This is a genomic window from Rhizobium sp. LCM 4573, from assembly GCF_001854865.1.
Lineage (GTDB): Bacteria > Pseudomonadota > Alphaproteobacteria > Rhizobiales > Rhizobiaceae > Neorhizobium.
Genome location: NZ_MDDW01000001.1, coordinates 960,186 through 1,052,374, shown reverse-complemented (window position 1 = coordinate 1,052,374; position 92,189 = coordinate 960,186). Strand labels below are relative to the sequence as shown.

Sequence of the window (92,189 nt, the reverse complement as noted above, 5' to 3'; positions counted from 1 at the left end):
AATTGCTCAGCGACTGGAAGAAGAAGCTGCCGAGCTGGTATCTGTATTATCCGAGCCGGCGGCATACGAGCGCCGCCATGCGGGTTTTCCTCGAATACATCCGCAATCAGAGATGACGCCCAATCACCAAGTAACGCCCAGCGCGCCGCCGTCTTGACGACGCCTATCGTCGATCCAGGGGAACAGCGACTTCCCGGCGTAGCGGCATGAATGTATCTGACGCCTCGCCCTAATCCGTTGGAACGAATACGCTATCCGGCACCCTTCCAAGTCGTCAGAAGCATTTCGATGAATTTTTCTGCCGCTGGGGATAGTGCTCCGCCTCGCCTTCGAACGATACCTATCGTACGTGTAACTACTGGATCGACAATCGGTCTCGTGATGAGAAACGGGTGTTCTTCCTGGGGGGTCGCCAAGTTAGGAAGGACGGATATGCCCAGGCCCGCTTCCACAAGGCCCAAGGACGTATTGAGGTGGGTGACCTCATAGAACCAGTTCAGTTTGAGGTTACATTTGGCGAGGGCGCCATCCAGCAGCGTTCTGTTCCCGCTTGAGCGGTCCACCACGACGAGTGGATACGGTTCAAGCTGACTCCACTGGATGGTCTCGAAATCCGCCAGCGGATGGTCCTTGCGCGTGGCCAGAACGAATGGATCGTTGATCAGGGGCTCGAACAGGAGATCCGGATCGGAATTGCCCATGAGATTGATGCCGAACTCAACTTCCCCCCGCGCGACGGCTTGCAATCCTTCATTGGCCGTCAGATCACGTATTCGCAGTCTGATGTGAGGATATTCCGTGCTGAAGGTTCGTATGACGGTGGGCAGAAAATAGAATGCCRCCGTCGGAACGCACGCCATGGTGATCAGCCCGCGCCGTTGTGAGCCGCCATCCTTGATGGCAAAGAGCGAGCCGTCGAATTCTTCCAGCATTCGCCGAACCAGCGGCATCACTTCCTGGCCCATGGCGGTGGGGGCGACATGACGCGTCGTGCGCTCCAACAGAGGAGCCCCGATGGATTGCTCCAGTTTCTGAATACGCCGCGTCAATGCTGGCTGGGAAATATGAAGCGCCTCCGCAGCCCGATGGAAACTTTCAAGCTCTACGACCGCCTGGAAGGCTCGGAGATCCAATATCTCGCAATTGATGCTCATATCGCAATAATCCCGTAAAACATTGCATTTAACAGATACATCTTTGTTGCCCATATTGCAATAAGCGGACTCATTGATCCAAACTGTGCAATACTGAGGCTGATATGAACGATCTTCTCAAGATTCCTTGCGTGTTGATGCGTGGAGGCACCTCCCGAGGACCGTTCTTTTTGGCATCGGATCTTCCAAGCAATCGCGGCGAGCGTGACGCGGCGCTGCTGTCAATCATGGGGTCGGGRCACCCGCTGCAAATCGACGGTATTGGCGGCGGCAATCCGGTGACCTCCAAGGTCGCGATCATCGGCTCCCCATCGATTGCCGGCGCCGACATCGACTACCTCTTCGCGCAGGTGCGCACCGATCGGCAATACGTCGATTATTCGCCGAACTGTGGAAACATGCTCGCTGCGGTCGGTCCCTTCGCTATCGAGGCTGGTCTTGTGCGCGCCGGAGAGGTCGAGACTTTGGTGCGCATCCACAATGTCAATACCGGCAAGCTGATCGAGGCAAAGGTCCCGACGCGCGGGAATGAGGTGATCTATCTTGGAGACGCGTCGATCGACGGCGTTCCGGGTCTTGCCGCGCCGATCTCTCTTACGTTCGTCGATGCCGCAGGCGCCAAAACGGGAAAGTTGCTGCCGACGGGCAGGCCGAAGGATGAAATCGATGGTGTGCAGGTAACCGCAATCGACTGTGCAATACCCATGGTTTTGATGAGATCGAGCGATTTGGGCGTCACCGGCTACGAGGATGCCCAGGCCCTTTCGGCCAACCGTGATCTAATAGCCCGGATGGCGAAAATCCGCACCGAGGCGGGTGCATTGATGGGCATGGGCGACGTCTCGGACATGGTCATTCCCAAACCTGTCCTGATCTCGCCAGGCCGCAGGGGCGGAACGTTATCGGTCCGCTACTTCATGCCGTATGAGTGCCATCCGGCGCTCGCAACGACGGGAGCAGTCGGTATCGCCACTGCAGCCGTTTCCGATGGGACGATCGCAGCCGAGATCGCAGGCCATCCAGACGTTCCTGCACAAATTGGCATCGAGCACCCTTCCGGACGTCTCGACGTTCAATTGGAGATGAGACAAGGGGCTATAGTAGCCGGCCTCGTCCGAACGGCCCGCCGGCTTTTCGAGGGCTATGTCTTCGCTAAACCTGCGGAAACCGTCGAGGACGCAGCGTGAATTCGCAAATTCCGCGAAAACCAGAGTTTCAAATTGGAGGAGAAACTATGAGTAAATACCTGATTGCAACCGCCGCTCTCTGTGCGTTCGCGGCTTCAGCAAATGCCGAGTCCGTTCGGATGAGCGTTGGTTCCTACAACCTCAATAACCTTCCTTTCCCGGTTGCCGAAAGCCTTGGCTTTTATGAGGAGGAAGGCCTGGATGTAACGACTGAAAACTTTGCCCAAGGCGGTTCGAAGGTCCTGCAGGCGCTCGTCGCCGGGTCTACCGACGTAGCGGTGGGCTTCTACGATCACACGATCCAGATGCAGTCGCAGGGAAAGCATGTCGTCGGCTTCATTCAGCTCGCACGCAATTCCGGCCTTGTGCTGGCGGGTACCAATGATACCGATTTCGATCCTGAAAAGCCGGAAACCATCAAGGGGAAGAGGGTAGGCATCACGTCTCCGGGGTCATCTTCGGACTTCTTCATCCGTTATTACCTGAAGCAGCATGGCCTGACGGATAACGATGTTTCGATCATCGGGGTCGGATCAGGTGCGGCCGCCGTTGCGGCTCTTCAACAGGGCAAGATCGACCTTCTGGTAAACTATGATCCGGCTGCAACCATCGTAGTCGAGCGTGGGCTGGGGAAGATTCTCATCGACGCACGAAGCGATGAAGGAGCGAAGGCGGTATACGGCGGCATCTATCCGACCTCCGTGCTCTACGCCAATCAGGATTATATCGACGCCAATCCGGAGGTGATCCAGAAAGTCACCAACGCCACGGTCAAGGCGCTTCATTGGATGAACGAGCACTCGGCTGAGGAGATCGTCGAACAGCTTCCCGATGACTTCGTGTCCGGAGACAAGCAGACGTATATCAAGGCCGTCGAGGCGGCAAAAGCCATCTTTTCGACCGATGGGAAATTCGTTCCGGATGACCTCGAAACGCCGTTGGCAGTTCTCAAGAGCTTCAATGAAGCGGTTGGAAAAGCGACCATCGATCTGAACACCACCTACACGAACAAATTCGTCGAGGCTGCTGCGCAGTCGGCCGCGAACTGAGAGGTTAGCAATGTCCTTGTCAGCTAGAAAGTTGGAGCCGGTGACGTCCGTCGCCAAGCCGATGGTTTCTATCGAAAATGTAACCATGGCGTTTGGTTCATTCGTCGCGGTGCAGAACGTCGACTTGGAGGTAGGTAACGGCGAGTTTCTTTCGATCGTCGGACCGACCGGATGCGGTAAGTCGACCATCTTGAACGCTATTGCCGGATTGCTGAAGCCAGCCGAAGGCGATGTTTCAATCGATGGAGCGCCCGTTAAAGGCGTTCAGAACAGTATCGGATATCTGTTTCAGCAGGATGCGCTGCTCCCCTGGAAAACGGCTTATCAGAACGTAGAGCTCGGCCTTCTTTTTCGAGGCGTTGACGCTCAGGAGCGGCATTCAAAGGTCATGGCGTGGCTCGAAAAGGTGGGSCTGAAAGGCTTCGAGGGCCGTTTCCCTCATCAACTGTCAGGCGGGCAGCGCAAACGCGTTCAGATGGCGCAGGCTTTGATCACGGAGCCGAAGGTGATCTTGATGGACGAACCCTTCTCGGCACTTGATATTCACACGCGGCATCTCATGCAGAACGAACTTCTCAGGCTCTGGCAGGAGGACCGCAGGGCAGTCGTCATGATCACACATGATCTTGAGGAAGCAATCGCGCTTGGAGATCGCGTTGTGGTGTTGGCGGCCGGGCCGAAAAGCCGTGTGATCGAAAGTTTCCCGGTCGATTTGGAACGGCCGCGAAACGTGGCCGAAATCAAACTCGATTCACGATTCATGACCCTCTACCGCGATATTTGGGCGTCGCTGCGCGGCGAAGTGGAGAAAAGCTATGCAAGCCATTAATGTTCGCCTAATCCAGATCGCCCTCCTCGTTTTCATCCTCGGYGGATGGCAGATGGGGGTTGCTTCCGGCACCATCGATCGGTTTTTCTTTCCGGCACCTTTGGACATTGTGAAGCAGGTCATCGACTGGGTCGTCGATCCAGGCTTCTACAAGCATGTCGGCATCACCCTCAGCGAGACTGTCCTCGGCTATTTGATCGGTACCGGCCTCGGGGTCGGCGCTGGCGTCTGGCTCGGGTTGAGTCCATTCGTCGCGCGCGTGCTCGATCCGTTCATCAAGGCGGTCAATGCGGTGCCGCGTGTCGTGCTCGCGCCCATTTTCGTACTCTGGCTGGGGCTGGGCCTCTGGTCGAAAGTTGCGCTTGCGGTGACGCTCGTCTTCTTTGTGACCTTCTTCAACGCCATGCAGGGTGTCCGGGAGGTCAACCCTGTCGTCCTATCCAACACCCGCATCCTGGGGGCGAAGCGTTCTGATCTTCTCCGCCACGTATACTTCCCGGCGGCGGCAAGCTGGATACTGTCGTCACTCCGCACTTCGGTAGGATTCGCGGTCGTCGGCGCCATTATCGGGGAGTACCTAGGGGCGTCGGCTGGCCTCGGCTACCTTATCGCCCGATCCGAGGGCAATTTCGATGCTGTCGGCGTCTTCGCCGGGATCATCATTCTGGCCATCTTCGTGTTGATCATCGATCTCATTCTCGATGTGGCCGAGAAGAAGCTCATCACCTGGCGGCCGAAAGCCGGTGAGGAACGGCCTGCCTGAGCGTTCATCCGTGTCTTAGCTGCGCAGAGCAGGGCAATTTTCCAGCACTGCGCAGCTTTCTTCGGCCGCTTTCAGCGGCAAGCCAGCGTCATTCCGGTCGGCGGTTTTTCGCGGCAAAGACCCTTGCGACGCCGGAGGCGGGTTCATGTCCAAGCTTCGCACATGTCTCCAGCGCCACCCGGCATAGCGCATCGATGTCGATGCCCGTGCGCATGCCCATGCCTTCAAGCATATAAACAAGTTCTTCGGTCGCGACATTGCCGGTTGCGCCCTTGGCATAGGGGCATCCCCCAAGCCCTCCGACCGAGGCGTCGAACACCCGCACGCCTTCTTCGAGGCAGGCCAGTATGTTCGCGAGCGCCTGGCCATAGGTATTGTGCTCGTGAAGCGCCAGTGCCGTCATGGGAACCTCGCCCGCGACGGCGCGCACCATGGCGGCTGCTGCGTGGGGAGTGCCGACCCCTATTGTATCGCCGAGCGAGATTTCATAACAGCCCGAGCGGTACAATCGTTTCGCGACATTCACCACCGCCGCAAGCGCGACAGGCCCCTCATAGGGGCAGCCCAGCACGCATGACACATAACCACGGACGCGGATTTTTGCCGCACGCGCGCCTTCCATGACCGGCGCGAACCGCTCGAAGCTTTCAGCGATCGAGCAATTGATGTTCTTTTGCGAGAAGCTTTCCGATGCAGAGGCGAAGATGGCGATTTCCTCGACGCCGGTGTCCAGGGCGGCTTCGAAACCTTTCAGGTTGGGCACCAGCATGGGTAAGTTCAGTCCTTCGCGCTTGGTCAAGCGGCGAAAAACCTCGGCCGAATCCGCCATTTGCGGCATCCATTTGGGCGAGACGAAGCTGCCCGCCTCAATGGTGGTGAGGCCCGCGGCGATCAGGCCTTCGATCATGGCCACGCGGTCCGCGACGCCCAGCGGGCGCGCCTCGTTCTGCAGGCCGTCGCGGGGGCCGACTTCGACCAGCCGGATATGTTCCATATTTTCGCTCATGTGTCCGATGTTCCAAGTTCCTGGCGCAAGAAGGCGCAGAAGCGGGGATCCGCGCCATAGGCGACATTGACCCGCATTCCCGGCCGGCGGGGTGGGTCGCGGTCGGTGTGAAAGACGCTCGCCGGTGCTACAAATATGTCGGCTGCGGCGGCCCGGCGGCAGAATTCACGCTCATCGACGGAGTGAGGCAGGGGGACCCAAAGGTAGAATCCGGGCACGCGCGGCAGCGCCACTTCGAGCCCGATATCGGAAAGTGCGCGAATGGTCGCCTTGCTGGCATCCTCCATGCGGCTGCGCAGGYGGCGCAGATGCTTGAGATACTGGCCGCTTTCGATCATGTCCGTCACCAACCGCTCCACATGGGCTGAGGTGGCGACCGTGGTGATCATCTTCAGGTCGACCAAGCCGCGGATCAGATCAGGATCTCCCGCGACATAGCCACAGCGCAGGCTTGCCGAGAGCGTCTTGGAAAAGGACCCGACATAAAGCACGCGCCGCTGCTGGCCGAAGGCCGCTAGGCGCGGCAGGGTGGGAGCCAGCAGATCGGCGAAGATATCGTCCTCGACGATGCGGAAATCATGGATCTCCGCCAACTGCAGAAGACTGAAGGCGGTGGCGGGCGAAAGCATGCCGCCGGTCGGATTATGCGCCTGGCTTTGCGTGAAAAAGACCTTCGGATGATGCTGCGCAAGCTTTTCCTGGAGGTCGGCGAGGTCCGGCCCATCCTCGAGGCGGCGCACCGGAATGACCGTCGCCTTGACCAGTCTGAGTTTGGCGAAGAGCGGATAATATCCGGGACTATCGACAAAGACCGTATCGCCCGGCTCGATAAGGTGACGGATGATCAGATCAAGCCCATGGTTGACCCCGCTGGTCAGCATGATGCCATCCGGTTCGGTGGGGATCGATCTTTCGGCAAGCGACATGCGCAGCCAGTCCCGCAATGCGCCGAGACCCCAGGAACTGCCATAGCCGAACTCGATCTCCCCCGTCGCGGTTCGCCCGGAGCGCAGGATGCGGCGCATATGTCCGTCCTCGGTCCAGCTTGCCGGAGGGCGGCCATCGCCGGGGCGGGTCTCGTAATGTTGGTCGAGCTGCTCGCGAAGCAGCGAAACGATGCTCGTCGCCTCGGTGACGTCCGGCCGGATGCGGGGCGCGGGAGGAGGACGGTTGCCGGTGATGTAATAGCCTGAACCCTGCCGCGCCACGGCCAGCCCGCGTGCGACGAGGCGATCATAAGCTTCGGCCATGGTGTTTTTCGAGACGCTGAACTGTTCCGCTCCACCCCGCACCGATGGCAGTTTCTGTCCGGCGCGGTAGAGCCCGGACGAAATCTGCCCGCTGATCTGCGCGACGATGTTATCCACCCGGCTCATGACTTGTCCCAAAATCATGCTGGGACAGTGTTGTTGATTTACCCATCAACTGTCCCTTGATTGATGCGGGAATTTTAGGACAGTTTACGTCGAACGCAAGCTTCGGCTTCGTGATTGCAGACTGCCGGGAGGATTTTTTGAATAGGACGCCAAAACGGACCGCGACCTCGCGGCTCGAAAACTTTCGCAATCTGGCGCCCGCAGAGCGGCTGGATCAGGTGGCCGCCGCAGCCGGGTTAGACGATCAGGCGCGTGCGACACTTGCCGCGCCCGATGCGCTGCCGGTCGATCGCGCCAACGGCATGATCGAGAACGTGATCGGCACGTTCCAGCTGCCGATGGGCGTCGCGACGAACTTCTTGATCAACGGACGCGAATATCTGGTGCCGATGGCGGTGGAAGAGCCCTCGGTCGTCGCGGCGGCATCCTACATGGCGCGGATCGTGCGCGGCTGCGGCGGCTTCCAGACGTCGTCCACCGCTCCCGTCATGCGGGCGCAGGTCCAGCTTCTCGGCATCACCGATCCGTTCGGCGCGCGCCTCGCCATCCTTGCCTCGCGCGATGAAATCATCGAGGCGGCGAATGCCAAGGACCCGGTTCTGGTCAAGTTCGGCGGAGGATGCCGCGACATAGAGGTTCACGTTTTTTCCTCGACGGCGCGCGGCCCGATGGTCGTCCTGCATCTGCTGGTCGACGTTCGCGATGCGATGGGCGCCAATACCGTAAACACCATGGCGGAAGCGATCGCTCCGATCGTCGAGCGCATCACCGGCGGCGAGGTGCGGTTGCGCATCCTGTCGAACCTTGCCGACCTGCGCCTGGCGCGCGCCCGTATCGAGGTGACAGAGGAAGCGCTGGCGACCAAGGATTTTTCGGGCCGGCGCATGATCGAAGGGATCATCGATGCCTATGAATTCGCTGCTGTCGATCCTTATCGCGCGGCGACCCACAACAAGGGCATCATGAACGGCATCGATCCCGTGGTGGTGGCTACCGGCAATGACTGGCGCGCGATAGAAGCGGGCGCTCATGCCTATGCGGCGCGCACCGGGCATTATACGTCGCTCACGACGTGGGAGATCAACGCGAAGGGCAATCTGGTCGGCACGATCGAAATGCCCATGGCGCTCGGCCTGGTAGGCGGGGCGACGAAGACCCATCCGGCGGCACAGGCCGCGCTGCAGGTTCTGAATGTCGGTTCTGCCGTGGAACTGGCCGAAGTCACCGTGGCGGTCGGGCTTGCGCAGAACATGGCGGCGCTCCGGGCGCTGGCGACCGAGGGGATACAGCGCGGCCATATGGCGCTGCATGCCCGCAATATCGCCATCGGTGCCGGCGCGACCGGCGAGGAGATCGATATCGTCTCCCGCAGGCTCGCCGCCGATCATGACGTGCGCGCCGCGCGGGCGGAGGAAATTCTGGCCGAAATCCGCAAAGGCATCTGAAAATCCGCGATCGGGGGAGGGGGAGCTTCGCCGGTCGCCCAATCATGGGAGGACAACATGACGGATCGAACTCCGGCCCGCGCGGCGGGCACGGAAGGGCAACTTGCCGAAATCTGGGGCGATGTCGTATCGCGTCCGCAGCTCGGCAAGGCCATTCTCATCGGCGCGGCGGTAAGCCTCGCCGTTTATGGCGTTGCGCTTGAAACCATCGCACCGCTCGCCGCAACGCCAGCCATCGGCAAGGCGCTCGCAATGCTTGCGGGCATTATCGGCTGCATTATCGGCGGGGCGATCTGCGCCCGCGCCTTCAGGCCCAAGCGCGTCGTCGTCGAGGAGATCCCGACCGGCGCCATGTGGCAGACCGAAGTGCTCGACCAGCTCGTGCAGGAAGGTGGCCCGATCGGCAATGTGGAAGACCTGCCCGCCTCCGTTGCTGGAGAGATGAAGGAGGTCGGGCTTTACGACCTTTTCCGCGACTATGAGCGCAATCGTGTCCGCAGCGGGGAGGGGAACTGATATGGACGGCTTGCTTTACGAAATTCTCATTGCGCTGGCACTTGGTCTGCTGGGTTCCGTGCTGTTCTCGGCCATCGGGCTGGTTTCGGGTACCGATGAAACAACGACGATCGCGCCGGTAACGCTGCTGGTGGTGTTGCTCGGCGCCCCGCCGGCCGGCGTCTTCACCTTCTGGATGTGCGCGGCGGTTTCCAAGCACATGACGCATGCGGTGCCGACGGCGTTGCTGGGCATTCCGGGCGACACGATGGCGCTACCGCTGTTGCAGCAGGCAGCGGCTTTGCGCAATCTCGGTGCGCCGCATATCGCATTGCGCAAGATGCTGGCCGGATCGGTCATCTCGGCCTTCATCGCGGTACCTCTGGCGGTGCTCTTCGCGGTGATCCTCGCGCCTTTCGGCAGCTACATCACCGCCTCGGCCCCCTGGCTTTTCATCGCGGCTTCCGTGCTGATCGCCTATTTCTCGGCGGGGCGCTGGGCTTCTATCATCGCGCTCATCCCCTTCACCTTGCTCATCGTGGCACTGCAGGGGTTTACCGCGGGGCATGACGTGAAGCTGGGCGTCAGCTATTTCCTGGGCATCGCCGTTGGTCCCCTGGTGGCCGAACTCATCTCGGCTTCGTCGCCGCTGGAGCGCAAGCGCATGAATCGCAGCGAACTGCGCGAAACCACGCTCGCTCCGGACGTGAAGGGATGGGGCGGATATTTCCCCAACCCGTTCCGCGTGCTCGACCGCAGCCAGACGCAGGCCACGGCTGCGGCCGCCGCCGTCACCAGCGCGACCTTCGTTTTCAGCCCCGTGGCAATGACGGTGATCGCGGGCGAGGTGGTGGGTGCGCGCATCAAGCACGCCTATCATCGGCTGACCTCCGTTCTCGCCGTTCGAAACGGCGTGACGGAATCGACCTATATCGCCGAGGCGCTGATCCCGTTGATCGCTTTCGGCCTGCCGCTGAGCCCGGTTGCCGCCGGTCCCGCCGCGCCTTTGTTCAACGCGCCGCCGCGTTTCACCGTCAATAGCGAGACGGGCGTGGTCAACAACCTGCACACGATGCTTTCGGTGCCGGAATTCCTGATCTGGGGGCTGGTTTCGGTCGTGATCGCCACGCTGATCGCCTATCCGTTCGCGATGAACCATGCACGCAGCGCCGCGGCCTTCGTCGCCAAGCGCATCAGCCATGAGGCGATCATCGCCACATTCGTCGGACTGGTGCTGGTGATCGGTCTGTGGGAGGGCGGTCTCCTGGCATTGCTGGTCATCCTCACCGTGGGACTGGTGGGCGGTCTGCTCTATCGCGTGCTGGGCATGAATACCGGCGTCCAGTTCATGGGCTATTATGCAGCGGTGCTCAGCGTTCCGGCCCTGCTCAAGCTCATCGGGTAGCCGGAGCTATTCCGAGCTTTCCAAACGGCAGTCGGGGCGTCCCTATGCTCACCGGCGGGACGCCCTCGATCGTAGCCGTTGAGGCGCAATACTTTGACGCCTGCCGTCGTTCGCCCCAAGGCACGCATCCTGGAGAGCTGATGCGCGTCTCTCCGGAGCTACCAATAGCCGTTGGCGCACAATGTTTCGAGTTCTCCGATGGTAAGCTTTTCGAGACCGAGATGCGGCAGAAGATCGTTCTCGGCGGCGAGGTCCCTGCCGGTTGCAGCGGAAAGAAGGGCCGTTCCTGCTTCATGCAGGAGAGCAGGATGGCCACTCAGCCGGCCGAGCAGCGAGGTAGGCACGAGGCCGAAGGGGACATCCTCGAAAATATAGCGGCTGTCGATCGTGGAAGGGCCGAAGCCGCCGCGGCCTGCCGCGTGCATCTGCTGGTTCATTTCCGAGACGGTGCCGATCGGCACGTGGAAGGAGAGCGAGAAATGCTCCCGGACAGTGCGGACTGAAAGGCCGAAGCTCTTTGCTATCGCCAGCCGCTCCTCGTCGAGCGCCTCGATCACCCGGCCGACGGTCGGCGTGATGTTGTCGCCCTGGCCCCAGGTCTCGCCCTTTTCCATGCGGGTGAGATTGAGGAGGGCGATGCCGAGATGGTTTTGCGGATTCAAATTGCTGAGCGCGATCGCGAGTAGCCCGTCGCGCTTGACGAAACGGTCGCCGAAAAGCTCCGTGCAGAGCGCATGGCCGGCATCGATCTCGGATTTCGGCAGGGTGGCGACATCGATCTTCTGGCGCACCGTGTTGACGTTCACGGCCGTTTCGCCCTGCTGACGCCCGGTCAGCACGGTCGTGCCCCAGACGGAAATCGGCAGGCGCACGCCGCGGGCGGCGAGACCTTTCGAAAGGTAAAGCGCGCCGAAGGAGCTATGCGAGGAGATGATGACCGGCTGGCCTGGCCGCAGATGCGGGATTGCGGCATCGAACGCCGCGCGGTGGCCGTTGGCGGGCATGGCAATGATGACGACTTCGCTGTCATTGACGGCTTCGGCGCAATCCTTCGCGACGCGGACCTTACCGGAGAATTCCACGGCGCCCTTTGCGACCAGGGCTTCTCCCTCGGCTAAGGCGCGGGTGCGCTTGCCCGATGGGGACCAGAGCATCGGATCGTGGCCGTTCCTGGCGAGATAGGCGGCGACACCGAAGGCGATTGCTCCGGCTCCGAGAATGCTGACGCGCATGGGGGTTCCTTCGTCTGCTCGAGGGGCGGCTGGGTGGGAGGCCTTACATGTATTTCGTCGGCAAGGCCGTTGTAAACTTCATTTCCTCCATGGCGATGGAGGAACTGAGGTCGGAAAACTCCACGCGGCTGATGAGGTTCTTATAGACCTGATCGTAGACGTCGATGTTGGGAACGACCGTGCGCAGCAGGTAGTCGGTCTCGCCGGTCAGGCGGTAAGCCTCCAGGATTTCCGGAATGTCGCGGATCTCCTTGCGGAAGGTATCGAGCCAGGTCGTCGTGTGCCGTGGTACCTTCACGGAGATGAAGATGGTCATGGGGACGTTTGCCATGCGGCGGTCGATCAGCGCCACGCGGCTGCGGATCAGGCCCATGTCTTCCATGCGCTTGATGCGGCGCCAGCAGGGCGTATGGGAAAGGCCGACTTCGTCTGCGATCTCGACCACCGATTTCTCGGCGTTCTGCTGGAGTATCTCGATGATCTTTCGGTCGATGTGGTCGAACATGCTCGCCTCCGGGACAGATTTTCAATTCTTGCGATTTCGTAGGTGAATTTTTTCAGTTCCTGGCTTCCGTATGAAGAGGGCTTCTTGGCTTCCGGGCTGCTTCGGCGGTTATAACCCGGCGGAAGGCGCTTTCGATTTCTCAGCTCACCCAGGAAACCCGGCCCAATTTTCAGGCGTTGTGATTATGATTTAAACATTCCTCCTGATTTGTATAAATGTCCTATGCAATCCATTTCAAATAGGATGATCTTACGAAATCTATCCCTTTATGGGGCGAAAAAGCAACCTGCCTTCTGTCGTTGTTGGATATCGTCCCAGGATCAAGACAACAAACCGAAGGGATGGAAAATGAAAAGGATAGGCATGATCGGCGGCATGAGCTGGGAAAGCACCGCCGTTTATTATCGGAGGGTCAACGAGCAGGTACGAGAAGCATTGGGAGGTCTAAATTCTGCGGATGTGGTGCTGCGCTCCGTGAATTTTCACGATATCGTAACCCTTCAAAAATTAGGGGCTTGGGAGCAGGCAGCCGGTGAATTGAGCAAGGTGGCGAAGGAACTCGAGCAGGCGGGTGCGGATATGATCCTGATCTGCACCAACACGATGCATCTGCTGGCGGATGAGGTGCAGGCTTCCGTCGGAGTGCCGCTGATTCACATTGCCGATGTGACGGGCGAGGCGATCGCCGAGGCCGGATGCCGCCGTCCGCTACTGCTCGCCACCCGCTATACGATGGAGCAGGACTTCTATCGCAAGCGCATGGAGGAGAATTTCGGCTTCGAGGTCTTGATACCCGATGCCGACGATCGGCAGGATGTGCACGACATCATATTCGGGGAGCTGTGCTGCGGCGTGGTGAAGGACAGCTCGCACCGGCGCTACAAGGAGATCGTTGAAAAGGGGAAAGCCGCCGGCGCCGACAGCGTCATCCTTGGCTGCACCGAGATCGGCCTTCTGGTGAGCGCTGCGGACTTCGACATTCCGACCTTCGATTCCACCCTCCTGCACGCGGATGCGGCAGTGGGGATTTCGCTTGAGCCGATCCGTTCGGCCAGGGGAGAAATGGGGCTGGCAGCGCCGATACACTAGCTGGGGGTGTGAAGTCTGCATGCCGTCAAGAACCCGGACAAGATGAAAAAGGAGAGCGACATGAAAGACTTCAGACAAACCCGCCGTTCGACCCTCAAGCTCCTTGCTGCCGGTACCGGCGTGCTGGCAGCCCCCTCCATCATTCGCCCGGCTTTCGCGCAAGGCAAGGTCGTCAACATCACGACCTACGACAAGTTCGTTCCGCAGGAATTCATCGACCGGTTCCAGAAGGATACGGGCATCGAGGTGCGCGTGCGCCTGACGGACGACCAGGGCAAGCAGTACAATCTGCTTTCGGCCGAGGGTTCGTCGCCCTCGACCGATATCGTGACCGTTACTGGTCACCGCATCTCGCAGTTCATCAAGTCAAATCTTCTGGCGAAGCTCGATACTGGGCGGCTGAAGAACTGGGGCAATCTCGCCCCCGCCTATACCGGCGCGCCGCAGCTCACCATCGACGGCTCGACCTACGGGATGCCGCTGCTCGCCGGCTTCGAGGGCCTGGTGCGCAACACGGACTACACCAAGGCCAGCGATAGCTGGTCGATCATGTTCGATGAAGAATACAAGGGCCTCACTTCGTACATCATCTCCGACTTCCTCTCGATCACCATGCGCTATCTCGGTGACGACGGCGATTATGTGACCTATGAAAACAAGCCGGACGTCGCGCAGGCGGCGACCAACAAGGCCCGCGACTACCTGATCCAACACAAGGACATGGTGCGCAAATATTATGACGCGGGCTCCGAAGTGCAGCAGATGTTCGTCAACGAGGACATTTATGTAGCGCAGGCCTGGTCTGGTCCGGCGGCGAAACTCATCATGGATGGCCATCCGATCGAGCTTTCGGTTCCTAAGGAGGGCACTTACGGCTTCCTGTATTCCTTCAACGTCGTCAACAACGCGCCGAACGCGGATGCGGCCTATACCTTCCTCGATGCCATCCTCTCCTCGCCGGAGATCGGCGCGGCGATGACCCGCCAGTCCGGTTTTGCCTCGGCGTTTGCGGGCGTCGACAAGGTGCTCAACGACCGCGAGCGGGCGGCAAACGCTCTGCCGGACGAGCAGATGCAGCGGGTGCAATTCTTCAGCCCGATCAACCGCGACATGAAGAACGACATGATCGACAAGGCCACGGCAGAAATCAAAGCCGCCTGACCGGCAATTTACCTCCGATCGCACAAACAGGCTGGCCTCCGGTGGAGGCCGGCCGATAAAAGAGAAGTCCGGGAACAGATGAAATGGTCGATAGCAGCATGACTGAGACAAGAGCCTCGGCGCCCCGCGCCGGGCCGGCTTATGCCGGTTGGATAGGGAAAGTCACAGCCTCGGGGCTTTATTCGGCCACGATCGGCCTGGTCGCCAACAGTGCCAGGGCAAAGCTTGTCCTGCTGCTGGCGGTGCCGCTGGCATGGATCGTCTTGCTTCATGTCGGCCCGATCTACCAGATGGCCCGGATCAGCTTCCTGGACAACTATCCGCCGGCGGCGGAGGGCCCCATCCATACGCTCGGCAATTACCGGCTGTTTTTCCAGGAGCCGCTCTATTTCCTGCCCTTCGTGCGCAGCCTGATCTTCGCGGCGGTGGTGACGGTGGCCGCGCTGGTCGTCACCTATCCGGTCGCCTATTACGTCGCCAAGATCATCAAGCCGCAGAACCGCACGCGGGCGCTGCTGCTGCTGCTCATTCCATTCTGGGCGGGCGAGCTGATCCGCACCTTCTCCGTCATCATGCTGCTTGCCAATCGCGGCGCGGTGAACGTGCTCTTGCGGGAGATCGGTTTCATCGACCGGCCCATACCGCTCCTCTACAATTACTTTTCCTTGAGCTTCGGGGTCATCTACCTGCTCGCCCTCTATATGCTCCTGCCGCTCTATTCGGCGATCGAGAAGATACCGCCGCAGCTCATCGATGCCGCGGCCGATCTCGGGGCGGGGCCGTTCCAAAGGTTCCGCCGCGTCATCCTGCCACTTTCCAAGGACGGGATCGTATCCGGCTGCAGTCTGGTCTATCTGACCTCGATCGGCGTGTTCGCCGCGCCTCTACTGCTCGGAGGCCCGAATTCGGTGATCTTCCCGGAAATCATCGCGAGCCTCTTCCACGGTTCGAGCGATAAGTGGCCGGAGGGTGCAGCCTTTTCCATCCTGATGCTGGCCGTTTCGCTTTCGACCGTAGGGCTTTTCATGCGGGTCGCGGGCGGACGCTCGGTCCGGCTGATGTGAGGGGACGACCATGCGCCATTATTTCTCCGATGCCCCGAAGACTGCGCTCCAGGCCTCCTACTGGGTCTTCGTCATATACCTTCTCCTGCCGCTCACGCTGATGATGGCGATGAGCTTCAAGGATGCCAACTTCATCGCTTTTCCGATCGGCGACTGGACGCTCGGCTGGTATGCCAAGGTGGTACAGGACAAGCAGTTCCTGGAGGCGTCCGGCTATTCGATCTTTATCGCGCTGATGACGACGATCTTCGCCACCATCATGGGGGTATGGATCGCGCTGCTGATCTCGGCCGAAGGCATATGGGGACGGGCGGCGATCTTCGCGTTCGCCTGCCTTCCCGCCGTCGTTCCGGGCCTCATCAACGCGATCTCGATGCGCATCTTCATCCGCGTGCTCGACATTCCGACAGGGACGGGCGCGATCATCCTCGGGCATACCGTGCATGCCGTGCCCTTCGTGGTGATCATGGTGCTGACGCGGCTGCGTTCGATGCCGAACAACCTCATCGATGCCGCGCGCGATCTCGGCGCCGACAGCTTCATCGCCTTCATCCGGATCACCATCCCCTTCCTGGCGCCGGCGCTTGTCGGGGGCATGATCTTCTGCGTGCTGACCAGTATCGACGATTTCGTCCGCACCTTCTTCCTGGGCGGTTATCAGCCGACGCTCCCCATGTTGATCTTCGCCAAGGTGCAGGGCGGTATGTCGCCCGAAATCAACGCCATGGCGACGCTGGTCCTGATCGTGACCGCAGCCGTCGGCCTTTATGCCGAGCACTTCACCCGCCGTTCGAGGACCTGACCGATGCAGCCCGTAGTTCAATTCCGCAACGTCAACAAATATTACGGCTCCTCGGTCGCGGTCGACAATCTCGACCTTTCGATCGAGCCCGGCCAGTTCGTGACGCTGCTCGGCCCGTCGGGCTGCGGCAAGTCCACGACGCTGCGTATGCTCGGGGGCTTCGAGACGCCGACCTCCGGCGAGATCTATCTCGACGGCAAGGAGATCAGTCGGCTGCCGCCCAACAAGCGCAACGTCAACATCGTCTTCCAGGACTATGCGCTCTTTCCGCATCTCTCCGTCCGTCGCAATGTGGCTTTCGGCCTGGAGCTGAAAGGGCTTGCCTCGGAGACAATCCATAAGCGCACCATGGAGCTTCTCTCTCTCGTGAGGTTGCAGGAATTCGCCGACCGGATGCCTGCCCAGCTTTCGGGCGGACAGCGCCAGCGCGTGGCGCTGATGCGGGCGCTTGCGCCCAACCCCAACGTTTTGCTTCTCGACGAGCCCTTGAGCGCGCTCGACGCAAAGCTGCGTCAGCAGATGCAGGTGGAGCTGAAATCCATCCAGCAGACGACCGGCAAGACCTTCATCTTCGTCACTCACGATCAGGAGGAAGCGCTCACCATGTCCGACGTGATCGTAGTGATGAACAGCGGCCGGATCGAACAGATGGGCGATCCCCACACGCTCTATTCGCGGCCGCGCAGCCGCTTCGTGGCGAACTTCATAGGCGAGAGCAATTTCATCGAAGGGACATTGAAGGGAACCAAAGGTGGCCTCGCTGCCATCGAATGGAACGGCAGCATCGTTCATGCCGGCCTGAATGGTCATGACCTTCAGATTGGGAGCCGTGTCGCTGTGGCGCTCAGGCCCGAGGCTGTATCTGTCTTTGCGTCCAAACCCGTCGAGAAGCTCGCCTTCGAGGGGCGGATTACACAGCGTCTTTTCAAGGGCGACCATACCTCGCTGACGATCGAGCTTCCGAACGGCCAGGCGATCGTGGCGCAGCTCGATCCGGTGGCGTTGTCGCAGATCACGGATGATCGGGTGTGGATCGGCTGGCGCGAGGAAGACGCCGTGGCGCTCGCCGACTGAGGCTGAAACAAATGATGATGACCGGCTGTCCGACTGCCGGGTGATCGACCTTTGAACGACAGGACCGAACGATGACCATTCTCGACGATCCGAGGCTTGCGGAGCTGAATGCCCGCGTGAAGCAGGACCTGGATTACCTGAACTATCCGCCGGCAAACTGGTCTCCGGCCCTTTCCGAAGTCGATGGCAAGCCAGTCAGCGATGTGGTTATCATCGGCGGAGGCATGTGCGGCCTGGTTGCCTGGTTCGCGCTCAACCGCGTCGGCATACGCAACCTGCGCATCGTCGATCGCGCCGCCCGCGGCAAGGAAGGTCCCTGGAAGACCTATGCACGGATGGAGACGCTCCGTTCGCCGAAGAACCTTCTCGGGCCGGCGCATGGCATGGCCTCGCTCACTTTCCGCGCCTGGTACACGGCGCTCTACGGCGTGTCCGCCTGGGAGGAACTCTTCCGCATTCCGCGGCCGATGTGGATGGATTATTTGGACTGGTACCGTGAGGTGCTGTCCATCCCGGTAGAGAACGGCACGCATGTGACGCGCATTGTTCCCCGCGAGGACGGCCTGCTGGAACTCGAGATCGCTGGCGGTGCCGATCCCTCGATCCTGACCCGCAAGCTGGTGATGGCGACCGGCCGCGACGGCCTTGGTGCTGCCGATATTCCGGATTTCGTCAGGGGAATGCAACGGCACAAATCGTGGGCGCATTCCTCCGATGAGATCGATTTCGAGGCGCTCAAGGGCAAGCGCGTAGTAGTGATCGGGGTCGGCGCCTCGGCGGTCGACAACGCTGCGGAAGCGCTGGAGAACGGTGCCGGCGAGGTGCGACTGCTTGCCCGCCGCAAGAAGATGCCGACGATCAACAAGCTGATGGGCATTGGCTCCTACGGTGTGACGGCCGGCTTCCCGGAGATTTCGCCGGAATGGCGCTGGCGGATCATGGATTATTCCACCAAGCAGCAGACGCCCGCGCCTCATAACTCGACGCTACGCGTCAGCCGGCATCCGAACGCCTATTTCCATTTCGACTGCGGCATTCAGTCGATGCGCGAGGAGGGCAGCGAAGTCATCATCACGACGATGAACGGACGTGTCTTCCGCACTGATTTCGTCATTCTCGGCACGGGCTTTACCGTCGATCCGCTCGCCCGCAGCGAGCTTTCGCCCTACCGGGACAAGATCGCGTGCTGGGAGGACCGTATCACTCCGCCGCCCGGCGAGAAAAATCCGAGCCTCGGCCGGTTTCCCTGGCTGGACGATGATTTCTCCTTCACCGAGAAGGAGCCGGGAATGGCCCCGTGGCTCAAGGATATTCATTGCTTCAACTACGGGGCCACGATGAGCCTCGGCAAGGTGAGCGGCGACATTCCGGCGATCAGCGAAGGGGCCGCCTGGCTTGCCCGCGGCGTGGCCGCCCGTCTCTTCATCCGCGATATCGACCATCACTGGCAGGCGCTCCTCGACTACGAGAAGCCCGAGCTCGACGGATCGGAATGGGTGGATGCCGATGCCGACCTGCCCGAACAGAAGACCGCCTGAGGAGCGCCATGCCCAAGACCGTCTATTATTATCACGCGCTGAGCTCCCCCTGGGCCTATCTCGGCTGGCCGCAATTCAAGGCGCTGATCGAGAAGCACGATCTCGACGTCGTGGTGCGCCCGACGCGTATCGTGCCGGAAAACGGCGGCGTGCCGCTGCGCTCCCGCCCGCAGCCGCGCCAGGATTATCATGCCGTGGAGCTCGACCGCTGGCGCAAGCGGCTGAACATGCCGCTGGTGCTGAAGCCGAAATACTACCCCACGAACAACGAATTCTCGGCCCGTATGGTGATCGCCGCCGACCGACTGGGCCTGCCGGCGCTCGAACTCAGCCACGGCCTTCTCCACGCACTGTGGAGCGAGGAAAAGGATGTGACCTTGCCGGAAGTGCGCATCGAAGTCGCGAACCGGCTTGGTCTGGACGGCGCAAAACTTCAGGCGATGGAAGACCAGCCGGAGATCATGCAGGCCTGGATCGACAGCCATGAGGAGGCTCGCGTCAAGGGTGTCTTCGGCACGCCGACCTGGATCTACAAGGACGTGCTTTATTGGGGCCAGGATCGCCTGAGTTTCCTCGACGAAGCTCTGTCGGAAGATTGAAAGGAACCTCTCCATGACGACCGCACCGACGACGGACGTGATCGACCATGTCCTCGGCCTCGAACCTTCCTCGCCGCTTGYCGCGCTTCGTAACGAGCGGGCGAAGCTCAAGCAGTTGACGCAGACGAGCTACGAGGCGGCGCTTCACCCGAAGGAGCCACGCAATTTCCCTTATGCCGAGCGGGCAGCACTGGCCGCCCGCATGGCCGGGCTCTGGAAGTCGACGGAGCTTGCTGGTCATTATCGCGACCTGATCGCCAGGGAAGGCGGTGCAGGTGAGGTGGTGACGATCGCCGATCCGGCCTGGAAGCCGGCCGACGGGAAGAGCCGGCTTGCCGCGATTCTGCGGCATGTCGATCTCGTAACGCTTAACCCCAAGCAGGCGACCCGTGGCAATATCGAGGCGCTTTATGCCGCCGGGCTCGACGACCGGGATATTGTGACGCTTGCCGGTTTGATCGCTTTCGTGAACTACCAGGTGCTGGTGGTTGCCGGCCTGAAGATGCTGAGGGACAACTGACATGTCTGACGTCGTGCACGAATTTACGCTTGAGCCGCTCGAATGGAACCCCTACGTCAGGCCGGTCGAACTCGAAAAGGCAACGCCCGAGCAGCTCGACGCGCTCAAGGTGACGCCGTCCAACACCAAGGTTTCGGCCTACGTGCTGGTGCTGGCGCAGGAAGCCGAGACGCTTGCCGAGCGCACGCCGCTCTTCAACGATATCATGTATAGCGAAGGCGGGCTTTCGCGTGGCGGCCGTGAGCTCGGCGCGCTGGCGGCTTCCTTCGTCAATCATTGTATCTACTGCGCTTCGGTGCATGCCAACCGCTTCATCCAGCTCGAGAAACGGCCGGAGGTGGTGGACGAGATTTACAAGAACGGTTTCGATGCCGATCTTGAAGCCTATGACCAGGCGCTGTTCAATTTCGGCGTCGATCTCACGGCCCACCCCGACGATGTAGGCGTCTATCAATTCTACCACCTGCGCGAGGTGGGTCTCAGCGATCTGGAAATCCTCGATCTCATCCATTCGATCGCGATCTTCGGCTGGGCGAACCGGCTGATGCATACGCTCGGCGAACCGCTCCGGAAAAGCTGATTGTCCGCGGAAATTGCCCATAGCGCGCCGGACACCGCGCGTTCCTTCGAGGTYACCCATCGGGAGGTATTGCGCATCGCCATTCCGATGATGGTGGCGCATATCTCGACGCCGCTTGTCAGCCTCGTGGCAACAGGTGTGATCGGGCAGCTGGGAGATGAGGCGCTGATYGGCGGCGTGGCTCTTGCCGCGGTGATATTCGATGTCCTGTTCATCACCTTCAACTTCCTGCGCGGTGCGACCACCGGCTTTACGGCACAGGCGCTTGGCGCGGGCGACCGGCGGTTCGAGCAGCGTATGCTGCTCGGCGGATTGCTGATCGCCGTGGTCTCGGGCCTCCTGATCCTTGTCCTGCACCTACCCATCGGAGCGGCGGGTCTGGCGATCCTCGGCGCCGAGGGGGAGGTGGCGGAAGCTGCCCGGACCTATTACGGCTGGCGGGTCTGGTCGGCGCCCTTCGTGCTCTTCAACTTCGTCATCTTCGGCTGGATCATAGGCCGCGGCGAGGCGCTGACGGCGATGCTCCTGCAGACGCTGCTGAACGGCCTCAACCTCGTTTTGAGCTTCTGGTGGGTGCTCGGCCTCGGCTGGGGCGTGGCCGGTGTGGCGCTCGCAAGCCTGGTTGCGGAAGCGGTGACGGCGCTTGCCGGATTGTGGCTCATCGTGCTCAGGACGGATCGCCATTCCTGGGAACTGCCGGACCTCAAGAGCGTGCGGCGGCTGTTTTCCGTCAACGGCGACATGATGATCCGCTCCTTCGCGCTTCTGATCGGGCTTTCCTTTTTCACGCGGCAAAGCGGGATGCTCGGCATCGAGATACTTGCCGCGAACACTATCCTCCTGCGTTTCTACTTCTTCGGCGTCGCCTTCCTGGACGGCATCGCCACCGCCGCGGAACAGCTTGCGGGACGTGCGGTCGGAGCGAATTACCGTCCGGCTTTCGACCGCATGGTGCGGCTGACGACCTTATGGGGCTTCGTTTTCGGCGCGATCGTCTCGCTCGTCTTTCTCTTCAGCGGCCCGTGGGTGATCGAGCTTGCCTCGCCGAACGCGGCGATCACGGCGCTTTCGCTGACCTTCCTTCCCTATGCGGCGCTCCTGCCTCTTTTCGGTGTCGTCGCCTTTCAGATGGACGGCATCTATATCGGCGCGACATGGTCGCGCGAGATGCGCAACCTCATGCTGCTGTCGCTCGCCCTCTATTTCGCCGCATGGGCGATCCTGCAGCCGCTTTTCGGAAATCACGGGCTCTGGATTTCGCTGATCCTCTTCCAGAGCGCGCGCAGCATCGCCTTTCGCTGGATGCTGCCGCGGCTGGTGCGGCGCACTCTTCCGGAGCCCGTTCCCGTCTAAGCGATCTCTCCGAGGCAGACATATTTGATCTCGAGGAATTCCTCGATGCCATATCTTGACCCCTCGCGTCCGAGACCCGAGAGCTTGACGCCGCCGAAGGGCGCTTCGGCCGTGGAGATGAGCCCGGTATTGACGCCGACCATGCCGTATTCCAGCGCCTCGGCCACCCGGAAGACGCGGGCAAGGTCCTTCGCGTAGAAATAGGAGGCAAGGCCGAACTCGGTGTCGTTGGCCTGTTCGATGACATCCGCCTCGTCCTTGAAGCGGAAGAGCGGGGCGACCGGACCGAAGGTTTCTTCGCGAGCGACCATCATCTCGCCTGTGACATCGGCCAGGACGGTCGGCTCGAAGAAGGTGCCGCCGAGCGAGTGCCGCTTGCCGCCGATGACGATGCGGGCGCCCTTGCCGGTGGCATCGGCCACGTRCTCCTCCACCTTCTCCAAAGCGGCGTTATCGATCAGCGGCCCGAGGATCACGCCCTCATCGAAGCCGTTGCCGGTCTTCAGCTTTCCGGCGGCCGCGGCGAGCTTTTGCGAAAACGCCTCATAGACTCCGTCCTGCACGTAAATGCGGTTGGCGCAGACGCAGGTCTGACCGTTGTTGCGGAACTTGGCGATCAGGGCTCCCTCGACGGCGGCATCGAGATCGGCATCATCGAAGACGATGAAAGGTGCGTTGCCGCCGAGCTCCAGCCCGAGTTTCTTGATGGTCGGCGCGCTCTGCTTGTAGAGCTGTGCGCCGATCTCGGTGGAGCCGGTGAAGGTGAGCTTGCGGACTGTCGGATTGGACGTCATCTCGGCGCCGATTTCGGAGGCCGAACCGGTCAACACGCTGAAGAGGCCTTTGGGCAGGCTGGCGCGCTCGGCAAGCACGGCAATGGCGATTGCCGAAAACGGCGTCTGAGATGCCGGCTTCAGCACCATGGAGCAGCCGGCCGCGAATGCGGGACCGGCCTTGCGGGTGATCATGGCGTTCGGGAAATTCCACGGCGTAATCGCCGCGACGACACCGATCGGCTGCTTCATTATCATGATGCGCTTGTCGGGCTGATGGCCGGGAACGATGTCGCCATAGACGCGGCGTGCTTCCTCCGCGAACCATTCGATGAAGCTTGCGCCATAGACGATCTCGCCGGTCGCCTCCGCCAGCGGTTTTCCTTGCTCAAGTGTGAGGATTTTGCCGAGATCTTCCTTGTTCTCGATCATCAGGTCGAACCATTTGCGGAGGATCGTGGAGCGTTCCTTGGCGGTGCGGGCCGCCCAGCCTTTCTGCGCCTGTCGTGCGGCTTCGATTGCCTCTTTGGTTTCCTTCGCGCCGAGTTTCGGCACACGGCCGATAATCTCGCCGGTGGCGGGATTGTTCACTGTGATGGCGTTGTCCGCTGCCGCCTCGATCCAGTTGCCGCCGACGAGGGCTGCCTGACGGAAGAGAGATGGGTCTTTCAGCTTCATGGCGGTATCCTCCTTGTTTCCGCTACAGGCGCAGATATCGCGCGCCGCCCGAGAGTGGCGTGCCGGACTATATCTGACGTCTTTTCGGAAATGAGGAAGGCCGCGGCCGGCATTTTTCCGGCTTCGAAAGGACAGCAGGCTATTTCGGGAAGCCGTAACGCTCCGTGATATCCCAGAACATGCGGTTGATGCCGGTGAGCGAGGTTATGCTTTCCCTGATGCGGCCGATCTCCTGCTCGTCGAGCTTTTCGATCTTTCCGTACTTGATCTCGTCCTTGCTTTCGAAGATCCGCATGGATTGGGTGAGGCCGAGACCGCTGTCGGGATCGAAGGAATAGATGCAGTGGTTGTACTTGTTCCGAAGCTTGGCTTCCTCCGAAAGACGGCGTGTCGCTTCCAGAACCTCTGCCCGGCAGGCCGGCGGGGTCTTCTGCATCTTGGTGAGCCGCTCGACGAGATCGATACGGGCGCGGGTGGTGTTGAGCGTCAGGAAGATGACGATCGCGGTTTCCTTGTCCACCCCGGCAAGGCCGGCGATCATATGGATCAGCAGGCTCTCGGTATTCGTCCAGGTATAGTTCAGTTGCCCAAGAAGGAGCAGGACGTCCCGGAACCTAGCTATCGTCGCCCGAGGTCGATCGACTGTCCTGGCCAGGGTTCTGGTCGCGTGCATCGTGAAGGGCTTCCTTGCGCTTGTGCTCGAAATAAAGGGCGACGACTTCGGTCCTGTTGTGCACACCGAGCTTGGTGATGATGTTGTGGATGTGGATCTTGACGGTGTGCTCGGAAAGCCCGAGCGCGGCGGCGATGATCTTGTTCTGATTGCCCATGGCAATCCTGGCGAGGATTTCGTTCTCGCGCTTCGTCAGCTTGCCGATCGAGCGAAGGGAAGGCGTTTCGCCTTCCGGCAGCATGTGCTCCCRCTCGGRYCGGCCCTCGCCCCGGTCCCAGGCGGCGGCGGACGGTCGATAGCCGATCGAGGGGAAATAGGTGCCGCCTTTCAGGATGATGCGCAGGACGGAGAGAAAGACGTCGAGATTGACCGAGAGGGGAAGGATGCCGCGAACGATTTGCGGATCGATCGCTGCCAGCCGATCCTCGGTTATCGCCACGTCGTCCATTCCGACAAGCGCGAGCGATGCGGTCGGATGGTGTTCGGCGAAGGTCGACCAGTGATCCCTGAGCGGCCGCGCAAAATCGATATCGGCGAGGACGAGCTGCACGGGATTTTCGAACTCCGCCAGGGCGAGGCTCAAATCCGGCACGGTCCTGACGCTGAGCCAGGGGAACTCGCTTTCTATGGCGGCAGCCATCGCGTTCGAGATGGTACCCGGCGTACAGATGAAGAGCAAAGTGCGGAAAGAATTCATTTTTCTCAAGGCGGCGGTAGCAAGATCCGCATTGAGATTTTGCAGGACGTCTTGCGGAATCTGCATGGGTCAAGCCCCTCCCTATCTCCACGAAGCCAATCCGCGCAGTGCTGCTGACCTCTTTTATTAGAGAAACGTAATCCAAGGCCCGGCCCGTGGGAATAGACCAAAAGAGCTATGGAACAATGGGCTAAACCTGTCTCAGAGTCGGAAAATGCGGAACAAAGAGAGACTGTTCGCCCGCTTTTCCCGCCTTGATGTAGATCGAAGCATACTTTGGGAGAAGGCTTGCCGATTTTGGCTACTTCTTCTTGCTGGGGTGCTGTCTAGACCATCTGCCTATGYGCAAGATTGCTTCACCAAGTCGCGCTAGCTCTAACTATCACCTTAAAACYGATAGGCAATGAGGCCACAGTATGCCTCCGTTCCGGGACGGGGTCGCGGTCGAACGCGGCGTGCGTCGGGTATGGTCAGGAACCAGCGTACAGCGTGCTGACCACCGAGCTTCAGCCCTCTCGGATATGCAGGGAGGAAAAGAAAAATCAGACATCGCAAGAAGAAACCGGCGAACGGTCGCGTCGATGCGCGCCCTGATGCCAAAGCAGATCTGATTCCACTTCAACAGCCGCAGGCAAAGACCCCAAGAAGATGAATGGCGGTCACGCTGTCGCGGCGAGACAGAGGACACAGTCATGGTAGACAGACGCAACCCATTCGACACGTTTCTCGATGACGACAGTCAGGAACAGCAGCAGCAACAGCAGCAACGCGAACAACAACAGCAGCAGCAGAGCGAGGAACAGAGCCAGGAACAGAGCCAGAGCAGCGAGTCCGACAATTACAACGGTAACCTGAATGGCAACGGAAACGGCAACCTCAATGGCAATTTGAATGGCAATCTGAACGCCAACTTCAACAAGAACGTCAATGAAACCACCGTCGACGTGACGGTCGACGTCGGCGTGAGCATGGAAGACTATCTTCCGACAGACGACGATTTCGCCGACATCGATGTGTATGAAGGCGGTTCGATCGATGGCATGTTCAACATCCAGATCGCAGACAACCTCAATGGCGCATTGACCGGCGGCGGTAACGACGTGGGTAACGTCTTCAGCCAGGTTGCCAATATCCAGGACAACGACACCCTGAGTAACGCCACGGTCGATAATACTGGCGGGTTTACGCAGAATTCCGATCCGCAAGGCGGCGTCGCGATTGCATCCGACGGCATCGACGCCGGCGGCGGCGGTGGCGGCGGTGGCGGTCATGCCGATGCCAATGGCGGTGCGGGCGGCGAAGGCGGTGGAGCCCTCGGCGGCTTTGCGGCCGGTGGTGACGGTACCGGTGGTTCCGCGATATCCAGCGCATTCGGCGGTGTCGGCGCAGGTGGTACTGCGACTGGTGGTTCCGGCACGAGCGGCGGCGCAATCTCCGGCGATACGGCCGGCGGCAGCGGCACCGGCGCCCGTGGTGGTGACGGCGGCCTTGGCGCGGGCCTCGGCCTCGGTCTCGGCCTCGGGCTTGGCGCAGGCCTTGCACTTGGTGGTGCTGGCGGCGCCGGCGGTAGCAATACTGCGGGCAGCGGCGGTTATGGCGGCGACGCCGGTAATGCCAATGGCGGCGATGCAACCGATGCCGGCCGCGGCGGCGATGCCGACGGAGGCGACGCAACGACGCTAACCGGTCTGAACCTCGGTTTCGTCAATCCTATCATTGCGGCTGGCGGAGATGCCGGCACCGGCGGTGACGGTGGCAGCAATACCGGCGGTGACGCCGGCGATCCGACAGGCGGTAACGGTGCTGCCGGTGGCGGTGCCTCGGGTGCCTCCGGCGGCGGCGGCGGCGATGCCACCGGTTCGGGTAGCGGCACGGGCTCTGGTGCGGGCACTGGTTCTGGCACGGGCGGCGCCGGTGGTGCCGGTGGCTCAGGTGTCGGTGGAGCCGCGATGAGCGGCGATGCAACGACCGGAGACGCATATGGAGGTGATGCTTGGGCTGGCGGCGGCAACGGCGGCAATGCACTGAGTGGGGCATGGGCCGATGGTACCGGCGGCGACGGTATGGGCGGCTGGGCCTTCGGTGGAGCCGGTGGAGCCGGTGGAGCTGGCGGCATAGCAACGACAGGTTTTGGCGGCGCCGGCGGCGCAGGCGGGACCTGGGGCTCCAACAACGGCGACGACGGCTACGTCACCGGGACAAGCAGCGCTTCTGCCGATGCGTTCGTCGAAACGAGCGCGTTCAACCAGGAAATCGTGCTTGGCGCGAACCTGCAGCAGAACGCCATCGACATGACGATCGTGGGCGGTGACCTCTCCAGCACCACGGTTGGCGAAGACGACGATGGTACCGCGTAACGCTCTCCTTCGTCGTGATTAGCGACAAATCATAATCTCCAGGACTGCGCAGCCAGCCTGCGCAGTCCATCTGTTCCCGGAAATCATTGAAAGACGGCAGTCGAAAGGCGCCAGTCATGACGACGATGGACAAGATCACAGAGGAAATCTCCCACTTTATCGGTCTGTTCCATACAACCATCGAGGACGTGCGCCTTCGCGAGGCCTATACCGATTTTAGCTATTACGTGACGCAACAGCCTCTGCGGGTCGAGCCGGTCTTCGATTCCAGTTTCGAGGCGCCTTTCGAGTTCCTCGGCTTCGACCCCGGCGTCAGCTACAAGGCGCCCGCCTATGTGAAGCCGATCACGCACCCGGCGTTCCTTTCGCATATCGAGCATCCGCCGATCCCTCTCGTCGATGGACAGCGCGAGTTTCCTCACATGGACCTGCCAAAGGATCTCGGTCCGGTTGGTCCGCGTACCATGTCGGTGACGCTCGAGATCGATCCTCCGGGGTCGGTCGCGAACTACATGGTGCAGGCGGCGGGTCTTTCCGACGACGACTATTTCAATGTCGGCGGCAGCGGCCTGATCTTCAAGCCGGACCCGGTCGATGATGCCGATCTGCTGGAGGTCGCCGAGGATATCCTTTCCCAATCGCCGATCGGCGATCCCGACATGCCGGGCTCCGGCGAGGAAATGGTCGAACTCATCGAGACCATTGCATCGCAATTGAAGAGCTGGACCGCTGAGGCTGAAGGCCCGATGGAGGTCTTCGTCCATCAGGCGACGACCATCGAGGGCATCTATGTCAACGGCGAGCTGGTGTCCGAGGCGCCCAAACTTTCCGATTATCATTCCTTCGATGATGAAGAAGAGGGCGACGACGATCCCGAGGACGGTCCCGAGCCCAATGTCGTCGTGCATGCCGACGGAACGGTCACCATCGACGTCTCGGTGGAAGTCGTCGCCGGCAGCAATACCGTGGTCAATAACGCGGTGATGCAGAATCTCTGGGCCGCGGCGACGGTTACCGCGGTTCTGGGCGATCATTTCGAGATCAACGCCGTCATCCAGATCAATGCGATCTGGGATATGGATGCGATCACCTCTGCGATCGGAAGCTGGACGAATGATGGCGCTCCGAACGAAATCTTCAACGTCGCGACTTTCGAACGCTTCGACACACTGGAGGAGGACGTTGCACAACCGGTAACGGGCGGCTTCCCCAGCGCCTGGGCAATCACCGAGATCCAGGGCGACCTGATGATCGCCAATTGGCTCGAGCAGTATGTCTTCGTGTCCGACAACGACATCGGCATCCTGTCGTCGTCAGGCGTGACCACGAGCGTTATCGCCGGCGACAATACGAGCACCAACCACGTATCGCTCTACGAGCTTGGGCTCTCCTACGATCTGATCATCGTCGGCGGCTCGGTATACGATGCCAACATCATCCATCAGTTCAACTTGCTGTTCGACAATGATGTCGTCGGAGCGGTATCGGGCTTCGAGACGGCGGGGAACGGTTCCTTCTCCGGTTCGGGGAACCTCCTGTGGAACCAGGCCTATATCTACAATATCGGTGCAGACCGGTTCGAGGCGCTTCCTTCCGCCTATCTCGATGCGGCAAACGGAATAGCCGCCGGCAGGAACAGCCTTCCCAACGGCGTGCTGACGGACCCAGCCTTCGCGGGAATGGAAGGATTGCGGGTTCTCTATATCAGCGGAGACCTGCTCAACATCCAATATATCCGCCAGACCACGATCATGGGGGATGACGACCAGATCGCGCTTGCGATGAATGCGATCAATCCGCATCCGGATGCGTCCTGGACTGTTTCGACGGGCGACAACGCGCTCATCAACACAGCGGCGATCCTCGATCTTGATTCCATGGGCAAGACCTATGTGGGAGGGGAGCAGTATTCCCAGGAAACGCTCATTCAGGCGGAGCTGATTTCGAGCGAACCTGAGCTCGCCGCCCGTGATCCCAATGAACTGGTGAATGAAGCCGTAGTCTTCCTCGACGACTCGATGCTGGCGGCCGAGTCCGATGCGCCCGGCCTTCCGGCGCCCGAACACGACAGTCATTATCAGAACGACGGACTGCAGCATGTGCTCGGATAACTGGGGGGAAGCATGCCGGAGATTCCAAAAAGGGCCGAAGCGCCGTCAATGCCGAATTTGCAACCGGGGCCCGGGGCTGAAAGCGAGGATATCTATGAAAAGCTGGAGCGCGCTGTGGAAGAATGTCTGAAGCTGTCGTCCGATACCGCCACCAGTTCAGCAACGATATCCCGATTGGAACCCAAGAGCCCGCAACCGAACACGGCGCGGCCACCTGACAATTCCCAAACAGCCGACATCCTGCCCATGCCCGCGAGCGAGCGGGTCGTCGAGCCCGAGATCGAAGTTCGGCCGAAACCGGCCGGCGAGCAACCTGCCGAGGGCAAAGGCGCCGAAGGCATGGTCACTATAGAGGGGGATACGGGGCCGCTCAGGACTGGAAGCACTCCTCCCGGAAAGTCGCCCACCGCCGGTGGCGGGACCGGCTCGGGCGGAGGAGGCGGAAAATTTCATAAGCGGCTCGAGCCGGTGGACTTTTCCGCAAGCCTCAAGGCCGGCGTCGATGCCGTGCGCACGAACCTGACGTTCGTGATGCTGTTCACGGTCGCCAGCAATATCCTCGTGCTGGCCATTCCGATCTATCTGTTCCAGATATCGGACCGGGTATTGACGAGCCSCTCGCTCGACACTCTGGTCATGCTGACGATCATCATCGTGGCGGCAGTCGTGCTGCAGGCGGCATTCGACGCTTTGAGGCGCTGCATCCTGATGCGCACGGCGGTGGAAGTCGCCGCGCAGCTCGGGGCTCCTATCCTGAGTGCTGCCGCGCGCGCCTCGCTGCAGAGCAACGGCAAGGAATACCAGATCCTCGGAGATCTGCAGCAGGTCCGCTCCTTCCTGGTATCGCGAACCCTGCTGTCCTTCCTGGATGCGCCGATCGCGCCGGTTTTCGTGCTCGCCGTTTTTCTGATCCATCCCCATCTGGGATATATCGTCGTCCTGACGGCGCTCCTGCTTCTCGCCTTCACGCTCGTCAACCAGCGCATGACGGCTGAACCCTTCGCGGAAGCCAATACCGCCCAGGTGAAGGCCAATCTCCATCTCGAATCCATGTCGCGAAACTCGCAGATCATCAACGCGCTGGCGATGATCCCCGAGACCGTGCAGATCTGGGGAAGGGATACCGCCTCATCGCTGAGGTCGCAGGTCGTCGCGCAGGACCGCAATATCACCATCGCATCCATTTCCAAGGCCTGCCGGCTCGTCACCCAGATCGCCATGCTCGGCTGGGGCGCGTATCTTTCGATCGAGGGAGAGCTTACCGGCGGCATGGTGATCGCGGCATCCATCATCGCCGGCCGTGCGCTTGCACCGATCGAAGGCGCTATCGAGGGCTGGAACCAATACAGCCAGTCGCGCGCCGCCTATGGCCGCATCACGGCGCTCCTGAAGTCATCGCCCCTCAATTTCGAGCGGCTGAACCTGCCGAAACCGGAGGGCCGCCTAGATGTCGAGAGGCTGCTTTACGTGCCGCAGGGGACCAAGCGCGTGGTGCTTAACGGCATTTCCTTCTCGCTACAGCCGGGGGATTCGCTTGCGATCATCGGTAATTCCGGAGCGGGCAAGACGACGCTCGGAAAGATGCTCGTCGGTTCGATCCTGCCCACATCCGGAAATGTGCGGCTGGACCTCATGGACCTTCGCAACTGGGATCAGCGGCAGTTCGGCGAAAATATCGGCTACCTGCCGCAGGATGTGCAGCTCTTCCCCGGAACGATCAAGGCGAACATCGCCCGCATGCGGCAGGATGCCACCGACGAGCAGATCTATCGGGCCGCGATGCTTGCCGACGTTCACGAGATGATCGCCAATCTTCCGCACGGATACGAGACCGTGGTGGCGACGGATGGCTCGCCGCTCTCCGGCGGCCAGAAGCAGCGTATCGCCTTGGCCAGGGCTTTCTTCGGCGACCCGCGCATGGTGGTGCTGGACGAGCCGAACTCGAACCTCGACGGCGCGGGCGATGCGGCACTGCTGCGTGCGCTTCAGCATGCCAAGGAGAACCGGATTACCGTTGCTACGATCACCCAGCGGCCGGCGCTTTTGAACACGGTCGACAAGATCCTGCTGATCGTCAACGGCACGGTTGCGCTGTTCGGCATGCGCATGGAGGTCCTCAAGGCGATCGAAGCGCGCGGCATCAGCATCGAGAACGGCTCTTTCGGCCATCAGCTGCAGTAGGAAATGAGAGGTCAACATGCCCGAAGGTCCGAAGCTCCACGACATAGAGTGGTATTCCGAGGTTCCGCGCTCGATCTGGAAGCATACGACAGCAGGGATCGTCCTCGTGGCGGTCGCCTTCGGCGGGTTCGGAACATGGGCTGCGACCGCGCCGCTTGCTGCGGCGGTGATCGCGCAGGGCAGTTTCGTCGCGACCGGCCGCAACAAGGTCGTCCAGCATTTCGAGGGCGGTATCATCAAGGAACTGCTTGTGAAGGAGGGTGATCAGGTGGTCGAGAACCAGCCACTCGTCCTGCTCGACGAGACGGCGGCGAAGGCCAAGAAGCGGGAGCTTTTCCTGCGACGGGTGAGGTTGGAGGCGACGGCTGCCCGGCTCGCGGCGCAATCTGAGATCGCCGATACGATGACGCTTCCCGATTTTCTTGGTGATATCAAGGACGACCAGGACGTCTCTTCGCTGGTGCTGACGCAGCAGCTCAACTTCAAGGCTCAGCGCCTCAAGCTCGCCACTGAGCTTTCCCTGCTGCGGCAGAACATCAAGGCACTGGAATTCCGCAGCGAAGGCTACAGCCGGCAAAAGGAAGCGCTTTTCCGCCAGCTTGCGCTTTTGAAGGACGAATATGAAACAAAGCGCGTTCTTCTGGCCAAGGGCCTGCTGCGGGCAACCGAGGTGAAGGCGCTCCAAAGAGCGATCGCCGATGCCGAAGGTCAGATCGGCCGGCTCGAGGCCGAGGTCGCCGAAACCGGCGCGCAATTGCTGAAGGAGCAGCAGGAAATCGCGCGCGCCGAGGATACCTATCGGGAAGAAGYGCTCGACCGCCTGCAGTCCATTCAGGGCGAGCGGGATGCCGTGCGCGAACAGTTCCGCGAAGCCGACGACGTCTTGCGGCGCGCCACGATCGTGGCGCCGGTTACCGGCACAGTCGTGCGGACCTATTACCACACCACCGGCGGCGTCATCGAAAGCGGGAAAGGGATCATGGAAATCCTGCCGGCGGGAGTGCCGCTGATCATCGAGGCGAAGGTTCCCCGTAACGAGATCGACAGCGTGAAGATCGGGCAGACATCGAGCATACGTCTGGTGGCGCTGAACCAGCGCACGACGCCCGTCATCTACGGCGATGTCATCTATGTCTCGGCCGATGCGCTGGAAGACAACAAGGCGAATCCAGCCAACAACCATGATGTCTACATTGCCCGCATCAACGTTTCGTCGCAGGAGCTTGCTAGGGTGAGGGGCTTCACCCCCCAACCGGGCATGCCGGCCGAGGTGATGATCCAGACCGCCGAGAGAACCTTCTTCAGCTATCTCGTGAAACCGATCACCGACAGCATGTCGCGGGCATTCRCCGAGCGCTGACGGGCATCGGGAAAAGGGAAATTGCCTGCGGCTGGCGGCAGGCTGCGCGCGCGGCGGTGACCTGAGCAGGCACGCCCGCCGAGCGGGAATGYCGGGGCCTCCTCTCCCTGGCTATCCCATCGTGCGGATCGATCAGTTCTTGGCCGGTCTCTGCTGTTCCTTGATGCTCGTATAGGACCCCAGCCTAGCTCCGCACCGGAAGCACCAGAGAATATCTTCGCTGTCCAGAAGCTCATCATCGTGGATCGCCACGGTGTGATGGCAGCCGGCACAGTGGAACGTCATCCTTTTCAGGAGATTGGTGTGCATTTTGTCCTCCTCCGTCAGGTGGAGCATTGATTCCGCTCCGAAATAGAGTGTCCAAAAAGACAAATGCGCATGCGATAGAGAGGCCGATGGGCCGTATGCTGTTTGATACTGTCCTCGTGGGAACGGCACCTCACCTCCCATTCGCCGGAGGTGCCAAAGGACAGGACGTCTGAACGTGAAGACTACAAGCCTCGGGGCGAACGATATCACAGGCTGAGGCCGAAGTCATTTTCACCAAAAAGATGAAGGCTCGACCGTTTTTCCCGTTCGAGCCTTCAATTGGACTGTTTTGGCGGGATAATTTTCTTTTGGTTGCATTCTGAAGTCAATTCAATCGAATGGTCTATGCCCGGAGGGTCCCCGCCAGGGGAAATTGCAGCGCGGGTGTTGCCGGTTTGCAATTTCARGGCTTCGAGGTTGTGCTAGGCTTGCCCGGCGGACTTGAGCAGAACGCCTTGGGTTTCGGCGGGGTGAAAAGGCCGGTCGCCGCTTCGGTGACCGGCCTTTTTCGTGCGCGGCATCACGCCACGAAAGCGTTATAAAGCTGGCTGCCCCAGGAAAGCGAGCGATCAAAGAACTTCTGCCGGCCCTTGGCCAGCATATCCTGCAGCTCGTGCAGTTTTTCGGTATCGTTCGCCAGCGAGGCCAGCGCGGATGTCAATGCTTGCGCATCGTCCGCGGGAAACTCGACGCAGGCTTCGGCGACGAGCTCCTTCGCGGGCACGACCGAACTTAGGATCGCAGGAACTCCGTGTACGGCCGCTTCCACCACCACGAGCGCCAGCCCTTCGGGGAAGGTGCTTCGGGTCGGACAGACGAGGAGGTCCGTGCGCTCGAGCTCCCGGTGCACGTCTTCCGCACTGAGCTGTCCCAGCATGCTGATCCGGCTGCGGTGCGGGGATAGAGCCATGCGCCTGCGCAATTCGCTCTCGACCTCTCCGGTGCCCGCGAAAGTCAAGGTCAGGCCGGGGTTTCGAAACGCCACGGCTTCGAAGGCTGTCAGAAGATCGAAGACCCCTTTCTCCTCCTGAAGACGGCCGAGGAACAGGATGCGGGTCAATTGCTCGGACCGTCGCGGAACCCTCAGGAATTTCGAGAGTACCTGCGGTACTTCCGAGTAAAGGCCGGTTCCGGCGCCGGGCCGGAGTTCTATGACCTGCCGCCTGGTTTCCTCGGAAGTGCAGACGCCGGAGCAGACGCGCTGCATCGACATGCTCGTCATCCGCCGCTTCAGCCGATCCTTGAGAGTGTTCGACTTGAGGCCCATCGGCCAGAAATTGTTATGCGCTGTCAGCACGACGCGTGTGCTTTTGGGAATGGAGCGCATCAGCCACCAGGGAGTGTCGACACCGAGCAGAACGACATGAGGCTCGAATTTCTTCAATTCCCGGGCCACATTCCGGCTGAAGACGATGCTCGCCTTGCGATAGGAGAAGCCGCCGTTTGGGCGGTCGCGCGGGACCCTCACGAAACGGAAGCGAGGGTCGCGATGCTTCGGCAGACCTTCCGGTTCCGAGATGACGAGTGCCATGGACTGCAGCTTCTCGATCAGCGTGTAGAACATCGTGGAATAGGCGACGACAGGCGTGCGCGGGTCGAAACGCCCTTCGATCCAATGATCGAACGTTCCGGCGACGTCGCCGGGCCCGGCGATGAAGGCCACACGAGGCGTTTCGCTGGGCATCAATCCCAGCCGCGACCGGAAGCGCAGCGGAGCATTCTCCGGTATCACGACGAAATCGGAGAGGTTGTCAGTCATACGGATCCCCTGAACCATCGTGCCGAGCATGTCCGTGGACGTTCTACGGCGGCAGCGCTCCGCCCGCCGTTTCGATCATACCGAAGCCGGGCCGGGTTCAGGAACATCACCAGGGATCATCCCTTGGACGTAGGCGTTCCGCGCGCAGCCGCAAGCCCGCCATAAGGATTAGACTACGCTTATTGGAGCACTCGTCGTGATCCCTTCCCGACGCTATCAAGCAACAGGGGATGCCGAGAGGCATCCGCCGCGCTTCCGTCGGCGAGGGCTCATGATGAAGGTGGCTCGCATCCCGTTCGTTTCCAACGGCTTCGTCTCCGCAGGCATCCTCGCGATCGCTTTCGCGATGCTCTACGCGGTCGGAATAGAGGGAATGCTGAAGGCCGCCCCGATCGGCGACGACTTCCTCGTTTTCTATCGCAGCGGGACTCTTTTTCTGGGCGGCACCGATCCCTGGCTGGCATTGATGAATTCGCCACAGCCCTATTCCTATCCGCCGCACTCGCTTTCGATTGTYGCCGCCTACAACTTCCTTCCGCAGCCAGCCGCGCTCTGGCTTCATATCGCCATCAGCCTGATCTCGATCGCGGTTCTTTGCTACCTCGCCAATATCTGGTTCCTGCATATCGACAGCTTCAGGACCATGACGATCGCCCAGGCACTGGCTCTGGCTCTCATCATCGGCAATCCCTATACGGCCACCAGCCTCTATCAAGGACAGATGACCTTGCCGGTCACCGCCGCGCTGCTTCTATCCTGGCACTTCTTGCGGAACGGCCGCTGGTTCGTCTCGGGCCTCCTGCTCGGGATCGCGACCCTGAAGCCGCAGCTTTCCATCCTGTATGTCCTGTGGCTCATCCTGTCGCTCAATATCGCCGTGCTGGTGGTCGGCGGCTTGCTCGCCGCGCTGATGATCGTGCCGGGCGCGCTCGTGCTCGGACCTCTCGTGCCCTTCGAGAGCTGGCTCACCTCGCTCGGGGGATATTCGAGCGTCGCTATCAACGCACCGGGATCGCCATTCGTGGTGGGGCTTGAAAGCCTGCTGGTGGCGCATGGTTTTGCAGCCAGCCGTATGTTGATGGTGATCTCATGCCTGGCGGGTCTCGGCCTTCTCTACGGCTATCGACGTTATCTGAACCGAACGACGACGATCCATGCTCTGCTCGTGCTTTCGTTCACTTTCCTCTATGCCCATGACTATGACTATGTCGCGGTCATCCTGCTGTGGAGCTATGGATTGCTGATGGTGCTCGAAAGCGGCAGTTTCGCCAGGTTCGGATTCTATTCCGCGACGGCGCTCCTCTTCTTCATCCCGCAAAGGCTGTTTCGCGACATCGATTTTCCGCTGCTCGTCCATTCGCGGACGCTCGTGCTCGTCGCGATCTGTATCGCCGTCATCATCTGGAGCAACCGGGCCAGTGAGGCTGCGGTCTTCAGGCGGGCGCAATCCTCCGCCCCAGCCTGATAAATCGTCATGAAAGGGAAGCGTAGCGGCGCGGCTTGCGCCCCATGGCGACCGGCTTGAGGCTGGGTGCGGTGGTGGTTGCCTCGATCCTGCGTCGGACGATGTAGATCGGCCGCTGCTTGATCTCCGAGTAGACGCGGCCGAGATACTGGCCGAGGATGCCGATCCCCAGGATCTGGATACCTCCGAGAAAGAGCATGCTGACCAGCAGCGAGGCATAGCCGGGAACATCCACACCGAAGAGCAGGGTCTTGGCGATGGTAAAGACGCCGTAGAGGAAGGACACGCCGGAAATGCCGGCGCCGATATAGGTCCATATTTCAAGCGGCAGCGTGGAGAAGGACGTGATGCCCTCAAGCGCGAAATTCCATAGCCGCCAGCCAGAGAACTTGGACTTGCCGGCGATCCGGGCCTCTCGCACATATTCGACCGTGGCTGTCCTGAAACCCACCCAGGCGAACAGACCCTTCATGAAGCGTCGGCGCTCGGGAAGCGCCTTGAGCGCTTCGATCACCTGACGGTCCATGAGACGGAAATCCCCCACATCCGCGGGGATCGGCTGCGAGGCGATCAGGTTGTGCAGCCGGTAGAACATGGATGCCGTCCAGTGCTTCAGAAACCCGTCGCTCGACCGGTCGGCGCGCTTGGCGAGCACCACCTCGTAGCCTTCCCGCCACTTTTCCACGAGCAGGGGGATGACTTGCGGAGGGTCCTGCAGATCGCAATCGATAGGGATCGCGGCGTCGCTCTCGCAGGCATCGAGACCGGCCGTCATCGCGGCTTCTTTGCCGAAATTGCGTGAAAGATCGATGATACGGATGCGCGGCTCGCTCAGCTGTGCCTCCATCAGGCATTCCAGGGTGCGATCCCGGCTTCCATCATTGATGAAGATGAAATCGAAGAACACGCCCCGCCGCGACATTGGTTCGAGAACCGAGCGTACGGTCTCGATGAAGGGGCCGACGGTCGCCTCCTCGTTATGGACGGGCACGATCAGGCTGATGGTCGAGAACGGTTTTTCGCCTGCAATCACATTCGTCATGGGAGCGCATCCGGCTTTTCTGGAGAGCTCAACTCTAGGGCTCTGCCCCGCCGTCTGCCGACCTGCCCATTCGGATAAGGACTATGCAAAGGGGTGGAAGAAGAGACGCGCCCTACGCCGATTGGAGAAGGGCGCTCACCCCTTGATGAAGTGCTGGATCGCCTGCCACTTGGGATGGCTCTCGCCCTCGACTTCCAGAAGTCCCCAGCTTCCCCATTTGCTGGGCTCGCCCATGGACGAGAAGACCGCATAGAGATCACCGCCGGAGGCCCACCAGGTCTTCAGGTGCCGGATATAGAGTTCCCCCATACGGGGATCACGGTTTGCCGCGATGAAGAGGCTGGTCAGCTTTTCATTGTTTTCGGCCCCGCCGTGGCCGACCAGGTRCTGGCCACCCTCATAGGCATAGAGCTTGACGCCATATTCCCTGGCGACCGCCGCCTGGGCGAGAATGGCCTTCCTGTTCTCCGTCTCGATTTCACGCTCGAGTTCCAGAAACAGCCGATCGAGCGACCATCCCGAAACCTCCTCCGCGCGTTCGGGCGAGCCGAGCCCGCCTCCGAAATAAGGCGCGATGGCCAACACATCGGCATGTTGCTTCACGCCCTTCCAGGAGAGGATGGTGGTGCTGGTCCAGTCGTTGACGGACTGGGCGGCGTAGATGCCGACGACCCGCTCTTTCTCGGCGCCGAACACATCTTCCCAAATGGCGAGGATTTGGCTCGTGCGGTGGGCATAGTAGCGAAGCTGCGCCTCATAGCCGTTTTCCGAGAAGCCGAGCGCCAGCCCCTGCTTCCCTGAATAATCGGCTTGGCCGAAAATCATGTTCCAGACTTCGTTGGAATATTCGACATTCACTCTGAGATTCGGGTCGAGGCCATCCTTTACCGCAAGCGCGAAGCGGCGGACGTAGTCGTCATCGGCCAGATGAGGCATGTTGAACCAGGGATCGATCTTCACCAGGTTGCAGAGCTCGATCATGTACTCAAGCGGCACGCCAAGATCGGACCGGCCGAACTGACCGACCCTTGGCCGGTCAGCCCACGTGCGAACCGCCGAGTTATTGGTTCCCATCCAGTCCATGAAGCGAAGCGCGGCCATACCTTCGAGACGTTTCAGGAACGGTTCCCGAAAGTTGCTTTCGGGCGTCTGACCGCGCTCGTAGACACGAAGATTGCGGATGGGATCGGCCGGGTCGGTTTCCAGGATGCGGGCAGTGAAAGGATCGGGCTTGCGAAGATTGCGGACGTCGTCGCGTCCCGGCGCGCGTGCCTCCAGCTCCGCCCCGCCCACATAGCCGATCCGGCCCTTGCCGTCGTAGTGGACCGAAAGTTGGACAGGAAGGTTTCTGCGGTGCTCCGTAAAGATCAGGAAACTGTCCAACACCGCTCCCTTCGGAACTTCCTTCGGGTAGCCTTCCGGCGTCATCGGCGGCAAGGGCGTGTCCCATGTGAAAGGCGCGCCTTCGATCTGAACCCGCCAGCGAGCTGCATTATGGGCGAGGTTGGAAAAGACCTGTTCCGTCGCCCAGTAGCTCATGCCGCTGAGATTGAGACCCAGGTGGCCCGAAGGCAGGCCGCCCTCCGTCGTGTGATCGGAACTCGCGCTCGTCAGAAGCAGCACGATAGCCGTGGTCGAGAGGAGTTGCAGAAGCGTGCGGCGGCTCACGGCGAGGTTTTGTTTCCCGGTCCCCATGTCTGCTCCCGAAGGTTTTCGCTGAAAGGCGCCGCGCTCGCATGGCCGCGGATCGCCCGGAATCGAAAGGCAGCAGGGTAGAGAAAACAATCACTCCAAAAGGGGGTGCCATAGGCAGGTCGAAGTAGACGTTACCTCCTTTGGGCAGGCTGTGGCGGCGAGAGCTCGCCTATACGCTGGCGTCGGAACCGTGCGCATGAACACCGCACGATGCCGCATGAGCCCCGGGGAGCGGATATGGAACAGGATGATTGCGAGCGGGAAGCCCCACCATCCCGTCGTGCCGAGCGTGAGCCTCCAGATGCCTGAATATCTTCGAGCACTCACCTATGTTCTGATCATCAGCCTTCCTGCGTTCTACATCGCCAGGAGGATAGCCGTTCCGCTTATCGACGATGATGAGTTCCGGCTATGGCGGAACTGCTGGTTCGCGACCACATGCGCGACCTTCCTGTCGAGGAGCTTTCTGGACTTCGCCTTCGTGCTCGTCCTTATGAGCATTTACATACTTCGTTATTCCAAGCGGCCGGTTCTTCTCTATCTCGTCCTGATGTTTGCGGCGCCATGCGTCGCCGTGGGGATGGGAATTCCGCCAGTCTTCAACAGGATCATCGATCTCAACCCCCCACGGCTGCTTGCGCTCCTGATCCTTCTGCCCATTGCCGTCGATCTCTGGAGAAACCGGGAAAATCGGGAACTCCGCGGCACCGACGCGGCGATTCTGGCCTTCTTCAGCTTCCTTTRCCTGCTTTCGCTGCGGCTCGGAGACTTCAACTCCGTCCTGCGGGTAGTGCCGGGCTATTTCCTCGATATCCTGCTTCCCTACTTCGTTTTCAGCCGCGCCCTGCGGTCGGCCCGGGAGGTGAACCAGGCGCTCCTCGCCTTCGCGGTTGCGACCATGCCGCTTGCGGCAGTCGGCATGTTCGAGATCTGGAGAAGCTGGCGGGTCTATTACGTGGTGCTGCAGGAGTGGGATGTCTTTCTGCTTACCGCATATCTTTTCCGTGACGGGCTGTTGCGCGCGGCCACGACTTCCGTCGAATCCATCGCCTTCGGCTTCCTTTGCATGGTGGGAGGGGGCTGCCTGCTGGCGCTTCGGACCCAGCAGGCCGTCGGCCTGTGGCGCTATGCGGCGCTCGCCCTGATGGTGGGCGGGCTGTTGTCCAGCGTATCGCGCGGTCCGTGGCTCGGCTTCGCATTCTGCGCAGTGGTGCTGCTCCTCACCAATCTGCGGAGATCGCTCCGATTGCTTTTCGGAGGCGTTCCCGTGCTGCTCGCCGTGGCAGCCCTTCATCCGACCGTCATCGACCGGTTCATCAACCTGCTTCCGTTCGTCGGTTCCGCCGACCGCGGCAGCGAGACTTACCGCTCGCAGCTCTTCGAAAACTCGATGATCGTAATCGGCCGTTATCCGCTACTCGGCTCGGAGAGCTTTCTGGGCGAGCCGGAGATGCTGCGAATGATCCAGGGTCAGGGGATCGTCGATGTCGTGAACTCCTATCTGCAGGTGGCCCTGCAATACGGCCTGATCGGCCTCGTCCTCTTTCTGCTGGTCTTCGGAATGGTCGCCGCCAAGATCGCGAGCCTCTTCCTCAGGAGCAAAACGGATATGGTTAGTTATCAGGGCTATCTGGCCCTCCTGCTGGCTGTGCTCTTCACGATCGCGACCACGAGCAGCGTATCGGTCATTCCCCATATCTACTGGGCGCTTGCGGGCATCGGCGCAGCGCTCGTGCGGCTTGGCCTCGGCATCCAATGGGAATTCGTGGACAGGGTCACGAGCAGGATGCGTACCGTTGGGATCGGCCCGACGCCTCCCGTCGCGCAATCGACCGGACGCTTGCAGAAAATGCGCGTGGTGGGCGGGCGATGAGTGCTGCGAAGCAGATCTTACCGATGCGGGACCTCATGAAGCTGGCCGAACAGCTTTCGCGCTTCGGTCTCGTCGGGCTTGCGGCGACTTGCGTGCATCTTCTCGTTTTCAGCCTGGTGATCGATTTGGCAAACCTCGAGCCGTCGCTTGCGAACGTGGTGGGCTTCCTCGCCGCCTTTATCCTCTCGTTCGCGGGTCAATCGAGCTGGACTTTCCCCTCGAAGAGCATCGACCGGCCGCAAAGGCGGCGGCGCTTCCTGCGGTACATCGCCGTCTCGCTAACGGGTTTCCTCATGAATGCGGCCGTCGTTCACGTTGTCGTGGACGTGCTTGCCTACCCTTATACCTACGCGCTGCCGATCATGGGGGTGGGCGTGCCGGCAATCCTTTTCGCCCTCAATAAATACTGGGCGTTCGCGGATATTCGAAAGGAGTGAAGAACATGCGCATTCTCGCAAGACTCGGCGCTGCGCTTGCCGCCTCGGTGCTGTTTTCCGCCGCTCCGATGTCCATGGCAACGGAAGGGGAGCGGCAGTCCGCCCAGGTGCTCTATACGGGCCACAGCTTGATGGACAATCCGCTGCCGGAATATATCGAGCTTATCGCAAGAAGCCTCGGCAAGGAGATCGGCTGGGAACAGCAGATCGTCATCGGTTCGCCTCTGCGGGTCCGCACCTGGGGCGACGGAGGCTGGGCCGGCTACAGCTATGGCAAGAACCGGAGGGGCGACGGGATGAACGTCGTCGAGGAGTTTCGTAACCCGAAGYGCCTGGTGAAGGGCCGTCGCTACGATACGCTGGTTGCGACCGAAGGGCATTCGGTGATCGGTACAGTGATCTGGGAAAATTCCGTCGGCTATCTCAGAAGCTTCCATGATCGGTTGGTGGATGGCAATCCGAAGGCCCGCACGCTCTATTATCACGTCTGGTTGGGCGTGGATAAGGCCGATCCCGAACCTTGGATCAGGCATGAGAGGAATGCCTCGCTGGTTTTCCAATGCGTTGCCCGCAAGGTGCAACTCACCCTCGAGGCGGAGGAGCGGCCCGCCCGGCTTTCGGTCCTGCCCGGTGGCACCGCGATGGTCGAGCTCGTAGAACATGCGCTGAAGGGAAACGTGCCGGCCATATCGGGCACGGTGCAGCAGAAGCTCGACCGGATATTCAAGGACGACGTACACCTGACCGATCTCGGCATCTATTTCATGGCGGCCGTGCACTATGCATCGATCTATCATGCCTCTCCCATCGGGGCGAAAGCGCCGCCTATGCTGCGCCCGGAAACGGCAAAGGCGCTCCAGACGATCGCCTGGAACCATGTGCGCGAATTCGAAGCCAAGACCGATCTGAGCAGCCTGACGATGGAAGATTGCCGCGAAGGAATCGCCAAGAACGCCTGTGAAAGCTACTGGACGATGAAGGGAGAGGTCGGCGAGGTCGGGCGCTGCCGGGATTACTTCGCGAATGCGCGGCCCGAGGCCGACGGTAATCCCTTCGTCTGGCCCGACCCGAACTGGAAGCCGCTCGCCTATCCGGTGGGGCACTGACGCTCATTTGTATTCGATGATCGCCTGCCGCCGGCCGATGAGCCTGTTGACATGGAAACGGGCGATGCCCTGCATTTCGGCGAATTTGCCGAGCACGGCGAAGAGGGCATTGCTCCAGCAGTCGGGGATGGCCTTAGACCTGTGGGCCAGACGGACGACCTGAAGCGGATAGGCCAGAAGAAGCCCGAGAGCGGCCGGCTGGACGGCCGCGCCGACAAGCGCGATCAAAGGCAGGAGAGCGCCCCAGAAAACCGAGCGGCGGACATTCCGCGTCCAGATGCGGAATGGAGAGCCGCGATGCAGATGCGATACTTCCGCATAGGCATGTCCGCAGCGCACGCTTCGTTTCCACCATTGGCCGACGCGGGTTATGTCGGCATCGTGACGGGTCATTTCGGCGGGCAGGCGCCAAATCCGCCAAGCCTTCTCGCGCAGCCGGATACAAAGCTCCGGCTCCTCACCCGCGATCAGATGGTTCGAATAGCCGCCAAGTTTCCGCAGGGCGGAGGCTCTGATCAGAATGTCCCCGCCGCATTCCTGGACCTCGCCCGGAACACCGTCCCATTCCCGATCGCACATGGCGTTAAAAATCGTGCGTTCCGGATGACGCTCCCGACGACGCCCGAAGACCAGGGCGACATCCTTTCGCGCGATCAGGAAGGCGGCGGCGGTTTCGATCCAGCGTCCGTCGACTTCGCAGTCACCGTCGACGAACTGGACGAAAGCCGTACCGGGCCAGCGTTGCATCAGGGCGTCGAAGCCGGCATTGCGGGCGCGAGCCGCCGTGAAGGGCCGGGTCATGTCGAGCTGAAGGACGAAGGCGCAGCGTTCGGTGGCAGCCTCGATGCTGCCGTCGGAGGAGCCGGAATCGACATAGACCGTGCGATCGCGGTATGGCGCAAGGGAATCGAGGCAGCGGATCAGGCGCTCACCCTCGTTCCGCCCGATAACGACCACTCCGGTTGTGGCGCCAAGGGTGGGAAAATCACGGTGAGCTATGGTTGCCGTATCCATCCGGGCGCGCCTCCGGCGCCAGCCGTTTCTCGGATAAGTCTCTCTAACGTTTCTAAAATTTAGCTCGTGTCATGTAAACTTACCCCTTTGGTGGAAGAGGTGAGGGGCGCCTACGCTTTTTGTCCGGCTCAGACTTCGCGGCGTGTTTTGCTATATCCGAAGGAGGAGGCCGCCATTGCGAGCGGACAGGAAAAAGGCGCTTGCGAAATGCGTATCGCGTATTTCACCAACCAGTATCCAGCGCCGAGCCACACGTTCATACGCCGCGAAATCGCCGCGCTCGAAGCACGGGGCCACGAGATCGCAAGATATGCGGTGCGACCCTTCCGAGGCGAGTTGAAGGACCCCGGCGATCTGCAGGAGGCGGAAAAAACCAAGCATATTCTGAAGACGCCCGTACAGCGCGTGCTCGGAAGCCTCTTGCGCAATCTTTCCGCCAATCCCGCTTCGACAATGCGGGCATTCGTCAGTGCGATCCGCTTCGCGCGGGCCTCCGGCGGCCAGTACCTTCGGCATTTCGCCTATTTCTACGAAGGAGTGATCCTGGCTGACTGGTGCCGAAAGGACCGGGTCGAGCATCTGCACGTCCATTTCGGCACGAATCCGGCCACGGTCGCGGTGCTGGCACATCAAATAAGCGGGCTCAGATTCAGCTTTACGGTACACGGGCCGGAAGAATTCGACCGGCCGGAAAGGCTGGCGCTCAACGAAAAGATTTGCGCCTCTTCCTTCGTCGTTGCGGTCAGCTCCTACGGCCGCAGCCAATTGCTGCGCTGGGCTGATCTCAAGGATTGGCGAAAGGTGCAGGTGGTGCGCTGCGGGATTGACGAGCGCTACCTGAAGGATGACGTGGAGGCTCATGGCGTCGAGCCGAGGCTTCTCTGCATCGCGCGCCTATCGGAGCAGAAAGGACATATCCTGCTGCTGCAGGCAGTCGCGAAGCTCAGGGCGGAAGGATTACATTTCAAACTGGTGCTCGTAGGCGACGGACCGCTGAGAGCGGAGATCGAACGGGAGACTGGCCGGCTCGGCCTCGAGGATAGCGTAATGTTGACCGGCACGCTCGCGCAGGAAGCCGTCCGAAGCGAGATCCTGCGGGCAAGGGCGCTGGTCCTGCCGAGTTTCGCGGAAGGGCTGCCGGTCGTGCTGATGGAAAGCCTGGCATTGAAACGCCCAGTAATCTCGACCTATATCGCCGGCATTCCCGAACTGGTGCAGCCGGACAATGGCTGGCTCGTTCCCGCAGGCGACCTCGATGCGCTCGCAAACGCAATGCGGCAGGCGCTTTCGGCCAGCGATTTCGAACTCTTCCGGAAGGGTGAGGCAGGCCGCCGGCGCACGCTGGAGCGGCACGACATCAACAGGTCGGCGGCACTCCTGGAAAGCCTGATGGCACAGGCCGGTACCGCCTGAGGCCGCGGCGCTAATTCAGGCGCCGCGGAATGGGCCGGCGTGGCGGATGAAATCCTGCAGAATATGCGGTGGTGCATTCCCGTTTCTACCTTCGACCAGAAGCCGGGTGCGCCACAGCAGATGGCCGGCGAGCCAGGCGAGGTCGGCGATGATCGCATAAACCGCGCCCTTGTGCTTGAGGTAGTATCGGCGCCTGGATTCGAACCAGTAGACCGGGCGCCTGGAAGGGCGATCGTGCCGCGTGACGCCCGTCGACTGGCCGACGAGATGCACGACCCGGCTCTCCGGCACATGCCAGCAGGGCCAGCCGGCGCGGGCCGCGCGAAGGCAGAAATCGAGCTCCTCGTAATAGAGGAAATATCCCTCGTCGAGATAGCCGACCTCGTTCAACACATCAGTGCGTATGAGCATGCTGGCGCCCGATACCCAATCGATCCGGCTGGCTTCTCTCGGCATATCGGGAGCGATGCGCCAGCGATCGAGCAGGCGCGTGACCGGGCCGAGTTTTGCTTCGCTTTCGAACTCATTGGCAATGGAGGGGAAGCGGAAGGCGCAGGCTTGGCCCCTGCCATCCGGATGCTCCAGGCGGCTGCCGGCTATGCCCGCCTTGCCATTGGCGTCCATGAATTCGACCAATCGGGTAATGCTGCCTGGCCGGGCAACCGTATCGGGATTGAGCAGCAGGACATAACGCGGGTCACCGAAATTGGCCCTGGCATATTCGATGCCTCGGTTGTTGCCATAGGCAAAGCCGCCGTTCACCTCGAGAGCAAGGCTTGTGGTATCGACCCAGCCGTTTTCGATAATGGTTGCAGAGATGCGCTCGGCCGAGCCATCGCCAGAGGCTCCATCGACGACGATGACGCGGGTTTCGGAAGGTACGGTTCCCGGCACATGCAAGGACGCCAGACAATCCATGACGAGATCGGCGGTGCGGAAATTGACGATGACGATCGCCAGCTTGAAGCCGGTGCCGTCGAGGAGATCATCCGGGCCGGAAGACATCAGAGACCGTGCCTCTTCGTCTTGTTGAGGACGACCTGCATGCCCTTGCCGGGCTTGAGATAGCTGCGGCAGATCTCCAGTTCGGAAAGCTTCGAGCGGTTGACCGCCAGGACGAAGACGATCGTGTCGGACTCATCCACGAAGGGAACGGCCTCATCCGAACTCAGCATCGGCGGCAGATCGAGCAGGGTAATCGTGGGCTTCAATATCTGGCGGGCATAGCGCACCTGCGCTCTCATTCGCGCCAGATCGGCCGCAAGCGGAACCTTGCCCGGTCCCCAGGCGGCGCGCAGAAGGTGGATATCCACCCCACGCAGGCCCACCGAGGTCAACCAGCCGCCGAGGGGATCATCCAATAACGGTTCATCGGGCAATCCGAGAACATTTCCGACCGCCGGCCTGCGCGCATTGGCGTCCACGAGCAGTACGCTCGTTCCCGGCACCCGGGCGAAGCTGAAGGCCAGATTGACGGCCGTCACCGTCGCGCCGCAGCCGCGTGTCGGGGCGGTGACCGAAATCACCCGCATGTCACGGTCTTCCGGCTCGTTCAGCAATTGGTTGCGCAGGGCGTCGTAGGCGTGAGCCATGGAGCTATCGCTGTCGAAGGCGATGATGCGCTTGGCGTAGAGAAGCGCGGCGGAGAGTTGCTCGACCTCTTCGCCAGCGGAACCCGCCTCCGAGACGTGGTGCCCGTTGACCGCAATATTCGCCGCTCGAGCGTCGAACTCGACGACCTCGGCATCGTCCAGCCGGTCCACCATTCTGCTGTTGGGCGAGAGATTCTTGATGATTTCCATGGACGCTGTGCCTTTGTAATCTATGCGACTTCCATTCAGGGCATCTCTATCTGCTAGGTTTCTGCGGGGCCGGCGTTCCCGCGGGCCCGCCAATAGGCCGTTACTCTGCGCCGCTCCGGGGTCCAGCGCGGGATCACCACCAGTGTCTGGCCCGCGAGGGCCTGCGCGAGGTCGAATGTGCCGCGGATCGAGCCATCGAAGAGATGGGCGGCGTAGATCCCCGCAAGACCGGCGGCGCCGGCGGCGACACAGACGGCGAGCGCCAGATAGAGGCGCCGCGGGCCGGACGGGCCGGTCGGAATCTCCGGTTGCTCGACGATATCGATCTGCTGCATGGCCTGGCGCTCCTCGAGCCGCTCGCCGAGAAGCGCGGTGTCGAGCTTGGCTTGCATCTCATCCATGCTTCTTTGCAGGGAAAGCTTTTCCGCCTCGTTGGCCTGGATCTGCGCCTCGACTTCCGGAGCACGCGAGATGATTTCCCTCAACCTATTGATCCGCCCGGCGAGTTCGTTTCGCTGATTTACAGTCTGCTCCTGGCGCGGCTTGATATTGGCGATGCGCTCGGCGACCAGGATGAATTCTGCGGGCAGGTTCTTGATCTCCTCGGCCGTCGGCATCTCGGCCGCGGCAACCGGAGATGCGACGGCAATYCGGGATTGCAGTTCCTCGAAGCGTTGCCTCATCGCGCGGACCTGCGGATGGGCATCGGAATAGACGAGCGATTTGGCGGCAAGATCGGCCTCCAGTGCCGCGATCTGGGAGTGCAGACGGTTCGCATCGCTCGCCTGCTCGACACCCATGCGGAGCTGCGCTTCCAGCAGGCGAATTTCCTCGTTGAGGGCGACGATGGTCCGCTCGAAGGTCGCAAGCTCCTGTTCCTTGGCCTGGAGCTCGATCAGAATGGTCGGCATCCGGGAGGGATGGGCCTCCTTGTTTTCCTCGATGTATCCAGTCCAGGCGGCCTCGCGTTCGCGGAAACGCCGTGCCAATCCGTCCATCTCCCGGTTGAGGAAGGTCGCCGTTTCGGAAGCTCGTGCGGTGCGCAGGCGCTTGTTTTCATCAACGATCCGCGACACGAGGTCCGAAACGATCGGCGCAGTCAGGGCCGGATCGCCGTATTTGAAGCCGACCCGCACCGTCGCGCTCCTCGCGACCTGATCCGCCCCGTCGGTCATCTCGATCTGAAGCGTTATGTGATTGCGCACGATGCCTGCGAAATTGTTCTTGGGCAGGGCGTTTCTCAGTCCGGGAAAAAGATCGTATTTGTCCGCGAGCTCAAGCAGGTTGTTGCGGGAGAGCACGCGCTGTTCGATGAACTGCAGCCGGTCGTTGGAGACTGTCGGAGACACAAGGGTCGACGGGATCTGCTGGAACTCCATCAACAGCAAGGCTTCCGAGTGATAGTTTCGGGGCATGCTCAGGATGAAACCCGCTCCGGCCACAAGGGCGATCAGCACCGGCACAATGGCATAGAAGGGTTTGGCGAGCGCAACCTCGCTATAGTAGATGATGTTGCGGATCAGCTCGTTGATCATTTTCGCGCCTCATCGCGTCGCTTACGGCATTGTCTTGCTGCCATGATCCTCTCCATCATCGCGCCACCGTTTCCGTGGATTGGGTGGAGGGAGGCTCGTCCGGCCGGGATGCAGGAGCGGCATTCGCGACGGGGGCGGGCTCTACATCGCGGTAGGACAAGCGCAACAGATCCCCCGGCATAAGGGGTGTGGTCTCCGTGGCATCCAGCTCCCGTATTTCGCCATCGACGGAGCGGACGATGCGGTAGGAGAGCACGCGCCGGGCCCGCTGCTGGTTGGCCAGCGCGTTTTCTCCATAGATCGACATGATGCGGGTACTGTCGGAAAGCCTAGCCTGGGTTTCTTCCTGATCGCGCCGGGCGGCGTTGAGCTCCACGAGCAATTGGGTGTGGCGCTCCTGCCTTGCGCTTTCGTAACGGGCGTTTTCCGCAAGGCGAGCCCGATCGGCCGTCGCTATTTCCGACATCAGACGGCTGATCTGCCCCTCCAGCTCGGCGATCACGCCTTCCTGAACCATCTGCTGGGAGCTCTCCGCTCCCCCTTTTGCGACCAGCGTGGTGATGCTTTGCAGCCGGCGCTTGGCGAGGTCGACCCGCTTCGAGACCATATCAACCTGTTCGCGCAAGGCGGCGGCGTTCCTTTCGGTGAGTTCCTCGGCCTGGCGCTGAGCCCTCTCCTCCAAGGAAACCGCCTCGCGGCGGGAATTCAGGAGCGACTGCTCCTGTGCCAGCGCGGGGTTGGACGCGAGCTCCTCGGGCGTGCCGAGGGTGGTGGCTTCCTTAAGCTCCGCCTCCAGGCGCTGGATGCGGGCTTTCAGCTCTTCCAGATGCTTGCCTGCGTGCTCCACCTCGCGCTGCACGACCACGGACCTGTCCTGATCGGCGGCAAGCAAGGTGGTCCGGTAGACGCCGCCGGCGACGCTGATACCGTGCAGCACCGTCATGTCGGGGCGATGGGGATATTCGCCGGGCGTGACCACCTCGCCGGTAACGTAGATGAGCGACTGATGCTGGGCRTTCGGGCGCAGCATGATGGTGAGATTGGGAACGTCCTTGAAATAGGGTTTCAGCCGATCGAGGAGTTGAGCTTCCAGCTCGGACAGGGAGAGGTCGGCTCCCTTCAGGTGTCCGGCCAGCGGAAAGGAGAGCCAGCCATCCGGGGCGATGACGATTTCGCGGCCGAGTTCCGGCTCCTGCGCGATCCATACCTGCAGCGTATCGCCCGGCTGCAGGCGATAGGTGGTTTGCGCTGCAGCGCCGATGAACGACAGGCAAAGAAACAGGCCCGCGAGACTCGTCCTCCCACGCATTCAATCACTCCAGATGATTATTTGCAGAACCCCTGCCCATCCCTCCGGGGATAGGGTGACCAATATTACGGCGGCGCCCGACAACTGGAAACGAGGCACAAAGGAGTACGCCTCGGCTTTTGGATATAGCCCGAATGGATGAGGCTGAACGTCATGCTCGCGCCTTTAGGGTATGGCGGTCCGCCCAATCGTAAGCTTGTGAAATCGAACTGCCGGCACAACCATGTGGTCCCATAGACGCGCGTGAACCTGCGATAGGTCGCGGAGGCGGAGCGACGGAGAATGAGCTTTTCAAGAATGTTCGCGATTGCCTGCGCAAGTTCGACAATATTCTCGATTGCCGTCGGGGCGGCCATGTTCAGACCGGAAACTATCGAAGTTCACCCTTCCTCCGGGCCGCAGCAGCCTTTCCTGTCTTCCGACAAGGGGCATGCGCTGATTTCGGGACACAGCCTGACGGATCGCCCCTTTCCCGATTATCTGAGCGAAATCGCAGGCAATGCCGGCATTTCCATTTCATGGAAGATGCAGCATGCGAACGGTTCCTCCATCGGCCAGCGGCTCGCGGGGAAATTTCCGCGTCTCGATGCCAGGCCCTACGATCTGCTCATCATCACGGAGCAGCATGGGCTTCTCGATTCGCTTGCATGGCACGATACGGWTTCCTCCCTCTACCGGTTCCACAGCGACTTCATCGCCGCCAATCCTGCCGGATCCACCTATTTCTACGCGCCATGGATCAGCCTGGCGGACAGGAGCAATCCCGCCGACTGGATCGACTACGAGCGGCAAGCACTGCCGGTCTGGCGCTGTGTCGCGGAGCGGGTGAATGCCGAGATCGCGGCGACCGGGCGTCAGGACCGGGTGCGTTTCATCCCAACATCTCTGGCGCTTGCGGAACTTGTCGAACGCCYCATGTCCGATCCCGCCTTCGGCGGCTTCGAGGATCGGGATGGCGCGGCCCGCATGGATGCAATCTTTGCCGATACGGTTCATCTGACACCACTCGGGGCTTACTACGTGGCGGCGGTCAGCTTTGCGACGATCTATGGCCGCGGGATGGACGGGCTTTCTCCGCCGCCGATGCTGGATGCGTCTCAGGCCTCCGCGCTACGGACGTTTGCGGCGGAGTTCGTGAGAAATTATCGGGTTGAAGCGTCGGGCGATGCCGCGGATTGCGCCAAGCCGGTCCCGCTTGCTTTCGTGCTGCGATACATGGCCTACACGGCTCAGATCGAGCGAGCCGACGAGCGCGGCCGTCTGATGAAGCAGCTTCACCGCCTGAAGAACACGATCCATTTTGCCTGGCGGTTCAGAAATGGACTTGGGTGAGCATCGATGACCCAGAAGATCGGTTTCTTCATACCGGAGTTTCCAGGGCAGACCCACATCTTTCTCTGGCGGGAGCATCAGGCCCTGGCCGAACTCGGCATAGAGGCGGAATTCGTTTCCACTTCGCATCCGCCGAAGGCCGTGGCCTCGCACTCCTGGGCGGAGGAAGCCCGCGGGAAGACCAGCTATCTCCTTCCCTTCGGTGCGCGTGATACGCCTGCCGTGCTCGGGGAGTTGATGCGGGCGGGGCCGAGCGGGATAGGCCGTAGCCTCGCCGCGGCCGCGAGCGCCGAAGTCAGGTCTCCAGTGGGTCGCTTGAGATTATTGGCGATGATACCGGCTGCCGCCAAGCTTGCCTGGTTCGCGCGCCGCGGGCAATGGACGCATATTCATGTGCATTCCTGCGCCGATGCTGCCAATGTCGCAGCTCTCGCGTCGCTTCTTTCGGGGATACCTTACAGCCTGACGCTGCATGGGCCGACGCTGGAAGGATACGGACCCAACCAGCCGCAGAAATGGAGGAACGCCGCCTTCGCGACGGTGATTTCAAGGCGGCTGTTCGACGTCGTCAGCGAGCGGCTGAACGGCGCCAAGCCTTCCCGGATCGCGATAGCGCCCATGGGCGTGGATCTCGATCAAATACACCGCAGCCGACCCTATGTTTCCTGGAAGCCGGGCGAGCCGTGCCGGATCTTCACGTGTGGCCGGCTCAACCCGGTAAAAGGCCACGACATCCTCCTCGAAACCGTGGAAATGCTGCGCGAGCGGGGTATCGATGTCCGCCTGCAGATTGCCGGGGAGGACGAGCAAGGTGGCCGCGGCTATCGCACGACGTTGGAAGCTATGATCCGCGACAAGCGTCTCACGGAAAGTGTCGAGCTGCTTGGGGCGGTTTCCGAAACACGGGTTCGGCAGGCTCTGGAAGACGCGCATATCTTCGCGCTCGCCAGCCTGGACGAAGGTATTTCGGTCGCCATCATGGAGGCGATGGCTATGGAACTGCCGGTGATCGTGACGGATGTAGGAGGAAACAGCGAACTCATCGACCACGGGGTGGATGCGATACTGGTTCAGCCCCGGCAGCCGAAGGAAATGGCGGATGCGATAGAGGAGGTGCTTGGGAACGAGGATTTCTCGCGCCGCCTCAGGCAGGCCTCGCGGGCCAAGATCGCCGCCCGCTTCCATCATCGGATCAGCGCCCAGGCGATCGCCGGTTTTCTGCGGCAACAGGAACCGACGCATGCCTGATACATCGAAATGAGTAGGCCGATAGCCCAATGGCTACGGCGAAAGCCGCGGCAACTATGCGATTATCTTCATGAGGGCGTGGAACAAATGGAGGCGTGCTTCTGCTCATTGCGCCCGATAAACGCAGCGGAGACAATGAGTTGATTTCGTTTCGGCCCATCGTGCATTCGTTCAGGAAAGCCGCCGGCATGCCCTTCCCGGATATCGAGGCGGTTGCCTCGGAACGCTGGACGATCGCACCGGCCACCAAGCGTTTCATTCCTCCAGCCAAGTTCCTGCCCCAGCATCTCGACCGCATCCGCGGCGCGGAGTTCGGTTCCGTTGCCGAAGTGCTGAAAGGCTTCCGGGGGAAATACGAAACCACCCAGGAGGCGACGATCGGCTATCGGCTCAAGGATGTCGATCTGATCGATGGCGTGCTCTATGCGCGAAACGCTTCCAAGAGCCTGAGGCCGCGGGCCCGGCGACTGCCCGTCTATGCTCCCCCGAAGGACACTACCAGCGGCGCGCTCTTCGAGAGCTGGATAGGCAATCGCTGGTTCGGCAATTGGCTTTCCGATGATTGCCTGACCTATCCATTGGCGGAGGAATACGGCACGCCGGTCACGACACGGCCGATCACGCGCGGCCATGAACCGCAATATGCGCAGAAACTGGACCTGAGGCCGATCTATGTCGGCGACATCCATTTCGACGAACTTATTCTCTTCCGGGACAAAGGTCAGAACGAAGGAAAGAAGAAGCGCGCCCTCGATATCAGGGAAAAGCTGCTCGCCTCGGCCAAGCCTTCCAGTCACCCCGGCGTATTTATTCTCAGGGGCGACAAGGGCGACCATCGCATCTTGTCGAACGAGACGGAGATTGCCGAGCAGTTCGTCGCTCGTCACGGCTTCCGGATCATCGATCCGCTCGCCTCATCCGTCGATGATATCGTCAGCGCCTGTGCCGGTGCCCGCGTCGTCGCAGGCGTCGAGGGTAGCCATCTGGTTCATGCGCTCACCGTCATGCCGCAGGATGCCAGCCTTTTCGTGATCCAGCCGGCGGACCGCGTGGTCTCCGTTCTCAAGGTCATCACGGATCGTCAGGGGCAGGGCTTCGCCTTCGTCGTGGGCGATGGAGATCGCAGGAACTTCCGTGTCGAGTGGAGTGATATCGAGCGAACAATGGAGCTGGTGCACGCATGATTTCGCGGCTTCTCATGATCGCCTCCCGATCAGATACGGCCGAGCCGCAGAAGGCGGACTCGTTCCGGGCAGAAGTCCGTAAGGATTTCGAGCGGCATGGCGGTACGGTTTTCAACGCCGGCTTCATCACGCTTCTCGTATATCGCTTCGGCCGTTGGGGGGAGGAACGCCGGGGCGCCCTTCTCCGCAAGGTCTGTAGGAAAATCTACGGCGTGGTCAGCGCCATCGTCGCAACAATCACGCGGGTCTGGATCCCGGCACAGGCGACGTTGGGCGAAGGGTTTCACATCATCCATGCAGAGGGGTCGATATCCATCCATCCCGGCGCCGTGATCGGAAAGCGATGCGGCGTCATGCACAATGTCACGATTGGAACGAACATGACTGCGGGTGCGCCGACGATTGGCGACGACGTCTTCATCGGCGTGAACTCGACCATTCTCGGCGAAATCCGCATCGGCGACCGGGTTCGCATTGCCGCCAATACGGCGGTTACCACCGACATTCCCTCGGATTCGATTGCCGTGGGTTCGCCCGCGAAGATCTACCCCCGTCTTGGACCATTTCTGAGCCGGGCCGGAAAGACCGATACGGATACCTGAGAGCCGCCGATGCAGGCGAGGAGCCGCTCATGAACGCACTGACGACAAGCTTCTATCAGCTTCTGGCCGACAATATCGACATGCGACCCGGCAAGCCGGCGGTCATCGATGGCAACCGGGCGGTGAGTTATGCGGCGCTGGCGTCGGAGGTGGATCGGCTGGCGGGCTATCTTCAGGGCCGCGATATCCGGCCGGGCGACCGGGTGATCGTACATCTGCGCAAGAGCGTAGCCGAAGTCGCCGCCATGTTCGCGGTGGCGAAAGTCGGCGCGGTGATCGTCAACGTGAATACCCAGTGGACGGTGGAACAGCTCGAATACGTTGCCAACGATTGCGGCGCGCGGCTGATGATCGTCGAGGCCCGAACTGCCGAGGCGCTGGCCGTGCGAAGGCTTCCCAGCACGGTGGAGAGCGTGCTCGTCCGGGGAAAGCTGCCGGCCGAAGCGGTGTTCGATGCCTGGGATCATCTGCCCGACGATCTGGCGGGCGACGAGATACCGCGGCTTGATACCGAGCTTGCGATGATCATCTACACGTCCGGCTCCACCGGAATGCCGAAGGGGGTGATGCTCACCCATCGCAACATCGTTGCGGGCGCGCGCTCGGTGGCGCGCTATCTCGGGCTTCGCGAGGACGAGCGGCTGTTGAGCGTACTGCCCTACAGCTTCGACTATGGCCTCAATCAGCTCACCACCATGATGCTGGTCGGCGGCACGGTGGTTCACCAAGCCGTTTCCATGGCGGCCGAAATCATCCAGACGATGCAGAGGCACCGGGTCACCGGCGTTGCGGCCGTGCCGCCGCTCTGGAGCCAGATCGTGCGCCTGCTCGCGGAAAGACCGGCGGAATTTTCCGATCTCAGGCGGATCACCAATTCCGGCGGCAAGATATCGCTCAATATCCTGCAGGAGATTCCGCGGGTGTTTCCGGATGTCGACGTCTACCTGATGTACGGGCTGACCGAGGCCTTCCGATCGACCTATCTCGCGCCGGAGAAGTTCCGGCGTAAGATGGGAGCGATCGGACAGGCGATCCCCGGAGCGGAAGTCTATGTGATCAAGCCTGGCGAGGGTATCGCCCATCCCGGCGAGCAGGGTGAACTCGTGCATCGCGGGCCGCTGGTGAGCCTCGGTTACTGGGGCAAGCCGGAGGTGACGGAGCAGAAAATCAGGCCCTGTCCGGAACTCTGGCACCTGATCGGTGACGAACCGGTCGTCTATAGCGGCGATATCGTCAGGATCGATGCCGACGGAGATCTCTGGTTCGTCGGCCGCAATGACGCGATGATCAAGACGAGCGGTTTCCGCCTGAGCCCCGACGAGATCGAAGACCTCATCTGCCGCAGTGGGGTGATCGCCGAGGCGGTGGCGTTCGGCGTCGATCATGAGGATCTCGGGCAGGCCGTTCACGTTGCGGTTACGCCCATCGGCGGCTTCGAAGAGGAGGCGCTGCTGCGCTACTGCCGCCGCGCCATGCCTTCCTACATGGTGCCTCACCGGTTCCATGTCTGGCGGGAAAGCATGCCGCGCACATCGAGTGGAAAGCTCGCGCGGCCGGAAGTGGTTCGCCTCTGCCGCGAATGGATGCAATCCGGCGGCCCGGCCGAGATCGGCGCGCTGGTCAATCCCGCAAATATTGAGATCAGGGAGAACGTATGATGGCGCTTACCCATGGAAAATTGCTCGCTTACCTGAACGATACGCTTAGCATCGGAGACGCGGATAGCGAGATTGAGCTCTTTTCCTCCGGCCTTCTCGATTCGGTCTCGATGGTGAACCTGCTTGCCTTCATCGAGGAGGCGACGGGCACGGCGATCCGCGGGGAGGACGTGACGCTCGAGAATTTCGATACGCCGGCCCGAATCCTTCGCTTTGCCGAAGCCATCGTCTGATGAACCACACCTCGGCGCTCGATGTCTGGCTTCAGAGTGCGGCGGCGTCCTTCGGGACGCCCKCCTATGTCTACTTCACGCAAGCGATCGAAAGCCGTTCCAGGCTGTTGCGGGAGGCGTTCGAAGGTCGGTTCGCGCTGAGCTTTGCCGCAAAGAGCAATCCCAATCCAGCGCTACTCGCGTTCATGAAAAGCCAGGCCGAGTTTCTCGACGTATCCTCGATCGGCGAATTCAGGACGGCGATCTCCGCCGGCTGGGAGCCGGGCCGGATCAGTTTCACGGGCCCTGGAAAGCGAGACTTCGAAATCCGCGAAGCGATCGGGGGCGGGATCGGTGAAATGATCCTGGAATCGATTCGGGAAGCTTACCTGGCCGACGAAGCGGCGCGCAGCGTGGGGCACGTGCAGGATGTGCTTGTCCGGATCGCACCTCCGGTGGTTCCGAAGGGATTTGGCGACCAGATGGCCGGCAGGCCGTCGGCTTTCGGCATCGATTGGGAGGATGTATCGAGGGACCTGCCCGGGATCGCGGCGCTTCCCAACCTGCGGATTGCCGGCCTGCATATCTATGCGGGCACGCAATGCCTGAAGCCGGAGGCGATCTGCGAGAATTACCGGAATTTCCTCAATATCTTCCGAGAGGTTTGCGGCCGCTATATCCCGCGCCCGGCAAAGCTGGTTTTCGGTTCCGGCCTCGGCATTCCCTATCATGACGGTGATATCCCGCTCGATCTTAAGGTCGTCGCGGAGGGTATCGCAACCGAGCTCGACGCCCTCAAGGCCGAACCRCAATTCGCGGATACGCGCCTGATCCTGGAGCTAGGGCGTTATCTTGTGGGTGAAGCGGGATATTTTCTGACGCGCGTTGTCTCGATCAAGGAGTCCCGCGGTGTGAAGATCGGCATCTGCGATGGCGGAATGAACAATCACCTGCCGGCATCCGGCCATTTCGGAATGGTGATGCACAGGAACTATTCGATGCACAAGGTCGGAGGGCAAGGGGAGACCGAAAAGGTCAATCTGGCAGGCCCGCTCTGCACGTCCATCGACCGGCTGGCCATCGGCGTCGAACTTCCGCAGCTGGAGGAAGGCGATCTCATCGCTATTCACAACAGCGGCGCCTACGGGCTGACGGCCAGCCCCATCCACTTCATCAGCCATGCGGCACCGCGGGAAATCCTGATAGAGCCTTCGGGGATCCGGGACGTCAGCCGGCTTTGAATGGTCTGATTTTTCTGGCGCTCAATAGGCCTTGCCGGAATGGCAGACTTGGACCGTTRTTCGCGCGATGATCTTCATATCCAGCCAGAAGGACCAGTTGTTAATATACCAGAGATCGTGGAAGACGCGTTCTTCCATCTTCTCGATATTCGGCGTTTCCCCGCGGCAATTGTTGATTTGCGCCCAGCCGGTGAGCCCCGGCTTCACGTGCCGCCGGAAGGCATATTTGACGATCTGGGCATCGTAGAGATCGTCATGAGCGAGCGCATGGGGACGAGGGCCAACGATCGACATTTCCCCGCGAAGGACATTCCATAGCTGCGGCAGCTCATCGACGCTGGAGGCACGGAGCACTTTTCCGAGCCGCGTCACGCGCGGGTCGTTTCGGGTGGCCTGACGGATGTCGCCGCCGTCCTCCATGACGGTCATGCTGCGGAATTTCAGAATGCGGAAGGGACGGCCCCCATATCCCTTGYGGTACTGCCTGAACAGCACCGGCCCCTTGCTTTCCAGTTTAATGGCGACGGCGACGGCGGCCAGCAGCGGCAGCAAAACCAGAAGTGCCGTCAGAGAAAAGACGATGTCGAATATGCGCTTGGTGCCGCGTTCATAGAAATTCAGCGGCGGGCGCTGGGTCTGGAATGCAGTCGTTCCCCCGATCTTGCGGGAAGGGGCGCTGGTGAGGCGGCCGACGACGCCATCGAAAGTGACGTTCACGGGCAAGGCGGAGCGCCTGAGTTCGCCGAGATAGAGTTCCAGATCGGCGACATTCGGATCGCGCCATATGATGAAGACCTCGTCCAGATGCTCGGCCAGACCCCGCTTTAATCTCTCGATCGAATCCGCCGCCAGCAGGCTGTCTTCGGAAAGGCGCAGAACCTGGGCCACGGTCATGCCGCTTGCCCTGGCGCCGAGCTGCCATTGCTCGACCGAAAAATCCACGGGGCAGATCAGCAGCACGCGCTTCAAGCGGAAGGAGGCGGAGGTGGCCGCCGAGGGCAGGTACCAATGCCAGAAGTAGCGTGTGCATATGAGGCCGGCGATGGACACGGCGGCCGTGACCAGTGTTGCCCCCCGCGAAAACATCGTGCCGATCTTCAGAAAAAAGATGACGGTCAGAAGAAAGGCCAGCACGCTCGGGATCAACACGCATATCAGGCCGATTTGCTGTCTGCGAAGCTGTATGCTTTCCGGGCTGTAGGCCTGGCTGCTGTGCATGGCGAGCACGAAGATCATCGATAGGACAAGTCCGGTGCCGATGAAGAGCGAAGGGTCCGGAGTGGACCGGAAGACGAGGTAGTCGTAGCCCGTGAAGCCGATCGCGCTTGCTCCGAGAAGATATAAAAAATCCACGGCGGCGGCGACATAGGGGATCACGCCATAGTCGAGCCCGCCGCGCTGCGGCACCTGTTCAAGTGGGGAATGGTGCACTTCGTTTTTGGGCTCGATCGGCGTCAACATCGTAAACAATCCCTTAACGGGACTAGAAGTATCATTGTCTACGAAGCGGAAACAACGTATCCGAGCTACACCTTAGGAAGTATAGTTTTAGGGTAAATCTTTGTCTCCGACGTTCTTTTTCCGGAGGCTGGAGCTAAACGGCTTATGGGGTATTCGGTATTTAGTTTTAAATCGTGATAAGTGGACACAAATTGCAATGTTTTTTATAACCACGCTCAGGTGAAATCCTTCAGGTCGTCCAAGCCGGATCGCGGCTGCTCCAAAGACGACCAAAGGGCCGGGCCGTCCGAGGAGAGGGCAACGCCAAGGCTCTGAAGCCTCTATCCTGCAAGGGAGGCGCATATGGAGTTGGAGTGGGACGTCGCCATAGTCGGTGCCGGCATGGGCGGTGCGGCGCTCGGTTACTCGCTGGCAAAGGCCGGGCACCGGGTGCTTTTCATAGAAAAGGGTCTCTCTAGGTTTTCACCGGATGTCGAAGACGACCCCGACACCTTCGATCAGGAGGCTCGCCTGAAAAACGGGCGCTGGCCGCAGCAGATATCCGGCATGGTGGACGCCCGTCCGGTGCGCTTCTTTCCGGCGCTCGGATGCGGCGTCGGCGGATCGACTCTTCTCTATGCGGCGGCTCTCGAACGCTTCTCGCCAAGCGACTTCGACATCATCGACAGCCAAGGCGAGCCGGCCTGGCCGATCCGCTACGAGAGCCTTGATCCCTATTACCGCATCGCGGAGAGACTGCTGCAAGTCAGAGGCAGCCAGGACCCGCTCGAGCCGCCCGCGGAACTGACCGAGCCGCCTCCGATGACCGCATGCGACCAGCATTTCTTCCAGTCCACCCGGTCGAACGGCATGCATCCGTATCGGGTCCATACGGCCTGCCGCTATGTGGATGGATGCGATCAGTGCGGCGGCATCGTCTGCCACAAGGCCTGCAAGCAGGACGCCCGCAGCGCCTTCATCGAGCCTGCGCTGGCAACGGGAAATGCGATGATCCTCGATCGATGCGTCGTGGAGCGCGTCGAGGCCGACGAGAAGGCAGTCAGCGCGCTCTCGTGCCGGAAGGACGGAGAGACACTTTCGGTGGCGGCGAAGCTATATGTCCTGGCCGCCGGGGCCCTGTCGACGCCCTTGCTGCTTCTCAATTCCGCAAACGGGTTCTGGCCGAAAGGGCTCGCCAATTCATCCGATCTCGTGGGACGTAATCTGATGTTCCATATTTCCGATTTCTTTGCCGTCTGGCCGAGGGGGCGGACGCGCGTGTCGGAGCCCGGAAAGTCGATCGGCCTGCGCGATTTCTACGAGCACCAGGGTTCCAGATTCGGCGTCATTCAATCGACCGGGCTGACCGCGACGACCAGCAATGTCCTGCATTTCCTGAGATCCGTTATCGACCGCCGCGGCTGGCATTGGTTCAAGCCGCTGATGCCATTCATGCGCGCGCCGGCGATGATCGCCGCCCTGATCTTCGGGAAAGCGACGATATTCGCTTCGATCATGGAGGATCTGCCTTATCCGGAAAACCGCGTGCGGCCCAATGTTCAGGAACCCGGCGCGATCTACTTCGAATATACGGTTCACAAAGAGCTGCGCGAGCGCATCCAGGCATTCCGACGCCTTTATCGGAGGGCTTTCGAGCGGCACAAACTGGTGGTGCTGAACAGCGACGTCAACCTGAACTACGGACATCCCTGCGGCACCTGTCGTTTCGGCACCGACCCCGCAACCGCGGTTCTGGATGCCAACAACCGCACCCATGATCTGCAGAATCTCTACGTCGTGGATGCGTCCTTTTTCCCCACGAGCGGCGGCGTCAATCCCAGCCTGACGATCGCGGCCAATGCCCTGCGGGTAGGCACGCATATCGCTGCCGAACTCACCGCCATCAAGAGCGGCCCGAAAGCCGATGCAATTTCGGCGTCGGCACGGTGCCCGACATCCTGTTCGTGACCGCGCTCAGGCGCCGGGAAACCTCTCGCGGTCGGTCCTGACCCAGGTTGCGCTACCGGCTGCGATGGCCTGGTGTGGGTAGAGCTTCAGCTTTGTCAGCGCGAATCCCGGCAGCCTTCCGAGAGCATCCAAGGGGAGCACGTCCCTTCCCCAGATCCACCACGCGGTTATCAAGGCCGCGCTGAACGACATCAAGCTGACGGCGGAAACCAGCAGAGGCAAAGTAGTACCGCCAATTGCCGCAAGCAGAGCTGCCGCCGCAAGCGACAGCAAGAGAAGGGCGGTCAGCAGCGTCACGGGCGGGACGAGGGCGTCCAGAACCAGGAGAAGATAGTTCGGACTGCGAAAAGTATCGGGGTCGAAGAGGGCTGAAAGCAGAGGCTTCATGAGCGCAAAACGGCCTGCTTCCCAGCGGGTTGCCTGCGTTTCCAGCCCTTTCTTGGTGCAAGGGAATTCGCTGGTGACTACCGCCTCATCGCAATAGCGGGGTTCGTGGCCGGCGCGCGCGAGGTCTAGGCCGAGCTTCATGTCCTCCACCAGGTTCCCGCTGGCCAGCTCCGCTTGCCGCAGCACCTGCCAGGGAAATGCCATGCCGGAACCGGTCAATTGCGCCGGAAGCCCGAGCGTCGACAGTCCGCGAAGCCTGATCCGGTTCTTCAGAAGAACGGCGAACTCCGACACCGCGATACCCGCCCCGGCGCCCCTAGGGGCGCTCAGCAAATAACGCGACTGAACCGGCTTGCCGGTCGCGGAGGCCATTGAAACAAGGCGATCGAGAGCATCCGGGTGCAGACGGCAGTCGGCATCGACGATGACCACGACTTCCGCCGGTGTTGCCGCAAGATAATTCATGCCGGCATCCAGAGCATATCCCTTGCCGCGGCGCATCACATCGTTGCGCTCGACCACCTCGGCGCCGGCGCTGCGGGCAAGAGCGGCCGTGTAGTCCGTGCAGTTGTCAGCAATCACGATAAGTCGATCGCCTTCCCGCATTCGGTTCTGAATATCGAGCACGGTATCGGTGATATTCAGTTCTTCGTTGTGAGCGGGCACAAGGATTGCAGCCGACGGTCGGTGATGAACGGGTATATTTGTTCGATTTTGCTTACTAATACTCCCGGCGATACACTCTATGACAAAAATGGCTGTCGGAATAAACAGCGCGATAGACAGCATGATAGCCGTGGAACTCAGRATGTAATGCAGCATCCCGGATCGCCTTCAGGCTTAGATTTCCATGCATTCATCATAGTCGAAGGATGCAGCTTTCTTAGCCAGCTGCGCTACGCCGTTCGAGTGATCGGCGGCTCATCCTTTTTGAACCAGCGGGGAAGCAGTAGCGCCTTTCTACCCCCATTTGATATGCGCCGGGGAATTGAGACGCCATAGGCGATCTCCCTAGAATAACCCAATCAAAGCAATGTTTTAGTTGAACGGTACCCGCCCCCGACGGGTGCCGTGTGGATGCATTGTGTGGGAAGGGGCAGGACTATGACTGTTATTGATGTTCCGTCACCGGACCTGGATTTCCTCGACCGTGAGGGGCGGCGGCATTTCATGGGCGCGCCATTCGATTACCTCACGGCCGACGCCGTTCTCGCGCTTCTGCGCCAGGCGGAGCCGCAGATGCCGTTCCGCTACATCGTCACGCCGAATGTCGACCATGTTGTCCGCTTGAAGGGTAATGACGAAATTCGACGTTACTACAGCCGGGCATGGCTGTCGCTCTGCGACAGCCGGCCGATTTCGGGTTTGGCCTGGCTGCTGCGCTTCCGGTTGCCGGTGGTCACCGGTTCCGATCTCACCGCAAGCATTTTCAGAACAGTCCTTTGCGATGGCGATCCGGTTACCCTCATCGCGGCCAGCGACGGCATCGTTCGCGATCTCCGGGCCGCTTATCCGAAAGTGAGATTCCGCGCGCACATGCCGCCTCAGGGGGTGTTGCACAATGCCGAGGCCTTGCGGGCTTGCGTGGAATTTGCAGCCGGCGCCGAAGCCCGGTTCGTCTTCATCGCGATAGGGTCGCCTCAGTCGGAAAAGATCGCCTATGAACTATCGCTCCGGCCCGATGCAAAAGGGATCGGGCTCTGCATCGGTGCATCGCTGGAATTCCTCGTCGGGGCAAAGAAGCGGGCCCCGATCTGGATGCGCCATTCCGGGCTGGAGTGGCTGCACAGGCTGGCATTCGACCCGAAGAGGCTCTGGCGGCGATATGTCTATGCGGTTCTTCCCCTGGCCCGRCTTTTCTCGCACGAGCTCTTCGGCCGCAGGCAGCGGATCGGATAGAAGTGCCAAAGTCTGATTAGCGGAGCATCGCGCCGGCGGCGATGTGGTCCTCGAAGAATCTTATCCTGCCGTCCAGTCGATCACCGTGTCTGAAAGGCAGAACATCGGCTTCGAAATATGCGGAGAACCGTTTTTCCGGCAAATCCAGTTCAATTCGCAGCACGTCAAAATCGAAGATCGATTTCGTAATCGGATACTGACATTTATATGCACTTTCCTTGGCGCAGAAGATGACCTTCAGCAGCAGGCCTCGTTCACCCGCGGGCCGGTGGGCAAGCCATTCGCGCTCGCGGATTGTGCAGATCTCTTCCGCGAAAACCTCTTCCAGCGGCGAGGTCTCCTCGATATCTAGACCGATTGCCGTTATGCCGTCCGAATGTCGGGCAACGGCGGCTGCGCATCTGGTGACCGAATGGCTGATGCTTCCGGTGATGCCTTCCGGCCAGATCGGCGTCCTGTCGGCGCTGACCGGAATTGCCGCAGCCGGCAGGCCGAGCGCATCCATGGCCTGCCTGGCGCAAGCACGACCGGTGGAAAATTCCAGCCGCCGGCGATAGACTGCGCCGGCGATCGCGGCCCTTTCTTCCGGATAAAGCATGCCGATCCTGTGCGGGAGAACCGCTTCGCTCACCGCCACCGCGGGATCGAAAAGGTTCGCGAGCAGCATTGTCAGGGCCGGACCAGCGCCGGGCGTCGTTCCAGCGCGTTCCGCCGCATTGCTGCCCGCTCCGCCGCTCTTCCCAACTGCGCATTCGCTTTGCTCTGGCCGGAAATATGATCGGCAAGCAGCGCCACAGTCGGAAAACGGAAGATATCCGTGATCGTCAGGTCCGGCGCGAGCCTTGCCTTTATCTCGCGGTGGATCTGGACAGCCAGCAGCGAGTGGCCGCCGAGCGAGAAGAAGTTGTCGAAAATGCCGACCCGGTCCAGTCCGAGCGCCCGACTGAACACGTTGCCGATCTCCTGCTGGAGGCTGTTGGCAGGCTCCGTGAAGGTGACTGCCGCCGGCTGTGCCTTTTCCGCCGGTGCGGGCAGCCGATTGCGATCCACCTTGGCATTCGGTGTCAGCGGGAAGGTTTCCATCGTCACGAAATGCGAGGGTATCATGGCATCCGGCAGAGCCTCGGCGATATGCGCGCGTAGCGCCTGCTCGCAGACGGGCGCGCCCTCCGTCCGGATATAGGCAACCAGCCGCGGGTCTCCCGGCACATCCTTGCGGGCGACCACCACCGCCTCACGAATGCCGGCGAAGGAGCCGATCCGCGCCTCGATCTCCCCGAGCTCGATACGATAGCCGCGTATCTTCACCTGATGGTCCGTTCGCCCGAGGAAATGCAGGACGCCGTTCTGCTCGAAGCGGGYAAGATCGCCGGTGCGATACATCCGACCTTTCGAGAACGGGTTGGGCAGGAAGCGCTCGCTCGTGAGCTGTTCGCGATTGAAATAGCCGCGCGCAACGCCATCGCCGCCGATATAGAGCTCTCCGATATCGCCGGGCGGCACCGGCTTCAAAGCGCCGTCGAGCACGTAGAGCTGAGTATTGGCGATGGGTCGGCCGATCGGAACGATACCGGTCGAGGACGTGGCGGCGAATGTCGAGGACCAGATCGTCGTCTCCGTCGGGCCGTACATGTTCTCGATCGTGGCGTCCGTCACCGTCCTCAATGCGGCAAGCTGAGACCCCTGCAGCGCCTCCCCTCCCAGGAACAGGTGCCGGATATCGGCCAATGCCGCGCGGTCCTGATCCACCATCATGAACATCCGCGCCATGGAGGGCGTGCATTGCAGATGGGTGACGGCATGCTTGCGGATTTCGTCCGCGAAGCTTTCCGCCGGTTCGTCAACTGCCGGGCTGTGGTTCAGCCGAACCACGTCTGCCAATAGCCCCAGACGCTCGAGGACTATGCCGTCGGGCAGCCCGAAATCGATCAGGCAGGCGATCTCGTCGACGCCGGCCGCCTTGACCTGATCGAGCCGCGCCATGGCATCCTCTATGGTGCCGAACAGGCCGCTGTCCTCGAAATAGCGAAGAAAGGCGAATTCCAGTATGGCGTCCATCTCTTCTGGTGAGAGCGATTGGAGATCGATATCCATCGGCTGAGAGATGCCCTGTGGCTTCTTGAAGGCCGGGAAAGCCCAGGCATATTGCTTGATGAGAGCCGCCGCGCTGCGCAGGTATTCCTTCATCGGGTCGCGTGCGAGGTCGCGAACCTCCTCGCGATCGCGACCGAGAAGGGTGTGCAGCATCAGCGTGACCTTATGGTCCGCCGGGTTGCGGCCGGTTTCGGCCAAGGTCCGCCTATAGATCGCGATTTTTTCGGCGAGCTCCTCAACCGATTGCCCCAGCAGATGGGTCAGCACGTTGGCGCCCAGTCTCGCGGCTTCGCGATAGCTTTCGGGATTGCCCGCCGTGGTCAGCCAGACGGGAAGCTCCTTCTGAACCGGGCGAGGCTGGGTGAGGACGTCGACCGTGCCAGTGCCGAAATCGAAGCCCACGCGTTCACCGCGCCATAGCTTGCGCACCGTCTCTATGTCGCGGATGAGGCTTGTCTTGTTCTTCGGAGGCGCGTTTTCCGGGCGCAGCACGAAATCCTCCGGCATCCAGCCCGAGGCGAAGGCGAGCGCCACCCGACCATTGCTCAGGTTGTCGATGACGGCCCATTCCTCGGCCACGCGAGCGGGATGGTGAAGCGGCAGAACGCAGCTGCCGGCCCGGATCGAGAGATTTTTCGTGACTGCGGCGACTGCGGCTCCGGTTACCGCTGGATTGGGATAGGGACCGCCGAAAGCATGGAAGTGGCGCTCGGGCGTCCAGATGGCATCGAAGCCGTTCGCATCCGCGAACTTCGCTCCCTCGATCAGAAGGCGATATTTTTCCGGTCCCGCGCCGCCGTCATTGCCCCAGTAGAAGAGGCCGAAATCGAGGTTCGTGCCCCCGCCGGCGGAAGATGTGCCCTTCGCCTTGGCTTCGAGCACTTCCGAGGAATGGATGACGACCTTGAAGCCACGCGCAAGCGTCCAGAAGAGTTCGAGAACGGAGATGTCGAAGGAGAGGCTGGTTACCGCGAGCCAGACATTGCGCCGATCGGTCTCGAGCGGTACCCGCTCGTCCATGCCGGAGAAGAAGTTCACGACATTGCGGTGCTCGATCATGACGCCTTTCGGCAATCCCGTGGAGCCGGACGTGTAGATGACATAGGCGAGATTATCGGGCGCGACGCCGCTCGACGGGCGGTTCGCTGGCGGTGCGCTTTTCAGAACATCCTCGACGCACAGGAAGCTGGAGCCGGCCAGTGTCGCGGAGTTCGCCATGCGCCGTTCCGTCAGCACCAGCCTTGCCTTGCTGTCCTTGATCATGAAGGCGAGCCGGTCTGCCGGGAAATGCGGATCGAGCGGGATATAGGCGCCACCCGCCTTCATGATGGCGAGCGCGCCGACGACCAGATCGAGCGAACGCGGAAGATAGAGCCCGACCGTCGTGTCCGGCCCTACGCCCTCTGCACGAAGCGCCTCGGCGATGCGGTTGGCGCGTTCATCCATCTGGCGATAGGTGAGGGAGCGGCCATGGAAAGCGAGCGCTTCGGCATCCGGGGTCAGGTCGACCTGACGCTCGATGAGTTCGTGGACGCAGGCGAGCTTGTCATATTCCCGTTCCGTACGGTTCCAGTCGTAGAGGACTGTATTCCGTTCATCATTCGACATCAGAGGCAGTTCATGAAGCGGGGTGGATCGCTGTTCGAAGGCTGCCGCAAGCACGGCGAACCTTGCCGCCAGTTCCTCCGCTCGTGTTTGATCAAGGCGCGTGCGGTCGTAGAGCAGATCGGCTTTCGTTTCGCCGAGCCGGAATGTGAGCGCGCAGCCCGGCAGGGCAGCCGCGTTTGCCGGAGTTCTCGTGTCCACGACGCCGGCCGTCAGTTGCGGCGCATGGAGGCTGGGATAACGTTCGATGAGATCGAGCGGGTAGGTTTGCCGCTCGTCCAGGTCTTTCAAGGCTTGGCCGATCGATGCGACCAGACTATCGACCGAAGCATGTTTCGCGGGATCGACATGGAGCGGCAGGCGTTCGGCGAAATATCCGGGATGGCGGGCACAGAAATCCGCRAGGCCGTCGTTTGCATAGGCAATATCGAATGCAGCTTCTCCCGAAAGGCGCATCAGGAAGGCGGTGACAAKCGCAACCCTGTCTTGCCGTGTGAAACCCTCAGGAAGGGAAAGCGGAATTGCCGCGATATCCGGAGCAGCACTTGCCTCCCGGCCTTTGACATAGGGAAGGGAAATGTCGGCCGCATTCTCCAGCTTGCGGCAAAAGAATGCCTCATTCGGCGTGACGGTTGCGAGGGCCTCGGACAGGGAAATCCGCTCCGGCTCGTTGAGGATCGGCAAGCGATCACCTGCGTGCAAGACGGACGAGAGCAGGACCTCCGTCCCATTGTTCTTCAACACGGCTTCGAGATGAACCGGCATGTCGGCGGTTCCGACTGTCAAGCCATCGGGGCCTACCGACAGAACTAGGCCAGGATTATTTCTCAGTTCACTGTCGAGAATACGCAAGCTGATGACGGTGAAGACATTCGCGCCGAACCGCACCTTGGGCGTGGCGAGCGGGTTCAGATAGGTGGCGCCGAAATCCAGACCACGCACGAGGCGGGAAAGCTCGGCCGCCGGCCGGGTGAAATCGAGCGTGCCGGCTGCCTCGGGGCGCTTCAGGCGCTCGTAATAGGTTCTTGCGGAAAAATCCTGCCGCTGTGGCCGTAGCGCACCGCGTTCGATATCCTCCAGCATGGCGGAGAAAGTCGCCATGCCAGCCTCGAAGCATTTCGTATTGAGCGTGAGCGCGGTCTCGTCCGGGCTGATCTCGAAATCCTGCTGGACGTAGATATCGCCCTCGTCGATCCCGTCATTGATCGCGTGCCATGTCACCCCGTGCCGGTACCGTCCTTCGAGGATCGCCCAGGCTGGCGTGTTGAGGCCGGCGGTGGCGGGCAGCAGGCCATCGTGAAAATTGGCCGCGCCGAGGCGGGCGTGCTGCCAGGCAGTCTGGGKAACAATCCTGAGATTGGCGATGCTGAAGAGCCAGTCGTAGTCGTGCCGGGTCAGCTCCGAGGCATAATCGCCGTCCTGCGCGACGATCGGAATGCCCTGAGCCGAGGCCCAGTTCTTCACCGGACCATTCGAAGTGACGACGGCCTGAATACCGTGCCCGCGTGCCTTCAGGATTTCCGCGCACTGGACGAGCAGCAGCCCGCCCCCGATCAGAACACACTTCAGCTCGCCCATGAAAGTCGTCCCCATTCCTCGTTATTTCCAGGCACTTCGATAGAAACTGGGGGCACCGTGAAGATCAACATGCGCCGGATCACCCATGGGGATGATTGCGCCTAAGCCTGAAGCGCGGGCAGGGGCAATGCCCCCGCCGAACGGATGATGACGGCTCCGAAAGGAGTAATTGCGATTGCCTCGGGGCTGACAGCACATTGAAGGTGCCGCGAATTTTGGCGGCAGGATCGGTGGGGGAAGCGGAATGATGTCCATGGCTCATCCAGCATGATGCCCTGGTCGGAATTTCACTTCAGACTGGGGCGGATTTGATGCTTGAAGGGTCGAACCAGGTCTGCGCGAGCGATATCGCCATCGTAGGCATGGCGTTGCGGGTTCCGGGTGCCCGAAACCTGGACGAATTCTGGAAAAACCTTCGCGAAGGGGTGGAATCCATCCGCACGTTTTCGCCGGAGGAGCTTTTAGCCGAAGGCGAGGACCCGGAGCGCATCCACCATCCGAATTACGTGCCTCGCGGCGCGGAACTCCCCGATATGGAAATGTTCGATGCGGAATTCTTCGGACTCAACCCGAAAGAAGCTGCGATCATGGACCCCCAGCACAGGCATTTCCTGGAATGCGCCTGGGAGGCCATGGAAGACGCCGGCCGGCTGCCTCACACCCATTCCGGGCCGGTCGGCGTTTTTGCCGGTTGCGGCATGGGAAGCTATTTCTATTTCAATGTCTGCAGCAACCGGAACCTCATCGATCAGGTCGGCATGTTTCTGCTGCGCCATACCGGCAACGATAAGGATTTCCTCGCGACGCGGGCCTCCTTCACCTTCGACCTGCGCGGACCGAGCGTGAACGTCCAGACGGCCTGCTCCACCTCGCTGGTGGCGGTGCACTATGCCTGCCAGAGCCTGCTTTCGGGCGAATGCGACATGGCGCTTGCGGGTGGGGTCACCATCGAGTTTCCGCACCGGCGCGGCTATATGTTCCAGGAAGGGGAGATACTCTCGCCGGACGGGCGTTGCCGGAGTTTTGACCATCGGGCCGCCGGAACGGTCTTCGGCAGCGGTGTCGGCGTCGTCGCCTTGCGGCGGCTTTCGGATGCCCTGCGCGACGGTGATGTCATCCATGCGGTCATCAAGGGCACGGCCGTCAACAATGACGGCAACAGCAAGGCCGGTTATCTGGCGCCGAGCGTCAGCGGCCAGGCTGAGGCGATCATCGAGGCGCAAGGACTGGCCGGTGTTAGCGCAGATTCGATCCAATATGTAGAGTGCCACGGGACCGGCACATTCCTGGGCGATCCGATCGAGATCGAGGCGCTGACAGCAGCTTTCCGGCAGAGCACGGACCGGAGCGGGTTCTGCCATGTGGGATCGGTCAAGTCCAACATAGGCCATCTGGATACGGCAGCCGGTGTCGTCGGCCTCATCAAGGCCGCGCTTGCCGTCGGCCATGGAGAGATACCGCCGACACTTGGCTTCGAGCGCCCGAATCCGGCGATCGATTTCGAGAAGAGCCCCTTCCGGGTTGCCGGGAAGCTGATGAAATGGCCGCATGTCGCCGGTCCGCGCCGGGCGGCGGTGAACTCGCTCGGCGTCGGCGGCACCAATGCACATGCCATCATCGAGCAGGCGCCTTCCCGCTATCTGCCGGATATCGACATAGACCGCGCGGCTGCGGATGATCCGATGCTGCTCTTCCTTTCGGCGCGGCAGCGCAAGGCGCTGGACCAGGCCTCGGATCAGCTTGCTTCGACGATCAAAGATCAGCGGGAACTCTCGCTTGAGGACATCGGCTATACGCTCCAGCACGGCCGCAAGCATTTTGAGCATCGCATGGTGCTTGCGGTCCGTGGCCGCGAGGATGCCGCTGCGGCGCTTTCGAATACGGCAAGCCGGGGATATATCCATACACCCGTCCCGGAGAATTCCGGCCCCGTCTTCCTCTTTCCGGGCGGGGGCGTTCAATATGTGGGAATGGCCAAGCGGCTCCATGCGGAAGACGACGGTTTCCGCGCAAGCGTGGAGGAAGGCCTTTCCTATTTGCCGCCCGATGCAGCGAGGGAAATCCGCTCGACCTGGCTGGGTGAGGGCGGGGCGGTCGCCCGGAAGGCGTTCCTGCGTCCCTCTCTCCAGCTTCCCGCCATTCTCATAACCGAGATCGCGCTGGCGCGACTCTGGATCGTCTGGGGCGTGAGGCCGAAGGCTCTCATCGGCCATTCCATGGGAGAGAATGCAGCGGCCTGCCTCGCGGGCGTGATGTCGTTCAAGGATGCCGTGAACCTCGTGCATCTGCGCGGCAAGCTGTTCGAAACGGTTCGTCCTGGCGGAATGCTCAGCGTGCCATTGGATCATAAGGCGCTTCTGGAGCTTCTCCCTCCGACTCTCGAYATCGCGTCCGTCAATGCACCTTCGCTCTGCGTCGTCTCCGGTCTCAACGAGGACCTCGAGGCTTTCCGCAGGCTTCTTTCCGAAAAGGGTATCGACGCGACCCGCGTTCCGATCGACATCGCCGCCCATTCGCGGCTGGTCGATCCGATTCTCAAGGGATTCGAAGCTTTTCTCCGCAGCATTCCTCTTCACGCTCCGGCAATACCGATCCTATCGAATCGTACGGGCTTGCCGCTCAGCGCCGAAGAGGCGACCGACCCGATGTACTGGGTCGGTCACCTTCGTTCCACCGTGCATTTCTCAGACGGAATGGCGACGCTCTCCACCGATCCGGGTCGCATCTATATCGAGGTCGGCCCTGGGCGAGTGCTGTCGTCGCTCGCAAAGGCGCAAGGGGCAATTCCCGGTAACCAGGTCATCAACAGCCTGCCGCATCCGGATGAGGCGGGCGACGACCGGCTCTACTTCCTCTCTGCGGTCGGGCGTGCCCATGCACTGGGTCTCGAGGTCGATATCGATCGGCTGTGGCGGGGGCGTTCGCCGAAAAAGGTCAGACTGCCGACCTATCCCTTCCAGCATCGCCGCTATTTCATCGAGCCGTCTACAGCCGGCGCGAGAGGCAACGATCCCGAGCGGACCTTGGCCAAGGAGCCTGACATCGCGCGCTGGGGATATCGCCCTGCCTGGAAACAGACGCTTGCAGGCTACGAGGCGGGTGCGGAGAGGGAGCCGCAATCCTGGCTCTTCTTCCTCGACGAGGCCGGTATTGGACTGAAACTAGCGGCGCGCCTCAAGGCCCGCGGCCATCGCGTCGTGACGGTATCTCTGGGGGATGCCTTCATCCGCCGCAGCGCGGAGGAATACGTGCTCTGCCCGGAATTTGGCCGTGCCGGATACGATGCATTGATCGCAGGACTTCTGGCAGATGGTGGCCTGCCGACACGCATCGTGCATATGTGGCTTCTGACGCAGGACGAGATCTTCAGGGCCGGTTCCAACTTCTTTCACAGAAACCAGGAATGCGGTTTCGACAGCATGCTGCATCTCGCGCAGGCGCTCGGCGACGCGGGCGGCAACCCCGGTATCCACGTCACGATTGTCTCCAACGGGATGCAGCAGGTGGCGGAAGAAGCGCTGYCCTATCCGGAGAAGGCGACGGTGCTGGGACCCGGCCTCGTATTGCCTAAGGAGATGGCCGGCGCGACCGTGAAGCTGATCGATATCGATCTGCCGCACCGAAGCAGCGAGCGGAAGAAAGGGTTCTCCCTGCGGGGCATCACGCGGCGCGGCGCGGAAGACGCTCCGGAAAGCGCACCGCTTCAGGAGCAGCTTTGGGAAGACCTGAACGCCGCACCGATCTCCGAAGTCGTCGCTTTCCGCAACGGTCGGCGCTGGACGCAGGTTCATCAGCGGTTCGCCCTCAAGGAGATTGCCGGCGAAGACGTGAAGTTCCGTCAAAACGGGGTCTATCTTTTCATCGGCGGGCTCAGCGATATCGCATTGGCGCTTGGGGGAGAACTCGCGCGGCAATGCCGGGCACGGATAGCCCTTGTGGGCCGCACGGCCCTGCCGCGGCGCGAGGAGTGGGAGTTCTACAGCCGCACTCACGGCCATGACAGCATTCGCCGGGCGATTTCAGCGATCCTGATGCTGGAGGAAAATGGGGCCGAGGTGCTCTACCTCACCGGCGATGTCGGCAATTCCGAACAGATGGACCGGGCGGTAAGCGAAACGCTTTCCTGGTTCGGGGAGATCAACGGCGTCTTTCACGCTGCGGGAGCGGTGGATGACGGCCTGATCCAGACGAAGACGCGGGAAAGCGTCGACCATGTGATGACGCCCAAGGTGCTCGGCACGGCCGTGCTGGATGCAGCCTTGAAGGATGTATCGCTCGATTTCCTCGTCCTCTTCTCCTCCACCAGCACGGATGTCGTGCGCGCCGGTCAGGTCGATTATGTTGCGGCGAACGCCTATCTGAACGCCTATGCACAAAGTTGTTCTCAGCGATCCGATCGCAGGACGATTGCGCTTCACTGGGGCATCTGGAACGAGGTCGGTCTCGCCGCCCGGGCGCTGGGGGCGCCGCAGAGCACGGCCCGGCTGAAACCCGTCGAGGGACCAGCACTCGGCCCCTTCTTCCGGCACTGGAAGGAGGACGAGGCAGGCGTTCCCTGGCTCGAAGCAATCATCAGCCCCGAGGCCGAGTGGATGCTGAACGAGCATAGGCTGGTTTCTGGTCAGGCGGTGATGCCCGGCACCGGCTATCTCGAAATCATTGCGCAGGCGGCTCGAGAATACGGGCTATCCTTCCGGTTAGAGGTAAGCGACCTCGTCTTCCTTAGGCCGATGGTCTTCAAGGATGGTGAAGCCAAGGTGCTACGCCTTCGCCTTGAACCAGAAGGCGAATGCTACCGGGTAACGCTGCTTGCGGGCAGCCCGGCTGATGAGAGCATGGCTTTCGCGAAGCATGCGGAAGCCATGTTGAAACCATTGATACGGGAACGACCGGAAGCGATGGACACCGCCACACTTCTTTCCCGCTACGAAAAGAGGCAGGCAGCGGAGGGGAGTGGCACTCTTCGGGCGATTCAGGAAAAGCATATCCGTTTCGGCCCCCGCTGGGGCGTGCTGCGTTCGATGGCGATGCGGCCGGGCGAAGCCATGGCCGAATTGCGCCTCAGCCCGGAGTTCACCGGCGATCTCGCGTCGGGTGTCCTGCTGCATCCGGGCCTGCTCGACATTGCCACCGGCTTTGCCATGCAGCTGGCCGAAGACTACGATCCCGAGGCTTCACTCTGGGCGCCGGCGACCTATGGTCGGGTATTCCTTTACAAGCCGCTCCCGGCGGAAATCGTGAGCATGGTCCGTGTGGCGGACAGCGGCGATTTCGGTGAAGGCTATGCGGTCTTTGATGTGACCATCACGGATCGGAACGGTCAGGTGCTCTTCGAAGCCCTCGGCTTCGTCATGCGGCGCCTCGAAAACGATCTCGTGCTCGGAACTGCCGGGGACACGAATACGCCCGCAAGCCAGGCGGCAAGACGGGCCGGCCCTTCGCCGGCAATGCTGAAGCTCGGCGTGCAGGTGCGCAACGGCATTCTGCCCCCGGAAGGTTTCGAGGCGCTGGTGAGGGTTCTCGGCACATCCGAGCCTCAGCCGATCGTCAGCTCGATCGATTTCGACCTGCTGAAGGATTGGGTCTCTGCATCGACGGAAAACGCGGTGCCGGCAGGTGAGGAATTCGAGCGGCCGGCGCTGGAAAACGAATTCGTTGCGCCGCGCAATCCGGTGGAAGAAGTGCTTGCCGGCTACTGGCGGGAGCTCCTCGGTATCGGCAAGATCGGCATCCACGATGGTTTCTTCGACATGGGCGGGCATTCACTGATCGCCGTCCGTCTTTTCAGGATGATCAAGAAGGAATACGGGCTCGACCTGCCGATATCGACCCTGTTCGATGCGCCGACGATCGCGCAATGCGCGGAGCGGATCATAGCCGAGCTTCCGGATGTTGGAGAAGGCGACGATTCCTCGCCCAAGCCGGATGCAGAGGCGCCGAAGCCGATCCACCTGGTGCTCATGAAATCGTGCAAGGACGCCGCGGCAACGCCGCTCTTCATCTGCGCCGGCATGTTCGGCAACGTGCTCAATCTTCGCCATCTGGCGATATCGATCGGAGCGGATCGGCCGGTTTATGGGCTGCAGGCGCGCGGACTCTACGGAGATCACGAGCCGCATGCCAGTTTCGAGGACATGGCTACAGACTACATCGCCGAGATCAGAACCGTGCAGCCGCATGGGCCTTATCTGCTCGCCGGTTATTCCGGGGGCGGACTCATCGCTTACGAAATGGCCCGGCAATTGGTCGAGGCGGGGGAAGAGGTTTCACAGGTCGTGATGCTCGACACCCCGCAACCACGACAGCCGCATTTGTCGCTCGGTGACCGCCTTTTCATGAAATGGCAGGATATACGACGGCACAAAACCAATTATCTGGCCAAGTATCTGCGCGACCGCAACCGACATCAGGCCGAGAACCGCAGCAGGCAGGAGGCCGAACACAAATCAGGTCCGTCGGAGCAGTTCAACAACGAGAAGATCGAGGTCGCATTCAGGCGCGCCGCCCAGCAATACCAGGTGCGGCCCTATGCCGGAGCGGTAACGCTCTTCCGGCCCAAGCCAGCGATTTTCTATCGCTTGGGCGGCGGGCGCTGCCTTCAGGAGAGCCGGAACATCCTTCTGGCGGACAATGGCTGGGCCGAACATGTCGCAAATCTCTCGGTTCACGAAGTGYCGGGCGACCACGACAGCATGGTGCTCGATCCCTATGTCCGCGTTCTTGCCGAGCGCATGCGCGCAATCATTGCCGCGTCCGACATGGGCAGCCGAGCAAGGCATCAAGGCGAAGCTGAAAGAACGCTTTCTCATCCGCAAATTGCCGCGCTCTCAAGGGCGGCCGAGCTTGCATGACGTGACGACACAAGGTTTCGACCATCGCAGGAATATCTTGCCAAGCCATCTGTCCTCCCGTGATGGCGAGGTTGCCTTTCAGATCGTCCTGTCTCCGATTTCGAGGCGGGGCCGGAACACGCACCTCGTAAAAGCAGGAGTCCCGCAGTGGCCGAAGCGATGACTTCTCCCGGTTGGAAACGGAAGCCCCCTGCCGCGGAAGGGGAGGAGTCGAGCGGGGCTTCAAATGCCGAAGCGCCGGTTCAGGTGCAAAAGGGTGGTTTTCGCGGCCTCATCATGCGGGCCGCCGGCTGGTCGATGGTCGGCTATGTCGTCGTGCAGGTGCTGCGGATCGCCAGCAGTCTCATCCTGACGCGGCTCCTGATCCCGGAGATGTTCGGCATCATGGCCATTGCAACCATGGTGCAGGTCTCGGTGGCGATGCTTTCCGACCTCGGCCTGCGGCCCGCAGCGATCCAGAGCCGGATGGGGGATGACCGGTCCTATCTCGATACGGCATGGATGCTCCAGATCATCCATGGATGCTTCATCTGGCTTGTTTGCGTTCTCATCGCCGTTTGCATCGGGCAGGGAGCCGTTCAGGGATGGTTTCCTCCAGGCTCCGTCTACACCGTTCGCGAGCTTCCGGCAGTGATCATCGGGACATGTTTTTCGACCGTCATCATGGGGCTGCAATCGACGAAGCTGATTTCCGCCTACCGGCATCTGGATCTCGGCAGGATCACGGTCATCGAGATCGTGGCCCAGGTCATAAGCCTCACGGTCGCGGTCCTGCTTGCCTGGTATACCGGATCGATCTGGTCCTTCGTTCTTTCGACGCTGGTTTCCTCAGCCGCTACGACCGTGCTCAGTCATCTCTGGCTTCCAGGCGAGAACAACCGCTTGCGCTGGGACAGGGCGGCCGTCGCCGATCTCATCCGGTTCGGCCGATGGATCATGCTGTCCTCGATCCTGACCGTCATTGCAGCGAACGGCGACCGCATCCTGCTTGCGGGATGGACGAGCCCGGCCATGCTTGGTCTCTACATTCTTGCCTTCAACCTGATCGCCATGCTGGAGGGGGCGGGCGGCCGCCTGTTCTCGAGCGTGGCGATGCCAGCCCTCAGCAAGGTTGCCCGCGAGCGGCCGGAACAGTTGAGCAGCGTCTACCAAAAGGTGCGGCTGCCGTTCGACCTTGTATTTATCGGCAGCGCCGGTGCCGTCTATGCCTCCGGCAAGGTCATCATCGATCTGCTTTATGACGATCGCTATCTGAATGCCGCCTCGATCATCGAGATACTGTCCTTCAGCCTGTTGGTCACGCGGTTCGGCGTCATGTCGGCCGTATACCTGGCCATAGACGAGCCTCGGAACCAGAGTGTTCTGAATTTCATCCGCGCCGTCTCGGTCTTCGTCTGTGTTCCGCTCGCCTATTATGCTTTCGGATTTTCCGGCGCCTTGTGGGCTATCGCCCTGCACGCGTTGCCGACGCTGCCGGTGATCTTCCATTTCAACAGCCGCCACCGGCTTAACAACCCTCTTTATGAGACCACCGTGCTGCTTGCCTGGCCCGTCGGCTATGCYGCCGGCTGGATCACCACGATGGTTTTCGAGCATTTCGGCAAAGTATTGTGATGATAACGCAATCGGAGCTGGTTCCCGGTTGCGGTTTCCTACCCCGAAAGTGGTAAGCTTCTCCTACTTCTGGTAAATTGATAGGCAGCTATGGGCAGTAATAAACTTTCATCATCTGGAATTACTTTTAACGGGTAGAGGACGGCAATTTCATACTCCTGCGGAGTTAGCCGATGCTCGTGGAAATCAAGCTCGGAATACTCCATGTGGGCATGTTTTAAATCGTTGGTTTTTCAGGATGTGGCAGTTTGTGTCGTGCTCCCGGCTGGGCCCATGAAAAAGGCTTCTTGCCGATGATCGTCGTGGGGCAGAACATCGGCGGCTTCCTCCAGGCTTTGCACAGCCTGGTTTTCCGGAAGCCCTCAGCCGAAAAAATCTCGAAAGCGAATGTTTCCGGGCGCCGGACAGCGGCGCGAGGAGGACGTTTGCGCCCGCTCCTGATCGTGGAAGCCGCCAATCCGGAATGGACGAGTGTGCCGCTGGTCGGCTGGAATCTCGCGCGCGCCCTCATGGACCGGACGGATGCTCTTATCGTGACGCAGATCCGGAACCGCGAAGCCTTGCTGCGTGCCGGACTGATCGAGGAGAAGGATTTTGTCGTCATCGACAACGAGCGCACGGCGCGAAGGCTCTACCGGTTCGGCGAGCTCTTGAGGGGCGGCGACAACAAGGGCTGGACCCTGGTGACGGCGCTGTCCTCGCTTTCCTATTACAGTTTCGAGCGGCAGGTCTGGAGACTTCTGGGCAAGCGGCTGGTGGCCGGTGAATTCGACCTCGTGCACAGAATTACGCCACTCAGTCCGACGAGCCAGAGCCCGGTCGCGCGAAAGCTGAAAAAACATGGGATTCCGTTCGTTCTGGGTCCCCTCAACGGTGGAGTGCCGTGGCCTCGAGGTTTTACTGATGTTCAGAGCCGCGAGCGGGAGTGGCTTTCCACGGTGAGGAATATCCACGCCCTGATGCCGTTTTATAGGGCGACGAGATTAAACGCGGCAGCGCTCATCGCAGGCTCCCGTCATACGCTGAGCGAGTTCCCGAGCGAGTGCGCGGATCGGGCCTTTCTCATTCCGGAAAATGCCGCCGATCCCGATCGATTTCCCTTTCAGCTCCGCAGGCTCGCGGATGGCAAGYTGGCAATCGCCTTCATCGGAAGATTGGTTCCGTACAAGGGTGCGGACATGCTGATCGAGGCCGTTGCGGCCTATCGCGGGACGCTGGACATCGAAGTTCTCATCATCGGCGATGGGCCGCAGCGGGGCGAACTGGAAGCGGCGGTTCGGCGGCATGGGCTGGAGGCGCGCGTTCGTTTCGCCGGCTGGGTGCAGCAGAAGGACCTTGCGGCCACCCTGTCCCGATATCATGCGCTGGCCTTGCCGAGCGTCCGCGAATTCGGCGGCGGCGTGGTTCTGGAAGCCATGGCGATGGGCCTTGTTCCGATCGTGGCGAATTACGGCGGGCCGCCGGAACTCATAGACCGGCAAAGTGGGGTCGCAGTCGATTTTACCAGCCGGGAAAGCCTGATCGCCGGTTTTTGCGACGTGTTCTCGATGTTCGAGCGCAATCCCGAACTGCTTGCCTCGATGAGCGCCGAAGCGGGACATCGTGTCAGAAAGCGATACACCTGGGAAGCCAAAGCGGATCAGATACTTCAAGTATACAACTGGGTTCTTTCCTTGGGGCCGAAGCCAATTTTTTGACGTTAACGTAAACCTGCGAGGAAAATGTAAGTATCTATCAGCGCTTGCTAGGTCCACTTATTGAGAGTTTCTGCAATATTTATTTACATGAAGATGGACTAAATTAGGTATAGGTTGTATATTGAGGTTAACTAATAATGGACAGGTAAAAACGGCAGACTGTTTGGGCACTCGTAAGTCAGGGTCCTGAACGTGGGCATTATGCCCTCGCTCAGGCAAGGGGGTAAGATGAGTTCAACGATAAACGGTTATGGGCGTACTCCGGCTGTCGCGGAGGCCTTTCGCATTCCGAGTGACATTTCCAAGTCAGCCGACAGAGCTGGCAAGGGGGACATCGAGACAGGCTATAGGGGTTGCCTTCTCATCATCGATCAAAGGGCGTTGGATAGGGAATGCCTTGCGCGCGCGCTTATCGGGCGCGGGCTGAAGATGGACGTATGCGCTGTCGGCTCCGTGGAAGAGTGGAGGAGAGAGCAGGATATCCATCCTCCTCTCGAAGCCATTCTGTTCAACATCGGCAGTCGCCGGGCAGACGATACCACTCTGGCAAGCGATTTCTCCAGGTTCGCCGCCGAGTTCAAGTCGATCCCGATCATCGTTCTTTCGGACACGGACGACCTGACACAGGTCGTGAAGATGCTTGAATACGGCGCGCGCGGTTTCATTCCATCCTCGGTCGGCATCGCCGTCTGTGTGGAAGCGATCGGGCTGGCTGTGGCGGGCGGCATTTTCGTGCCGGCAAGCAGTGTGCTTTCCGTCAGGCATTTGGTGAACGAGGCCCCAGGGGCCGCGCCACGCGCCCTGTCGGGAATGTTCACGCTGCGGCAGGAAGAAGTCGTGGAGGCACTTCGCAAGGGCAAGGCCAACAAGATCATCGCTTATGAACTCAACCTGCGGGAAAGCACGGTGAAGGTTCACATTCGAAACATCATGAAAAAGCTGAAGGCCACCAACCGGACCGAAGTGGCCTACAAATTGAACAACCTGTTCGCATCGGGGACGACGAACTAGGGACGTTGCATAGGGTTGCTACCTAAATTCTGCGGCTTAGGTAGCAACCGGCCAAATGGCTGGGATTCAACGAACAGGCCGCGACGCGCTCAATCGCGCGTCGCGGCGATCGCTTCGTCACGGATCTCGTCGGTAAGCTTCAGACGCAATTCCGAGAATTCCGGGCTGACCTTGACGGTGTAATGGCGCGGATGCGGCAAGTTGACCTCGGTGATGGATTTGATCCGCCCGGGGCGAGCGGTCATGGTCACGACCCGGGAGGCCATGAACACGGCTTCTTCGATATCGTGGGTCACGAAAATCACCGTCTTCTGCTCACGCTCCCAGATGCCGAGCAGCAATTCTTGCATGAGGCCGCGCGTCTGGTTGTCGAGCGCGCCGAAGGGTTCATCCAGCAGGAGGATCCGCGGATCGTTGGCAAGCGCCCTTGCGATCGCGGTGCGCTGCTGCATGCCGCCCGAAAGCTGCTTGGGCCAATGGTTTTCGAAGCCGTGCAGGCCGACCTTATCTATATAGCTGTCGACGATCTCCCGTATCTCTTTTGCCGGCACGCCACGTTCGCGCAGGCCGAAGGCGACGTTTTCGCGTACCGTCAGCCAGGGGAAGAGGGTGTAGGACTGGAAGACCATTCCCCGGTCGGCGCCTGGCCCAACGACTTGCCTGCCGGAAAGCGTCACCGTGCCGGTCGTCGGCCGGTCGAGGCCGGCGATGATGCGAAGGAGAGTAGATTTGCCGCAGCCGGAAGGCCCAAGGATTGTCACGAAATCGTTGCGCTGGATTTCGAGATCGGTCGGCTGCAGCGCCTGCACGGGCTTGCCGCCGCGTACACCGGGAAAGGTGCGGCTGACGCCCTTGATGACGAGTTCGCTCATGCAAGCCTCCAGGCAAACAGCCAGCGGTTCAGGGTCTTGAAGGCGAAATCGGAGATGAGCCCGATGAGGCCGATGACGATGATGCCAAAGATGATCTGCCCGGTAGCCATCAAGGCCTGGCTGTTGATGATCATGTAGCCGATGCCGGAAGAGGCGCCGATCAGTTCCGCGACGATCACATAGGTCCATGCCCAGCCGAGAACCAGGCGTAGCGTCTCGGCGATCTCCGGCGCGTTGGCGGGGATCAGGACGCGGCTGACGATCCCCTTGTCCTTCGCGCCGAGCGTATAGGCCGCCTCGACCAGATCGCGGCGGGTTCCCGCCACGGAAACGGCTACCATGAGGATGATCTGGAACACGGCACCGATGAAGATCACCAGGAGTTTCTGAAGTTCGCCGATGCCGGCCCAGAGGATGAGAAGGGGTACGAAAGCGGAGGCGGGCAGATAGCGCGCGAAGGAGACGAAAGGCTCCAGCAATGCCTCGATCGGCTTGTAGGCGCCCATGGCTATTCCGACCGGCACGGCAATGACCGCCGCCAGCACGAAACCGCCGACCACCCGCCACACCGTCACGCCGATATCGGCAAGAAACCCCTGCTCGGTCAGGAGATAGATGCCATCCTTTACCATGGTAATCGGATCGGCAAGGAAGGTGGGCGAGACGAAGCCRCCGAGTGTGGCGATACCCCAGACGGCGAAGAACAGGATGAAGAAGAGGATGCCCAGCAGGACGCGCGCCTGTGGGCTGATCGGTTCGAGAGGTCGCATGGTTACCCGCTGCTATGGTCGGCRGAGCAGGGCTGCTCCGCGATTGTCGGCTGCTTTATTTGATGAAGGAGGTATCCACAATCGTTGCAAGATCGGGCTTGGTCTTGATGATACCGATTTCCATCAGCAGATCGGCGGCCTTTGCTGAGAAGGACTTGAACTCGCCTTCGAAGAAGGTCTGGTTGGCGGCCTTGTCCTGCCATTCGAGGAATTTGGCGGAGCCGGCAAAGGCTTCCGCCGACTGTTTCACGTCGGCGCCCATGATGCCGTAGGATTTTTCCGGCTCGGCCTTGATCATCTCGAGAGCCTCGAAATAGCTGTCCGCGAAAGCCTTGGCGGCTTCCGGATTTTCCTTCAGGAAGGCCGGCGTGCAGCCGAAAGTATCCATCACCGCCGGATAGTCGAGCGTGGTCGCAAGGATCTTGCCCTGATCGGGTGCCGCCCGGACGGTGGACAAATAGGGCTCATAGGTCATGGCCGCATCGTTCTGCCCCGCCACGAAGGCTTGAGCGGCCGGGCCGGGTTCGAGGTTGACGACGTTCACGTCCTTCATGGTGAGGCCGTTCTCCTTAAGGATATAGGCCAGGAAGAAATAGGGCGAGGTACCCGGCGCGGAGGCAGCGATCGTCTTGCCCTTGAGATCGGCGACGCTGGAAACGTCGTTGCGTACCGCAATGCCATCGGCCCCATGGGACTTGTCGAGCTGGAAAATCTGGATTGCCGGAACCCCGTTGGCATTCCAGACGATCCAGGTTTCCACCGTCGTGGCGGCGCACTGGACATCGCCGGAGGCGAGCGCCAGATGGCGGCTTGCCTGGGGGATCTTCTTGATGGTGACGTCGAGACCGTTCTTCTCGAAAATGCCGGCTTGCTTGGCCAGCGTCAGCGGCGCGAAGCCGGTCCAACCCGAGATGCCGATGGAAACGGCGGTCGCGGCATGGGCTGCCGAACACACCAGGATGGCGGCGGCGGTTAGGGCGGCGGTCTTTTTCATGGTGATCCCCATTTTGTGCAATTATTCGGCAGGTCTGGCGACTGCCTAAAATCCATACTACGCATGATGCCGTGGCCCTGTCCATAGAACGACGGCTGTGTAGACTTCAGGAGGAAATACTGTCCCGCAACTCGCGTTCGGCTCGTTCCAAGGCGCTGGAATTCAAGACCTTGCGTAGCAGCGCCACGGTTACGGCGCGCATCCTGAGATTGTACCAGCCCTCCGCCTCGGCACCGGGCAACTGATAGATGTCGAGCTTTTCATAGAGGCTCTGCAGCCGGTTCTGGACACTTCGGAGCGACAGCCTCTTTCTTCGTGCAATGGCCTTATCCGTAAGGCCGAGGGCAACGTCTACCAGGATCTCGTATTCGGCGTCGCTCAGACCGTGGACATTTCCCAGGCTCTTCTGCTGGATGCCGCGGACTTCGCGGTCGATGACGCATTGCGACTCCACGAAAACGCTTCGGAGCGCCAGCCTCAGCCGTTCGTCCGAGGTCGATTTCAGCACATAGCCGTAGGTGGCCCCTTCCGGGACGATCCTGGAAACACCGCGGACATAGGCTTCATCGGAGTAGTTCGACCAGAAGAGAATTTTGGTGTCCGGCCTTTCCCGCCAGATCGTGCGAGCCGCCTCGAWGCCGTTCCGCTCGCTCATCTGCAAATCCATGACTACGTGCTCGGCGCGGGATTTCCTGGCCTGGATTTCGCCGTTCGCGCCGTTTTCGGCCTCAAGCACGGWATCGCATTCCGGAAGCGCGGCACGCACCGCCTCGTGCAGGTAGGAACGATGCAGCGGATCATCCTCGACGATCAGGACTTTCATGGTCATTCTCCGAATGGTTACGGCTCGACGGGCAGCGCGACCCTGACGAAAGTGCCGTTGCCGTTATTGTTCCGGCCCATCTCGAATTTCGCGGAGATCAGGCGGGCCCGCGTTTTCATATTGTCGATCCCATGCCCCCTCTGACCGTGCGGGTCCTCCATGCCGTCGCCGTCATCGATCACCTCCACCAGGAGGGATCGCTCCAGCTTGCGGAGACGGACAATGATGTCCTGCGGCTGGGCATGCCGTATGGCGTTGTTGACGGCTTCCTGTACGATGCGGAACAGGGCGGTCGCAACCGTCTGGTCGAGGCCCTGAAGCGCTCCGTCGCTTTCATCGATCATCCGCCATTTGATGGGCAGGCCGCTGTCACGGCCTGAACGGTCGAGGTGGTTTTCGATCGCTTCGGCGACGCCGAAGAGCTGGAGGACGGAGGGCTTTGCCTCTTCGATGATCTGGCGCAGGTCGTGCATGCATTGCTGCATGGCGCGGCACAGGGGTTCCAGCGTCTCGCCAGGCATATCCGGCAGGCGCRTCAGACGCTCCATGCGCCGCGTCAGCCTTGTGAGATCGGCGAGTGTCTGGTCGTGGAGGTCCATGCCGATCCGCTGGCGCTCGGCCTCGAGTGCTTCGGTAAGTTTCAGCGCACCAAGTCTCAGCCCTTCCTCTCGGGCGCGGGCTTCTGCTTCCACGATCGCGGAAAGCTTGGCCTGTTCGGCGGCCCGCAATGCGAAAAAATAGGGAGCAAGAAGATCGGCAATCGAACGGGCGTTCTCAACGTCTTCCATTGTGTAGGCGTCGATCTGGTGGCTGGAACAGCTCAGCGCTCCGATGATGCTCCCTTGCGCTTTCAGCGGCACATGCAGGCGGCTGTGCAGCGACAGCTCTATTATCGGGCTCGAAAAGGCGCCGTCGAAATGGAAGCGAGGATCGGAACAGGCATCCGGCGACAGAAGGAAATCGGCTTCGCCCGTAAGAAGCGTGCGGATCGGGCTGCCGGTCAAGAGGGCAGGCGGATGYTTGCTCCAGGCGGTCTCCAAGCCACTCTCGTAAGCGATGTGGTATTTGCCGTCCAGCATCTTGATGCAGACGTCGAGATGGTCATGCGGGATGATGTGGCTGATCTCCACGGCCACCGCCTGGATGATCGAGTGGAAATCGAGCTGGCCCGCCAGCAGCCGGGAAATGCCGAGATAGCGGTCGAACAGCGAATTCTGCGCCCGGTTGAGCATCGGCGGACCTCCTCCAAGTCCTTCACGTGCAATTAAGCGCCAGCTTTGGGCGCTTGTCCTGCGGGAACCCGCAGATTTTGCGCGAAAGCCCGCAAACGGCTTGCTTGTATGCGCCTATACAGCACCTGAATTCTCCTCCATGCTGGCTTTACTGAGCATAGGGGGCTCAGCGCAATCATTATCTTCGGATGGCCGTTGAGGAGCGGACCGAAGTGACCCCCGAGGGAGCTTTAGGGAGGAAATCATGACTATCGGGAAGATGCTGTTCGCATCGGTCGCCATCGCGTGCATCGCAGGGCCGGTTTCCGCGCTCGCGGACACGGCCGACAAGAAGATCGCCTTATCCAACAATTACGCCGGCAATTCCTGGCGGCAGGCGATGCTGACGAGCTGGGATAAGATCACCAAGGAGGCGGTGGAAAAGGGCATCGTGGCCGCGGCCGATCCCTTCACCACGGCTGAAAACCAGGCGACCGAGCAGGCCGCGCAGATCCAGAACCTCATCCTGCAGGGCTATGACGCGATCGTCGTCAACGCGGCATCGCCGACCGCTCTGAACGGTGCGATCAAGGAAGCCTGCGACGCCGGCATTACCGTCGTTTCGTTCGACGGCATCGTGACCGAACCTTGCGCCTGGCGCATCGCCGTGGACTTCAAGGCCATGGGCGAAAGCCAGATCGAATATCTCGCCAAGAAGATGCCGAACGGCGGCAACCTGCTTGAAATTCGAGGCCTTGCCGGCGTTTCGGTGGATGATGAAATCCATGCGGGCATCCAGGCCGGCGTCGAGAAGAACCCGCAGTTCAAGATCGTCGGCTCGGTCAACGGCGACTGGGCTCAGGATGTGGCCCAGCGCGCCGTTGCGGGCATCCTTCCGAGCCTTCCCGAAGTCGCCGCGGTCGTGACGCAGGGAGGCGACGGATATGGCGCTGCCCAGGCCTTTGCCGCCGCAAACCGCCCGACGCCGACCATCGTCATGGGCAATCGCGAGGACGAGCTGGTCTGGTGGAAGAGTCAAAAGGACAAGGACGGCTACGAGACCATGTCGGTCTCGATTGCGCCCGGTGTCTCGACGCTTGCCTTCTGGGTGGCCCAGCAGATCCTCGACGGCAAGGACGTGAAGAAGGACCTCGTGGTGCCGTTCTTGCGTATCGATCAGGACAATCTGGAAGCCAATCTGGCGAATACCCAGAAGGGCGGCGTGGCGAATGTGGAGTATTCGCTGGAGGACGCCCAGAAGGTGATCGAGGCCAAGTGACGGCCTGAAGTGCTCTTATGCGGCGGGGGCGTTTCTTCCGAAACCGCTCCCGTCGTTTCCGATGTTACCTTGCCGAATACCGATCATGATCCCGCATGACTGAAGCCGTGTTGAAACAAGAGGTGGTTGCCGCGCGCGGCATCAAGGTGACGTTCGGCGCCGTCAAAGCGCTGGACGGGGCGGATCTCATCATCCATGCCGGCGAATGCGTCGGGCTGGTCGGCCATAACGGCGCCGGCAAATCCACGATCGTCAATGTCATCAATGGCGGCCTCAGTCCGCATGAGGGCGAGGTCAGCTATGGCGGCGGTTCCGGCGAGCACGGAATTTCCGTGGCGCGGGCCAATGGCGTACGCTGCGTCTTCCAGGAACTGTCGCTCTGCCCGAACCTGACGGTGAACGAAAACGTCCGCGTGACGCATAGCGAACTCAAGGGCTGGAACTGGCGCGCCCGCGCCCTTGAGCTCGTCAGACGGCAGCTCGAGGAAATATTTCCCGGTCACGGCATCGATTGCGACAGCACGGTGGACGATCTCTCGATCGCCGAGCGCCAGATGGTGGAGATCGCCATCAGTTTTTCCGGTGCGAACGAGCGCCCGAAACTGGTCATTCTCGACGAGCCGACCTCCTCGCTAGATGCGGGGCTTGCGGCACAGCTCATGGCCTATATCCGCCGTTTCGTCTCGGAGGGCGGAGCGGTGCTCCTCATTTCCCATATTCTTGGCGAAATCCTTTCTACTTCCGACCGCATCGTGGTGATGAAGGATGGCCGCGTGGTCGCGGATCGTGCGGCGAAAGAATTCTCGACGCGCAGCCTGGTAGAGGCGATGGGCAATGTGGTGCGTGAACTGGAATGGCAGCGGTCCGCGACGGCGAGAAGCTGTGCGCCCGTCCTGACGATGCCGCCGCGAAAGGGACACGGCCTCCCCTTCGAGGCCCATCGCGGCGAGATGATAGGACTTGCGGGCCTTGGCGGGCACGGACAGACGGAGGCGCTGCTCGACCTTTATCTTTCCGGCAACAGCAATTGGTGGCCGGAAAGGCAGCGGGATATCGCCTTCGTTGCCGGCGATCGCAGTCTCAACGGCACATTTCCACTCTGGAGCATATTGAAGAACCTCAGCATCGCCTCGCTCGGCCAGCTTTCTTCCCGGAGCCTGGTCGATCAAAGCCGCGAGGATCTGCTTGGCGCGAGCTGGAAGAAGCGCATCGAGATACGCACGCCCGATATGGTGAACCGCATCCTGTCGCTTTCCGGCGGCAATCAGCAGAAGGTGCTTTTTGCCCGTGCGCTCGCGACGACCGCGAAGATCGTGCTGATGGACGATCCGATGCGCGGCGTGGATGTCGGCACCAAGCAGGAAGTCTACGAAATCCTTCGTGCCGAGGCGAAATCCGGCCGAACCTTCATCTGGTATTCCACCGAAATGGACGAAATTCGCCTTTGCGACCGTGTCTATGTCTTCCGAGAGGGCGCGATCGTCGCGGAACTTACAGGCGACGAGATCACCGAGAAAAACGTGCTTGCCGCATCCTTCCATGGAGATGAGGCGGCATGAAGCTTTCCTCGGGAACTATCCGCCTCATCATTCCGGCCCTGTCGCTTGCCGTTCTGCTCGCCGCGGTCTTTTACATGCAGCCGCGGGCAATGAGCTATACGGGGCTGAACCTCCTCTTCAATCTGGCGGTGCCGATCGCGCTTGCGACGGTTGCGCAGATGCTCATCATCGCGGTCAACGACCTCGATCTTTCGATGGGTACTTTCGTCAGCTTCTGTGCTTGCGTGACGGCCACCTTCCTGCAGGCCTCGCCCGCAATCGGCATCCTGATTTTCCTCTGTGCCATCGCGGTCTATGCCGCTATGGGCATCATCATCCACCTCCGCGAACTTCCCTCGATCGTCGTGACGCTCGGCATGAGCTTCATCTGGGGCGGGCTTGCGGTCCTGATACTGCCCGCGCCCGGCGGCGAGGCTCCCGGCTGGGTACGCTGGGTGATGACCTCAAGGCCACCGTTCGTTCCCATGGCGATCGTGGCCAGCGTCATCATAGCCGTCGTCACGCATTTCCTCATCATGCGTTCTTCCTTCGGCGTGCTGATCCGGGGTGTCGGCGGCAATTTCCGCTCCGTCGAGCGGGCCGGCTGGTCGGTGATCCGCATTCGCGCGGGAGCCTACGCACTGGCAGGCTTTTTCGCGGTGCTTTCGGGCATTGCGCTGGTGGGACTGACAACCTCGGCGGATGCCAATATCGCCTTACGCTACACGCTGCTCTCGATAGCAGGCGTCATCCTCGGCGGCGGCGAATTCGTCGGCGGCAAGGTTTCCCCGATCGGGGCGGTGATCGGCGCGCTGACGCTGACGCTTGCCGGCTCCTTCCTCTCCTTCATGCGTATCTCGCCGGACTGGCAGATCGGTGCACAGGGCGCGATCCTGATCGTGGTGCTGGCGCTGCGGCTCTTTTTGAACCGGCTCGAGAAACGGGAGAAGAATCGATGAACCTCTTCCGCTCGCTCCCCTCCAGGCCGTGGATATGGTCTTTCGCCGCAACCGCCATCGTCTGGATCGTGACCGTGCTGTTCACCGGCGGCGCAAGCGCGTTCGGGCTGTCGCAGGCGGCGCTCACCTTTGCATCCTTCTACGTGATCGTCGGCATAGGGCAGATGTTCGTCATCACGCTTGGTCCCGGCAATATCGACCTTTCGGTTCCGGCGACCATGACGCTTTCCGGCACGCTGGCGCTGAAGCTGATGGATGTTCAAGACAGCATGATCGTGGTCGGCCTGCTCATCTCGATCATGCTCGGGATCGCGGTCGGCGTCGGCAACTATGCACTCATCAAGCTCCTGCGGATACCGCCGATCATCGCGACGCTTTCCATGAGCTTCATCGTGCAATCGACGGCGATCTGGGCGAACCGCGGCTTGCGCATCAAACCGCCGGAGATCCTCGCGAATTTCACCACCTCCACCCTGTTCGRCATTCCGAATGTGGCGATCGTGGCGCTGATCCTTTCCGCAGTGGCCTGGCTCCTGCTTGAGAAGAGCATTTACGGCCGGTGGATTTCGGCGATCGGCCAAAGCATGTTCGCCGCCCGAATGACGGGTATTCCGGTCGATGGCACAAGGCTCGTCACCTATATTCTCTGCGCTGTACTCGCTTCCATCTGCGGCTATCTGCTCGCGAGTTTCTCGGGCGGGGCGGCGCTCAACATGGGCGGCGAATATCTGCTGCTGTCGATCGCCGTCGTGGTGATCGGCGGTACGGCGGTCGCTGGCGGCAATTCCAACATTCCAGGCATATGGGGCGCTTCGCTCTTCATGTTCCTGGTGGTCTCGATGCTGAACACCTATGGTTTCGGCGCCGGCTTCCGCCTCATCCTGACAGGCCTCATCATCATTGCGGTCATCCTCGTTGCCGGCGGGCGACAGGCCGGCCGATAAGCCACTTTCAATCGGACAATCATCATGCCGCAGACCCCCTCTATCTACGAAATCCATGACGAACGCTTCCGGCATCTGATCGTCGGCAGTGCGAGGCTGGAAGAGCTCTATTCCGGCTGCCGCTGGGCAGAGGGGCCCGTCTGGTTTGCCGATCTCAACTGCCTGATCTGGAGCGATATTCCGAACCAGCGGATGCTGCGCTTCGTGCCGGATGGCGGGGTTTCCGTCTTCCGGGAGCCCTCCAATTTCGTCAACGGCAATACCCGCGACCGGCAGGGGCGGCTGATCTCCTGCGAGCATGGCGGCAGGCGGGTGGTGCGCACCGAGATCGACGGTTCGCTCACTGTTCTCGCGGATAGCTATCAGGGCAAGCGGCTGAACTCGYCGAACGACGTGGTGGTACGTTCGGACGGCAGCGTGTGGTTCACCGATCCGACATATGGCATCAAATCCGACTATGAAGGCTTCAAGGCGGAGCCGGAGCAGGCGACGCGCAATGTCTACCGCCTCGATCCGCAGACCGGCGAGCTGGACGCTGTGGTCACCGATTTCGGCCAGCCGAACGGCCTCGCCTTCTCGCCGGACGAGAGCAGGCTCTATGTCGCGGATTCGGCCTCCAGCCACAACGTCAATGCGCCGCGCCATATCCGCGTCTTCGATGTCGTCGACGGCCGGAAGCTCACGGATGGCGGCGTCTTCTGCTGCCTCGACAACGGACTGCCGGACGGTTTCCGCGTGGATATCCACGGCAATGTCTGGACGAGTGCGGGAGACGGCGTCCACTGCTTCTCTCCCGAAGGCGCACTTCTCGGCAAGATCCTGGTGCCGCAGACGGTGGCGAACCTCACTTTCGGCGGTCCGCGAAGGAACCGCCTGTTCATCACGGCGACGAATTCGCTCTATTCGGTTTATGTCGCGACCAATGGGGTGGCGCTCGGCTGAGTTCAATTCGGCATAACTTATCCAATTGGCATGCCGGCCTATTCGTGGCAGCTTAGCGCATGGAAGACTGTCGGCCGCATAATCCTTTTCCGTATCCGGATGACCGCGTGCCGCAGCCGCGGAGAAGCGCCGTTTGCCCGGCGCCAAGGATAGGAACCGATATGCCCGCCCTGCCCAATTTGAACATCGTGCCGTTCATCAGCGTCGAGAACATGATGGACCTGGTGCTCGGCATCGGGGTCGAGACCTTTCTCGCCGAGCTTGCCGCTTATATCGAGGCCGACTTTCGGCGCTGGGAGGCTTTCGACAAGGTACCGCGCGTCGCCTCCCATTCGCATGAGGGCGTGATCGAGCTCATGCCGACCAGCGATGGCCGGTTCTACAGTTTCAAATATGTGAACGGCCATCCCAAGAATACGCGCAGCGGCCGCCAGACGGTGACTGCTTTCGGGGTCCTCTCGGACGTTGACAGCGGCTATCCGCTGCTGATCTCGGAAATGACCATTCTGACGGCGCTCCGCACGGCGGCGACCTCGGCCGTCGCAGCGAAACATCTCGCGCCGAAGACGGCGGATTGCATGGCGATCATCGGCAATGGCGCCCAGAGCGAGTTCCAGGCGATTGCTTTCAAGGCGCTTCTCGGTGTCCAAAAACTGCGTCTCTACGATATCGACCGGCAGGCCACCGAACGTTGCGCGCGCAACCTGGAGGGGCTCGGCCTCGAAATCCATTCCTGCCGAAGCTCGGAGGAGGCGGTCGAGGGCGCGCAGATCATCACCACGGTTACCGCCGACAAGCAGAACGCCACCATTCTCACCGACAACATGGTTGGGCCCGGCGTTCACATCAATGCCGTCGGCGGCGATTGCCCCGGCAAGACGGAACTGCACCGCGACATCCTGCTCCGCTCCGATATCTTCGTCGAATACCCGCCGCAAACGCGGATCGAAGGTGAAATCCAGCAGATGCCGGCCGAGCATCCGGTGACGGAGCTGTGGCAGGTCATCACAGGACTGGCGAGGGGCCGGGACGGCGCCAGCCAAGTGACGCTGTTCGACAGCGTCGGCTTCGCGACCGAGGATTTCTCAGCGTTGCGCTATGTCCGCGACAAGCTTGYCGGTACCAGCCTCTACGAAAACCTCGACCTGCTTGCCGATCCGGACGAGCCRCGCGATCTCTACGGCATGCTGCTTCGGCGCAAGAAGCTGACCGAGGCGATCCAGAAACCGGCTTAGATCGCCCCAAATTTCGAAGCTTGGTCTCTCCGGCTGACACCCTCACTGCCTCGAAATAAGTCATCATACAAATTGTGATATCTTGTATGTTGACATCGCCATCGGTTGTGCCTTAGCCATATGAGGAGCCGAGGAGGGCGGTATCGTGTTCGCATCTGAATGACATGACGGTTGGGACGGGCGTAAGCGCTCGGCCGCAGCGCTATGGGCTTTTCGATGCGAAGCCGAGAAGACGATCACCCGGCACTCCATCTCCTTTGCAACATAAGCACAAGGGGAAGGGAGGGGAGTGAAGAGGAGTTCGACTTTATCAGGGAGGCTGCCGATCCGCGGTTAAGGCGCGTCGGCTTCGAAGGCGCGAGGGCGCCATGCAAACGGGAGGAAACCATGTTGCATTTCAGGAAATTAGCTGCGGCTGCCGCGGTGGTCGCGTTGTCGTTCGCGGGGACGGCCGGAGCGCAGACCGTGCTGCGGTCATCAGACACCCACCCGGACGGTTATCCGACAGTCGAGGCGGTCAAGTACTTCGGTGAGCTTATCAAGGAGCGCACCAGCGGCCGCTATTCAGTGGAGGTCTATCATTCCGCTCAGCTCGGCCAGGAAGCGGATACGATCGAGCAGGTCCGCACAGGCGTGATCGATCTCAACCGCGTGTCGATGGGGCCTTGGAACGGGCTGATCCCCGAGACCACTATCCCATCGCTTCCCTACATTTTCCGCTCGGTGGAACATGCCCGCAAGGTGATGAACGGACCGATCGGCGACGAGATCCTTGCCGCTTTCGAGCCGCATGGGGTGGTGGGCCTCGCCTTCTATGACGGCGGCGCCCGTTCCTTCTACAATTCCAAGAAGGCGATCACCTCGATCGATGATCTGAAAGGCATGAAGTTCCGCGTCATGCAGTCCGACATCTTCGTCGACATGGTGGCGGCACTCGGCGCCAGCGCGACCCCGATGCCCTATGGCGAGGTCTATACGGGCATTGAGACGGGCGTTATCGACGGCGCCGAGAACAACTTCCCGAGCTACGACACCGCCAAGCATGCGGAAGTCGCCAAGTTCTTCTCGCTCGATGAACACCTTATCGTTCCGGAAGTTCTGGTGATGTCCAAGGTGCGCTGGGATCAGCTCTCCCCTGAAGATCAGACGATTTTCAGGCAAGCAGCGAAGGACAGCGTCCAGAAGC

General features: G+C 61.0%; 72 protein-coding genes and 1 pseudogene (1 of these 73 only partly in view). 47 read left to right on the top strand and 26 right to left on the bottom strand.

What is annotated here, in order from left to right; all coding sequences use genetic code 11:
* A pseudogene (locus tag LCM4573_RS28465) lies at positions 1-116 on the top strand (LysR family transcriptional regulator); the annotation flags it as partial.
* 135 nt (positions 117-251) lie between these two features.
* Here the strand turns inward: LCM4573_RS28465 and LCM4573_RS05160 are convergent.
* Entirely contained in the window at positions 252-1,154 is a 903-nt protein-coding gene (locus tag LCM4573_RS05160) for a LysR family transcriptional regulator (RefSeq protein WP_071005048.1), read from the bottom strand.
* Positions 1,155-1,258: 104 nt separating this feature from the next.
* Between LCM4573_RS05160 and LCM4573_RS05155 the strand changes: the two genes are divergently transcribed.
* The 4 genes from LCM4573_RS05155 to LCM4573_RS05140 are packed head-to-tail and all read left to right on the top strand — an operon-like array spanning position 1,259 to position 4,982.
* On the top strand, positions 1,259-2,341 hold the full coding sequence (locus LCM4573_RS05155; protein ID WP_071005047.1) for a 4-oxalomesaconate tautomerase: 1,083 nt from the start codon (positions 1,259-1,261) through the stop codon (positions 2,339-2,341).
* A 47-nt stretch (positions 2,342-2,388) separates the two neighbouring features.
* Positions 2,389-3,390 carry an ABC transporter substrate-binding protein gene (locus LCM4573_RS05150; RefSeq protein ID WP_071005046.1) on the top strand — a complete coding sequence of 334 codons (1,002 nt, stop codon included), beginning with the start codon at positions 2,389-2,391 and terminating at the stop codon, positions 3,388-3,390.
* Between the two features lie 10 nt (positions 3,391-3,400).
* Entirely contained in the window at positions 3,401-4,219 is an 819-nt protein-coding gene (locus LCM4573_RS05145) for an ABC transporter ATP-binding protein (RefSeq protein ID WP_116285299.1), read from the top strand.
* Positions 4,206-4,982 (top strand): ABC transporter permease, encoded by a 777-nt coding sequence (locus LCM4573_RS05140; protein WP_071005044.1) that lies wholly within the window; start codon positions 4,206-4,208, stop codon positions 4,980-4,982. Before LCM4573_RS05145 ends, LCM4573_RS05140 begins: the two co-directional genes overlap by 14 nt.
* Positions 4,983-5,070: 88 nt before the next feature.
* On the opposite strand, the gene LCM4573_RS05135 is transcribed toward LCM4573_RS05140, so the two are convergent.
* Together LCM4573_RS05135 and LCM4573_RS05130 are read right to left on the bottom strand one after the other, a co-directional pair.
* A complete protein-coding gene (locus tag LCM4573_RS05135) occupies positions 5,071-5,988 on the bottom strand; it encodes a hydroxymethylglutaryl-CoA lyase (RefSeq protein WP_071005043.1) in 918 nt (305 codons plus the stop codon).
* A complete protein-coding gene (locus LCM4573_RS05130; RefSeq protein WP_244505230.1) occupies positions 5,985-7,364 on the bottom strand; it encodes a PLP-dependent aminotransferase family protein in 1,380 nt (459 codons plus the stop codon). Before LCM4573_RS05130 ends, LCM4573_RS05135 begins: the two co-directional genes overlap by 4 nt.
* A gap of 137 nt (positions 7,365-7,501) precedes the next feature.
* Between LCM4573_RS05130 and LCM4573_RS05125 the strand changes: the two genes are divergently transcribed.
* The 3 genes from LCM4573_RS05125 to LCM4573_RS05115 are packed head-to-tail and all read left to right on the top strand — an operon-like array spanning position 7,502 to position 10,709.
* Positions 7,502-8,809 carry a hydroxymethylglutaryl-CoA reductase, degradative gene (locus tag LCM4573_RS05125; RefSeq protein WP_071005041.1) on the top strand — a complete coding sequence of 436 codons (1,308 nt, stop codon included), beginning with the start codon at positions 7,502-7,504 and terminating at the stop codon, positions 8,807-8,809.
* Positions 8,810-8,866: 57 nt separating this feature from the next.
* Positions 8,867-9,325, top strand: a complete 459-nt coding sequence (locus tag LCM4573_RS05120) for a hypothetical protein (protein WP_071005040.1) — start codon at positions 8,867-8,869, stop codon at positions 9,323-9,325.
* Between the two features lies 1 nt (position 9,326).
* The gene (locus tag LCM4573_RS05115; RefSeq protein WP_071005039.1) at positions 9,327-10,709 is read left to right on the top strand and encodes a tripartite tricarboxylate transporter permease; all 1,383 of its coding nucleotides are present in this window, start codon (positions 9,327-9,329) and stop codon (positions 10,707-10,709) included.
* A 158-nt stretch (positions 10,710-10,867) separates the two neighbouring features.
* On the opposite strand, the gene LCM4573_RS05110 is transcribed toward LCM4573_RS05115, so the two are convergent.
* Positions 10,868-11,941: an NAD/NADP-dependent octopine/nopaline dehydrogenase family protein gene (locus LCM4573_RS05110; RefSeq protein ID WP_071005038.1), complete on the bottom strand. Its 1,074-nt coding sequence runs from the start codon at positions 11,939-11,941 to the stop codon at positions 10,868-10,870.
* A 43-nt stretch (positions 11,942-11,984) separates the two neighbouring features.
* On the bottom strand, positions 11,985-12,446 hold the full coding sequence (locus tag LCM4573_RS05105; RefSeq protein ID WP_046795025.1) for an Lrp/AsnC family transcriptional regulator: 462 nt from the start codon (positions 12,444-12,446) through the stop codon (positions 11,985-11,987).
* Between the two features lie 348 nt (positions 12,447-12,794).
* Between LCM4573_RS05105 and LCM4573_RS05100 the strand changes: the two genes are divergently transcribed.
* The 10 genes from LCM4573_RS05100 (at position 12,795) to LCM4573_RS05055 (ending at position 22,226) form a co-directional block, all read left to right on the top strand.
* A complete protein-coding gene (locus LCM4573_RS05100; RefSeq protein WP_071005037.1) occupies positions 12,795-13,535 on the top strand; it encodes an aspartate/glutamate racemase family protein in 741 nt (246 codons plus the stop codon).
* A 60-nt stretch (positions 13,536-13,595) separates the two neighbouring features.
* Positions 13,596-14,696 carry an extracellular solute-binding protein gene (locus LCM4573_RS05095; protein ID WP_071005202.1) on the top strand — a complete coding sequence of 367 codons (1,101 nt, stop codon included), beginning with the start codon at positions 13,596-13,598 and terminating at the stop codon, positions 14,694-14,696.
* Positions 14,697-14,794: 98 nt separating this feature from the next.
* The gene (locus LCM4573_RS05090) at positions 14,795-15,760 is read left to right on the top strand and encodes an ABC transporter permease (RefSeq protein ID WP_407071708.1); all 966 of its coding nucleotides are present in this window, start codon (positions 14,795-14,797) and stop codon (positions 15,758-15,760) included.
* A gap of 10 nt (positions 15,761-15,770) precedes the next feature.
* Entirely contained in the window at positions 15,771-16,562 is a 792-nt protein-coding gene (locus LCM4573_RS05085) for an ABC transporter permease (protein ID WP_071005034.1), read from the top strand.
* Between the two features lie 3 nt (positions 16,563-16,565).
* On the top strand, positions 16,566-17,636 hold the full coding sequence (locus LCM4573_RS05080) for an ABC transporter ATP-binding protein (RefSeq protein ID WP_071005033.1): 1,071 nt from the start codon (positions 16,566-16,568) through the stop codon (positions 17,634-17,636).
* A gap of 71 nt (positions 17,637-17,707) precedes the next feature.
* A complete protein-coding gene (locus LCM4573_RS05075; RefSeq protein ID WP_071005032.1) occupies positions 17,708-19,174 on the top strand; it encodes an NAD(P)-binding domain-containing protein in 1,467 nt (488 codons plus the stop codon).
* Between the two features lie 8 nt (positions 19,175-19,182).
* Complete coding sequence (locus LCM4573_RS05070) at positions 19,183-19,773, top strand: 2-hydroxychromene-2-carboxylate isomerase (protein ID WP_071005030.1); 591 nt, start codon at positions 19,183-19,185, stop codon at positions 19,771-19,773.
* A gap of 13 nt (positions 19,774-19,786) precedes the next feature.
* A complete protein-coding gene (locus LCM4573_RS05065; RefSeq protein WP_071005028.1) occupies positions 19,787-20,293 on the top strand; it encodes a CMD domain protein in 507 nt (168 codons plus the stop codon).
* 1 nt (position 20,294) lies between these two features.
* On the top strand, positions 20,295-20,873 hold the full coding sequence (locus LCM4573_RS05060; RefSeq protein WP_071005025.1) for a peroxidase-related enzyme: 579 nt from the start codon (positions 20,295-20,297) through the stop codon (positions 20,871-20,873).
* Positions 20,874-22,226, top strand: a complete 1,353-nt coding sequence (locus tag LCM4573_RS05055; RefSeq protein ID WP_244505229.1) for an MATE family efflux transporter — start codon at positions 20,874-20,876, stop codon at positions 22,224-22,226.
* Here LCM4573_RS05055 and gabD read toward each other — a convergent pair.
* The 3 genes from gabD to LCM4573_RS05040 form a co-directional block, all read right to left on the bottom strand.
* Positions 22,223-23,677: an NADP-dependent succinate-semialdehyde dehydrogenase gene (gene gabD, locus LCM4573_RS05050; protein WP_071005023.1), complete on the bottom strand. Its 1,455-nt coding sequence runs from the start codon at positions 23,675-23,677 to the stop codon at positions 22,223-22,225. The two genes, LCM4573_RS05055 and gabD, sit on opposite strands and share 4 nt — an antisense overlap.
* Positions 23,678-23,816: 139 nt before the next feature.
* On the bottom strand, positions 23,817-24,350 hold the full coding sequence (locus LCM4573_RS05045) for a hypothetical protein (protein ID WP_071005199.1): 534 nt from the start codon (positions 24,348-24,350) through the stop codon (positions 23,817-23,819).
* Positions 24,292-25,113, bottom strand: coding sequence for a response regulator transcription factor (locus LCM4573_RS05040; protein WP_083347310.1), 822 nt, complete (start codon positions 25,111-25,113; stop codon positions 24,292-24,294). Before LCM4573_RS05040 ends, LCM4573_RS05045 begins: the two co-directional genes overlap by 59 nt.
* A 626-nt stretch (positions 25,114-25,739) precedes the next feature.
* On the opposite strand from LCM4573_RS05040, the gene LCM4573_RS28760 reads away from it, so the two are divergent.
* From LCM4573_RS28760 to LCM4573_RS05020, 4 genes are all read left to right on the top strand, one after another.
* Positions 25,740-27,404 carry a hypothetical protein gene (locus LCM4573_RS28760; RefSeq protein WP_071005022.1) on the top strand — a complete coding sequence of 555 codons (1,665 nt, stop codon included), beginning with the start codon at positions 25,740-25,742 and terminating at the stop codon, positions 27,402-27,404.
* A 116-nt stretch (positions 27,405-27,520) separates the two neighbouring features.
* Positions 27,521-29,515 carry a hypothetical protein gene (locus tag LCM4573_RS05030; RefSeq protein ID WP_071005020.1) on the top strand — a complete coding sequence of 665 codons (1,995 nt, stop codon included), beginning with the start codon at positions 27,521-27,523 and terminating at the stop codon, positions 29,513-29,515.
* A gap of 48 nt (positions 29,516-29,563) precedes the next feature.
* A complete protein-coding gene (locus LCM4573_RS05025) occupies positions 29,564-31,696 on the top strand; it encodes a type I secretion system permease/ATPase (protein ID WP_244505226.1) in 2,133 nt (710 codons plus the stop codon).
* A 16-nt stretch (positions 31,697-31,712) separates the two neighbouring features.
* On the top strand, positions 31,713-33,056 hold the full coding sequence (locus LCM4573_RS05020; protein WP_071005019.1) for an HlyD family type I secretion periplasmic adaptor subunit: 1,344 nt from the start codon (positions 31,713-31,715) through the stop codon (positions 33,054-33,056).
* Between the two features lie 132 nt (positions 33,057-33,188).
* Here LCM4573_RS05020 and LCM4573_RS28025 read toward each other — a convergent pair whose 3' ends face one another.
* Positions 33,189-33,365 carry a hypothetical protein gene (locus LCM4573_RS28025; RefSeq protein ID WP_157895484.1) on the bottom strand — a complete coding sequence of 59 codons (177 nt, stop codon included), beginning with the start codon at positions 33,363-33,365 and terminating at the stop codon, positions 33,189-33,191.
* A gap of 520 nt (positions 33,366-33,885) precedes the next feature.
* Positions 33,886-35,124 (bottom strand): glycosyltransferase family 4 protein, encoded by a 1,239-nt coding sequence (locus LCM4573_RS05010; RefSeq protein WP_198539680.1) that lies wholly within the window; start codon positions 35,122-35,124, stop codon positions 33,886-33,888.
* A gap of 271 nt (positions 35,125-35,395) precedes the next feature.
* Between LCM4573_RS05010 and LCM4573_RS05005 the strand changes: the two genes are divergently transcribed.
* Positions 35,396-36,589 (top strand): glycosyltransferase family 87 protein, encoded by a 1,194-nt coding sequence (locus LCM4573_RS05005; protein WP_071005013.1) that lies wholly within the window; start codon positions 35,396-35,398, stop codon positions 36,587-36,589.
* Between the two features lie 7 nt (positions 36,590-36,596).
* Here the strand turns inward: LCM4573_RS05005 and LCM4573_RS05000 are convergent, their stop codons facing one another.
* On the bottom strand, positions 36,597-37,631 hold the full coding sequence (locus LCM4573_RS05000) for a glycosyltransferase family 2 protein (RefSeq protein WP_071005012.1): 1,035 nt from the start codon (positions 37,629-37,631) through the stop codon (positions 36,597-36,599).
* A 135-nt stretch (positions 37,632-37,766) separates the two neighbouring features.
* On the bottom strand, positions 37,767-39,326 hold the full coding sequence (locus LCM4573_RS04995) for a hypothetical protein (protein WP_244505225.1): 1,560 nt from the start codon (positions 39,324-39,326) through the stop codon (positions 37,767-37,769).
* 301 nt (positions 39,327-39,627) lie between these two features.
* On the opposite strand from LCM4573_RS04995, the gene LCM4573_RS04990 reads away from it, so the two are divergent.
* From LCM4573_RS04990 to LCM4573_RS04980, 3 genes are read left to right on the top strand one after another with little or no spacing between them, the layout of a single operon-like run.
* Complete coding sequence (locus tag LCM4573_RS04990; protein WP_157895483.1) at positions 39,628-41,199, top strand: O-antigen ligase; 1,572 nt, start codon at positions 39,628-39,630, stop codon at positions 41,197-41,199.
* Positions 41,196-41,636: a GtrA family protein gene (locus LCM4573_RS04985; protein ID WP_071005008.1), complete on the top strand. Its 441-nt coding sequence runs from the start codon at positions 41,196-41,198 to the stop codon at positions 41,634-41,636. Before LCM4573_RS04990 ends, LCM4573_RS04985 begins: the two co-directional genes overlap by 4 nt.
* A gap of 5 nt (positions 41,637-41,641) precedes the next feature.
* Positions 41,642-42,742 (top strand): hypothetical protein, encoded by a 1,101-nt coding sequence (locus tag LCM4573_RS04980; RefSeq protein ID WP_071005007.1) that lies wholly within the window; start codon positions 41,642-41,644, stop codon positions 42,740-42,742.
* Between the two features lie 3 nt (positions 42,743-42,745).
* Here the strand turns inward: LCM4573_RS04980 and LCM4573_RS04975 are convergent, their stop codons facing one another.
* The gene (locus tag LCM4573_RS04975) at positions 42,746-43,756 is read right to left on the bottom strand and encodes a glycosyltransferase family 2 protein (protein WP_071005005.1); all 1,011 of its coding nucleotides are present in this window, start codon (positions 43,754-43,756) and stop codon (positions 42,746-42,748) included.
* 207 nt (positions 43,757-43,963) lie between these two features.
* Here LCM4573_RS04975 and LCM4573_RS04970 point away from each other — a divergent pair, with 207 nt between their 5' ends.
* On the top strand, positions 43,964-45,169 hold the full coding sequence (locus tag LCM4573_RS04970; protein ID WP_071005001.1) for a glycosyltransferase: 1,206 nt from the start codon (positions 43,964-43,966) through the stop codon (positions 45,167-45,169).
* 15 nt (positions 45,170-45,184) lie between these two features.
* On the opposite strand, the gene LCM4573_RS04965 is transcribed toward LCM4573_RS04970, so the two are convergent.
* Genes LCM4573_RS04965 through LCM4573_RS04950 form a run of 4 tightly spaced genes read right to left on the bottom strand, consistent with a single transcriptional unit; the run spans position 45,185 to position 49,815 of the window.
* Positions 45,185-46,174, bottom strand: a complete 990-nt coding sequence (locus LCM4573_RS04965) for a glycosyltransferase family 2 protein (RefSeq protein WP_071005000.1) — start codon at positions 46,172-46,174, stop codon at positions 45,185-45,187.
* Positions 46,174-46,971 (bottom strand): hypothetical protein, encoded by a 798-nt coding sequence (locus LCM4573_RS04960; protein WP_071004998.1) that lies wholly within the window; start codon positions 46,969-46,971, stop codon positions 46,174-46,176. The genes LCM4573_RS04965 and LCM4573_RS04960 overlap by 1 nt, the downstream gene beginning before the upstream one ends.
* Before the next feature lie 53 nt (positions 46,972-47,024).
* Positions 47,025-48,506: a hypothetical protein gene (locus LCM4573_RS04955; RefSeq protein WP_071004992.1), complete on the bottom strand. Its 1,482-nt coding sequence runs from the start codon at positions 48,504-48,506 to the stop codon at positions 47,025-47,027.
* Between the two features lie 55 nt (positions 48,507-48,561).
* Positions 48,562-49,815: a polysaccharide biosynthesis/export family protein gene (locus tag LCM4573_RS04950; RefSeq protein WP_071004990.1), complete on the bottom strand. Its 1,254-nt coding sequence runs from the start codon at positions 49,813-49,815 to the stop codon at positions 48,562-48,564.
* A gap of 282 nt (positions 49,816-50,097) precedes the next feature.
* Here LCM4573_RS04950 and LCM4573_RS04945 point away from each other — a divergent pair, with 282 nt between their 5' ends.
* The 7 genes from LCM4573_RS04945 (at position 50,098) to LCM4573_RS04915 (ending at position 57,292) form a co-directional block, all read left to right on the top strand.
* On the top strand, positions 50,098-51,147 hold the full coding sequence (locus LCM4573_RS04945; protein WP_157895482.1) for a hypothetical protein: 1,050 nt from the start codon (positions 50,098-50,100) through the stop codon (positions 51,145-51,147).
* A gap of 6 nt (positions 51,148-51,153) precedes the next feature.
* Positions 51,154-52,395 (top strand): exopolysaccharide biosynthesis GT4 family glycosyltransferase EpsE, encoded by a 1,242-nt coding sequence (gene epsE / locus LCM4573_RS04940; RefSeq protein WP_071004985.1) that lies wholly within the window; start codon positions 51,154-51,156, stop codon positions 52,393-52,395.
* A gap of 188 nt (positions 52,396-52,583) precedes the next feature.
* A complete protein-coding gene (locus tag LCM4573_RS04935) occupies positions 52,584-53,579 on the top strand; it encodes a glycosyltransferase family 61 protein (protein WP_083347321.1) in 996 nt (331 codons plus the stop codon).
* Positions 53,576-54,181 (top strand): serine acetyltransferase, encoded by a 606-nt coding sequence (locus LCM4573_RS04930; protein WP_083347306.1) that lies wholly within the window; start codon positions 53,576-53,578, stop codon positions 54,179-54,181. Before LCM4573_RS04935 ends, LCM4573_RS04930 begins: the two co-directional genes overlap by 4 nt.
* A gap of 29 nt (positions 54,182-54,210) precedes the next feature.
* On the top strand, positions 54,211-55,839 hold the full coding sequence (locus LCM4573_RS04925; RefSeq protein WP_071004983.1) for an AMP-binding protein: 1,629 nt from the start codon (positions 54,211-54,213) through the stop codon (positions 55,837-55,839).
* Positions 55,836-56,072, top strand: coding sequence for a phosphopantetheine-binding protein (locus LCM4573_RS04920; RefSeq protein ID WP_244505224.1), 237 nt, complete (start codon positions 55,836-55,838; stop codon positions 56,070-56,072). The genes LCM4573_RS04925 and LCM4573_RS04920 overlap by 4 nt, the downstream gene beginning before the upstream one ends.
* Complete coding sequence (locus LCM4573_RS04915) at positions 56,072-57,292, top strand: decarboxylase (RefSeq protein WP_071004980.1); 1,221 nt, start codon at positions 56,072-56,074, stop codon at positions 57,290-57,292. The genes LCM4573_RS04920 and LCM4573_RS04915 overlap by 1 nt, the downstream gene beginning before the upstream one ends.
* 21 nt (positions 57,293-57,313) lie before the next feature.
* On the opposite strand, the gene LCM4573_RS04910 is transcribed toward LCM4573_RS04915, so the two are convergent.
* Positions 57,314-58,753, bottom strand: coding sequence for an exopolysaccharide biosynthesis polyprenyl glycosylphosphotransferase (locus tag LCM4573_RS04910; protein WP_071004977.1), 1,440 nt, complete (start codon positions 58,751-58,753; stop codon positions 57,314-57,316).
* A 342-nt stretch (positions 58,754-59,095) separates the two neighbouring features.
* Between LCM4573_RS04910 and LCM4573_RS04905 the strand changes: the two genes are divergently transcribed.
* Positions 59,096-60,700: a GMC family oxidoreductase gene (locus LCM4573_RS04905; protein WP_071004975.1), complete on the top strand. Its 1,605-nt coding sequence runs from the start codon at positions 59,096-59,098 to the stop codon at positions 60,698-60,700.
* 6 nt (positions 60,701-60,706) lie between these two features.
* Here the strand turns inward: LCM4573_RS04905 and LCM4573_RS04900 are convergent, their stop codons facing one another.
* Positions 60,707-61,909, bottom strand: coding sequence for a glycosyltransferase family 2 protein (locus tag LCM4573_RS04900; protein ID WP_071004973.1), 1,203 nt, complete (start codon positions 61,907-61,909; stop codon positions 60,707-60,709).
* 282 nt (positions 61,910-62,191) lie between these two features.
* On the opposite strand from LCM4573_RS04900, the gene LCM4573_RS04895 reads away from it, so the two are divergent.
* Positions 62,192-62,986: a WecB/TagA/CpsF family glycosyltransferase gene (locus LCM4573_RS04895; protein ID WP_071004971.1), complete on the top strand. Its 795-nt coding sequence runs from the start codon at positions 62,192-62,194 to the stop codon at positions 62,984-62,986.
* 16 nt (positions 62,987-63,002) lie between these two features.
* On the opposite strand, the gene LCM4573_RS04890 is transcribed toward LCM4573_RS04895, so the two are convergent.
* A complete protein-coding gene (locus LCM4573_RS04890) occupies positions 63,003-63,653 on the bottom strand; it encodes a 4'-phosphopantetheinyl transferase (RefSeq protein WP_071004970.1) in 651 nt (216 codons plus the stop codon).
* 2 nt (positions 63,654-63,655) lie between these two features.
* Positions 63,656-68,263 carry a MupA/Atu3671 family FMN-dependent luciferase-like monooxygenase gene (locus LCM4573_RS04885; protein ID WP_071005195.1) on the bottom strand — a complete coding sequence of 1,536 codons (4,608 nt, stop codon included), beginning with the start codon at positions 68,261-68,263 and terminating at the stop codon, positions 63,656-63,658.
* Between the two features lie 311 nt (positions 68,264-68,574).
* On the opposite strand from LCM4573_RS04885, the gene LCM4573_RS04880 reads away from it, so the two are divergent.
* From LCM4573_RS04880 to LCM4573_RS04865, 4 genes are all read left to right on the top strand, one after another.
* Entirely contained in the window at positions 68,575-75,114 is a 6,540-nt protein-coding gene (locus tag LCM4573_RS04880) for a type I polyketide synthase (protein ID WP_071004968.1), read from the top strand.
* Positions 75,115-75,261: 147 nt separating this feature from the next.
* On the top strand, positions 75,262-76,728 hold the full coding sequence (locus tag LCM4573_RS04875) for an oligosaccharide flippase family protein (RefSeq protein ID WP_083347305.1): 1,467 nt from the start codon (positions 75,262-75,264) through the stop codon (positions 76,726-76,728).
* 425 nt (positions 76,729-77,153) lie between these two features.
* Positions 77,154-78,425: a glycosyltransferase family 4 protein gene (locus LCM4573_RS04870; RefSeq protein WP_198539679.1), complete on the top strand. Its 1,272-nt coding sequence runs from the start codon at positions 77,154-77,156 to the stop codon at positions 78,423-78,425.
* Between the two features lie 228 nt (positions 78,426-78,653).
* Positions 78,654-79,436, top strand: a complete 783-nt coding sequence (locus LCM4573_RS04865; protein WP_071004966.1) for a response regulator transcription factor — start codon at positions 78,654-78,656, stop codon at positions 79,434-79,436.
* An 89-nt stretch (positions 79,437-79,525) separates the two neighbouring features.
* Here the strand turns inward: LCM4573_RS04865 and LCM4573_RS04860 are convergent, their stop codons facing one another.
* The 5 genes from LCM4573_RS04860 to LCM4573_RS04840 form a co-directional block, all read right to left on the bottom strand.
* Entirely contained in the window at positions 79,526-80,308 is a 783-nt protein-coding gene (locus tag LCM4573_RS04860; RefSeq protein ID WP_071004964.1) for an ABC transporter ATP-binding protein, read from the bottom strand.
* Complete coding sequence (locus LCM4573_RS04855; RefSeq protein WP_071004962.1) at positions 80,305-81,078, bottom strand: ABC transporter permease; 774 nt, start codon at positions 81,076-81,078, stop codon at positions 80,305-80,307. The genes LCM4573_RS04860 and LCM4573_RS04855 overlap by 4 nt, the downstream gene beginning before the upstream one ends.
* A 55-nt stretch (positions 81,079-81,133) precedes the next feature.
* Positions 81,134-82,072 (bottom strand): ABC transporter substrate-binding protein, encoded by a 939-nt coding sequence (locus tag LCM4573_RS04850; RefSeq protein WP_071005192.1) that lies wholly within the window; start codon positions 82,070-82,072, stop codon positions 81,134-81,136.
* 106 nt (positions 82,073-82,178) lie between these two features.
* Positions 82,179-82,895, bottom strand: a complete 717-nt coding sequence (locus tag LCM4573_RS04845; protein WP_071004960.1) for a response regulator transcription factor — start codon at positions 82,893-82,895, stop codon at positions 82,179-82,181.
* Positions 82,896-82,912: 17 nt separating this feature from the next.
* A complete protein-coding gene (locus LCM4573_RS04840; protein ID WP_071004959.1) occupies positions 82,913-84,127 on the bottom strand; it encodes a sensor histidine kinase in 1,215 nt (404 codons plus the stop codon).
* A gap of 244 nt (positions 84,128-84,371) precedes the next feature.
* Here LCM4573_RS04840 and LCM4573_RS04835 point away from each other — a divergent pair, with 244 nt between their 5' ends.
* The 7 genes from LCM4573_RS04835 to LCM4573_RS04805 all read left to right on the top strand — a co-directional run.
* On the top strand, positions 84,372-85,385 hold the full coding sequence (locus LCM4573_RS04835) for an ABC transporter substrate-binding protein (protein ID WP_071004957.1): 1,014 nt from the start codon (positions 84,372-84,374) through the stop codon (positions 85,383-85,385).
* Between the two features lie 95 nt (positions 85,386-85,480).
* Positions 85,481-86,944: a sugar ABC transporter ATP-binding protein gene (locus LCM4573_RS04830; RefSeq protein WP_071004956.1), complete on the top strand. Its 1,464-nt coding sequence runs from the start codon at positions 85,481-85,483 to the stop codon at positions 86,942-86,944.
* Positions 86,941-87,882, top strand: a complete 942-nt coding sequence (locus tag LCM4573_RS04825; protein ID WP_071004954.1) for an ABC transporter permease — start codon at positions 86,941-86,943, stop codon at positions 87,880-87,882. Before LCM4573_RS04830 ends, LCM4573_RS04825 begins: the two co-directional genes overlap by 4 nt.
* Positions 87,879-88,826 (top strand): ABC transporter permease, encoded by a 948-nt coding sequence (locus LCM4573_RS04820; RefSeq protein ID WP_071004952.1) that lies wholly within the window; start codon positions 87,879-87,881, stop codon positions 88,824-88,826. The genes LCM4573_RS04825 and LCM4573_RS04820 overlap by 4 nt, the downstream gene beginning before the upstream one ends.
* A 24-nt stretch (positions 88,827-88,850) precedes the next feature.
* Positions 88,851-89,768 (top strand): SMP-30/gluconolactonase/LRE family protein, encoded by a 918-nt coding sequence (locus LCM4573_RS04815; RefSeq protein WP_071004950.1) that lies wholly within the window; start codon positions 88,851-88,853, stop codon positions 89,766-89,768.
* A gap of 161 nt (positions 89,769-89,929) precedes the next feature.
* On the top strand, positions 89,930-91,003 hold the full coding sequence (locus LCM4573_RS04810) for an ornithine cyclodeaminase (protein WP_071004948.1): 1,074 nt from the start codon (positions 89,930-89,932) through the stop codon (positions 91,001-91,003).
* 387 nt (positions 91,004-91,390) lie between these two features.
* Positions 91,391-92,189: the 5' portion of a TRAP transporter substrate-binding protein gene (locus LCM4573_RS04805; protein ID WP_071004946.1), read on the top strand. It continues 179 nt past the right edge of the window; the window shows 799 of its 978 coding nt (coding positions 1-799); it begins with the start codon at positions 91,391-91,393; its stop codon lies off the right edge, out of view.

Coding starts and splice junctions, on each gene's coding strand:
- LCM4573_RS05150 (WP_071005046.1), top strand. CDS start 2,389: ATGAGTAAATACCTGATTGCAACCGCCGCTCTCTGTGCGTTCGCGGCT.
- LCM4573_RS05135 (WP_071005043.1), bottom strand. CDS start 5,988: ATGAGCGAAAATATGGAACATATCCGGCTGGTCGAAGTCGGCCCCCGC.
- LCM4573_RS05120 (WP_071005040.1), top strand. CDS start 8,867: ATGACGGATCGAACTCCGGCCCGCGCGGCGGGCACGGAAGGGCAACTT.
- LCM4573_RS05115 (WP_071005039.1), top strand. CDS start 9,327: ATGGACGGCTTGCTTTACGAAATTCTCATTGCGCTGGCACTTGGTCTG.
- LCM4573_RS05110 (WP_071005038.1), bottom strand. CDS start 11,941: ATGCGCGTCAGCATTCTCGGAGCCGGAGCAATCGCCTTCGGTGTCGCC.
- LCM4573_RS05105 (WP_046795025.1), bottom strand. CDS start 12,446: ATGTTCGACCACATCGACCGAAAGATCATCGAGATACTCCAGCAGAAC.
- LCM4573_RS05100 (WP_071005037.1), top strand. CDS start 12,795: ATGAAAAGGATAGGCATGATCGGCGGCATGAGCTGGGAAAGCACCGCC.
- LCM4573_RS05095 (WP_071005202.1), top strand. CDS start 13,596: ATGAAAGACTTCAGACAAACCCGCCGTTCGACCCTCAAGCTCCTTGCT.
- LCM4573_RS05090 (WP_407071708.1), top strand. CDS start 14,795: ATGACTGAGACAAGAGCCTCGGCGCCCCGCGCCGGGCCGGCTTATGCC.
- LCM4573_RS05085 (WP_071005034.1), top strand. CDS start 15,771: ATGCGCCATTATTTCTCCGATGCCCCGAAGACTGCGCTCCAGGCCTCC.
- LCM4573_RS05080 (WP_071005033.1), top strand. CDS start 16,566: ATGCAGCCCGTAGTTCAATTCCGCAACGTCAACAAATATTACGGCTCC.
- LCM4573_RS05075 (WP_071005032.1), top strand. CDS start 17,708: ATGACCATTCTCGACGATCCGAGGCTTGCGGAGCTGAATGCCCGCGTG.
- LCM4573_RS05070 (WP_071005030.1), top strand. CDS start 19,183: ATGCCCAAGACCGTCTATTATTATCACGCGCTGAGCTCCCCCTGGGCC.
- LCM4573_RS05060 (WP_071005025.1), top strand. CDS start 20,295: ATGTCTGACGTCGTGCACGAATTTACGCTTGAGCCGCTCGAATGGAAC.
- LCM4573_RS05045 (WP_071005199.1), bottom strand. CDS start 24,350: ATGCACGCGACCAGAACCCTGGCCAGGACAGTCGATCGACCTCGGGCG.
- LCM4573_RS28760 (WP_071005022.1), top strand. CDS start 25,740: ATGGTAGACAGACGCAACCCATTCGACACGTTTCTCGATGACGACAGT.
- LCM4573_RS05030 (WP_071005020.1), top strand. CDS start 27,521: ATGACGACGATGGACAAGATCACAGAGGAAATCTCCCACTTTATCGGT.
- LCM4573_RS28025 (WP_157895484.1), bottom strand. CDS start 33,365: ATGCACACCAATCTCCTGAAAAGGATGACGTTCCACTGTGCCGGCTGC.
- LCM4573_RS05010 (WP_198539680.1), bottom strand. CDS start 35,124: ATGACTGACAACCTCTCCGATTTCGTCGTGATACCGGAGAATGCTCCG.
- LCM4573_RS05000 (WP_071005012.1), bottom strand. CDS start 37,631: ATGACGAATGTGATTGCAGGCGAAAAACCGTTCTCGACCATCAGCCTG.
- LCM4573_RS04985 (WP_071005008.1), top strand. CDS start 41,196: ATGAGTGCTGCGAAGCAGATCTTACCGATGCGGGACCTCATGAAGCTG.
- LCM4573_RS04975 (WP_071005005.1), bottom strand. CDS start 43,756: ATGGATACGGCAACCATAGCTCACCGTGATTTTCCCACCCTTGGCGCC.
- LCM4573_RS04970 (WP_071005001.1), top strand. CDS start 43,964: ATGCGTATCGCGTATTTCACCAACCAGTATCCAGCGCCGAGCCACACG.
- LCM4573_RS04965 (WP_071005000.1), bottom strand. CDS start 46,174: ATGTCTTCCGGCCCGGATGATCTCCTCGACGGCACCGGCTTCAAGCTG.
- LCM4573_RS04960 (WP_071004998.1), bottom strand. CDS start 46,971: ATGGAAATCATCAAGAATCTCTCGCCCAACAGCAGAATGGTGGACCGG.
- epsE (WP_071004985.1), top strand. CDS start 51,154: ATGACCCAGAAGATCGGTTTCTTCATACCGGAGTTTCCAGGGCAGACC.
- LCM4573_RS04935 (WP_083347321.1), top strand. CDS start 52,584: ATGCCCTTCCCGGATATCGAGGCGGTTGCCTCGGAACGCTGGACGATC.
- LCM4573_RS04930 (WP_083347306.1), top strand. CDS start 53,576: ATGATTTCGCGGCTTCTCATGATCGCCTCCCGATCAGATACGGCCGAG.
- LCM4573_RS04925 (WP_071004983.1), top strand. CDS start 54,211: ATGAACGCACTGACGACAAGCTTCTATCAGCTTCTGGCCGACAATATC.
- LCM4573_RS04920 (WP_244505224.1), top strand. CDS start 55,836: ATGATGGCGCTTACCCATGGAAAATTGCTCGCTTACCTGAACGATACG.
- LCM4573_RS04905 (WP_071004975.1), top strand. CDS start 59,096: ATGGAGTTGGAGTGGGACGTCGCCATAGTCGGTGCCGGCATGGGCGGT.
- LCM4573_RS04890 (WP_071004970.1), bottom strand. CDS start 63,653: ATGCTGCTCGCGAACCTTTTCGATCCCGCGGTGGCGGTGAGCGAAGCG.
- LCM4573_RS04865 (WP_071004966.1), top strand. CDS start 78,654: ATGAGTTCAACGATAAACGGTTATGGGCGTACTCCGGCTGTCGCGGAG.
- LCM4573_RS04860 (WP_071004964.1), bottom strand. CDS start 80,308: ATGAGCGAACTCGTCATCAAGGGCGTCAGCCGCACCTTTCCCGGTGTA.
- LCM4573_RS04850 (WP_071005192.1), bottom strand. CDS start 82,072: ATGAAAAAGACCGCCGCCCTAACCGCCGCCGCCATCCTGGTGTGTTCG.
- LCM4573_RS04835 (WP_071004957.1), top strand. CDS start 84,372: ATGACTATCGGGAAGATGCTGTTCGCATCGGTCGCCATCGCGTGCATC.
- LCM4573_RS04830 (WP_071004956.1), top strand. CDS start 85,481: ATGACTGAAGCCGTGTTGAAACAAGAGGTGGTTGCCGCGCGCGGCATC.
- LCM4573_RS04825 (WP_071004954.1), top strand. CDS start 86,941: ATGAAGCTTTCCTCGGGAACTATCCGCCTCATCATTCCGGCCCTGTCG.